The sequence below is a fragment of the Flavobacterium sp. EDS genome, from assembly GCF_020991525.1.
Classification (GTDB): domain Bacteria; phylum Bacteroidota; class Bacteroidia; order Flavobacteriales; family Flavobacteriaceae; genus Flavobacterium.
Genome location: NZ_JAJMOZ010000015.1, coordinates 1 through 91,482 on the forward strand (window position 1 = coordinate 1; position 91,482 = coordinate 91,482).

The 91,482-nt window shown below is 32.4% G+C and carries 62 protein-coding genes and 4 pseudogenes; 34 read left to right on the top strand and 32 right to left on the bottom strand.

Translation table 11 applies throughout. The annotated features are described in order from the left end of the window. Positions 1-306: 306 nt before the first annotated feature. The 10 genes from nagA to LPB87_RS17495 all read right to left on the bottom strand — a co-directional run bounded on the left by nagA (position 307) and on the right by LPB87_RS17495 (position 18,572). Entirely contained in the window at positions 307-1,431 is a 1,125-nt protein-coding gene (gene nagA, locus LPB87_RS17450; RefSeq protein ID WP_129538860.1) for an N-acetylglucosamine-6-phosphate deacetylase, read from the bottom strand. Positions 1,432-1,440: 9 nt separating this feature from the next. Next, a complete protein-coding gene (locus LPB87_RS17455; RefSeq protein ID WP_230728701.1) occupies positions 1,441-4,641 on the bottom strand; it encodes a LamG-like jellyroll fold domain-containing protein in 3,201 nt (1,066 codons plus the stop codon). Between the two features lie 94 nt (positions 4,642-4,735). Further along, complete coding sequence (locus LPB87_RS17460; protein WP_230728702.1) at positions 4,736-5,923, bottom strand: AGE family epimerase/isomerase; 1,188 nt, start codon at positions 5,921-5,923, stop codon at positions 4,736-4,738. A gap of 132 nt (positions 5,924-6,055) precedes the next feature. Continuing rightward, positions 6,056-8,176: a GDSL-type esterase/lipase family protein gene (locus LPB87_RS17465; RefSeq protein ID WP_230728703.1), complete on the bottom strand. Its 2,121-nt coding sequence runs from the start codon at positions 8,174-8,176 to the stop codon at positions 6,056-6,058. Positions 8,177-8,308: 132 nt separating this feature from the next. After that, positions 8,309-9,541, bottom strand: coding sequence for an MFS transporter (locus LPB87_RS17470; protein ID WP_230728704.1), 1,233 nt, complete (start codon positions 9,539-9,541; stop codon positions 8,309-8,311). Positions 9,542-9,684: 143 nt separating this feature from the next. Further along, a complete protein-coding gene (locus LPB87_RS17475; protein ID WP_230728705.1) occupies positions 9,685-10,815 on the bottom strand; it encodes a galactose oxidase in 1,131 nt (376 codons plus the stop codon). Between the two features lie 69 nt (positions 10,816-10,884). Beyond that, positions 10,885-11,805 (bottom strand): dihydrodipicolinate synthase family protein, encoded by a 921-nt coding sequence (locus LPB87_RS17480; protein WP_129538854.1) that lies wholly within the window; start codon positions 11,803-11,805, stop codon positions 10,885-10,887. 91 nt (positions 11,806-11,896) lie between these two features. Continuing rightward, positions 11,897-13,360, bottom strand: a complete 1,464-nt coding sequence (locus tag LPB87_RS17485; RefSeq protein WP_230728706.1) for a RagB/SusD family nutrient uptake outer membrane protein — start codon at positions 13,358-13,360, stop codon at positions 11,897-11,899. A gap of 17 nt (positions 13,361-13,377) precedes the next feature. Further along, positions 13,378-16,815 carry a TonB-dependent receptor gene (locus tag LPB87_RS17490; RefSeq protein WP_230728707.1) on the bottom strand — a complete coding sequence of 1,146 codons (3,438 nt, stop codon included), beginning with the start codon at positions 16,813-16,815 and terminating at the stop codon, positions 13,378-13,380. Between the two features lie 524 nt (positions 16,816-17,339). Beyond that, a complete protein-coding gene (locus tag LPB87_RS17495) occupies positions 17,340-18,572 on the bottom strand; it encodes an ROK family transcriptional regulator (RefSeq protein ID WP_129538850.1) in 1,233 nt (410 codons plus the stop codon). 291 nt (positions 18,573-18,863) lie between these two features. Between LPB87_RS17495 and LPB87_RS17500 the strand changes: the two genes are divergently transcribed. Continuing rightward, positions 18,864-19,358: a TlpA disulfide reductase family protein gene (locus LPB87_RS17500; RefSeq protein ID WP_230728708.1), complete on the top strand. Its 495-nt coding sequence runs from the start codon at positions 18,864-18,866 to the stop codon at positions 19,356-19,358. Positions 19,359-19,773: 415 nt separating this feature from the next. After that, positions 19,774-21,231 carry a glycosyltransferase family 2 protein gene (locus LPB87_RS17505; protein ID WP_129538848.1) on the top strand — a complete coding sequence of 486 codons (1,458 nt, stop codon included), beginning with the start codon at positions 19,774-19,776 and terminating at the stop codon, positions 21,229-21,231. Positions 21,232-21,543: 312 nt separating this feature from the next. Here the strand turns inward: LPB87_RS17505 and LPB87_RS17510 are convergent, their stop codons facing one another. Together LPB87_RS17510 and LPB87_RS17515 are read right to left on the bottom strand one after the other, a co-directional pair. After that, the gene (locus LPB87_RS17510) at positions 21,544-22,761 is read right to left on the bottom strand and encodes an erythromycin esterase family protein (RefSeq protein ID WP_230728709.1); all 1,218 of its coding nucleotides are present in this window, start codon (positions 22,759-22,761) and stop codon (positions 21,544-21,546) included. A 280-nt stretch (positions 22,762-23,041) separates the two neighbouring features. Continuing rightward, on the bottom strand, positions 23,042-24,037 hold the full coding sequence (locus LPB87_RS17515; RefSeq protein ID WP_230728710.1) for a metal-dependent hydrolase: 996 nt from the start codon (positions 24,035-24,037) through the stop codon (positions 23,042-23,044). 225 nt (positions 24,038-24,262) lie between these two features. Between LPB87_RS17515 and LPB87_RS17520 the strand changes: the two genes are divergently transcribed. The 4 genes from LPB87_RS17520 (at position 24,263) to LPB87_RS17535 (ending at position 27,866) form a co-directional block, all read left to right on the top strand. Further along, positions 24,263-25,054 (top strand): polysaccharide deacetylase family protein, encoded by a 792-nt coding sequence (locus LPB87_RS17520; protein WP_129538846.1) that lies wholly within the window; start codon positions 24,263-24,265, stop codon positions 25,052-25,054. A 141-nt stretch (positions 25,055-25,195) separates the two neighbouring features. After that, the gene (locus LPB87_RS17525) at positions 25,196-25,933 is read left to right on the top strand and encodes a CPBP family glutamic-type intramembrane protease (RefSeq protein ID WP_230728711.1); all 738 of its coding nucleotides are present in this window, start codon (positions 25,196-25,198) and stop codon (positions 25,931-25,933) included. 56 nt (positions 25,934-25,989) lie between these two features. Next, on the top strand, positions 25,990-27,156 hold the full coding sequence (locus LPB87_RS17530) for a histidine kinase (RefSeq protein WP_230728712.1): 1,167 nt from the start codon (positions 25,990-25,992) through the stop codon (positions 27,154-27,156). Next, a complete protein-coding gene (locus tag LPB87_RS17535; RefSeq protein WP_230728713.1) occupies positions 27,156-27,866 on the top strand; it encodes a LytTR family DNA-binding domain-containing protein in 711 nt (236 codons plus the stop codon). Before LPB87_RS17530 ends, LPB87_RS17535 begins: the two co-directional genes overlap by 1 nt. 74 nt (positions 27,867-27,940) lie before the next feature. On the opposite strand, the gene LPB87_RS17540 is transcribed toward LPB87_RS17535, so the two are convergent. The 4 genes from LPB87_RS17540 to LPB87_RS17555 are packed head-to-tail and all read right to left on the bottom strand — an operon-like array spanning position 27,941 to position 33,088. Further along, positions 27,941-29,158, bottom strand: a complete 1,218-nt coding sequence (locus tag LPB87_RS17540; RefSeq protein WP_230728714.1) for a hypothetical protein — start codon at positions 29,156-29,158, stop codon at positions 27,941-27,943. Positions 29,159-29,188: 30 nt separating this feature from the next. Then, positions 29,189-30,109 carry a DUF4625 domain-containing protein gene (locus tag LPB87_RS17545; protein ID WP_230728715.1) on the bottom strand — a complete coding sequence of 307 codons (921 nt, stop codon included), beginning with the start codon at positions 30,107-30,109 and terminating at the stop codon, positions 29,189-29,191. A 29-nt stretch (positions 30,110-30,138) separates the two neighbouring features. Next, on the bottom strand, positions 30,139-32,574 hold the full coding sequence (locus LPB87_RS17550; protein ID WP_230728716.1) for a TonB-dependent receptor: 2,436 nt from the start codon (positions 32,572-32,574) through the stop codon (positions 30,139-30,141). Between the two features lie 7 nt (positions 32,575-32,581). Beyond that, positions 32,582-33,088, bottom strand: a complete 507-nt coding sequence (locus LPB87_RS17555; RefSeq protein ID WP_129538841.1) for a DUF4625 domain-containing protein — start codon at positions 33,086-33,088, stop codon at positions 32,582-32,584. 1,211 nt (positions 33,089-34,299) lie between these two features. Between LPB87_RS17555 and LPB87_RS17560 the strand changes: the two genes are divergently transcribed. The 7 genes from LPB87_RS17560 to LPB87_RS17590 all read left to right on the top strand — a co-directional run bounded on the left by LPB87_RS17560 (position 34,300) and on the right by LPB87_RS17590 (position 47,572). Next, positions 34,300-34,854 (top strand): sigma-70 family RNA polymerase sigma factor, encoded by a 555-nt coding sequence (locus tag LPB87_RS17560; protein ID WP_255673267.1) that lies wholly within the window; start codon positions 34,300-34,302, stop codon positions 34,852-34,854. Positions 34,855-34,921: 67 nt separating this feature from the next. Beyond that, a complete protein-coding gene (locus tag LPB87_RS17565; RefSeq protein WP_129538838.1) occupies positions 34,922-36,121 on the top strand; it encodes a FecR family protein in 1,200 nt (399 codons plus the stop codon). A 98-nt stretch (positions 36,122-36,219) separates the two neighbouring features. Further along, positions 36,220-39,723, top strand: coding sequence for a TonB-dependent receptor (locus LPB87_RS17570; protein ID WP_230728718.1), 3,504 nt, complete (start codon positions 36,220-36,222; stop codon positions 39,721-39,723). 10 nt (positions 39,724-39,733) lie between these two features. Then, entirely contained in the window at positions 39,734-41,152 is a 1,419-nt protein-coding gene (locus LPB87_RS17575) for a RagB/SusD family nutrient uptake outer membrane protein (protein ID WP_230728719.1), read from the top strand. Between the two features lie 103 nt (positions 41,153-41,255). Then, positions 41,256-42,287, top strand: coding sequence for a TlpA disulfide reductase family protein (locus LPB87_RS17580; RefSeq protein WP_230728720.1), 1,032 nt, complete (start codon positions 41,256-41,258; stop codon positions 42,285-42,287). 275 nt (positions 42,288-42,562) lie between these two features. Beyond that, the gene (locus LPB87_RS17585; protein WP_230728721.1) at positions 42,563-45,370 is read left to right on the top strand and encodes a M16 family metallopeptidase; all 2,808 of its coding nucleotides are present in this window, start codon (positions 42,563-42,565) and stop codon (positions 45,368-45,370) included. Between the two features lie 126 nt (positions 45,371-45,496). Next, positions 45,497-47,572: a cytochrome c biogenesis protein CcdA gene (locus LPB87_RS17590; RefSeq protein WP_230728722.1), complete on the top strand. Its 2,076-nt coding sequence runs from the start codon at positions 45,497-45,499 to the stop codon at positions 47,570-47,572. 42 nt (positions 47,573-47,614) lie between these two features. Here the strand turns inward: LPB87_RS17590 and LPB87_RS17595 are convergent, their stop codons facing one another. The 4 genes from LPB87_RS17595 to LPB87_RS17610 are packed head-to-tail and all read right to left on the bottom strand — an operon-like array spanning position 47,615 to position 53,191. Continuing rightward, on the bottom strand, positions 47,615-48,304 hold the full coding sequence (locus LPB87_RS17595; RefSeq protein WP_129538832.1) for a hypothetical protein: 690 nt from the start codon (positions 48,302-48,304) through the stop codon (positions 47,615-47,617). A gap of 12 nt (positions 48,305-48,316) precedes the next feature. Next, on the bottom strand, positions 48,317-49,474 hold the full coding sequence (locus LPB87_RS17600) for a PepSY-associated TM helix domain-containing protein (RefSeq protein ID WP_230728723.1): 1,158 nt from the start codon (positions 49,472-49,474) through the stop codon (positions 48,317-48,319). Between the two features lie 7 nt (positions 49,475-49,481). Then, complete coding sequence (locus LPB87_RS17605; RefSeq protein WP_230728724.1) at positions 49,482-50,741, bottom strand: hypothetical protein; 1,260 nt, start codon at positions 50,739-50,741, stop codon at positions 49,482-49,484. A gap of 23 nt (positions 50,742-50,764) precedes the next feature. Continuing rightward, positions 50,765-53,191, bottom strand: coding sequence for a TonB-dependent receptor (locus tag LPB87_RS17610; protein WP_230728725.1), 2,427 nt, complete (start codon positions 53,189-53,191; stop codon positions 50,765-50,767). 121 nt (positions 53,192-53,312) lie between these two features. Between LPB87_RS17610 and LPB87_RS17615 the strand changes: the two genes are divergently transcribed. Beyond that, positions 53,313-54,317, top strand: coding sequence for an AraC family transcriptional regulator (locus LPB87_RS17615; protein ID WP_230728726.1), 1,005 nt, complete (start codon positions 53,313-53,315; stop codon positions 54,315-54,317). Positions 54,318-54,464: 147 nt separating this feature from the next. Here the strand turns inward: LPB87_RS17615 and pgl are convergent, their stop codons facing one another. The 4 genes from pgl to LPB87_RS17635 all read right to left on the bottom strand — a co-directional run bounded on the left by pgl (position 54,465) and on the right by LPB87_RS17635 (position 58,955). Beyond that, positions 54,465-55,217 (bottom strand): 6-phosphogluconolactonase, encoded by a 753-nt coding sequence (gene pgl / locus LPB87_RS17620; RefSeq protein ID WP_230728727.1) that lies wholly within the window; start codon positions 55,215-55,217, stop codon positions 54,465-54,467. A 10-nt stretch (positions 55,218-55,227) separates the two neighbouring features. Further along, positions 55,228-56,736, bottom strand: a complete 1,509-nt coding sequence (zwf, locus tag LPB87_RS17625; RefSeq protein WP_230728728.1) for a glucose-6-phosphate dehydrogenase — start codon at positions 56,734-56,736, stop codon at positions 55,228-55,230. Between the two features lie 19 nt (positions 56,737-56,755). Next, positions 56,756-58,162 carry an NADP-dependent phosphogluconate dehydrogenase gene (gndA, locus tag LPB87_RS17630; RefSeq protein WP_129538823.1) on the bottom strand — a complete coding sequence of 469 codons (1,407 nt, stop codon included), beginning with the start codon at positions 58,160-58,162 and terminating at the stop codon, positions 56,756-56,758. A 382-nt stretch (positions 58,163-58,544) separates the two neighbouring features. Beyond that, positions 58,545-58,955, bottom strand: coding sequence for a 5-fold beta-flower protein (locus tag LPB87_RS17635; RefSeq protein ID WP_129538822.1), 411 nt, complete (start codon positions 58,953-58,955; stop codon positions 58,545-58,547). A 350-nt stretch (positions 58,956-59,305) separates the two neighbouring features. On the opposite strand from LPB87_RS17635, the gene LPB87_RS17640 reads away from it, so the two are divergent. Then, entirely contained in the window at positions 59,306-60,829 is a 1,524-nt protein-coding gene (locus tag LPB87_RS17640; protein ID WP_230728729.1) for a peroxidase, FMP-type, read from the top strand. A gap of 113 nt (positions 60,830-60,942) precedes the next feature. Here the strand turns inward: LPB87_RS17640 and LPB87_RS17645 are convergent, their stop codons facing one another. Together LPB87_RS17645 and LPB87_RS17650 are read right to left on the bottom strand one after the other, a co-directional pair. Continuing rightward, complete coding sequence (locus LPB87_RS17645) at positions 60,943-63,360, bottom strand: heavy metal translocating P-type ATPase (protein WP_230728730.1); 2,418 nt, start codon at positions 63,358-63,360, stop codon at positions 60,943-60,945. Positions 63,361-63,448: 88 nt separating this feature from the next. Beyond that, a complete protein-coding gene (locus LPB87_RS17650; RefSeq protein ID WP_230728731.1) occupies positions 63,449-64,012 on the bottom strand; it encodes an AraC family transcriptional regulator in 564 nt (187 codons plus the stop codon). Between the two features lie 420 nt (positions 64,013-64,432). Between LPB87_RS17650 and LPB87_RS17655 the strand changes: the two genes are divergently transcribed. The 7 genes from LPB87_RS17655 (at position 64,433) to LPB87_RS17685 (ending at position 72,144) form a co-directional block, all read left to right on the top strand. Beyond that, positions 64,433-65,002 carry a DUF2652 domain-containing protein gene (locus LPB87_RS17655; RefSeq protein WP_230728732.1) on the top strand — a complete coding sequence of 190 codons (570 nt, stop codon included), beginning with the start codon at positions 64,433-64,435 and terminating at the stop codon, positions 65,000-65,002. 174 nt (positions 65,003-65,176) lie between these two features. Beyond that, the gene (locus tag LPB87_RS17660; RefSeq protein ID WP_230728733.1) at positions 65,177-65,623 is read left to right on the top strand and encodes a transcriptional repressor; all 447 of its coding nucleotides are present in this window, start codon (positions 65,177-65,179) and stop codon (positions 65,621-65,623) included. Between the two features lie 38 nt (positions 65,624-65,661). After that, the gene (locus LPB87_RS17665) at positions 65,662-67,686 is read left to right on the top strand and encodes a heavy metal translocating P-type ATPase (protein ID WP_230728734.1); all 2,025 of its coding nucleotides are present in this window, start codon (positions 65,662-65,664) and stop codon (positions 67,684-67,686) included. Between the two features lie 123 nt (positions 67,687-67,809). Next, the gene (locus LPB87_RS17670) at positions 67,810-68,028 is read left to right on the top strand and encodes a heavy-metal-associated domain-containing protein (RefSeq protein WP_129538817.1); all 219 of its coding nucleotides are present in this window, start codon (positions 67,810-67,812) and stop codon (positions 68,026-68,028) included. A gap of 532 nt (positions 68,029-68,560) precedes the next feature. Beyond that, positions 68,561-70,579, top strand: a complete 2,019-nt coding sequence (locus LPB87_RS17675) for a site-specific recombinase (RefSeq protein ID WP_230728735.1) — start codon at positions 68,561-68,563, stop codon at positions 70,577-70,579. 106 nt (positions 70,580-70,685) lie between these two features. Then, positions 70,686-71,528 (top strand): GNAT family N-acetyltransferase, encoded by an 843-nt coding sequence (locus tag LPB87_RS17680; RefSeq protein WP_230728736.1) that lies wholly within the window; start codon positions 70,686-70,688, stop codon positions 71,526-71,528. Between the two features lie 157 nt (positions 71,529-71,685). Further along, positions 71,686-72,144, top strand: coding sequence for an RNA methyltransferase (locus LPB87_RS17685; protein ID WP_129538815.1), 459 nt, complete (start codon positions 71,686-71,688; stop codon positions 72,142-72,144). A gap of 287 nt (positions 72,145-72,431) precedes the next feature. Here LPB87_RS17685 and LPB87_RS17690 read toward each other — a convergent pair whose 3' ends face one another. Together LPB87_RS17690 and LPB87_RS17695 are read right to left on the bottom strand one after the other, a co-directional pair. Beyond that, positions 72,432-74,153, bottom strand: coding sequence for an amidohydrolase (locus tag LPB87_RS17690; protein WP_230728737.1), 1,722 nt, complete (start codon positions 74,151-74,153; stop codon positions 72,432-72,434). Positions 74,154-74,572: 419 nt separating this feature from the next. Further along, entirely contained in the window at positions 74,573-75,664 is a 1,092-nt protein-coding gene (locus LPB87_RS17695) for an alpha/beta hydrolase (RefSeq protein ID WP_230728738.1), read from the bottom strand. Positions 75,665-75,708: 44 nt separating this feature from the next. Here LPB87_RS17695 and LPB87_RS17700 point away from each other — a divergent pair, with 44 nt between their 5' ends. The 3 genes and pseudogenes from LPB87_RS17700 (at position 75,709) to LPB87_RS17710 (ending at position 78,796) form a co-directional block, all read left to right on the top strand. Further along, positions 75,709-75,852, top strand: a complete 144-nt coding sequence (locus LPB87_RS17700; protein ID WP_230728739.1) for a hypothetical protein — start codon at positions 75,709-75,711, stop codon at positions 75,850-75,852. A gap of 91 nt (positions 75,853-75,943) precedes the next feature. Beyond that, positions 75,944-76,268 (top strand): annotated as a pseudogene (locus LPB87_RS17705) (DDE-type integrase/transposase/recombinase). A gap of 131 nt (positions 76,269-76,399) precedes the next feature. Beyond that, positions 76,400-78,796, top strand: coding sequence for a TonB-dependent receptor (locus LPB87_RS17710; RefSeq protein ID WP_230728740.1), 2,397 nt, complete (start codon positions 76,400-76,402; stop codon positions 78,794-78,796). Between the two features lie 48 nt (positions 78,797-78,844). Here LPB87_RS17710 and LPB87_RS17715 read toward each other — a convergent pair. Both LPB87_RS17715 and LPB87_RS17720 read right to left on the bottom strand, forming a co-directional pair. Further along, a pseudogene (locus LPB87_RS17715) lies at positions 78,845-78,961 on the bottom strand (IS3 family transposase); the annotation flags it as partial. A 76-nt stretch (positions 78,962-79,037) separates the two neighbouring features. Beyond that, complete coding sequence (locus tag LPB87_RS17720; protein WP_230728741.1) at positions 79,038-80,258, bottom strand: helix-turn-helix transcriptional regulator; 1,221 nt, start codon at positions 80,256-80,258, stop codon at positions 79,038-79,040. 409 nt (positions 80,259-80,667) lie between these two features. On the opposite strand from LPB87_RS17720, the gene LPB87_RS17725 reads away from it, so the two are divergent. From LPB87_RS17725 to LPB87_RS17745, 5 genes are all read left to right on the top strand, one after another. Beyond that, positions 80,668-81,570, top strand: a complete 903-nt coding sequence (locus tag LPB87_RS17725; RefSeq protein ID WP_129538809.1) for a CsgG/HfaB family protein — start codon at positions 80,668-80,670, stop codon at positions 81,568-81,570. Positions 81,571-81,596: 26 nt separating this feature from the next. After that, positions 81,597-82,076: a hypothetical protein gene (locus LPB87_RS17730; protein ID WP_129538808.1), complete on the top strand. Its 480-nt coding sequence runs from the start codon at positions 81,597-81,599 to the stop codon at positions 82,074-82,076. Then, entirely contained in the window at positions 82,076-82,993 is a 918-nt protein-coding gene (locus LPB87_RS17735) for a DUF6175 family protein (protein WP_230728742.1), read from the top strand. Before LPB87_RS17730 ends, LPB87_RS17735 begins: the two co-directional genes overlap by 1 nt. A gap of 6 nt (positions 82,994-82,999) precedes the next feature. Then, entirely contained in the window at positions 83,000-83,908 is a 909-nt protein-coding gene (locus LPB87_RS17740; RefSeq protein WP_230728743.1) for a hypothetical protein, read from the top strand. 237 nt (positions 83,909-84,145) lie between these two features. After that, a complete protein-coding gene (locus tag LPB87_RS17745; RefSeq protein WP_164998676.1) occupies positions 84,146-84,298 on the top strand; it encodes a hypothetical protein in 153 nt (50 codons plus the stop codon). Here LPB87_RS17745 and LPB87_RS17750 read toward each other — a convergent pair. Together LPB87_RS17750 and LPB87_RS17755 are read right to left on the bottom strand one after the other, a co-directional pair. Continuing rightward, a complete protein-coding gene (locus LPB87_RS17750) occupies positions 84,295-84,453 on the bottom strand; it encodes a DUF2256 domain-containing protein (RefSeq protein ID WP_129538805.1) in 159 nt (52 codons plus the stop codon). The two genes, LPB87_RS17745 and LPB87_RS17750, sit on opposite strands and share 4 nt — an antisense overlap. Before the next feature lie 20 nt (positions 84,454-84,473). Beyond that, positions 84,474-84,785 carry an FAD-binding domain-containing protein gene (locus LPB87_RS17755; RefSeq protein WP_230728744.1) on the bottom strand — a complete coding sequence of 104 codons (312 nt, stop codon included), beginning with the start codon at positions 84,783-84,785 and terminating at the stop codon, positions 84,474-84,476. Between the two features lie 526 nt (positions 84,786-85,311). Between LPB87_RS17755 and LPB87_RS17760 the strand changes: the two genes are divergently transcribed. The 4 genes and pseudogenes from LPB87_RS17760 to LPB87_RS17775 all read left to right on the top strand — a co-directional run. After that, a complete protein-coding gene (locus tag LPB87_RS17760) occupies positions 85,312-86,964 on the top strand; it encodes a S41 family peptidase (RefSeq protein ID WP_129538804.1) in 1,653 nt (550 codons plus the stop codon). A 316-nt stretch (positions 86,965-87,280) separates the two neighbouring features. Beyond that, positions 87,281-87,949: pseudogene (locus tag LPB87_RS17765) on the top strand (IS6 family transposase). A gap of 312 nt (positions 87,950-88,261) precedes the next feature. Beyond that, complete coding sequence (locus LPB87_RS17770; protein ID WP_230728745.1) at positions 88,262-90,679, top strand: T9SS type A sorting domain-containing protein; 2,418 nt, start codon at positions 88,262-88,264, stop codon at positions 90,677-90,679. Positions 90,680-90,845: 166 nt separating this feature from the next. Continuing rightward, positions 90,846-91,154, top strand: a pseudogene (locus tag LPB87_RS17775) (IS6 family transposase); the annotation flags it as partial. Positions 91,155-91,482 lie beyond the last annotated feature (328 nt).

Consider the following 91,482-nt stretch of genomic DNA (forward strand, 5'->3'; position numbering starts at 1 on the left):
GCTTTTATAACTAATATCTGGTTTGATATCTAAATCGGTTTCCATTTTTGTGTTATTTGAGTTGGTTATTTTATAAATTAATTGTAGCCTTTAATTTGTTTTTTTGACATAGTTCTCTACGCGATTCACTTTGATCGAAACGCCTTTTTAGACTTTTTAAGTAGTAAACCTATTGGGGATTAGGTAATTATGTATAGGCTAATATTTAGTGGTTTGTAATGAAATAACCCCAAAAAGCATAGCAACTTATGGGGTTTTCATTATTTAAAAGAGTGGTTTGTTTTTGGTTAGCATTTGTAATATTGTTTAAATGGTGTTGAAATTTAATGTTTCTATTACTGATAAATCAGTATTGAATTTGACAAAACTTGCAGGAAATCCAGTTTTGATTTTACCTATTTTATCTTCCAAACCAATAGCGCTTGCTACACGACTAGTTGCCATTTTTATAGCTTCGTCAGCCGATACGTTTAAATGATTATAGGCGTTTTGTACTGCTTCTTGCATTGATATTGTAGCGCCAGCCAAATTTCCTTCGTTGTTTCTATAGAAGCCATTTTCTAGATGGGCATCAAAATTCCCCCATTTAAAGTCGGCTATTTTGCGTCCCAAAAATGTAGCATCACTAATTAAGAAAAATTTATCTTGTTTTAGTTTGTATGCTAATTTTGCTGCAGCATAATCACAATGTGCGCCATCTAAAATCACTGGAGCATATACATTTTCATTTTCTAGAGTTGCACCAACTAAACCAGGTTCACGATGACCGAATTGTGTCATAGCATTAAATAAATGAGTTACAAGTTTTATGCCTTTAGAAAAATAAACTTGTGCTTCTTTATGTGTAACGGTCGAATGTCCTATCGAAATCACAATACCACTTTCTAGCAGCATATTTAATTGCTCATCTGTAAAACATTCTGGGGCAATCGTGATTACTTTTATAACATCTTTCCCGTGACGTATAATTTCTTCAAGCTCTGCATTAGTTGGTTTTCGAACTTGGTCAATACTATGAGCACCACGTTTTAAAGGATTTAAAAACGGCCCTTCAAGATGCATTCCAATTACTCCATTGTTATGTTTTTGTTTGTAATTACGAACAGCTTCAATCCCTTGTAGAATTGTTTCCTTTGATGATGAAATTAAGCACGGAAGCACATGAGTTGTCCCATATTTAAGACTTGTATCGTATATATCCTGAATTGTTTCTTCAGTAGGCGTCTGACTAAAGTATAGTGTTTCGCCACCGTTTATTTGAATATCTATAAATCCAGCTGCAATGTGGTTTCCTTGTAAATCTATCGTTTCAATATCATTTGGAATTTCTTTTTGAACCGAAATTATAGTTCCATTTTCAATAATAATGACTCCATTATTAATGATTTCATCGCCAGTATGTACAGTGGTATTTATAATTGCTTGTTTCATTTTTATAGTTTATTTCTTTATTAGTTTACTACTAATAGATGAATTTGTATCATTTGCTTTTAAAATATAAATGCCTTGTGCTTGATTTCCTAGTGAAAATGTAGCTTCTGTTTCGTTAGGTTTTATAGTTTCAGTACGTATTACTTTACCTGAGATATCAAATATTTTTATATTTACTGTCCCTTTAGCATTATTAATTTTGAGCTTTACTAAATCATCTATCGGATTTGGCTCTAATATAACACTAAATTTTTGCTCTTTTGACGTTGTGTTTTCTTCTGTTTCTAAACCCAGCGAAGGATTATTTGCAGGAATATATGTATCTGCTCCATTGGTTAACCAATTAAGGCTGAAACGTACAAAATACATTTGGTATGTTGAGTTTTCTCCATTTTCATAATAAATACCAATTGTTCCGTCTGGCAATATGGTTAAGCTTGAGTACGCTGAGGCTCCTGAGAAAATAGTTTTAGGTGCACCCCAAGTTGTTCCTTCGTCAGTACTTAGTTGTACGCTAACATTTTTTCGACTTCCTGCAAATGGAATAGAATGCAATAAACGGTCTTTATCATAACCATCTAGAGTAGAAGTATAGCGTATAAAATCACCATCACAATTAGGATCTGTTATACTTGCTTGGTTGTATGCTGTTCCCCAAGTTGCTCCTTTATCTGTAGAAATATTAAATCGGCGTGTTCCCGAATTACGAATACTCATCATGATATTTCCATTGTTTAATTCTACTACTTTGGCTTCATCTCCATCTTGCTCCGCTCTTCCTGTCGATGCGGTCCATGTAACTCCGTGATCAGCACTAGTAATCATATAATTATTAATATGCTCAGTTCCAGAAACATTTTCGCGTACTGCAATTGCAGCAACAATTTTTCCATCACGTAATTGGTGTGCTCTTCCTGAGGCAACAAATAGCCCTTTCCAACCAGGATTTGGACCATAAATTTGATTGGTGATATCTACAGCTGCTCCCCAAGTTATTCCGTTATCAGAGCTTTTGATTATCAAAACTTTGGCTGGTGCCACATTTGTAGAAGCAAAAAAACCTTTTTCTGCCGAAACGATACATATTAATTCTCCAGTAGTTTTATCCAAAACTAATGCTGCATCTCCCGCTCCAGTTGGAGCACCAAAATTTGCAATAGTTAATGGTGCCGACCAAGTTTTTCCGTTATCAGTACTACGACGAACGACTGGGTCAATTTTGGCTGCTAAATCTCCTGCATGATTCCATCTTTTATCTGTAACTGTTACCAGTGAACCATCGGCGGCAGTTACAATTGCTGGAATACGATAGTTAGATGAGCCTGCATCTCCAGGTGTAAATAAAAGTGTATTGGCTAATAAAATCACACGATTACCTGCAATTGTATTAGCTACGGTAGTGTAGGTGATGTTATTAGCAATGATAGATTCGCAAGTAGCATCTAATATGTTTCCTTCGGTTGCATTGGGCGCAACATCGTATGCAATCCAAAAGTAATTATCACCAGATACCAATGCTTGTGATCCGTTAACAGCTAGGTTGCCATTTGCAGGAGCAATAGTTCCAAATAATGTTGCAGTTGCTGGATTAAAAAGTGCATTTGCTCCGCTAGTATAAATTTTGATATTAGTAACATCGGCAATATTGGTTGTTCCTGCCATTGTAAATTTTAGAGTATTTACAGTAAGTGGATTAAGAGCGCCAGTGGCTGAAACTTTTACTGCCACAATTCGTTGGTTTATGTCTCCTAAACCTGTTGGTAATTCAGTTTGCACTAAGGAAACCGAATTGAGATGCATTTCGTTTGTTTGAGCAATTACTGCAGCTCCATTAATTAGTGTACCAGGGTGGTTATTCCCAGAAATATCTGGGACAGTTACCCCATTAATATTTTCGAAATCCCATGCGGCAATTAAATTCGTCTCCGTACCTGTTATAGTAGTTGTTTTATCAGTAACTACTTCTGTGGCTGTCATTGCCTTGTTCCAAAAGCGTATATCATCCAATTGTGCATTCATATACGAGGCAAAATTACTGATAGTTCCGAATAATAAATCTCCTGTATTAGTTACAGTGTTTGCGCCTCCTATATTTGCTGTTGTTTTGGTTTGTTGTAAAACGCCATCTACATAAATTTTACAACTTGTTGTAGCAACATCAATAACCATTGCTAGATGATGCCAAACATTATTAGCTATATTCGATGTACCATATGGAGGTCCAGCAGCTCCGCCACTAGTTGTTAAATTAACTCCAAATTGTCCGTTACCAGCTGTGTTATTTATAAACTCATATCCGATTCCTGCGCCATTAGGTCGTTTGCTCATAATACGCTTAGCATTATCTCCTGTTTTTATCTTGCAGGTTACAGTCAAACTTTGCCCTGCAGCTATATTAAAATCACCATGATTAACAACCGACATATAATCATTTACGCCATCTAGAGTAAGTACCATAGGGAAAGCGTTTGAAGTTGTTGGAGAGCCGTAAAGAGTTCCCGTATGGTTATTTCCAGAAATATCGGTAACAGAATTCCCTGTTATATTTTCAAAATCCCAGGCAGCAAGAAGGTCAGTTGTAGGCGTATTTATCACTGCAGCCATATCTGTTTGTAATTCTGTAGGTGTCATAGCTTTATTCCAAACACGGATATTATCTATTTGTCCAGCCCATTTATAACTGTTACTAGCATCAGATGTGGCACCAACAACAAAGTTTAATGCATTAGAAAAATCGGAAGTAACAGAGGTGAATGTTTTGGCTGTATTTGCCAAAACACCATCTATATAACCATAAATAGTTCTATTGCTTGAGGCATCTATTACCATAGCAATATGGTGCCAAGTGCCATCGGAAATAGCGTTTGGTGAATATCCTGCAGTACTAATATTAGCAGGAGTTCCTGTACCGCTTATATTCATTGCAAACTTGCCTGCATTTGCGCCATTGCCTGTCCAGAATTCATATCCGTTGCCAGTTGCTCCATTTCTTTTGGCAAAAATACGCGGTGTACCTGTTGCCATTGTTGTTTTTATCCAACAGGTAATGGTTTTATTTTGACCTGAGCCAAAGTCTAAATCGGTATGATCGGCTACCGTCATATAATTAGAAACACCGTCGAGGTTTAAAACCTTACCACTTTGTGCTTTTGTACTTAAGCAGGATAAATACATAAAACACAAACAAAAAAAGAGTAATAAATTTTTCATAGTTTTTGATATTTGGTTGAAATTGGTTAGTTAGCATAAGGTTTTAATCTCGAATAACTAGACGATGTGTCCAATTAATCTAAGTGAATTTAGATTAGTTTTTTTCTAAATATTCAGTTAGTATTTGTGTACAATACCATTCTTGACGTGGTAAATGAAAAGGTCCTTTAAAAAGGTTTCCTTTAGCAGTTTGCGCAATGCTTCCGTCTCTGTGTAAATATCCAAACCATTCTCCATTTTCTTTATCATGGAATTTACTATACGAATAATCATGAATCATTTTATGCCATTTGGCATATTTTTCGTCACCTGTCATTGTATAAGCTAGAAGGGTAGCTATGATAACTTCATTATGTGGCCACCAGAATTTCATGTCTTGCCAATATTCTTGAACGGGTTTGCCATATACATCACAGAAATATAAAATTCCTCCATGTTCTTTATCCCAACCACGTTCCCACATATAATCAAGCATTTTACATCCTAATGCTATTAAATGCGGATCATTATTTCGGTATTTTGCTTCGTGTAGTATAAACCAAGCTCCTTCAATGGCATGTCCTGGATTCAGCGTGCGTCCGTCGATATGGTCTATTATAGAACCATCTGGAGCTACTTGTTCCATAACGCATTTTATATCGTCTTTTACAAAATCACGCTCAATCTCGGCAATCCATTTGCTAATCCATTCATCACAACGCGGGTCACCAATATTTTCTCTTAGTTGTTGTGCCGTATTGATCATAATCATTGGTGAACCAATTCCTTTTGATGGGCGAACGGATGTATATTTTGGCTCTAATAAACCGGGAGTGGTCGAATATTTTATACATTCTCCAAATAAGGAGCGTGCCATCTCAGCACTTGCTTCGTCTTTGCTCGCTTTTGCATAAGCGCTCATAGCAATTACAGCAAATGTTTCTGAAAAATAATAACGGCGTTTACGAATCGGATTTCCATCACGTGTTACATGAAAGAACATTCTGCCATCGGTATCGAAACAATATTTGTTTATGAAATCAATACCAGATTTTGCTCCTTCTAACCATTCTTGTTTAGGTTCCATTGTATTGTAAAGTGTAGCAAGTAGCCATGCTGCTCGCCCTTGAAACCAAACCGATTTATCATCATCAATTAATTCACCCATTTGGTCGCGCATTAATAAATAACCTCCGTATTTGGTGTCTATCGAATGAGGAAACCAAAAAGGTATCGTATCATTTAATAATTGACTTTGATAAAAATCTTTTAAGTGTAACAGATCAGTTTTTGAATAGCTCATTTTATATATGTTTTATACTTAGTGTTTTTTGTATTTACTAAGTGTAGGTTTTTATTTTGTTTGTTTTTTTATGCAGATTAGACAGATTTCAGCATTCTTTTTTGATTCCTCACATCTCTCATCTCACATTTTTCATCTTTCATCTTTCACACTATTTACATTAGTCTCTATTTCGAGTTGAAAAGTGGAGCATGGCAAATTGGCTTCATTCACAAGATTTGCTTTTGTGTATGGTTTGTATGCGTATAGAATCTTTTTTATTTTTTCGTTTTTTGGAATCTTAATTTGAACTTGATCTTTTACGATTATTGCTTTACTTTCAATACGAATTCCTTTGTCGGTTACTAATTCAAAGCCAACTAATTCCTTTTGGTTTGCAGTAGCTAATTGCTTGGTATTTGAAAAAGTTATTACAATGTAAGTTGCTTTTTGAGTTGCTTTTAAAGCAGATGGACCATTAGTATTTACAGGTTTTCCATAAGTATGTTGCAATGCTAAAAGTGCCAAACGTTCTGCAATCTGTTTTTTCTTAATAGGATGTACATTGATGGAATCGCCATAATCCATGCTGATTGCCATTTTGCTATTTGGAATTTCTTTTTGCAGTTTATTCTGCATTTCTCTAAATGAAGGCCAAGTAGGACGGTCAATACTGGATAGCTGCACGTAATAAAAGGGTAGGGAAGTTCCCCATGCTTTGCGCCAACTTTTTACTAATGTTGGCATTAAGTGTTGGTATAATTCAACATTGTGTGCATTGCTTTCTCCTTGATACCAAAGAATTCCTTTTACTGGGAATGCTGTAAAATGTGTTACGCCCGCTTCATAATTATAACTAGGAGCGTAGGGATGACGTTGCTTTGGATTTGTGGCATTTTTTAAATTTACATCAGCACGTGATCTGACCCACGGCATAATAAAATCAGATTTGCGCCAGTTGGTTAATACATCGACTACTTTATCATCATGTTCTAAAGTATATCGGTCTATCCAGGATTCTATAGGAGATCCGCCTACTGCAACTTGTATTAATCCTATTGGTACGTTTTCTTCATGAATGATATTCTGTCCAAAATAATAGGCTATTGCCGAAAAATCTTTGGCACTAATGGAATCACTAATTGCCCATTTTCCAGAAAAGTATTTTAATTGATTGGTCTTTGCTAAAGTGGTAGAATCCCAAGCAATATCATCGGTTTCCTGAATCACTTTGTAGTTGAATAAACGAAGAGTTGTATTATTAATGGCATTTTTAACTTCGGCAACTCCATTCTCAGATTTTTGCAATGGGAATGCCATGTTTGATTGTCCGGAGCAAAACCAAACATCACCAATTAGTATGTTTTTTAAAACTAATTTTTTGCCATTTGAAGAGATATTTATCTCATGTTTTCCTCCTGATTTCATAGCTGGAAAAGTAACTTTCCATTTTCCGTATAGGTTGGTTGTGACAACTTCTTTATGACTGTTTAAAGTTATCTCTATTTTGTCACCACCATTGGCATTGCCATAAATAACAATTGGTTGATTGCGTTGCAAGACCATATTATCTGTAAAAATGGGAGCGAGTTTTAGTCCGCCATAATCTTGTGTTATATTTTCATAAACAGTTTGTGCCAGAATTGTAGCACCTTCTGTTGTCGGATGTAAAGCGTCTGGAAAAAGTTCTGGACGATTGTATAGTTTTTCGTGTAGGTTTATCAGGTTTACTTTATTTGCTGTAGCAATTTCTTCAATATGTTCTTGAATTTGCCAAAACCAATCTCTAGTTCCTGATTTAAATCGGGGATGCTCATTAAATATAGGTGTCATGCGACAGATATATAATTTTACATTTGGATTTTGTTTTTTTAAAGTATCTAACAACCAAGAGTAATCGGCGTTAAAATCTTCTTTGTAATTAGGCCAATTTCTTGGATCGGTATCATTTAGGCCTAAATGAATAATAGCAATATCAGGTCTATATGAAATTGCCTCAGCACATGCTGTAGTTTTATAATAAGGGGTACTTCCTTTCTTTAATAAGGTAGCTCCACTGTGTCCAAAGTTTTTGACTTCATATTGTTTACCCATCAAAACTTGTAGTTGTGAAGGATAGGATTGAGTGTTGGGATTGGCTAAAAGATATCCTGCGGTTACCGAATCGCCAATACATGCTATTTTTACAATTGCTTGTTGCGCAATGATTTCAAAGGTTGAAATCATCGAAATAAAAAATATGTAAAAAAATAGATATCGTTTTTTTGTATTCATTTTTTCTCAGCTATTTTTAAAAATAAGGCATAATATAGGCTGGGCGGAATGCAAGGCTCCGCCCTAGCTCATAAAAAACAAAAGCCAACTAATTATTTTAAACTTTAAAAATGTAGGGTGAACTAATTAATGCTATGCCTCTACAAAGTCATTGACTTTGGGGCGAAGAAAACTTATTTGGACTATTAGTGCTACCAAAACAACTCCTGCCATTAACGCAAAGCCTAAACCTAAAGTTCCTGTATCGGCAGATTTACCTAATAATGAGGTTACCAGCGCACCACATCCAACTCCTGTCATGTTTAGCACTCCATAAGCTGTTGCTCGATACTTAGATGAAACAAATTGGCAAATGATTGGCATATTATTCGCATCAAACATTCCGTAACCAATTCCAAAACATAATACTGCTCCCACTACATGAAAGAGTGAATCTCCAAAACCAATTAGCATTAATGCTGGAATGGTTAAACTTAAACCAATTGCACTAGTATAAACTCTACCTTTAATGTTTTTTTGTACCCATTTGTCTGATAATATTCCTCCAAAAATAACTCCTAATAATGAGGAGAATGAGATTGTAATTGTTGCCAATGGCCCAGCTTGATCCATCGAAATTCCTAAGTTGTCAGAGAATAAGGTAGGTAACCAGTTTTTGGTAGCCCAGCCCGGCAAACTAATAATGGCAAAATAAAATAAGATTACCCAAAAGGAAATATTGGTAAACAATAGTGCTAAGCCCTTAAATAGCGTTTGTTCTCCATTTTTTTTATTTGTTTTTATTACTTCCGAAACTTTTTTCTCACTTAACAGAAAAACCAAAATAAAAGAATAAACGATTCCTATAATTCCAAAATGATGAAAGGTAGAATGCCAAGAGTATTTTGCCGCAATAGTAGCGCCAAAACCACCTAATGCCGAACCTACATAAAGTCCTGTCATGTGAATACCGATAGCTAAGGATCTTGTTTTTTGCTGATGATAATCGGCAATTAATGATAAACCAGCAGGTATATATAAAGCTTCACTAACTCCCATAAGCGCTCTTAACCAATAAACCTGATTGTAGGTTGTTGCATAGCCCATTGCGTAGGTTACTGCTGACCAAACAAATAAACTGCCTATAATTAACCATTTACGGTTTAATTTATCAGCGATGATACCAGATATTGGACTCATTAAAGCATAAATCCAAAGGAATATAGCCATTAAACGTCCGAAATTTTCACCCGAAACAAGTTCAGGAATATCAGCTTCCATCGATGGTCTCATGGTAGCGAGCATTTGCCTATCCATGTAGTTTAGTAGTGCTACAATCCATAGTAACGCTACTATTACCCAAGGATAATATTTAGAGTTTTTCATATTTTGATATACTTTAAAATCTTTAGTTTTTTAGTTTTTTTGATAATACATAGAAACATAGTTTTTTTTCACTGGTGGTTAATCAGGTGTTTTACTTAAAAATAAAACGAAAAGCACTATGTTTTAAATTGTTTAAGCCAAAGCTATTTCACTGTTCCCAACATTACATCTGGTGTACGTACCCCAGGCTTTATTTCTCCATTGGATAAAACAATTTTATCATCCCAGATTGTTGCTGTTGTTGTTACTTGTGCAAGAAACGGTAATTCACCAATTTTTGACCATTTATCGGTATGGGTATTGTACAATAAGATGGCATTGTAGAAACCTGTATGTGTTGTATTTAATTTATTTTTTTCGGCGATAAGCCTTGTTTTTTCTTCATCCGAATCGCTTTTAGCAATTTGTGATAAGTAGGTTTCTATTTTATGGAAAGTTTTTCCATTATCTCCTCCAACGATTAAAATATATTCATTTCCTATAGCTACTCCAGCACCAGCCGAAAAGTTGGTTGTGTTTTCTCCATCAGATATATTGGCGCGATTTTCCCAGATTTGTTTTTTAAAGTTAAATGCAAAAGTGGTATTGTGTAAATCGCTTATGCCAGATGGTGTTTTTGTTCTTCCGCCTATGATATATATGTTCTTTCCGTTTTTATCATTCTGTACTACTGCAACAGAATTTGCAAGAGGCATTGGTAATTTTGGCAACGGTTTCCATTCAGGGTTAGCTTTGTTTAAATCGATACTGAAAACTAAATCTGAAGATTGTTTTGCTTCATCACCACCTATTGCATAAACTACATTATCGATATGGGTAAGGGCAATATTTGTAACTACTATTGGGTAATTTGGTAAAGATTTAATTTCGACTTCATTTTTATTGGCATTCCAATTTAAAATATACGCCTTATTCGAAAGACCATTTTCATTTTCTCCACCTACATAAACCACTCCTAAATTTGTAACTGTATTTCCTGAATACGCTATTGGTTCTGGTAATGTAGTTAGTACGTTTTTATCCCAAGTGTATTGATCTCCTGATTTCTGTAATACATGAATTTCTTTTGAATAATGTTTTTTTCCTCCTTCCCAAGGCATTTTCTCCTGAAAATTTGCTCCGCCAGCAACAATCAAGGCATCATTGCTAATACCGTTAATAGGCCCTGCAAAACCTAATGACAAACTTCCATCAGGATTCAGCAACTGCGCAGCTTTTTTCCATTCGACGTGGCTAATATTTGTTATTTGAGAAAAAGCAACTATTGTTGACATAATAAAAGTGATAAGGATTATATAAAAAAAGGATTTATTCATAGCGTTTGTTTAAAAAACTAACTAGGATTATTTTGATTTAAATTCATTGAAGTTCAAACTGTCAACGTCTTTTTTAAATAATTCGAATTGTTCAGCTGACATGTTTTTAACGGGTAATCTAAATTCTCCTAAATTATGACCTACTAATTTCATGTATGATTTACCTACTGAGATTCCACCATATTTACCTAATAAACGAATCATATTGATTGATTTTTGTTGTAAAACACGTGCTTTAACCAAATCATTGGCATTAAATGCATCAATTAAATCGTAGTATAAAGGAGCTGCATAGTTAAATGTACTTCCTACAGCACCTTTGGCACCTAATACTAATGCAGATAACATATTTTCGTCACGTCCCCAAAGCATATCGAATTTCCCATTTTCATAACTCATACAACTTTGGAAATCCATAAAATCTTCATGAGTATATTTTACTCCAGCAAAATTTGGGAGCTTGCCATCTAGTGCTCTTACTAAATCAAACATAGCTACATTAACTCCTGTTAATACTGGAATATGGTAGTAATAAAAAGGCATATTTGGAACGCTTTTACCTACTTCTATACAAGCTTCAGCCAGCATATCAACATTGGCAGGTTTAAAATAGAAAGGCGCTGTTAATGAAACGGCATATAAACCTATTTCGTAAGCGTGTTTGGCTAAGTCTATACAATCGCTTAAGCAAGTACCTCCAAGAAATACCATTACTTTAAAATCGGCATCATGATTAGAACAGTCTGCCCAAGCTTGTGCTACCGCTTTCTTTTCTTCTAATGTAATCGAAACACCTTCTCCTGTAGAACCATTGATAAAAGCACCAGTGATTTTGTTTTTCTTTAAAAAAGTATAATAGGCTGGAATTAGGCTAACGTCTAATTTTCCATCGCTGTTAAATGGGGTAAAAGGTGCTGAAATAAGACCTTGTAAATGTTCGATTTTCATGAGATTATTTTTAAGTGTTGTTGTCTTTTATTTTTATTAGACTGGGAACGGTTAAATTCCCAGTCATTTTTTTAATTTTAGTTCTTAGAATTTATTTACTAAGTGGATTTTGTACAATTTTCGGATTGAAATTGATAGTATTTTGAGAGATAGGAAATAAAACTTCTTTATTAGCTGTCATCGATGGTACTAAGCTTGTTTTATTAAAACGAACTAAATCCCACCATGCTTTTCCTTCAAAAGCCAATTCTTTTAAACGCTCATTTAAAATAGCATCATCATTTGCAGTTTGTGAACTGTTAGTAAATGAAGCTGAAGGATCAGCTCTTTGCATAACAAGATTCATTTCTGTTGTAGGATCTTGACCTAAAGCATTTTTAATTTCAGCTTTCATTAATAAAATGTCTGCCAAACGGTATATGATAATATCACTTACAAATCTTCTTTGCGTACCATCAACAGTTCCGTTGTATTTTACTAAACCTGTTACTACTGGAGTTGATCCGTTGTATAGAGTTAAATAAGTAGCATCTTTTCTAGTATCAGTTGCATCGAAATTAAATCTTGTAATATCTGGTTGCACTCTTGAGATACCTGCATTACCAGCACCACTACCCAAAGTTCCAAAAGTAGCAATTGCAGTTGCAGTTGTTAATGGAGCAAAATCACTTGGACCAATAAACATAAATGAGTTCCAGTTGTCTGATAAATTTGAAGGTAAATCTGCTAGAGAATAACGAACTGCAAATAATACTTCTGCATTTCCTTTTTTATCGTAAGCAAAAACATCTTTAAAATTAGGTAATAATGATGCAGTGTTTGGTATTGCGTTTATTGCCGCTAAAGCAGTATTTAAATCTGCAGTACCACCATTTAATTGTTTAGCAGTCCATAAATTCACATCCGCTTTTAGCGCATAAGCAGACGGAAGAGAAAGCTGTATTTTATTATTGGTTGCATCTGGAAAATTAGCGATTGCCGCTTCGATATCTGATTTTATAAATGCAAATGTTTCTTGAATTGTATTACGAGGAATGATGTATTCTGACTGATTTGTGTTTTCAGTTGGTTTAGTAACAATTGGCACACCTCCCCATGAACGAGCCATAATAAAATAAGCCATTGCGCGCATTGTGTATGCTTGTGCAATATATCTTTTTTGCTCGTTTACTGTTGATGGGCTAAATTGAATTCCTGGAACATATTTAAGAACTAAATTTGCCTGATGTACTACCGTGTATAAACCTGCCCAGTCTACATCTATAGTTGCAGGAGTTAGGGTGTTATTGTAGTAGAAAGCCAAATTTAAAGGCGATTGTACACCTGAAGTTATTTCGGCACTTCTGGCTCCACCCAATAAATAATACGTTTGTTGGGTTTGTGTTCTAAAATTAACGTACATACCGTTTACACCAGCTTTGGCATCATCTTCTGTTTTCCAGAAATTGTCTGAGGTAATAACGCTATCAGATTTTAAGTCTAAATCATCTTGACATGAGTTAAATAGAGAAAGACTAGAAAAAAGTATTGTGTATAAAAGAATTTTCTTTTTCATGATTTTAGTATTAAAATTTACAAAGCGATATTTAAACCAAGTATAATATTTCTAGGAACTGGATAAGTACCTGTAGAACCAGCAGCATTAAGTCCTAAACTAGAACCTCCATCTATACCTTGTACTTCTGGGCTTAAACCGCTATATTTAGTAAAGTAGTATAAGTTGCTTCCTGTTACATATACACGTACAGATGTTAATTTTGCTTTTTCAACAAGTGTTTTTGGAAGGTTATAACTAAATGTAATTTCTCTTATACATAGGTAATCTCCACTTTCGTAGTAACGGCTATTTCCTTGAAACATATTGGTATTATAAGCAGCTCCTCCCGCTTCTGAACGGAATAAGTTATTCTGATTTGTTTGATCTGCCCAACGGTAACGAGGTACATCTGTAATGTCACCTTCTTTTTGCCAAGATTGAGCGCTTTCTGCCAATAATCCGTAGTTACCTTGAAATTGTCCTAAGAAACGTGCTCTTGCTTCGTTGTATATTGTAGCTCCTAATGAATAATCTGTTCTTACTGCAATTGAGAATCCTTTGTAGCTTGCATCGAAGTTGAAACCACCCACAAATTTCGGGAACATATTCCCCATATACGTTCTGTCTCTACTATCTATGACACCATTATTATCAGTATCTTCAAATACAGCATCTCCAGCAAATTTTTTACCCGTTGGATTGTTTCCACCAGCTGTTTTAGTCACATAAGTATCATGAACTTTTGCATTGTATGCATCAGCTTCTGCTTGAGTAGAAAGGATGTATAATTGCTTGTGAGCATAGAAATCTCCAATTTTTTGACCTTCTTGTAATCCTCCAACAAATTTGTAAGTACCACTTCCAGCATCCCAAATTTCAGTTCCACCAATTCTATTATTTAAATTTCCATTGAAAGGAAGTTTTTCAATAACGTTTTTATTGTGAGAAACGTTTGCCCCAACATTAATTCTTAAATCATTTTTGTTGTAAACATTTGCAATAACTTCTAATTCGAAACCTTTGCTTCTTAATCCTCCAAGGTTAGTTAATACGGTAGAGAAACCACTATTAGAAGGAAGCGTTAAGTTGGTTAATAAATCAGACGTTAATTTATTGTAGAAATCCCCAATAACTCTAATTCTATCTTCATTTAATCCTATATCAAATCCTCCATTTATTGTTTGTGATTGTTCCCATTTTAGACCTGGATTTGCAATTTGTGAATTTACAATTGCCGATTGACCGTTGTAGCTATTAGGAAGTCCGTTTGTCGTACCTGAGTATAATCCTCCTGCTTGAAAATCGCCCAATGTACCTAAGTTTCCATTCACCCCGTAACTTCCGCGAAGTTTAAGAGAAGAAACAAATTTAGGAGCAACTTTTCCCCAGAATTTTTCTTCTTGTATATTCCATCCTGCAGAGATTCCAGGAAAGAAACCATATTTATTGTCTGGTCCTAAACTTGATGAACCATCGTAACGGAATGATGCTGTTGCGAAATACCTGCTTTTGTAATCATAATTTACACGACCAAAAACACTATTTAAAACCAGTTTTGTATTGTTACTAAAAACAGAAACAGGAACAGGAGATGAATCTAAAGTTTGAGCTAAATCTGATGGGCTTCCTTTTCCAGATGCATTAAAAGATTTTATTGTTCTGTCGTATTTAGAAACTCCTAATTTAGCATCAAAATCTCCAATTGCTTCTAATGATTTGTTATAAGATAAAACCCCTTCGTACTGAAATTGTGCTATCTGATTACTTAATCTTGTTGCTGTACGAGTATTATCTACTAGACCATTATTACCGCTTAAAAATGCTTGTTGAAAAGTGTTATCGTTTTCATTTTCACTATAAAGAGACATAGATGGAGTGAAAGTTAAATCTTTTGTGATTTTTAAATCACCATCAACGCTCATTTGTAATTTATTATTTTCGTTTATACCTTTTACTTTCCCCATTTGGTACAATGGATTTCCGTTGATGTTATTTTGCCCAGGAGCAAGAGTTCCATCTTCTAAGTATAATTTTGTAGTAGGAGAGTTTCCTAAATATCTGTTGAAAACAACGCTATTAGCCACAACTTGATTGTTGCTTGATTTAGAATATAATACACGACCATTAATTGTGAAATTATCTGCTAATTTTAAAGAGGCATTTAATTTACTTGTAAATCTTTGGTATCCAGTAAATATAGTAATACCGTCTCCTTTTAAATAACCTAAGCTTAAGTCAAACACACCGCTTTCGCCACCACCACTAAAACCAAGATTGTGATTTTGAGTAATTGCATTTTGGAATAAAACGTCATTCCAATTGGTGCTTTTATACATAATTGTATTACTAGCATTAAGAGGATCTTGTATTTCTTGCCATCCTTTTGCTTGCAATTGTCCAATTGTTTCAGGCGTTAAGTTAGATTTTAATAAAGTAGCAAACGGAGTATTGTTTTGTAGGTTGTTACCTGTTCCAGCAGGAGTTGCTCCTGTTAGTTGTCCTAATCTAGCTATACCGGTAGTTGTATTTAGTCCAGCAATTTCGGCTGCATTGTACAAACCTAAACGTTGCAATCTGATATACTCACCGCCATCCATAAAATCGTATTTTTTACCGATTTGGCTATTTTGAGTTGATACATTATAAGTAATTTTAAGTTTACCCGCTTTACCAGTAGTTGTTGTAATAATGATAACCCCATTAGAAGCTCTTGCACCATAGATTGATGTTGCCGCCGCATCTTTTAATACTTGAAGTGAAGCAATATCTGCAGAGTTGATATCGTCAATTTGAGTACGAATAACACCATCTACTATATATAAAGGAGTAGCTCCAGATGGATTATCAATTGATGTACCTCCACGAACTAAAATGTTTGATGCTTTACCAGGTTGACCAGATGAAGTACGAACGACTAAACCAGTAACGTTTCCTTGCAATGATTGTGTAACGTTTGAATAAGGTACGTTTTCTAAAACTTTTTTGTCTAGTTTAGAAACAGCTGTACTTAAAGTTCTTCTGTTTTGAGAACCATATCCTACAACAATAACCTCATTCATTTGTTCACCTACTTCTTTTAGAACAACAGTAAGTGGTGCTGAAGTAATAGTAACTTCTTGATCCTGAAGACCAATATAAGATACTACTAATGTAGTGGCATTATCTGGTGCTTCTAGAATGAAACTACCGTCAAAATTGGTTTGTGTACTAATATTGGTTCCTTTAACAACAATATTTACACCAGGCAAAGCTTCACCCTTTTCATTAGTTACAGTTCCAGTAACCTTTTTTAGAATTGGATTTAATTTAGTAGTTACGTTTTTTTCTGAGACTGAAATAGTTTTTGAAGATACTGTAGCCGCCGCCTCTTGTGCATTTAAGGCGAGTAGAAAAATAGAGGTTAATTTCATAACATCTACGAACTTAGATGTAAGTCTAAAATTTTTAGGCTTACTTTTTGGTAATAAATTCATACTTTTGTAATGGTTAGTTAGTAATAATTTTCCTTCTTGGTTTATTTATTTGATTTCTAATCGTAATTCTTTTTGTTAAGAATCTCAGCCAGCAATGTTTTCTCGACCTGCTGGCTTTTTTTATAGATCACAAATGAATCTTTTGTAAAAGGGTGTTTCCTTTTTATTTATATGTCTTATCGTTAATGTTCCTCAAACTTCCTTTAATCTGGAGAACGTACTGTATTTAATTTTTTCAAGATAGTATCTTTCCAATAATAATATATATGTCGAATTAAATTTTGATTTAATTGCTATACTATTTTAAGAGACCTCTCTTTTTTAATATTAAATTATTTTATAAACGATGCTCATTTTTGGTTTAATCTGAGACGATTATAAATGAGAAGTATAAATGAAGATTACTAAATCTATTATATAGAATATCTCCCATAATTTATTATCATGGTGTAAATATATAAATATATTTAATAATAGATGTTTAATTATTAAATTTTTTTAATAATTAAAAGAAGATGTGAAATTTAATTGTTAATTAAAGGAGATAACATTTTTTCCTTTATTACGCAACATGCCCCAATTACGCCAGCGCGACGCCCTAAAGTAGATTTTTTAAGTTTCATATCTCGGTTAACTAAACCTAGAGAATATTTTTTTAATGCAGTTTGAATTGGTAAAAGTGCAAAGTCACCTAATTGTGCAAAGTCACCACCAATTACTAATAAGTCAGGATTAAATATGTTAAGAAGTATAGATAAATAACGTCCCATTTTTTCACTTTGTTTTGTAATCAGATCGATACAAAGAGTATCTTCTAGATTTACAGCACCAGTAATAATAGCGTTGTGTTGTAGAGCAGGAGTACTATCATCTAGAATTACCTTTGATTGTTTTCCTTCTTTTATAGCATCTTTAAATTGATTTATTAGAGACCAACCTGAAATTTCCGTTTCTAAACATCCTAGTTTTCCACATTGGCACATGATATCATTATCAAAAATGGTGCTGTGTCCGAATTCGCCAGAATAGCCTGATTTTCCATAATAAAGCTTTCCTTCAGTAATAATACCAATTGCAACTCCCCAGCTATAATTTACAAATATGATGTTTTGTTCATCATCTACAACTCCTTCACAATATTCACCAAAAGTCATGGCTCGAGTATCATTTTCTAAGTGAACAGGTAAGTCTAATTGTTCTGAAATGATTTCTGTTAATGGTCGGTTTTCACTAAAAAAGTAATTGTAGCTAAAGCCTTCCATAGAGTTAATACGTCCAGAAAAGTTGATACATACACCTACAATCAATTTTTTTTCTACAGAACTATCTTCTATAAATGAATTAATTAAAGTGCAAAATTTTAATAATGATTCTTGTGTGTTTTGTAAAACAAAAGGGGTTCTTAAATCAACACTTACAAGTTCATTTTTGATGTTTTGCAAGCCAATAGACATTCCCGAAATACCAACTTCGACTCCTAAAAAGTAAGCGCTGGTTGGGTTAATACTATATAAAGAAGGTCTTCTTCCGCCGCTATTGGTAATTTTACCCATATCGACTACGTATTCTTCTAGCAATAATTCATTAACAGCTTTGGTAACTGTAGGAACACTCGATTGTAATTCAGCACTTAATTCAGCAATTGTTGCATTACCTTCAGATAATAAGCGTTTTGTAATTGCCTGTCTTAGCATGTGCCATTTTTGTCCAGAAAGGCTTTTGTCTTTGCTAATGTCTAATAAGTCTTTTAAATTCATCGTAGTGCTATTTATATTCAGAGATGTATTACAAACTTAATGTAATTTTTAAACAATGATGAGAATTTGATTTTCAATATTAAAATATTTTTTTATTTGGAGTTATATTTTAAATAAACGGTATTAATAGCGTTGGGTTAATGAATATAAAAACTACTTTGTTTAGGTAAAAACAATTTCTATTAGTAAAAAATAGTTCTAAATTCGCCACAAGAAGTAAAGAGATATTAATAATAATTTATTTTATAATATAACGAAGCATCCCAAATACTTGTAAATTAACGCCTACCTATGAAAAACTTATTTTTTACGCTTGCATTTTTAATCTGCTCATATACTAGTTCTAATGCACAAACCGAAGGCCTTGAAATAGGAGATATAATTCCAGATATTGATCTTCCAGATACAAAAGGCAATGTAATATCTCTTTCTTCGTTGAGAGGCTCATTGGTATTAGTCGATTTTTGGGCATCATGGTGTGGTCCTTGTGTTAAAGAGCAACCCGAATTATTAAAATTGTATCAAAAGTATCCTAACAAATTTAGGATTTATGGAGTTTCTTTAGATTCTAAAAAAACTGCTTGGTTAGGAGCTATGACAAAATTGAAACAGCCTTGGATTCAAGTAAGTGACTTAAAACTATGGGATTCTCCAGCTGTGTTAGATTATAAAATTCAATCTATTCCTTTCAATGCGCTAATTGATAAAAACGGAATTATTCTTGCCAAGAATATTCATGGAAACAAATTAGAAGAACTGATTAAAGAATTAACTACTGATAAATAATTTTTTTTGCACAATCTTGTGATTTCTGATGAAAGAAGAATTTCCGCAAGATGCTAACACAATGTATTCCTAAATTGTCGAGCTACCAGATGTGGTTCTTTGTTCCTCAGAAAGACAAGTTTTCGTGTGTTTTGTACAGACTCTAATTGTTTTGTATAAAGATACAATGTGTGTAATTTTTACACAATTTGGGTAACGGATACACACTTTAAATTTGAAATTACTATCGTAATTGCCTCATTTTCTATTAAAAATGAAAATGGCACAAGGCTTGCTAATTATGATTTGTCCAAACTTTTACACACTTTATTTTGATCGTTGTATCTCATTATTTACGACAAAATGAATGAAAAAAGAAAGGGCATTTTAATAAGAGCCGTAAAATAGAAATCGATAGTAATACAAGAATACAAGCATGAAAACTGAAACAATCTCAAAACAACTATACGCTACAAACAGCGGTACAAATGATAGTGAACACTCTTTAGCAAGTTCTTTTTTTAGTATTAACAGTAAATCTTTAAAGAAAGCATTAAAATTAAACTCAAGTCCATTAGGTTTTATTGTACTTATAAGCAGTTTTATATTAATGTTAACTGGGGCATTTTTAGTTTATAAATACCAAGCAGACTTTGATCAATTTCAAATAGAAAGAATAAACTCAACATGGGGGTATCCTTTTCTGGTAATAGCTACAGTCTTTTTTATATTTAAGACAGGAGTTTTTCTATATAATTTATTCCTTTATTTTCGTTACAAGCCTATCGAATCAGTTAGCGATGAGTTATTACCAACTTGTACGATAATTGTTCCAGCTTATAATGAAGGGAAGTTGGTTTTAGATACTTTAATAAGTTTAGCAGAAAGTGATTTTCCGGAGCAAAAAATGCAAATACTTGCTATTGATGATGGAAGTAAAGATGATACTTGGTACTGGATGCAACAAGCAAAAGTAAAATTAGGAGATAGATTGTCAATTTATCAGCAACCTAAAAACAAAGGAAAACGTCATGCACTTTACCGTGGATTTGAATTAGGAACGGGAGAAATTTTTGTAACTGTAGATAGTGATTCAGTTGTGAAAAAAGACACAATGAGAAATTTAGTTAGTCCGTTTGTTATAAATAAAAATTGTGGAGCTGTAGCAGGAAATGTTCTAGTTCTAAATAACAAAAAAGCGATACTTCCAAAAATGCTTAATGTGAGTTTTGTAATGAGTTTTGAATTTGCTCGTTCTGCCGAAAGTGTTTTAGGTTCAGTGTTATGTACTCCGGGAGCTTTAGCCGCTTATCGTAGTGAGGCAGTTTACGAGTGCCTTCCAGAATGGATTAACCAAACTTTTATGGGACAACCTTCTGATATTGGTGAAGACCGTGCAATGACGAATATGATTTTAAAACAAGGACGTCAAGTATTGTTTCAAAGAAATTCATACGTATTAACTAATGTACCTGAAGAATATACAGGATTGTATAAAATGTTTATCAGATGGGGGAGAAGTAATGTACGTGAGAGTTTAATGATGGCAAAATATGTTTTTAAAGATTTTAGAAAAGGATCTAAATTTGGTACAAGACTGTTATTTTTAGATCAATCATTAAAGATTGTTATGGCACTTCCATTTGTCTTATTTATGTTTTTCTTTATAGCAGTACATCCAATATTGTTTTTTGGTTCTACACTTTTAAGCATCATGATTGTATCCAGTTTTTCAGCTTTATTTTATGCTAAAAGACATAATATATCAGAGTCATTTTGGGCGTATTCATATAGTATTCTTTTCACTTTTGGATTATTTTGGATAACACCTTATGCTATCCTTACAGCTAATAAAAGTGGTTGGTTAACACGTGGTTTGGCTCAAGGAAAATAGATAAAAAAGTAAGTATAAATAAAAATGCTCGAATGTACATCAGTTGTATATTCGAGCATTTTTTATTAGATAAAAATAAGTTTAATCTGTTAGTGTAATTACTTCGTCAATTCGCTTCGCTCGGGTTATAAAAATAACATTTAACACATAGAGATATGGATTTGAGCTATTGGAATAGAATTTATAACTAAAGGCGATTCAATAAAAAAAAGTTTTTTCGCATAGCCTTATGTGATTTATTTTAAGTGAAACGTATTTTCTAGGCTTTATTAGACTATATCTCTATAAAAAGATCAATGGTTAAGTTTATATTTATTTCAATATAATTGAAGGAGTTGTTTCTCTTATAAAAATCAAAGCGTCAAAATCAATACCGGGTTTCATTGGTAACGCTATCGCGTTGGTCCAACTTGAATAAATATTGGTTATATTTCCGTTGGCATTGTAGAAAGGACTTTCTTCAGAAGAATCGAAGGATATAAAAAAATTAGGGAATTTAGCTTCAGCAAACAACGCCGAATATGATTTTGGTAATGCTTCAAAGCTTTGTTGTACATAATTATTACCTTCTAATACAGTAACATTTCCTTTATAAGTATCAAAACCAATTGCATAATATTCATTGCCATATTTTTGTTTTAAATGATATCCCATTCCCTCGGCTTTAGGCATATTGGTATCTTTTGCAAAATGGATATTATGTCCCCAAATGATCGTTTTATTTTTATTTTCTTGCTGAAAGTCGATAAGATTTTCGGACATAAATTTATCTCTAGCCAAAGGATTAGATACTAACGTGCTTTGATATAAAAGAGATACATATTTTTTAAATTCGTTATGATCTTTAATAGTTGCCGTTCCTTTCAATTTTACTTCCGTATTTAATTTAGAGATAATTTCTGTTTCTTCATCAGATAATTCATATATAGGAAAATCGGGAGTAGCTATCTTTTTTAAAACTGGTATCGCTGCTTGCCCATTAGTATAATGAGAAGCGTTTTTAATTAAATAAGCGGAACAAAAGTTGGCAGAAGCGTCAACATCCGATTTAATATAATTAGTATCAAAACCAAAAAGAGTAACTTTATCTTTCAGAGGTTTGGAAGCATTATACGTTTTTAACCATTCAAACAAATCATATATTTCGCTTGTATTAAATAAGCGCAACGGTTTCATGAGTTGTTTTAAATCTCCTTTTCCAGTTAGTAAATACGTATTAATTGGTGCCATTGCCGAATATCCAAACTCGAAACCAATCGTTTTATATTGGGAATTTGTAACTAGGTATTTAATAATGTGATTCTTTTCTGTATAGAATTCATGAGTGCCATGAGAAGCTTCACCCAATCCACAAATTTTGTTATCCTTAAGTAGATTAGTTAACCGCGAATAAAAGATTTTATTATCATTCTCATTGTTAGTAATGGGTATTGCATGAGAATTTATCCAGTTTAGAGATTGCCCTTGTGCAAAAGTGCAAAAAGAAAAAAAGCAACTGAACAAAACGGAGTAAAGGAAGTTTTTGGTCATATAGTAGTTTTGAACTACTAAAATACAAATAATATTTATACGATGTATAATTACATAAACTGCTTTGTAGTAAGTATGTAAAGTAGTGTATGGGTGTGACTAATTTGATACACAGCCCAGATTCAGAAGTGTCGGGAGAATGTCATTAAATCAAGAAAAAAACTTTTAATACTGTATCGAATAAATTTATTACGCAAAGTCACCAAGCAACAAAGTTTATACACAATTTCCTTTGTGACTTTGAGTGAAAAATTGGTATATCAGGTAGAAAAAGTAAAGTTTAATTCCCTTTAATTCGATTTAGGATTCCTAGCATTAAGGCTTTTCCATCACGTTTTTCTTTAGGAACTTCTTGCGCTTTTAGTTTTCCATTTTCATCTTTAAAAACATAACTAAAAGCAAATTGGGGCTGTTCAGGATCTTTAGTAAGTAAACCAAAACGCAAGTCATTAAAGTGATATTCATTATCTTTTTTAGTTATAATATACCATCCTTCACTTACCTTTTTCAAGGTTTCAAAATCAGAGTTTCCACTAAGTTGTTGTGAAAGATTATTGTTTTTTCGATAGCTTTCAAAAGTAATTGGCTGGCTATCAAAAAGTGAATAATCACCCAATAAATAGGCATCCTTAGTCGCTACATTGGCATTCCATAAAATACAATTAAATGCAGTTGGTTTTACGATGAGATCATCATAGGTTATATGTTGTTCTTGTAGTGCATTTTTGAATTGTTGTAATGCATAAAGTTTTAGTACACAAGTTAGCAATAGATAAAACGAACTGAGGTATATACCTCGTAAAACATATTTTTTTCGAAGAGAAAAAGTAGGTTTTCGCCAAGCTAAAATCAAACAAATAATTAGCGGAAGTGTATATAGAGGATCAATTACAAAAATAGTTTTTAGGGCAATACGATCAGGAAGAGGCCAGAAAATTTGCGTTCCCCAAGAAGTAAACATATCTAGTAATACATGGGTAAACAAGCACCAAAACACCATCAGAGAGGCAGTTCGGAAATTAATTTTCCCTCGTTCTATTTTGGCAATAAGCCAACCTAAGATAGGCGAAAGTAATCCGAAAAATAATAAGGAATGACTTAGTCCCCGATGTATTGCTACACCATCAACAGGATTTAAAAATTGTCCAATAACAACATCGAGATCAGGGATAGTGCCTAGAATAGCCCCATATAAAATAGTTCTACGTTGCAGTTTATCACCTGCGCATAATTCGGCAGTTGCAATTCCTAGCACAATCTGAGTAAAAGAATCCATGAAGTAATTATTGAGTTGCAAATTTAAACAGAAAGAAGTCTTATTCTATCGCCTCTAAAGTAGTTTTTTATTTTAAGTTTTAATCTATAGATGTAATAATATAACTATACCAGAATCATAATGTTTGGGTAAAGTAGTTTATCGTAATAATAATTTTATTTATAATTGATTGTTGGTATTCGTTTTATAAAATAATAACTAAATTTAGATAGCAAAATCTCTCTTATGAATAAAATTACATATACTCTTATTGGGCTTTTTACTGTAGGTGTTTTATTTATTACTGCACGTATTTATTCTGAAGAAGAAAAATCTAAATCTGTTGTGTCTAAAGCAAAAGAATATCAGCCAGGAATACTATTATCGTTTGATGATAATTATGTGGAAGATTGGTATAATGCCGAAAAAAGATTGCGTCATCTAGGATGGAAGGCAACTTTTTTTGTGTGTAAATATGATTCTTTGACAACCCAGCAAAAGAAAAAACTGCACTACTTACAACATATGGGACATGATATCGCTGCACATGGTTATAATCATGAGAATGCACTTAAATATTCTGCCGCATATGGAATTAATAAATATATCGATAATGAGATAATACCTCTTAAAGAAATTATGGATAAAGATGGATTTAACATCCGTTCATTCGCTTATCCTGATGGAGCCCGTGATGCTACTTTAGATAAGGAATTATTGAAATATTTTGATATTATAAGAGGTACAACCTACGGAATGCTTCCACCCGAATCACAGTATTGCTACTACGAAGGAAATAGAGTTATTTACGGTTTAGGAATCGATGATGATTATAAACAGTTTAATGTTGATTATTATAAAACCCTAATGGATTATGCCAAAAAGCATAATAAAATTGTTGTTTTCTATGGTCATAAAACAGTAGACAAAGCAGATGAAAAGCTAGAAACACCACTGGCAGCTTTAGAAGAGTTATGTAAATATGCAATAGATAATAATCTTAAGTTTTATACAGTTGATGATTTGAAAAATTTATAATTTATTAAATTAGGAAGCATTTAGTTTTTCAAAATTACTCATCGACTAGCAACTATTTTTCATCGGTGGCAGGAGGGCTTTCGTCGGTAGGTTTTTTAATCTAGGTATTGTGCTATTACTTTTGATTAAAAAATATAACATATGTCATCACTTACACCACTTATCTGGCTTTTAACAATTTTGCCACTTTTCATTTTTGCTTTTATTAATGTTAAGAAAGTAAACCTGAAATTTCTCTTGTTTTTTGTGCTTTACTTTTTAGCAGATTGCTACTTGCAACAGTTTAGCCAACGCTATCTCAGTCTTGAATTTATTGGATTAAAATTCACATGGATTGGGAAAATACTAAGTTTAATTTTAGCTCTAGGAATTGTCTTTTCGGTAAGTAAAAATGACCGTGAAGAAATTGGATTTACGTCAAAAGGCAATTCAAAACAACAACTGAAATTCGGAATTTTGTTTTTCCTTGGATTTTTACTTTTTGATGTTGTTTTCAAGCTAATTTTGTTTCCAAAAGGGGGGACGTTTGATTTTGAAACGTTTGCTTTTCAGGCTACTATGCCCGGTTTAACAGAAGAAATTGTATTTAGAGGAATCAGTTTATGGCTTCTGGATAAAGCATTTTTACCCAAATGGAATGTTAAAGGAATTAAATTTGGCTGGGGATTTTTTATTGTTACCATCTTATTTGGTGTTGGTCACGGGGTATTTATGACAGAAGATTATCAATTTAAGATTGATATTATTACGATAATTTACCTAACCCTAATCTCATCTTTAAGTCTTGGTGTATTGCGAAAATTTTCTGGTAATCTTATATATCCAATTCTAGGTCACAATACGATTAATATAATAAATGCTATCATCAGAATATTATAATTAAAGTAACAACTTCTAAAACTATATTTAAATTTGCTTAATATAAAATGTATTTAATGCAAGACACAAAGATTTTCTCAAATTACTTGGCAAGTAAAATAGCTGAATTTAATTTTGATAAATTTTATACCAAGAGCAATCGGATTCTACTTCATGTTTTTATGTGGCTGAGTTTTTCAATATTGCTAAGTTTGAGTTATGTCCTAGCTTATCAACTTTCATATTTCAATGCTTTTATTCTTACTGTTAGGATGACAACTGTTAATATGATTGTGTTTTACATGTTCTTTTATTTATTGTTACCAAAGATTTTTTCGGGAGGTAAAGCCAGAATGGTAATTCTATTATTGTTTACTTTTATTGTATCTATTTTTGTTTGGATGGCAGTAACTTATTTTTTTTCGTTGCTATATCATTCACTCGGTTTCGAAATTCTTAAAGGAGAATTGAAGGGGGCTATAGGAATGAGTGCAAGTCAAACGTTTTTGCAAGCAATCTCAATAAAGAGAATGTTTTCTCAAGCCTTCATCATTATTTCAATTTTGTCTCCTTTCTTTTTTGTGAAAATCCTTTTTGAAATTTCGAAGCTTTATAATAAAACTTTAAATATTCAGAGTCAGAAATCAGCTTTAGAAATTCAAAACGTTAATATTGAAAAAAACTTTTTGAAAGCACAGCTCAATCCACATTTCCTATTTAATACATTAAATAATTTGTATGGCCTTTCGATAAAAAAAGACGACAGTACACCAGAAGTTATTTTAAATCTTTCGGATATTATGAGTTATACACTTTATGAATCGAATACCGAAAAAGTAGCATTGGAAAAGGAATTGGATTTTATAAAAAATTATTTCGAATTGGAGAAAATGAGATATTCGGCTAATAAAAATATTCAATTTCATATTCCTCAAGGAGAAGATTTATCAGGATTGTACATAGCACCACTTTTGACTTTCACATTTATAGAAAATGCATTTAAATACGGGCTTAAAGGAAATAAGGAACAGTTTATTTATTTGAACATAAAAGTTCAGGATAGAACGTTTTATTTTGAACTTGAAAATGATGTAGAGCAAGGGATAAAAGATAATGAATTTGGCGGTATAGGAGTTACAAATGTTCGTAAACGCCTGCAATTATTGTATCCTAACAAACACCAACTGGATATTGAAAATTTGGAAACAAAATTTAAAGTCAATTTAAAAATAGATTTAGACTAATGAATAAATTAATTTGCATTGTTATAGATGACGAACCACTTGGGAGAGTGGTTATTGAAACTTTCGTGAAAGAAATTCCATATCTAGAGCTGACGGCTTCATTTGAAGATCCAGTTGAAGCGTTGGCGTACTTACATAATAATGCGGTGGATATTGTTTTTAGTGATATTCAAATGCCTAAAATTAGCGGAATGGAATTGTTACGCTCGTTAGTGTATCCGCCTGTAGTGATTTTTATTACAGCGCATCGTGATTTTGCCTTGGATGGTTTTGAAGCTGGTGTAACAGATTATTTGGTAAAACCAGTTCGATTTGATCGTTTTTTAAAGGCTGTCAATAGAGCCAAAGATAAAGTTACATCAAGTCAGATAGCAATACTTCAGCAACAAATTCATACTGACAGGATATTTATTAAATCTGAAGGAAAGCTGGTGAAAATTTTATTCAATGAAATCCTTTATATAGAAGCTCAGGGTGATTATCTCAAAATTATTATCTCTTCTGGAAGCTTTACAACACAGGTCACTCTTAAAGCAATGGAGGAGATTCTTAATCTTCCAAATTTCTTTCGAGTACAGCGTTCGTTTATTCTTAATTTAGAAGCTGTGAGAAGTATCAATGGCAATACAGTTGAGCTAACTAATGGTAAGTCAATCACAATAGCTTTAAATAAAAAAGAAGAGCTTTTTAACCTATTAGGGATAAAGTAAAATAATAGAAGACGATAGGAAATAGTTTATCGCCTTCTATTATTAATTATTTGTAATAAAATAAGAAATTAAGTTTAGTGACCTTTACTGTTTTCGAAACCAAGAATTGTAATTCTATAAGGAGTATTAGAGACTTTCATTTTCTTAGCAATAGACATAGTAGGTAAGTTCAGTTGTAATAATTCTCCAGTAGTTGGAGAAGTAATGTAAGCAAAGTTTTCTGTTAGTTCAATTTGGGGCTTCATAGAAGCGTCTTTTGCTGTTTCACCAATTACTTTTCCTTGTTTTTCAACTTGTAACGTAGTTAAATTAAATAATTTAAATTCACCGTTATGCAATAAAATGCCCAGTTTAGTTTTGTTGTAGCTTACTTTGCATTGTACAATATCTACACTTTGTAAAATTGGTTTAATTGTTCCGCTTGCAACATCAATTAGATAGGCGCCTTTTGCAGCAGTATAACCTATAAACTTTCCTTTGGCTTTTGTTTCTAAAATACTTCCAAACCATGATGTTCCAAAATCTTCAGGAAGAGCGATAAGTTTTTGTTTTCCTGAGCTTTCAACAACAAGTACACCGCTTGCTGAGCCGAAAACAGCATAGGTTCCGTCTGAAGCGTTTCCGTGAATTCCTTTTGTAGAAATTGTAGCTTCGAAAAGAGTTTTACCAATATTATCTATGATTTTTACTTTTTCAGGTAGTGTTCCTGCAACCGAATTATCTTTTTCGGTAATGGCATAAGTTCCATTAGAAAAAGTTGCCATAGCACCATGATGTGCTAATAAACCAGCATTAATTACTTTAAATTTAGCTCCAGCTGTATTAACCTCAGATTCTTTGGCTACAGATAGCGTCCCATCTCCATCATTAAAAGTTAATAGCTCTCCTATTTTACTTTTAAAATGAGTAGGCTTAGATGATTGACCTGTTAAAGCACCAAATTTTGGAATTCCGTCTACATCTACATGGTCACCATGACCTTCAAATCCACTGTCAAAAGTTTCTACTGTATTGTTTGCTCCATGAATGATACCTGCATATCTGCCTGATTCAGTAGTGTAAACAGTTGACTTTGCAAATTTTGCATTAAAAAAACTAGAGGTACCATCAACTGGATTTACGAGTGTGATTTCTGTTGTTTTTTCATCAGAAAGTAATACTCTCAAAAATTTATATTCAGTCAAAGTTTCCGTTGGAGTTTCATTAATATTGTCGTCATCGTCATTGCTACAAGAGATTGTAAAAGAGGATAAAGCAAATAGGAAAATCAGTTTGTAATAATTGTTTTTCATTGTAAATAGGTATTTAAGATAATAGTTAAATTAGTAATTAATGGTAATAGGCATTGATTTGTATACATTGAGATTGTAGGTTGTATTTTTGTACAAAACCACCCAATTATATACACCAGATTCCCATGCTTTTTCACCAGTTATTGGGTTTGCATTAGGAAGGTTTGCATCAGTTGCTGCACCGATAACAATTTTTTCGCCGCCCCAAACATCATTCACTTTTTGCAAAGTCGAAATCTTTGATGCCGAAGCAAGGCCTTTATGCTCGACTTTAGAAATTACGATTACTTTTTTAAAATCAAGATTGTCAATGCTCTCTGGATGATAATTCGCACTTTTTTTAATCAGTACAGAATACAATATTCCATCGCCTTTAATTTGGCTAATCTGAGCATGAGCCGTTAGTTCATCGTTCTTTTTAAAGATTAGTTCGGGCTCTACCCAAGTTCCCATATGATAAATTAAATTTTCGTTACGAGAAATCATATCTCTACCAATTAGTGGATCAGTAGGTAAATTTGCAGCATCGACAATCGTAAAATCTTCTTTAATTTCTAGTTTAGATCCATTGCTGTCTAATACTATAAAGAAAAAATCATATTTACCTTCGGGAGCTTCATTTGGGATGTTGAAGTGTTTATGTACAGTGGTATTTTTGGCTCCAACATATTCAGCCCAGCTAAGTTCTAATTTCCAATCGCTTGCATATTTTTCTCCTTTTTTAGGAAGTATTTTAAGTTGCACAGCAGCAATTTTGTCTCCAGCTTTAATATCGGCGTTAAAGTGAAAATCACGACCAATAACACCTTGCTTATTATTAGCAGAACCAATTTCTACATTGGTCATGGTTGGCTTTGCAACTTCGGTGGTGGCATTATCATCATCGCTGTTACATGCAGTAAATGCACTTGCAAATAGCAGGAACAAAGGGAATAATTTTGTTTTTTTCATAAAGGGGGTTTGTGTTAAAGGGTTCATATTTATTTGTGATTAAGAATTAAAAAAGGGATTTTGAGTGATAGGATTATGTTTCTGCTTGCCTCAGGAAGTTCTATTAACCGATAAAAACTGGTATGATTTAAATATTTAGTATTAAACAAGTTTTGTACTTGCAGTGAAATATCTAAATCTTGTTGTCCTGCTTTTACTTTTGTTCCTAGAGCAAGATTAAAAACATGACTGCTGGCAGTTTTCTTTTCAGGAGGTACAATTTGATTTTGTTCGGCAGTAAAACGATAATCCAATGAGAAATAACTATCTCTTAGATTCTTGATTTCTGGACTATAAGTAAGTCCCAACAGTACTGAAGCAGGAGGAGAAAAGGGGAGTGTATAGCCTTTTTTGCTTCCAGAAAGCTGTTCAGAATAAAGATATTCTACTAGAATTTCACCACTTAAATTTTTTAAGAATTGATAGCGTGTTTGTAATTCTCCCCCATAGCGCATGACTTTGCTTTGTTCATATTCAAAAACCTGATTACCTGCGCCATAATAAATGTCATGTTGCGAAGTGGGGTTGAGGTAGATGTAATTTGGAAAGTAATTAAAAAATGGGCTTAGTTGTACAGACCATTTATTATCCTGCCATTCTAATCCAAGATCTAACTGATAGGATTGTTCGGCAGCTAAGCTAGGATCACCTTTTTCGAATCGGAAATAATGATAATTAACACCATTTGATGCTAATTCTTTAGCAATTGGCATTCTGAAACTAGTCCCAGCATTGGCTTTCAAAGAGAATTTTTCCAGATTATAATTTACTCCAGTCGACCAGGTGAAACTTTTAAAAGTACGTGTAAGTTCTTCCGAGCGTTTTAAGTATTCAAAATGGGTCTGTCCATTAGTAGTTACTTCACTTTCAAACCAATCGGTGTATTGTTTCATTTTGATTCTGCCATAATCCATTCGCAGCGCAGCGTGTAGCAGCCATTTTTCATTTAACTGAATTTTGTCATAAGCAAATGCACCAGCATTAATTTGAGAAAAAGCAGGAATTAAGAAGCTCCATCCACCAATTTTATTCTGTTGTAATTCAGTATTCACCCCTACAGTAAACTGATGATTACCCAATGAGAATTCATCTTTTACAGATGCAGAGAAAACTTCTTTATCATATTGTCGCTCAAGATCACGTGAAGCATACATATCATTGGGATATATAGGAGGCATATAACCATGATTCACATAATGACTCCATTCACGACGAAAATTCTTTTGAAAACCCAATTGAGTTTCTAGTCGATGTTCTCCTAATTGAAAAGAAGTAGTGTTGCTTACCTTGGTATGGTTTACTTCCTGATGTGGCATCTGTATATCGCGGCTGGATTTATCATGAAGTTCCAGATCTACATTTCGAGGTTCAAGCCCATGAGCATTGGCAAAAAAGCCAGTTTTACTATATACGTTGCTTAGATACAAAACCGATTTAAACTTCTGACTTATATATCCTGTACTTGCATGCAAATTGAGTTCACGCCCAGCCGTATTACGCAAATGATTTTTATACAAGGGAACAGTATAATTATATACCTGAACAACAGCTGTAGGAACACGATAGTCTCCGTAATCCATTGTTGTCATTCGGGTATCAAAGAACCAATTGTCATTGCGCCCAAATAAATTGATAGAACTTCCGTATTGTTCGTTATTGGTTTTGCCAGTGAGGATAGCACTTCCTCCCAAAACGTGTTTGGCAGGAAATGGTAAAGGTTTTATATTGATAGCACCTCCAATTGCATCAGATCCATAAATGAATGAGGATGGCCCCTTGATTATTTCTACACGATTTACAGCATATTGATCAATCTCAAGACCATGATCAGCCCCCCATTGTTGGCCTTCATGTTTAATACCATTCTCTACAACAATAACCTGATTGAAACTTAATCCTCGAATTAAAGGTTTTGAACCTCCAGCACCGATAGATATGGTTTTAATACCAGGTAATCTTTGGAGTGATTGCATAAGACTGCCACCAAGATTACGCTGGATATAACTGCTGCTTACAATAGCTACATTAAGTGATTTCTCCTTTTTGTGTTGTGCTTCATAATTGTCCTTTATTACAACTTCTTCTAATTCTTTGATTTCTTGCTTTAATATAATATCAGGCAGAATATTTTGGTTTTTTTCTAACGAAAGGTCAACTTCAAACGGAGTATAACCAGAGTAGCTTATTGTCAATTTTTTAGAAGTTTTTAATGACTGTGGAAAATAAAAGTTCCCTTCTTTATTTGTTAAAACCGTGATAGCAGACGGATAAATCGTTACAGTAGCTCTCTCTAATGGTTTATGGCTATTAGAAAGAACTTTACCTGATATACTAATACTTTGTGCAGTTACTTTCGTAAAAATACCAGCACAAAATAGTAACAGATAAACAATCTGTAATCGATTTGATTTATATTCTTTTATCAAAATCACTTTATTTAATCTTAATGCTTATTCCTTTAATAGTCTGCCAGCCTTCTTTATCTGTCAAGCGAATAAGGAAATGATAATCACCTGGATCGATATCTGCAGGAATGTTGATTTCTTGTGATGCCTCATAACTTTTTAATCCATCAGGAATCGTTACAGAATTAATATAGAGCATAGGTTTAACAGGCTTTTTTATAGCTTCAGCAGCACAGTCATTTACCTCAGTACTATGATTATGATGGTCAAAATTGTGATGAATATCTAAACTGTAAGAGCCTAATTGTGCATTGTCAGTAAATTTTGCTTTAAACGTAAGTTTCTGACCCCGTGTGACTTCACTGCATTGTATCGGGAATGCATTTGCAACTGAGATATCGATAACGGGATATTCTGTATCAATTTTGTCATCATCACTGCCACTACAAGCTATTAATGTGCTAGTTAGTGCAAATCCAGCAAGCATTAATCGTATTGTTTTCGTTTTGCCTTGTTTGAGTTTTACTCTGTTCATATGTATTAATTTTGGATTACGGATTATAGAATGCGATTTTCTAGATGACATAGCTATAAGCAATGACAACTTAAAAAATGGACATAGGAGGATGTATTCACAGAAGCTTATTCTATGAAATCAAAGATTTTTTAAAAATGAAATAACAATAAAAACGGTAGTAAAAACTTGGCTTATGTGATAAGCAAAACTCGTAGTTATCTTTTTGGTTCAATAGAACTTTTTAAACGATATAGGCTATGTAAGAAAACATAATTTTTATAAATAATTGGATTATAGACGCCTACAAATTGGTATAATCCGTTTTGTAGTAATATGTAAATAAAAATTATTTAAAATAGTTTAATACGAGTGACATAAGTGCCAATTGATTTTACTTTAAACTGTAGGAGGTGCTCTAAGGGCAAATAAAGATCCTTTAAAAAATAAAGAGTATGTTTTGAAATAATAAGAAACATATGATGATATGCTACTATTTTTATAAAATTCAAAAGACACAAAAGTAAAAGTACTAACAGGAGTAAATTTAAAATGACATATAGCACATTCTTCAGAAGAGTGATTGTGTGTTATAAGCTCACTTTTACTCTCACTATAGTTTTGTGTATGTTTATGTGAAGTAACATGATTTTGAATGTGTTCATAAGAATGGACTATTGGAAATAGTATTGCAAATACTACCACCAACGGCATAAGAAGATTAATAATTTTAAATTTCTTTTTCATTCTGAATGAATCAATTTTCAACTATTTATAGCTAATCAAAGTGATAGAAAATATATAATTTTCACATTTAATCCTTTTGTTAACGCAATAGTGTTGCAAATATAAAAATCTTATCTATAAATGCAACATTGTTTCAATAAAAATAAAATAAGAGCGATCAATTCTTGTTGTTTTTTATTATTTGTGAATAGCTGTACTTATTAATAAAATTTGAACTTCCTAGTCTGAATGCAATTATTAGTTTGATTTTTATTTATTTGGATAGAAAGAATTAATATTTTTTTCCATTTTTACTTGTATTTAGTAAGATGCATTTGTAGAAAAAAACACACAACACTTTATGATAGACGTAGTTTTAAAAAAAACATAAATTGATGTTATAGTAAAATATACTATATTTCGAAAGTTTTTAATAATGATAAAGTTTTATCTTACAACGAAGCGCTCCAGCTTTAATTATACTCAAAAAAAAGTAATTATTCTTTATGCAGTCACATGATATAATAATCCTTGAAAAACTCAGGTTGGGAGACTCTTCAGCCTACAAGGAATTATTTGACTTATATTATATGCCTTTAAGCATATATTCTTTTAAGTATTGTGATTCATTTGAATTAGCCGAAGATATTGTGCAAGATTTATTCATAAAGTTTTGGGATGAAAAGCTTTATATGAATCTTGATACAGCCATTGGTCCGTATCTTTTTCGTTCTGTAAAAAATAATACTTTACAGGCAACTAAAAAAAATAACAGATACATATTTGAAGAAATTGAAGATCAGATTCATACTTTATTAGATGATGATCATCTAGATATGGATTTTATAGAGCAAGAAAAAAAGAAACTTTACGAACAAATCGAAGCTTTACCTTTAAAAAGTAAAGAAGTTTTTAAAGCGATTGTATTGAATAATTTAAAGTATAAAGAAGTTGCTTTAGAGCTCGGAATATCAGTAAATACTGTTAAAACACATTACTCAAGAGCCTTAAAACAACTACGAAATTCATTGGATATAATTATAACAGTATTAATAGTTTAAAAAAAGTTTGATTTTTTGTCACCCATTTTTCATTTTTTATAATCTATACAATAATTAGATCTAAATAATGAATGATATTCCACAAAATATATTAGAGATACTTTTAGCTTATACTTCAAAAGAAGGAATTAGCGAAAGTCAATTTAATACCCTTAACGAATGGATAAAGAGCAGTTCAGAAAATGAATTTATTTTTTCTGAGTACCTGTTGTTTTACAAAAAATCAAGAAGAATTGGATTTGCTGAAAAAATAAATAAAGATAAGGCTTGGGAAAACATTGTATCTCAATTGCAACGACCTATAGAACTTGAATATTCTGAGAAACCTACACTCTTGTTAAGAATTTTAAAGCATAAAAAAGTCTTTCTGAAATATGCAGCAATAGTGATTGTTTTATTGTCAATTGGTTTTTTATATTATCAAAAGAACGATGATGCTAAATCAACTTTTAAAGTTCCTGAGGAAGCTATAACACTACAATTAGAGAATGGAGCTATTCAGATAATAAAAGAGGATGGCACTACACAAGTTGTAGATGTTAACGGAAATGTTGTAGGCAAACAAAAAGGGAATCTATTGGAGTATGGTAGTTCAGTTGCAAAAGATACCTTAGCTTATAATATTATAAAAATTCCTTATGGAAAGCGCTTTGAGCTAAAATTATCAGACGGAACAAATGTCCATTTAAATTCAGGAAGTAGCTTGCGTTATCCTGTTCGATTTGTAGAGAAAGATAAACGCCAAGTATTCTTAGATGGTGAAGCCTATTTTGATGTTACTAAAGACGCAAAACACCCTTTTATCGTTAGCTCAAATGACATGAATGTTAAGGTTTTAGGAACCAAGTTTAATGTTACTTCTTATAAGAAAGACGCAAAAACATATGCAGTTTTAGTAGAGGGGAGTATAGCCGCTTCTAGCAAATTAGAGCAGAATGATAATGTAATTCTGAAACCTGGATATCGTGCTTATTTTGAAGATAAAAAATTAAAAACAGAGGTAGCAGATGTTAGAAAATATGTTGCTTGGGTTTCTGGAGAACTTATGTTTATTGACGATTCATTTGATGTTATTTCCAATAAATTAGAACGTAAATATAATGTTGAGATTATAAATAATTATAAAGATTTAGATGATATAGTAATAACTGCAACATTTAAAAATGAAAATATTTATCAGGTTTTGAAGACCTTTCAAACCTATGAAGCTTTTGATTTTACTATTAACAATAGAATAATAACCATAAATAAACCAAAAATGAAATAGAATTAACTAAACCAAAAAAAAGGAAGGTGCGCCAACACCTTCCAATCATTTTAAAGTGATTTAATCTTAAACCAGTAAAACTAAACCAGTGTAAACTTATGAAAAAACAACCAATTTCAGGTGCGTGGCCGCGCATTTTTAATAATGCAAACTTAAAAATGAAATTTACAATCTTATTTTTATTTACCAGTCTTTTACAAGTTAGCGCTTCAAGTAGTTACGGACAAAATAAAAAAGTTACCATGGATGTAAACGGGGTAGCTTTAGTAAATGTTTTTAAAATTATTGAAGACCAAACCGACTTTCATTTTTTTTATAATAAGAATGAATTAAACGTGAATCAAAAAATTGATTTAAACGTAGAAAAAAAACAACTAGTAGAAGTCTTAGGTAAACTATTTAATAAAACCAATATTTCTTATCAGATTTTAGGAAATCAAATAATACTCAAAAAACAAGCAGGGTATAATAATAAGTTAGAGAAAGAAACTGTTTCGGTTATTGAGCAAAGACCAATCGAAGGATTTGTAGTTGATGTTCTGGGAATACCGATACCAGGAGTAACTGTCGTGGTAGAAGGTACAAAATTCGTCACCTCTACATCTTATGAAGGAAGATTCAAATTTAATGAGGATGCGAAAGGAAAATTCCTAATCCTATCTTTTATGGGTTTTAAAACGCAACGCATTCCTGTTAGTAATGAATTGATGAAAGTAGTTCTTGTAGAAGAAACTAATGAACTTGAAGAAGTAGTACTTGTAGGGTATGGAAAACAAAAACGTTCAGAGTTTTCGGGAGCAGTTTCTTCTATAGATTCAAAAGATATAGTACAAGCTGCAACTGGAAGTATTGGAATAGACAGAGCGCTAGGCGGATTAACAAAGGGAGTTCAGGTATCACAAAATTCAGGTCGTCCGGGGGCTCCAGTTCGAATTAATGTTAGAGGATTTACTTCACCACTTTCATCAGCAGGAGGATTAAATCAGCCTTTATTTGTAATCGATGGTATATCTTTTAACCTAGATAATATGAAAGGAGCAAATCCATTGTTAACATTAAACCCTAATGATATTGAAAGCCTAGATGTATTAAAAGATGCAGGGGCAACTTCTATTTATGGTTCACGTGGAGCAAATGGAGTAATTATAATTAAAACAAAAAGAGGTAAAAAAGACCAACCTTTAAAAGTTAATGCTTCTTTAACAACTACGTTAGCAACACCTATTAGCACAGTGCAAGTTTTAAATGCTGGTCAATACAAAAACTTCTATAACCAACTGATAAATAATAGTGTTACCGCTATGAATAATGGTCAATTAGACTCATTTTATGCTTTTGATTTGGCTAATATCGGAAAGACTGATTTAAATTTTGATACCGGTATGGTGGTTTATGACGGATTAAGAGATGATTATTTTGGTACTTCAGATACAAATTGGAATAAAGAAGTTTTTAGAAGTGTAGCAGTAACGAGACAAGCTAATTTTAGCTTTAACGGAGGTAGTAGCAATACAAATTATATGTTTAGCTCTTCTTTTATAGACCAAGAAGGATTGACAATTAATGATAAAATGAAACAATATAATGTGTCAATTTCATTAGATTCGGATATAAATAAATATGTAAAGATGGGTGGTTCGATTAATTTAGGACATACTCAAGCTAATTCAGGAGAAAACGATATAACAAACCAATATACAATTAATACTTCTATTGCAAGAGCACGTCCTGACTTGCCAGTGAGAGATGAAAATGGGAAGTTGTTAGGGCAACCAGATTATCAGTATGGGTTTATGACTTTAGAGCCTAATCCTTTGATGCGCTTAAAAAATAAAGCAGATAACAAAACGTATAATTTTATTGGAAGTAGCTATTTAGAAATACAGCCAGTAAAAGATTTGAAGATAAAAACAGAAGTTAATGCATCTGTATTTTATAATAAGAACAGTACTTTTATTCCAAAAATAACAGATACGGACTTTATTTTTTATCCTAATGATTCATTCTTAAGTGAAGCAGATGGAATGGTGTCTAATATCACAACAAACTTGACTGCAAATTATGATTTCAAATTAGCTAGCCATAAATTTGGATTGATGGCTGGAGCGGCTTGGGATGATACAAGTTTTTCTAATTCAAATCAATTTTATTCAGGTTTTCCAGATGATGAAGTATTGACTAATGCTTCTTCAGCTAGAGCCGTAATAGGGTATAGCAGTTTGCGCTATAAAACAGGTTTATATTCATTGTTTTCTCGTTTGAATTATGGATATAAAGATTTGTATAATGCCACTTTCAATTTCAGAACAGATACTTCTTCTAAATTCGGACCAGGTAATAAAAGGGCATATTTCCCTTCATTATCTGTAAGTTGGAATATTTCTAATGAAGAGTTTTTAGCAGACAACAATCATATTAATATTTTAAAACTTAGAGCAAGTGCAGGTAAGGTTGGGTCAACCAATGTGTCTGATTTTGCTTATCTACAATTTTTTCAAAATAATTCTTCTAGCGTTTATAATGGTAATTCGGGAATAATTGCAGATGATAATTTTCCAAATCCAAATGTTGGTTGGGAAACGACTAATGAGGTAAACTTAGGTTTAGATTTTGGATTTTTCAATAATCGTCTAAAAGGAGGAATAGATGTATACAATAGAAAAACAAACGGAGCTTTGGTTAGAACACCAATTCCTTTAGAGTTAGGTCCAGCTGTATATTTTTCAAACTTTATAGATGTAATAAACAGAGGAGTTGAGATTAACTTAGGTGGAGATATTATAAGGAATGATAATTTTACTTGGTCAACTAATATAAATTGGTCGTTTAATAGAAATAAACTAGCGAAGTTAAATGGTGCAAATATTAATGAATACCAAACGGATTATTTTATAGAAGGGCAACCAGTAGGGACTATCATAGGTTATAAAGTGGCCAAAATATTTCAAACTCAAGATGAGGTAGATGCTTTAAATGCAGCATCACCTACAGGTTATTACGACAAGGTATCAACAGGAATTGGAGATTATATGTACGAAGATATTAATGGAGATGGTGAAATATCAGAAGCAGATAAAACAATCATAGGTGATATTCAGCCTGATTTCTTTGGAGGGATTTCAAATACATTTGCTTATAAGAATTTAACGTTGAGTGCATTATTTCAATTTTCTGTAGGAGCAAAATCACTTTGGAATGCTATTCCAGCAGGAACATATAATCCTTTGGGAGAAAATAAATATAGTGAATATGCTTTAAATACTTGGACTCCAGAAAACACCAATGCTCGTTATGCAAGAGCGTTATATACAGATCCATCATCAAGCGGAAGAATATCAGATAGATATCTATATGATACATCATACTTACGTTTAAAAAGTATACAGCTAAGTTACAATTTTGATAAAAAGTTATTAAACAGAATAGGACTAGATGGAGCAACTCTTTCTTTGACTGGTACAAATTTATTGACATGGACAAAGTGGCCAGGAATTGATCCGGAAGTTTCTTCAGAAAGAGGTAATATAACTGATCAAATCAGTAATGATGATCCGTATCCATTAGCAAAATCATTCTCTTTAGGTGTCCAAGTTCAATTTTAATTTAAAACAGATGAAACTAATTATAAAAAATAGTATTAAGATTTTATTCTTTACGCTAGCAATTACGATCAGTAGTTGTGATATTGATGATATTAAACCAATTAATAAACTAACAATAGAAAATACAGTACGAGATGAAGCTTCGGCACAACTAGTTCTTAATGGTGTTTATAGTTTAGGAAAAACGTTTGATGTTAGTTTTTTTCCATTGCATTTAGCAGCTTATGGCAATGAAGGAATAATTAAAGGTGGTTTGAGTGGTGATAAGGGATTTAATATAAATGATGTCCCTGTCAATAACGGCTTTTTGTCTAAATTATATAATGGGCAATACAAGATTATCAATTTAGCCAATTTTTTAATTCAGGAATTAAATGCAGGAAAAGCTATTGGAATCTCGGAGACTAGAAAGGCCGAAATAATTTCGGAGGCTAAGTTTCAAAGAGCATTCGCGCATTTTAACTTACTGCGATATTTTGGAGAGTTTTATGATTTGAACTCTACTTATGGAGTGGTTTTAAGAGTTGAATTTTCAGATAAATTAGATGCAAATCCAAGAAACACAGTCTCAGAAGTGTACAATCAGATCGAAGAAGATTTATTATACGCATCAGTAAACGGGCCTGTTTATATTGATCATTTCTACTCAGGAAGTTTAGCTGCAAAGGCGTTACTTGCTAAGGTATATTTATATGAAAGAAAATTTTCTGAAGCTTCAGATTTAGCAGATGAAGTACTTAATAATGATGAAGGATACGTCTTAGAAACGCAATATGATGGTATTTTTAAGAAAAGTTTTAATTCTTCAGAAGTAATTTTTGCTCCACATACTGGACGTGATAATGAAGGTAAAACCAATATGGATTTAGTTTCAAGAACTACTTACAGTCAAATATTAGCAACTCTTGCAGATGAACAAGTTGGAACCCCAACTGATGGATCATTAACAGGAAACGGATCGGGTTACGATCCACGTTTTAAGTTTGCCTATGCTACCAATACAAAAGGAGCAAATAGCAATGGTAAATATCCATTTTTAAATATATTGACGTCACAAGGTAATACTTTGTATCACTTACGTTTAGCCGAAATATATCTAATAAAAGCAGAAGCAGAAGCTCGTAAACAAGGCGGAGATCTATCAATTGCACTACAAAACTTAAACGAGATCAGAAACCGTGCAGGTGTAACAGAAAAAGATCTTTCTGATAAAGCAACTTTGCTAAATGACATACGTCAAGAAAAATTATTAGAGTTGTTCTTTGAAAATGGAGAAAGTTGGTTTGATATCGTACGTTATCATACACAAGGAGATCTTGTTGCTTCATCAGTTAAGCCAAGCTTAATTTCAGTAAATCAGTTTGTATTGCCAATACCTCTTGATGCACTTATAGGAAACAAAACACTTATTCAGAATAAAGGCTATTAAGCCACAGTGACTTTAAAATGAGAAGTGTGTAAATAATTGGGATAAAATGATTCTGACAGATTGTACACACTTCTCTTTTAACCAATAATTTAAAATTGAAAAAATGAAAAAACTATCATTTATAGCAATACTAATTGTATTGTTTTCTTTTCAGAAAGCAGATCCACCAAAGGATTATGTGATATTACATGGAAAAATAACAAATCCAATAGAAGGATTAGGATTTAGACTTTTTGATCCAGTTAGTTCAAAATCGTTTACAATCAAAGTAGAAGCAGACGGAACTTATAGAGACACTATTAAATTAGAAAAGGCAACTTATTTTAATGGATTCTATGATAAATTCATTGCATTGTACCTTACTAAGGATATGGATTTAGAAATTAATTTTGATGCAAAAAATGTTTCTAAGAGTATCACAATTAAAGGAAAAGGAGAAGAAGAGAATTCTTTTCTAGGACTTAAAGCCAAGTTAGAAGGCGGTTTATTTGGAGCAGATTATCTAGAGTTTTTAAACGTTGAGAAAAAGATATTCGATGAGAAAATGAAGCAATTTTCAGATAATTTTAAAGTTGAATTAGATAAAAAGAAATCGGTTTTAGATCCAAATTTTACCACATCTCAACTAAAAAAACTAGAAGAGTTTAATACTAGTTTAGCATCAGAATACACAAAACAACAAATTAATAACAGTGAATTAGGAGTAGGAATGCCATCTCCAGTTTTTACAAATTATATTAATTATAAAGGAGGAAAATCTTCACTTTCAGATTTTAAAGGAAGCTATGTTTTTATAGATGTTTGGGCAACTTGGTGTGGACCATGCAAATATGAAATGCCTTATTTAGCAAAAGTAGAGAAAGAATTTCATGGCAAAAACATAAAATTTGTAAGTATTTCTGTTGACCGCTTAGCTGATGAAAAAAAGTGGAGAGACATGATAAAAGCCCAAGGATTAACTGGCATTCAGCTTTTGGCAGACAAAGAGATTAAATCTACATTTATAACTTCTTACTATATACAGGGAATACCACGCTTTATTGTATTAGACAGGGAAGGTAAAATAATTAGTTCAGATGCTCCTAGACCTTCAGAACCTGAACTTACTCAATTATTAAATACACTAGATATTTAATTTAATTAGAAGTTCATATTTTATTTTCTATTAATTAAACGATTGTAACTAAAATTACAGTCGTTTAATTTTCATTTACTCTTTTAAATTCATCTTTAAATAGGGTAGTGATTACTATTGACTCTTTTAAAAAATAAGTAATGCATAAAATCATTCCTTATAAAAATATAAAAGTTTCGATTATTATAAATTGTTAAAAGTGCAGAGACAATTTTTTTAATGGAAACAGATTTTAATACAGATAAGAATACACCAAAAATTACTATAAATAAAACATGAAAAAACTATTAACCGTATTTTCTCTTTTTTTGGCATTTCATAATGGCAACGCACAAGAGGTGAAATTAAATGACCCGCTCCCAGTAAATACTAAAATAAAAAAAGGAGTTCTTAAAAACGGAATGACTTATTACATATACAAAACAGATGTAATTAAAAATGTGGCGAGCTATTATATTATTCAAAATGTAGGTTCAATTTTAGAGAATGACGATCAACAAGGATTGGCTCACTTTTTAGAACATATGGCTTTTAATGGTACTAAAAACTTTCCAGGAAAAGGAGTTTTAAATACCCTTCAGAAACATGGTGCTGTTTTTGGAAAAGATATCAATGCATATACAGCATTTGATGAGACGGTTTATAACATGGATAATATTCCAACCAATGTAGATGGTTTAATAGATACTTCACTTTTAATCTTACATGATTGGGCTGATGGTTTATTGCTCACAGATGCAGAAATTGATGCGGAACGTGGCGTAATAAAAGAAGAGTGGAGAACCAGACAAAATGGTGATATGAGACTTTTTAAAAAATCATTACCATCTATGTTTAACAATACCAAATATGCAGATCGTATGCCTATTGGTCTAATGAGCGTTGTAGATAATTTTAAATACAAAGCATTAAGAGATTTTTATCACGATTGGTATCGAACAGACTTACAAGCAATAGCAATTGTAGGTGATATTGATGTTGCAGAAATAGAGCAAAAAATTCAAAAATTATTTTCAACTATTCCTGCAATCGCCAATCCGATTAAGAGAACGGTTATTGATATTCCTGACAATAAAGAAATGCTTTATAATTTAGGAATCGATAATGAAGTAACAACATCTAATATTTCTTTTAATATTAATCAGCCTAAATCATTAAAAGACGAAACTGTTGCTGATTATAAAGAGTTAGCTTTTAGTCGAATGGTATCAGGAATGTTAAGTTCAAGACTAAAAGAAATTGCACAAAAACCAGATGCACCTTTTTTTTCAGCTACATGTAGTTACCAGAGTTTAGCTCGTACAGAAAATACGTTCGCGTTAATGATTTCTCCTAAGCCAAACAAACAAGACGAGGCTTTTAAAACTGCTTTAACAGAGTTAAACAGAGCCGTAAAATTTGGTTTCACACAAGCAGAAATTGACAGAACTATTGCTGTTTATGACAATCATTATCAAACTAAAATTAGCAAAGTAGATCAGATTCCTCATTATGAAATTGTAAATACGATTGTCAAAAATTATTTAGAAAATCAAGCAATGACTGATGTTGCGAAGGAATATGAACTTTTTAAATCAATTTTTGAGAAAGCAAATACTACCGATTTTCACGAATTTATTAAAAAATTATACACAGACAACAATAGAGTTTTAGATGTAACGGGAGTTGAAGGAGATAATAACCTTACTAGAGAACATGCATTAAATATTATTAAGAGTGTAGAAAACGATGCGACTTTAACTGCTTACACTGATGAGTTTGTTGGAAAAACATTGATTTCAGATGTTGTTATAAAACCAGGCAAAATTGTTTCAGAAAAACATACTAAAGATATTGATGCAACAACTTTTGTTTTAAGCAATGGAGTTGTTGTTAACTATAAATTTACTGCAATCGAAAAAAACAATGTATTATTTGAAGCGGCAAGTTTTGGAGGAAATTCAATGTTGAAAGACGAAGATCTTCCATCAGCTGGTTTCGTAAGTAGCTTAGTACGAATGTCAGGTCTGGGAGATTATAACGCAACCGATTTGGCAAAAGTTTTAGCAGGTAAAAATGCAAATTCAATAGTTGGTATTACAGATTTAGAAGAAAACATATCAGGAACTTCTACAACAAAAGATATCGAAACGATGTTTCAAATCATGCATTTACAATTTGTAAAACCACGTTTTGATGAGAATAGTTTTCAGGTTCTAAAAAATAATTTACAGAATAGTTTAATGCAACGTAAAGGGGATGTTGCTTATAAAATGGAAGATAGTTTGACTACTACTTTGTACGGAACCAATAATCCTAAAAAACGTTTGTTTGATGAGAAATTTGTAAAAGAGGTTTCTCTAGAAAAAATAAAATCAATTTATTTAGATCGTTTTAGTAACCCAGCAGATTTTATATTTTTTATTACAGGAGATATTCCAAAAGAAACACTTAAGCCTTTATTAGAAAAATATATTGCTAGTTTACCAACAACTAAGAATAAAGAAAACTGGAAAAATAATTCCGTTGCATGGTTAAAGGACAACAACAAAAAAGAAGTGCTTTTGCCAATGGAAGATCCAAAAGCTACAGTACGTATCGCCTTTAAAAAGCCTGTAAAATATAGTTTAAAAAACACCTACTTAATAAAAGTTTTGCAAGATGTTTTAGAAATGAAATTATTAGAAACTTTAAGAGAGCAAGAAGGTGGAACTTATGGAGCTAGTGTTTACAGCTCATTAACTAAAAGACCGCAAGAGCAAGCTACTTTTTATGTTTATTTTGATTGTGATCCTGAAAAGGCAGAAAAATTAGTTTCGATTGTTTTTCAAGAAATCAATAAAATTAAAAATGGTGAAATTGATAAGGAGGATTTAGAAAAGGCATTAACTAGCAATTTGAAGGATGTAAAGGAAGAAAAAGAATATACTAGTTATGAACTGAATGTACTTTACGACTACTTTGTTGAAGGTTATAATAGAAATGATGCAAAAAATAATGTGGATATAATTACAGCAATTAAACCTATTGATGTTCAGAAATTCACAGCCTTACTGATGAAGGATGCCCAAAGTTATGAACTTGTATTTAAACCTAAAAAATAATAAAGTAAAGGTTTTCGTTGTGGCTTTTATATTGGAGCTTTTGAATTAGTAAACAATCAACGAAAGTTTATTTATGGGGTCATTATTAGAATGACCCTATTTATTTATAGTATAAAAATTATTCTAATGAAAAAAATAATACCACTGTTAGCACTTCTTTTAAGTGTTAATGCGATATCACAAATTTATAAACCAGTCAAATGGACTACAGAGGTAGTCTTTGTTTCTGATACTAAATATGACTTAGTAATGGAGGCAACCATTGCAGATGGATGGCATTTGTATTCTCAAAGTGTGCCAGAAAATGGACCTGTACCCACTGCATTTACCATTACCAAAAATGCCAACTTTGAATTGATTGGTAAACCAACAGAAGGGATTGGTCGTACTATTAATGACCCTGTATTTAATATGAAGATTAAGTTTTTTGAAAGTAAAGCTGTTTTTAAACAGCGAATCAATGTGCTTTCTAAAAATGCTTTTAAAATTACAGGTGAAGTAGAGTTTATGGTTTGTGATGATGCCAATTGCTTACCACCAACTTATGTAGATTTAAGTTTTTCTATTCCTAAAACTAAAATTCCTGAGGTAGTTGAACTAAAAGAGGATAAAAAAGAACTTGCTATAGTTACAACAATAGAATCGAATGCAACTTTAACTGATTCAATAGTAAAAGAAGAAATCTTGGTTGATGCAGTTTCTAAGGGAGACAATAAAGTAGCTTTGGATGAAAAAGGAATTGCTAAGAAGGAAGACAAATCTTCAGACAGAAGTTTATTAGCCATATTTATTATCGCTTTCTTTTCAGGATTTGCAGCTTTGTTAACGCCTTGTGTTTTTCCAATGATTCCAATGACAGTAAGTTTCTTTACAAAGCAAAGTAAAAATAGAGCTAAAGGGATTAAAAATGCAATTATTTATGGATTTTCGATTGTTATCATCTATGTTCTTTTAGGTTCTTTAGTTAGTGCTATTTTTGGATCAGATGCTTTAAATGCACTTTCTACAAACGTATGGTTCAATGTTATTTTCTTTGTGTTATTACTGGTTTTTGCAGTTTCATTTTTGGGAGCTTTTGAAATTATGCTTCCTAATTCGTGGGCAAATAAAGTAGATACTAAAGCAGATAAAGGAGGGCTTGTCGGGATTTTCTTCATGGCATTAGCACTAGCTATTGTATCTTTTTCATGTACAGGTCCTATTGTTGGAACGTTACTAGTTCAAGCAGCGGCAGGAGGAAATCAAGTTGGTCCAATAATCGGTATGTTAGGATTTTCACTGGCTTTGGCCATACCTTTTGCTTTATTTGCAGCATTTCCGGGATGGCTAAATTCATTGCCAAAATCGGGAGGATGGTTAAACACCGTTAAAGTTGTATTGGGCTTTTTAGAATTAGCATTAGCATTTAAATTTTTATCAAATGCTGATTTAGTATTGCAATTGCATTTCCTGGAACGTGAAGTGTTTTTAGCAATATGGATTGCAATTTTTGGTGTGCTTGCTTTTTATCTTTTTGGAAAAATACAATTGCCACACGATTCACCTGTAACGCATATTTCTGTAGGAAGATTGAGTTTAGGTTTAGTTTCATTAATGTTTACCATTTATATGATTCCAGGTTTATGGGGAGCTCCTTTAAACATTATTAGTGCTTTTCCTCCACCACAAAATTATAGCGAATCACCTTATGGAGTAGGAGGTTCGAGTAAAGTTAGCGAGGCAAGTGCAGCTAGAGAAATTCCAGAAGGAGCACATTTAATGGCACCACATAATATTTTAGCTTTTAATGATTACGATTTGGGAATGGCTTATGCTAAAAAAGTAAACAAACCAGTCCTACTTGACTTTACAGGATATGCTTGTGTAAACTGCCGAAAAATGGAACAACAAGTTTGGACAAAAGAGCAAATTTTATCCATACTGAATAATGAGGTTGTCCTTATATCTTTGTTTGTAGATGATAAGAGGCCATTGGCGCCAGGTGATGAAATTGATTCTAAACTAAGACCAGGTAAGAAAATAAAATATGTTGGACAAAAATGGAGCGAGTTTCAAACTATAAAATATAAAACAAACGCACAGCCTTTTTATGTGTTAGTAAATCATAACGGAGATAATTTATTAGATCCGATTGCATACACTCCCGATGCAGAAGAATACCAAAATTGGTTAAAAACTGGAGTAGCTGCTTTTAAAAAGTAGTAAAATAAAAAATGGCCATCTTAAGTAAGATGGCCATTTTTTTTATTTAGAAACTAATACATTTGAAGTCAAGTTATGAAAAGCAAATTCATAATCCTTTCCTGGGCGTTCGTCTTTAATCTGAAGCTCGATTTGGTAGATTCCTTTTTCTGTAAAATCAAAATCTAAAACTCCATTTTGTAAATTCTTAAAAGTCTTTAATTCACCAGAAGGAGTAAATAATTTTACTTCAGCTTTCCCTATAGCATATTCAGGTAATGAAAGATTGATTTTCTTCTGGGTTAAATTAAAATTAAGAGGTAATTCATAATTTGTTTCCGTTGATTTAGTATTGCCAACCTGAACAGTTGACTTTGCATAGAAATATGGAATAAAAGGTGGCGTATTTGGAAAGTTTAACGCACCAATAGAAGTGTTTTTTACAATAACCTGATAGATTCCGTCTTCCTTAGGAGTGAAAGTTGCTTGATAATAATCTTGTTGCGAATTCACTTCCAAACGACTTAGTTCCCCTTTAGGACTTTGTAACCACAGTTCAAAGTTTTTCACCATAGCCCATTCCTGGCCATTAACAGGTTCCCATTTTTCACCAACTTCAGCAAAATAGACTTTAACTAATTGTGAAACTCCTTTTTTTCCTTGAGCATTAGTTTCAACCCAAAGTGCGTGAGCCATGCAATTTTGTAGGCCGAAAACGACCATAATAAATAATAAGATTTGTGATAATTTCATAAATTTTAAATGTTATGTATTAATAATTTTTGGGGTTCTTTTTTTCTTAAACTTTCGATTATACCATATTATAAAACCTGTTATAGGAAGACTGGTACAGATTAAACAAACTATAAAAGTTAAAATTTTGGCAGGTAAGCCATACCAAGTCCCTAGATGCAGTGACAAATTCATATTCTCCATCTTTAACTCGGTTAATAACTGAGGATTCAAATCTAATTTTTCACCCGAATAGATATTCACATAAGTAATATCTCCTCTATAAGTTACCATGCTAGTTTCATTCTCGGTTCGAATCATTAGAGCCCCTGATTTTGGACTCGGAATACCAATAGTAATTTGCGGAACAGCTGCTTTTTCATAAGGAGCCAAAAGATCTGCTAGAGGCATGGCTACTTTTGTGCTATCAGCCTTCGGTAATGTTTTCTGTAAATTGGCTCTCTCAGTAGTACCGCTAAAAGCCGTAAAAAAAACATTTTTCACAGGTTCATAGGTTAAAATCAATCCAGTTATCGTTAGGATAATCCCTAATGGTAAAGCATAAAATCCTAATACATTATGCAGATCAATATTTAACCTTTTCCAGGTAGCATTCCATTTTACCTTAAAACTCTTATTAATATTCGTTTTATTCCATTTCTTTGGCCACCACCATATTAATCCTGATATCAACTCAATCAAAAATATAATGGTAGAGATACGGACAATCTGTGCGCCTACTTTACCTAATAATAGATTTGCATGTATCTCAGCAATAAAGCGGAAGATGCCATATGTAAAATCCATTTTTAATACCTCAGCTGTATAAGGATTCACATAAATATTTCCTAAACCCAGCAACGGTGGTGTTGCTGAGCGATCAAAACACATGATCTTTATAGATTTAGTGGAGTCTTTATAGCTCGTATATTGCATCAGCATTATTTTCGGATATTGCTGTTTTACACTCTCCAAAATAGAATCTACAGGAAGCTTTTCTAGACCATCTTCAACTTTAACAAAGCGTGCTTCTCTATTGACAAAATTGTTTATTTCATCGTGAAAAACAAAGGCTACGCCAGTCAAGCAGATGACAAAAACAATAATTCCAGAGGTTAAGCCCAGCCAAAGATGGAGCCAGTTATTAATTTTACGCCAAGTACTTTTTTGTTTTTTATCTTGTATTGCCATTTATCAATTAATTACCAGACAAGCGTACAAAACCTTTAACTTCTCCACCACGTGAGATAGTAAAGGCAGGACTTGCCGAAACACCATCTGCATTTAACTTATAGTACCCATTAACTCCTTCAGTTTTGTTGATAATTCGAATAAACAAAGAGTCATCAATTACTTCTAGATTACCAATGGTAAAACCAAAAGTTGTTAAAGGAAGACCTGTAATTTGTTTGGCCGATTTACTTTCAATATCAACAGCATAAAAGCGGTACATAATATCCATTAGATTGCTATAAGAAGGCAATTCAACTTTCTTCTCAGATACATCAACAAATAACTTTCCATGATACACTCTTAAACTCCATAGTTGTGCTCCAGAAGGCATACCAAGATCTGTTGATTTTAGATGCCAGCTCTGATCAAAATCGGTTTGCCCAGCTTTGATGCGGAAGATTGTTGAAGGTTGTGGTTCTAAAACCCCTAAATTATTATTATCCCAACCCGTTGTTACCAAGTAGATACTTCCATCAGCAGCCTGAGTCCAAGCAGGAAATTCGGAACGAGCATGTCCTTGATTTTTCACAAAAGAATGTACAATAGTTTTCTCAGGTTTGCTTGTTGCAATATCAATAACAGCTAATGTAAAATTGCGAGTATTGTCATTAAAGCCAGAACCACCTTCGCGAGAATAATTAATATTAACAAACAATTTTCCTTCTTTTGCAACAATAGTCTGATCTCCAGTAGTGACATTAGTACTGATTCCATTGCCTTTTTCTACTAATTCAGTCAGATCAATTTCTCCAGTTCTTTTCATAGTAGAAGGGTTGAACTTTTGAATTTTTGTCTTCCCACGATCAGCATCAAAATAAAAACCAGTGTTTTCATCTACGACTAAGTTTTGTGCCGATGTACCGCATTTTATAAATCCAGATTGTTCTAATATTCCAGAAGCATTTAAAGAAAAACGTACAACACCTGTTTCTCCTGATAGAGTAGCTTTATTAAAAATCCAGTTTTTATAATGTCTAAAACCTCCATAAGCTCGAGCTTGTAAAGAATACCCGCCTATATTGTCTACAGGACCATTTGGCAAATTAGTATAAGCTGCATAGTAACCTGCATTTGCTGTTGTGCTCTCGGCTGTTAAGAGTACATATTTACCCGATGCAGAAGGTGCTGTTGTACTTGTTTCATTATTGTCATCTTTACTGCAAGATGTTAGCATTAAACCACCCATAGTTAAGGATAGTACCGTAGTTAAAAATCTATTTTTCATCGTTATTTATTTTAATTTTAGGATTAATATTTCAAAATATAATTCAGCTTGAGGTGAAAGCTGCGACCTGCATTTTGTACACGGAAATTATCATAGACAGTTTTATCAAATATATTTTTGCATTCAATATTCACAGATAATAAGCGATCTTTCCATGGAGTCCACAGCATTCCAGCACTTTGAATTGTTTGTGTAGGAATGACATTAGGAGCATTAACCTTGGCATCTCCCCAAAGACCTAAAAATCCGTTAGGCTCAGTATCTTTAGGAATATAATCGAGGTAATATTGATGTACATAGCCCATATTCCAATAGATTTTTAATTGATCTTGTTTGTTAAAGACTTTTGAAAGATGTACATCGGTAGATAAATTGGCAAAGAAGAAAGGCATATTACGTAATCTTGCACCTTCTAAATAGTGCAACAGAGGATCTTCAACATGATACAAGCGGAAATCTTGATAGGTGAAGTTCCCATTTAGCTGCAACCAAGATAATGGAGTCACATGCAAGTCAGTTTCTAAACCGATGCCTCTAACTTGCTCAACATTTATGTTTTGTGTGTAAATTAAGTTCATAGGCACTGCATGGATTAAATCTTTGGTAATACGATAAAAACCATTTAATTCTAAATCAAAAAGACCTTCTTTACCAGTACCAAAACCGATATTCCCATTTAAGCTGCGTTCTGGTTTTAGATTAAAATTCGATAATGCAAAAGAACCATCACCAAGTATCTCATTTTGTTCAGGTAGCCGTGTAGCCAATTCTCCAGAAATCCTCATGAAGGTTTGTCTCGTCCAATCGTATTTTAAGGATTCAGCTAATCCGAAGGTAGAGATAGTAGCCTTTGAGGTTTCTCCTTTTAACATTGCTGTATTTACATCAACCTCTTGCCCAACCATATTGGCATGATAGAATTTAAGCTGAAAGCTATTTTTTAGTTTTTCATCCATTAGGTTAGAGTTCAGTCCCAATGTTGCTATAGCTTTGTTATAATCAGCTGGCAGACTTTGCAAGTCTACAGGATTCTGACCAGTAGTTTTGGCTCCATAGGGATCTTTTCCAGTTCGAGAAAAAGCATTGTAGATAAAGTTGAAAGCAATGTTATGATTAGCAGAAAGCGAATAATTTATTCCAGTTCGAGAGGTGAAATTAGCAAACCAAGCATCTAAAAGAGATGGATTTCCACTTTCCCCACGCTGATTTTGATTAACAGGAGGATGATATTTACCAAACCAATCATATGATCCTCTTAAAGTATCCACATGAAGACTATTGATTTTACTGTACACTAAAAATTGATCAACATCAAGACGGCCATCTATAAATTTCTTTTTATATCGTACAGTAGGAATAATAGGTGTGTACTGCTCATTATATGATGCGCCGTATGGTTTTTCCATCAATGCAGCAAACTGATTGTCACGCTTGATGTAAAAAGATGTCAATCCTACACGAAATTCATCTGCCCAAGATAAATCTCGTAACCCGATAAAAGCTTCCGCATAGATTTGCTTATAAGCATTATGGAAGAGTTTTACTTTTGTCGGAATTACATTAGCTGTTTCTTGATCAGGCACACTTGCTATAACAGAATAATTATTATCTGAATAATTGTAGAAAGAATTTAAACCCCAGAAAAGTTTGCGATCAGGAGTATTATACAATAAATTGGCTGATACTCTATGCGTATTAAAGGAACCTAACTCATAGGATAAGGCTAAATAACGCTGTTGATCTGCACGAGAAACCATGTTAATAGCTCCTCCGAGTGCGTCTGCACCAATATTGGTAGGCAATACACCTTTAAAAACCTCAACACGTTCGAGCATATTGATTGGAATTGCTGAAATATTGAATGCATTACCCAGGTAATCTGTAGGGATTCCGTCTTTAAAGACCTTAATAGCCTTTCCTTGAAAACCATTTAGCATGATATTAGTGTTAGCACCTAATCCTCCTGACTGGCGTATGCGTACCCCTGCTGCCTGATTCATTAATTCAACTAGAGTAGCAGCCTGTCCCTGAACAGCTTTCGTATCGATGATCTCAGCTTTAACTGTTTCTCTTTTAGCTGATTTATTAGCACTCTTTCCGTAAACTTTAATTTCATTAATTTGAACAGATCCATCTGAAAGGATAAATATAAGTTCTAAGTCTTTTTTGTCTAGGAGGTGCAAAACTCGTGATTCAGTCTTCATTCCCATATAGCTTACCTTTAAGGTATCAGACTTTGTAGGAATTGTGTTTAAATTAAAATAACCTTGAGCATCGGTTTGTACATGGAGATTAGCGCCAATTAGTATGATATTTGCAGAATGAATTGCCGATCCATTTTCAAAAAGAACCTGACCATGTATGCGTTTAGATAAATTTTGTGCTGTTACCTCTGTTATTATCGAACAGAAGAAAATCAAAAATGTAGCTGTATAGTATAAGTATTTCATTTAATTTATAAATTTGCATTATTAAGACTTAATAAAAACAAGTGCAAAAATAAAGAGATAGGTATACGGTATTAACAGCATTATATACGGTAATAGCAGTAATATCTAGGATTAGTATGTTATGATGAAAATTGAATTAAAAAACACCCAGTTAACTCTTCCCAAAACTGTTATCGAAGTAAATCGGGGATATATATTGTCTGGCCAAGAAAGTATTTTAGAGACACAAACCAAGATTGAAACGAAGGAATTTAAGATTGAAAAACGTACAATTCAAATTGATGGAGTATTCATTCATTTCTACAAAAAGAATATTTTTGAACAACAAAAATTAAAAGTTCTAAGTACATCAGGCTATATCCAAATGCATTTTGAACTCTCTACTGGAGTAACTTTGTATGAATCACGTGAGAGCAATGGTTCTGTTTTACCTACCTATCAGGGGCAGCATATGCTATTTTTTGAGCCTTATTTAGATGGTTATTTGACTTTTCCAATTTGTTCGGGTGCTACAACTGTTGAAATCGAACTGTCTGAAGAATGGCTTAAAAAACAATTCGGAGAACAATTGTCTTTACTTCAGGATTTTGCTTTTGCTTTAAAAGGAAGTCGAGCCGCTATTTTAGGAGGGCAAGCATATCCGATATGCCCGGATATTTATCGCATCATCAAACAACTTTATGATTGCCCTTATGTAGGCGATTTAAAGAAGTTTTTTATAGAGAGTAAATTACTAGAATTGCTTACCATAAAAATACATAAGGCTACAAATAGTTTACCAACAAAACTTTTAACCAATATATCCAAAATAGATAAGGAAAGACTTTTTTATCTCAAAGAACTTCTTGCATCGGTTAAAGCGGAACATTATACAATTCAACAAATGACAGAGCTGACTTTTATGAATCGTACAAAACTACAAAGCTCTTTTAAACTGCTCTTCGGAATGACTATTCATGAATTTGTAGTAGATAAAAGAATGGAGGAGGCTTATCAGCTCTTATCATACTCATCAGGCTGGACAGTTGCAGAAGTAGCTCGTCAGGTTGGATATAAACACTATAATCATTTCTCGACAGCCTTTAAGAATAAATTTGGCGTTTCGCCCAGTAAAATTCCAAACTAGTTATACAGCTAGAATTAAATAGTATATTCTTCTTAAGAATGGTATAAAAGAAAAAGTGGCAGTTTCAAAACTCATGAAACTGCCACTTTTTATGAAGTAAATTTTAAAATAGAGAGTATCTAATTCAAAAAAACATATTTTAGTTTTTTATGAAAGACCTAAAATAGCTTCAGTTGCCCCTTGGTTATTAATTCCAGCGGCACTATTATCTACTAAAAACAATAATTCTCCCGAAACAGGTTTAATTAATTGCATTGGGTAGGTATTAGGATTATAATCTCCGTATAATACTTCTTTCAAGGCATGAGCCTTTTTTTGACCAAAAGCAACTACAACTATCTTCTCTGCTTTATTTATTAAAGGAGCTGTTAAAGTAATACGATGCATATTTTGTGATTCTAATCGGTAGGCAGCTACCCATTTTGTTTGCTCATGCAATACAGCTTCACCTGGAAAAAGAGAGGCAGTATGACCATCATCACCAAGACCTAACAAAATAAGATCAAATTTTCCGTCAGGACCTAAAATACTTCTAATAGACTCTTCATATTCAGCGGCATAATCTTCGGCTGAAATCCCATCTTTGTACATTGGGAATATATTATTTTCAGGAATAGGCACATGGCTTAAAAGAGTATCAAAAGACATTTTTGCATTACTGCGATCGTCTTCTAGAGGTACCCAGCGTTCATCGCCCCAAAATATATAGACCTTATTCCAGTCAATTTTAGTTTGGTATTCGGGAGAAGCTAATAGTTTGTATATACCTGCTGGAGATGAACCTCCTGTAAGTACGGCTGTAAAGCTTCCTTTTTCAAGTATTGCTTTTTGTGCAGATGCTACAAAAAGGGCAGCAGCTTTACTATTAATGGCTTCTATAGTATTATATATCTGTATCATTTTAAACTTTTTATTTCACAATATTTTGTGTGTTAGCAACCCAAGCGTGTCCTTGACGGGCAAGTAATTCATTTGCTGCTTCAGGTCCCCAGCTTCCTGCTTTATAATTAGGAAAATCAGTTGGGGTATTATTTTTCCATACTTCCTGAATCGTATCAATTGCATCCCATGCCTGTTCAACCTGATCCCAACGCATAAATAGTGTAGGATCTCCTGCTAAAGCATCAGAGAGCAGAGTCTCATAAGCTTCTGGCGACATTGTAGAACATTGAAAATAATCAAAAATCATTTCTGCAGGTTGTAAAGAAAGAGACAAACCAGGTTTCTTAGTCATAAACTGTAACTTAATATCCATTGCAGGTTGAATATTTATGATAAGCCTATTAGGAGTCATTCCTTGATTATCATATGAAAACGAGGAATGAGGTACTGGTTTGAACTGGATGATAATCGAAGATTGTTTTTCTTGCATTCTTTTTCCTGTACGCAGGTAAAAAGGAACACCTTGCCATCTCCAGTTATCTAGATAAATTTTCATTGCCACATAGGTTTCTGTATTCGAGTCAGGAGCGATGCCTTTATCGTTTCGGTATGCAGGAACGGGATTACCTTTTATAAAACCTTCATCATATTGGCCTCTAACAGTGTAATGATTAACTTCTTCAGGTTTTATACGTCGGATAGATTTTAGTACATCAGCTTTACGGTTTCGTATGTCATCAGCTCCTAATGAAGCAGGTGCTTCCATAGCAGTCATACATAAAATCTGAAGTAAATGGTTCTGTATCATATCTTTTAAAGCACCAACTCCTTCATAAAAACCACCGCGCTCTTCAACGCCCACTTCTTCTGCTACAGTAATCTGAACAAAATCAATAAAGTTTCGACTCCATAATGGCTCAAACATAGAGTTTCCAAAACGGAATGCAAGGATATTCTGAACGGTTTCTTTACCTAGATAATGATCAATACGGTAAATCTGTTCTTCCTTAAAAGTCTGTGATAACATTTCATTAAGTTCGATCGCAGAGCTTTTATCATAACCAAATGGTTTTTCGATAATGATTCGATCTCGTTTTGCTTTGGCAGCAAGACGTAACTTTTTCATGTTACCTGAAATTGTAGCTATAAATGAAGGTGCTATAGAAAGATAAAAAAGTCTATTGGCACGTACACCAAAATCGGCATCAATACTAGATAGCTTTGCATCTAATTCGTGATAGGATTCTTCTTTGTCAATATCATGTCTCAAATAAGTAATATGAGAAATGAATTGCTGCGTTTCTTCGTTAGAAAGCGCTCCTTTTCTTGAAAAACTCTTTAAGTTTTCTATTACATAATTACGAAATTCTTCATCACTTTTTTCAGCTCTTCCTAGGGCAATAATCTGAAATTTTTCTGGCATACGGCCATCGAGGAATAGATTTTGAAATGCTGGAAAAAGCTTTCTTTTTGCTAAGTCACCGGATGATCCAAAAATAACAATTATAGTTGGATCAGTATTTTTGACATTATTCATTGTTTTCACTTAAAGTTTCTTAATCATTCCATTGGGTATGAAAAGTACCCGGGAGATCAGTGCGTTCGTAGGTATGTGCTCCAAAATAATCACGTTGTGCTTGAATCATATTAGTCGGAAGATTCTCAGATCTATAAGAGTCAAAATATGCTAATGAGTTCATAAGTCCAGCTACAGGTAATCCTTTTTGTACAGCAAATTGAATAACTTCTCTAATACCAGCTTGAGTTTCATTGAATTTAGCTGCAATATCAGTATCTAAAAGAATGTTTGGTAAATTAGGATTCGTTGCAAATGCTTTTCTAAAATCTTCAAGAACATCTGCACGAATGATACAACCACCACGCCATATTTTTGTAACAGTCTCTAAATTTAGTTCGTAATTATATTCTTTAGAAGCAGTTTTAAGTTGTGCCAATCCTTGAGCATAAGTAATTAGGATAGAAAAGAATAATGCATCTTTTAGTGCACTAATTGCTTCGGGTGCGTTTACAGTGGCCTGTTTGTCATTCCAAACTAATTTGGTAGCAGCTTCAATTCTTTCAGGCTTGCTTTTTGACATATCACGCATAAAAACTGCTGCATCAATGGTAGGAACTGGTACTTGTAAATCCATAGCGTTTTGAGAAGTCCATTTTCCTGTTCCTTTAGATTTAGCCCAATCAGATATTAGATTAATCAATCGTTCTCCATTTGGTTCTTTTACTTTAAGAATAGCTCCTGTAATTTCGATTAGAAATGATTTAAGATCAGTTTGATTCCACTCATTAAAAGTATTTTCTATGGTATCTTCATCAAGATTATAACCACGTTTCATCAGGTCATAAATTTCAGAAATAAGTTGCATGATTCCGTACTCAATTCCATTGTGAACCATTTTTACATAGTTACCTGCTGAACCATTTCCTAAATATTCTACACATGGTTCTCCATCTACTTTGGCAGCTATAGCTTCAAAAATAGGACGAAGTCTTTCGTAGGCTTTTTTGTCACCCCCAGGCATCATGCTAGGACCAAATCGTGCTCCTTGCTCACCGCCAGAAATTCCCATTCCAAAGAAATGAATTCCTTTAGCAGATAATTCAAGAAATCTTCTGTCAGTATCAGTAAAGTAAGTGTTTCCACCATCTATTATAATATCACCTTCATCCAGATGAGGTAAAAGGCTTTGAATTGCGCTATCGACAGGCTTACCTGCAGGTACCAACAACATAATCGCTCTTGGGCGTTTGATAAGTTCTACAAAATGTTTAACATCTGTTGTTGCTTCTAATGTATGCTCTGAATCAGCCTCCTGTTGTAAAGAGTTGACTTTTTCTGTATCTAAATCTAAACCTGCAGCAGCAAATTTTTGGCTGGCAATGTTTAAAAGTAGGTTACGACCCATTACGCCGAGTCCGACAATGCCAAAATCAAATGTGTTCATAGTTTTTTAAATTAACTAAGTTATTAGTGAGTTTTTTATTTGTAATGCATTGAAATAATGAGTAGTTATGCTGTTTTTTTAATGCGTTACAAAGACCGAATTCTATTTTGTCGACAGTTTTTTGCCATCCAAAAACGGTTGCGCTAAGTTAAATAAAAAGGTTGGAATACTATAGAATAAACTAGTTGATCTATTGTATTGGCTCAGTCGCTTTTATGAATCGTACTTATAGTTAGGGATTTAAAAATCTAAAAAAATAAGAATCTTGAATAGTATTGTTATTTGAGAACTGCTATTTAGATGATAGTTATATAGTTTATGTTAATTAAAATTGAATTTGAACGCATCAATTAGACTTTCTATTTTGACAAAATTGTAGGTTTTAATCAAAGTTGAAAAAGAAATAAACTACAGCAGCCCATTCTTTGCTCACCCCTCTAGCATAGCCAATTGTACTATGATTGCTATTTTGTACAGTTCCGTCATCTTTAATGTAACCGATAGTCGAATGATTACTGTTCTCTACAGTTCCGTTACTTTTTACATAACCTACAGTAGAATGGTTACTGTTCTCGATAGTCCCATTACTTTTTATATATCCAATTGTACTGTGGTTGCTGTTTTCTATTGTGCCATTACTTTTGATATAACCTACTGTAGAATGATTACTGTTCTCAATAGTACCATTTGCTTTAATATAGCCAACTGTGCTGTGGTTTCTCGATTCTATGGTTTGTGCTTGCGTAATAGTAACTGCTCCTATTGTTAAGATAAAAAATAGTGTTTTTTTCATTTTAAATGTTTTAAAATTAGAATGATTTGGTTTTTGGTTGTGACTTATTATAGGCTTGTACAATTTGTGTACCATTTAAAAAATAATTGTGAATTGCCTTGTTTTGAAATATTTCCAAAAGGATAGTACAAACTTAAGCTTAGTTTTATTTTGTAAAAAATTATCTTAATTATATTGATATAAAACGAGTAAAAACACCTAGTTAGTTTTTCAAATTTTACGTTATTATTGTATGCCTTTATGTAGTAAAAGAATAACTAGTCGCTTTTATGAAATAGGCAATGGATTTATATATATAATTTAAGTTCAACTTGTGAATCCCCAAATTTGTAACTAAAAAAAGATATATCATGCTTAAACCAAAAGAAGAAATTGTAGAAAAAAAGTTTTATGCCAAGGCAGTTGGATCTTCGGATCTTTGGGAAAAATTTAAAGAATACGGAAAGTTAACTATTAATGATGAAATGAAACCTTTTACAGATGAAACTGTAGAAGCTCAAGAAAAAAAGGCTGAATATGGTGTTTTAGAATTATTAGAAGGAACATGGGTAAGTTATAAAAGTGATAATGATAAGAAACATGGGCGAATAGGTACAGGAGTGCATACAACCATTATGCCTTCACCCGGTGTAAACTTAGGAACGATTCCCGGAAAATATAGTTTTGAATGCGAAGAATATATTGAGGCATTAACATTCTCTTTAGTTCCTGGTGGTATACGCAATCGAGGTGGAGTTAGCGAACAATTTTGTGGAGCTGTAAAGTATGAACAAAGTATTAAAAGTGTAAATAAAATAGAAGGTCAAAAAGATTTAAAATATACGCCAATTCATGAGGAAAATGGAATGTATCTTTGGCTTAGCGATCTTTACAATCATGCAGCTACCGCAAAATCAATTGAAGAAGATCGAGGTATTCTTACTCAATCAGAAGAAGATAGAATTAAGTATAAATTTAAAGGGGAATACAAAGATGAAACGCTTGTCAAAATAAAAAATGATCAAGGCGCATTTGAGTATATAGCCATAAGTCAATTAAAAGAAGGGCAAAAATACTATGGCGTAGTTCCTGCAAAAGAACTAAAACCTGGATTTGGTTTAGATGGACCCTATTTTATTCCAGATTATTCTATTTCGCGTAGCGGTGTAATTCCTCATGGAAGTACTATTACCTTATTAGGTGACCTTGTTTCTCAAAAAGGGAAATATGTAATTGGTGGAGCACCAGAATTTCCAAAAGGCATTAAAGCTTGGGATTTTGATCATCTTTCGATTTCAAAAACAATGGGAGGTGCAGATACAAGTCACGACGGACCAATTAATCTAGATGATCCAGCACCAAAATGGGTACATGAAAAACTAACTCACGAAAATGATCCTCGCGAAAATAAAATTTATACACAGCGAATACTTGCTCACGAATTATATCCATATTCAGTAAGACCAGATTTGCGATTAAGGGATTCTATAAATGGAGAAGAAATTGATGAGTATATCTCAATTCATATGTCATCAAAAAATAAAACTGGAGCACAAGGAGGAATATTAAATGTTCCTTTTGTGAATCGTTTTGTGCCAACTGTTGAAATGAATGTGAATATGTGGGTTCAAAGAGTACATGATAAAATCTTAAATAAGAAAGTTCTTCAGCTGCAATATGAACAAATTATATTTTTCGAATTTAATTTTGGAGATGATGGAGGTACTACGAGTTGGCCACACATACAAGTTAATACGCTCCGTAAGATAGAAGACGTTCCTGCTGAACAGAAAGCTGTAATAGAAGAGCAATTTAAAGGTATTAAAAAAACGGATGATAGTAATAAAGCTAGTTATTCCATTTCAGATTCAAGATGTCCTTACCACAAAGAATAAAAGGATATAAAAAAACTCCACGGTATCTATGTAAAAAGTTACGGTAGAGTTATAATCATTTTAGAAAAGAAATAGAGAAGCCGTCTAAATTAGACGGCTTCTTTCATTTATGTTTATTTTTTCCATTTCAAACGTAAGCTATTACTAACTACACTTACACTACTTAAAGCCATTGCTGCACCAGCGATCATTGGGTTCAACAAAAATCCATTAATGGGATATAATATACCAGCAGCAAGAGGAATACCAATAAGATTATAGATAAAAGCCCAGAACAGATTTTGCTTAATTGTTAGTACCGTTTGTTTAGATAAACGGATGGCTTGTGGTATTTTTGTCAAGTCAGATGAAATAATGGTCATTTTTGCTACGTCCATAGCAATATCACTTCCTTTACCCATTGCAATACTTACGTCAGCTGTTGCTAGTGCGGTACTATCATTAATTCCATCGCCTACCATTGCCACTGTTTTACCCTGCTGTTGCAATTCTTTTACAAAATCGGCTTTGTGCTGTGGTAATACTTCAGCCTTATAATGTTTAATTCCAGTTTGCTCAGCGATAGCTTTTGCAGTCGCTTCGTTGTCTCCAGTAAGCATATAGAGTTCAATACCCATATCTTGCATTTGCTTGATAGCTTCAACAGATGTTTCTTTGATTTTATCAGAAATTGCAATAACAGACAATGCCTGCTTACTATCAGTAAACCAAATTACAGTTTTTGATTCTTTGCTCCATACACCTGCCTGATTTAATAATTGATCGGCAATAGTAATATTGTTTTCTTCTAATAATTTTTTGTTACCTACAAAATAAGTTTGCCCCATATAAGAGGCTTTTGCTCCTTTACCAGTGATGCTATCAAAATCTGATAATAGGACAGTTTGTACATCCTCGAAATTTTTTACTACGGCTTCGGCCAAAGGATGTTCAGATTGTTTTTCAATACTAATTAAGATCTCTTTTGTTGCATCTTTATCGTCAAGCCATTTAACTCCAGTAACTTGAGGCCTTCCTTCCGTAATGGTTCCAGTCTTGTCTAAGACAATAGCAGAGACTTTCCTTGCTAGCTCCAAACTTTCAGCGTCTTTAATCAAAATACCGTTTTCTGCACCTTTACCAACACCAACCATTATTGCAGTAGGAGTAGCCAGACCCAAGGCACAAGGACATGCAATAACCAATACAGTAACTGCGGCCATTAATGCTTGTGCTACAGCATTTTCTCCTCCTAGTACCAACCAAGTAATAAAAGTAAGAATGGCTATTCCAATTACAATTGGAACAAAAATACCTGCAATCTTATCTACCAATTTCTGAACAGGAGCTTTACTCCCTTGAGCATCTTGAACCATCTTTATGATCTGAGCAAGCATGGTCTCTTTGCCTACTTTAACTGCTTTAAATTGAAAGCTTCCTTTTTGATTTATAGTTCCGGCAAACACTTTTTCATGCTCTTTTTTCAATACAGGAACTGGTTCACCGCTAAGCATACTTTCGTCAACATATGAGTTACCAGAAGTGACTATTCCATCGACAGCAATTTTTTCACCTGGTTTAACCAAAATAATAGCTCCAACACTCACATCTTCAATAGCAATTTGTTTTTCAGTTCCGTCAGCTTGTATAACCATCACAGTTTTTGGCTGTAAGCCCATTAGTTTTTTAATAGCTGAGGAGGTATTGCCTTTTGCTTTTTCTTCTAACAATTTACCTAATAGAATGAATGTAATAACTACAGCAGCTGCTTCAAAATATACGTGAGCATGTAATCCTCGCTGATGCCAGAAATCCATGAAAAGCATGTTAAATACACTAAATAAATAAGCAATTCCTGTACTCAATGCAACTAACGTATCCATATTCGCAGAGCGGTGTTTTGTTTGCTTCCATGCGTTTATGAAGAAGTCTTTACCCAGCCAAAGAACTACAGGAGTTGAAAAGAACCACATGATTTCATTGCCATATGGCATATCCATAAAGAACATACCAATAACTACAACAGGTAACGATAGTATAACTGCCCAAATAGTTTTATTTTTTAATTTTCTGAATTTATCAGCATGGATAACTTCCAATGATTCCTGTTGTTTCGTTTCGTCTACAATGAGTAAGTCGTAACCAACAGCCTGAAGAGCTTTCTGTAACTTAGAAGAATCTGTTATATTAGGAAGGTACTCTACCGTTAGATTTCCTGTTGCAAAGTTTACAGAAGCATCAATGACTCCAGATTCAAATTTCACGATATTTTCTGCACTGCCTGCACAAGAGGCACAGGTCATTCCAAGAACTGGAAAAGTATTTTTAACCGTCGGGACACCATATCCAAGGTCTTTAATGGCCTTAACGGCATTACCAACTACCTCATTGTTGGTAACTGTAATAGCTGCCCTGCGGTTATTTATTTCTATTTCGTAGGTTTCGACACCTTTAACCTGTGCCAAACCTTTTTTTATGATTAATGCACAGTGCTCACTTTCTACATCTGCTAAAGGAATATAAATTGTTTCCTTATTTTTATTTGTCGTCATATTTTGCGTATTGTATTTCAATTGCAAAGTTGGCGACAATATCTATGAATGCTATTGCGGAATTATGGATTTGATTTGTAATATTTACTTATACCTTATCTAATGGTTTTCTTCTGTCTTCACGAATCTGTTTAAAGTGACTAGGAGTTAATCCAGTAACTTTTTTGAATTGATTGCTAAGATAAGCAACACTCGAATAGTTCAAACGATCTGCGATTTCACTTAAGGATAATTCATCATAAACTAAAAGTTCTTTTATTTTCTCAATCTTTTGAGCAATAAAATATTTTTCTATTGTAGTACCTTCTACTTCAGAAAAGAGATTAGAAAGATAATTGTAGTCATGGTTGAGTTCTTTGCTCAATATATCAGATAAATTGTTTTTTGAATCATTATCCTGATGATGTACCAAATCGATGATGGTATTTTTTATCTTTTCGATGATTCTACTTTTTTTATCATCAATTACTTCAAAACCTAAAGGGACCAGTACATTTTCCAGTGAATTTCTTTCGTCGGAGGTTAATTCCTTTGTAAGAGTAACTTCTCCCAATTTAATGCTGGTAAAGTCCATTCCAAGCTTTTCAAGTTCATCTTGAACTACCATTATACAGCGGTTGCAAACCATGTTTTTGACGAATAATATATTCATATTCCTTGTTTGATAAAATTTTATATTATAAATGTATAGGCAAACTTACTATTAAAAATTAATTTACTACTCATTATAAATGCCTAACTGGGTAAAATGTCTAAGACAATAAATAGATATTGACTTATAAAACAATGATCTAAATTAAGAGTTACTAAGTGATGAATTAGTTTTTTATTACCACTTACAGCCATTATCAATCAGTAAAAGTTATAAATCAAACAAGGAATAATATTATACTACCGCACAATGCTATACTTAAGTTTGTACAAAAAAAAACAGAAAAAGGATTTGATATATTATTTAACAAGTCCATGAAATTACATAAAAAAGATAAAAGGAGTTGGAGAGAATTAAGTATCAAAATAGAATTATAATATAGAGTCCCAACCAAATTTTATCTATTAATCAGAAATAAATATGATACAGGAACAGACGGCTGAATATGAAATAGGAATTGTTATAATTCCAGATATATCTGGTTTTACGGACTTTGTTATAAATACCAATATGTTTATCGGGAAATACATAACTGAAAATCTTCTAAAGTCAATAATAAACAGTAATAATCTCAACCTAGAAGTCTCTGAGATAGAAGGAGATGCTATATTGTTTTATAAATACCGCAAAATACCTTCGTTTGATGATACAATAAATCAGATAGAAATAATGTATGATAATTTTAAAAAAGAAGTAGCCAAACTCTCCTTTCAGCTTGGTATAGAAATTCCTTTGTCATTGAAGATTATTGTGCATTACGGTACTTTTACTAAATATAAAATTGGAAGGTTTGAAAAACTTTATGGAGCGCCAGTTGTGGAAGCGCACAAAATGCTCAAAAATCATATTGCCAAATTTCCGCCATATGCTTTGTTTTCAGATGCATTTTTAAAAGCCAATTTTGAACAACCAGCTAAATCAACTTTTGAATACGATAATTGCGAGAATTGTATGTATCTGCCAGAAATAGGCTATATCCATTATTTGTAATTAGGTAGATTGCCTAATGTTGTGTTATTGTATAATAGATAGATTGTAACATTCGGAATAGAATACAAAATGAGTTATTCCTATTTTATAAAAATGTTTAAGACGTTGGTAATAGTAATTTTTTGTGGTTTTTTTTTCTAAGTTTGTTATAAAAGTGTAAGCAAAGTGTAAAAGATGAAAGATTTAGAAAAAAAGTTATTGAACAGGAATATAAAACCAACAGCAGTGCGGTTATTGATATTCAATACGATGACTGAATTTAAAAAAGCATTTAGCCTAACAGATCTTGAGACGGAGTTAGAAACTGTCAATAAATCGACCATTTTTAGAACTTTGACTTTGTTTCATGAAAATTTACTTATCCATACTATTGACGATGGATCTGGTTCTATGAAATATTCAATTTGCATGGAATCCTGTATGTGTACGCTTGGAGAGTTACATGTTCATTTTAACTGCAACCATTGTCATAATACCTATTGTCTTGAAAGCATCTCGATACCACCAATTCAACTTCCTGAAAAATTCTTATTAGAAAGTGTCAATTTTGTAATGAAAGGAATTTGTGAAAATTGTTCTCAAAAAAGCCATCCTGCATTTGCAACCAGGTTCCCAAAATAGAGTGATAGTTTTGACATAGAATTAAAAAATAATTAGATATGTCAAAGCAATGTTGTAGCACTGATGTTTATTTAAAACTTCAAAAAAAAGAGGAAAATAAGCATAATTATGGTCATAGTCACGTAAAAAAGGAGAAAAAAGGAGATCATCATAATCATAGTCACGGACATGATCATGATCACAGTCACGATCTCGAGGGTAAAACGGCATTTCAGTTATTTTTACCATCTGGAATTTCATTAGTCTTATTACTTTTAGGTATAGGATTAGATAATTATTTTCCACAGGATTGGTTTACCAACTGGGTAAGATTGGTATGGTACATAGCCGCATATATTCCAGTTGGATTACCAGTAATAAAAGAAGCTATAGAAAGTATTCGTTATAAAGATTTCTTTTCAGAGTTTTTTCTTATGGTTATCGCTACAATGGGAGCTTTTGCTATAGGCGAATATCCCGAGGCTGTAGCAGTTATGTTATTTTATGCAGTAGGTGAGGTGTTTCAAACACTTGCAGTATCGCGTGCTAAAGGAAATATCAAAGCTTTATTAGATCAACGTCCAGATGAGGTTACGATACTAGAAGGAGGTAAGCTGGTAGTTATAAAAGCAGAAGAGGCAAAAATCGGAGATATTATCCAGTTAAAGCCTGGAGAAAAATTGGGACTGGATGGAGGACTTATTTCAGAAACAGCTTCGTACAACACAGCCGCACTTACTGGAGAAAGTAAACCTGATACGAAAGCAAAAGGAGAAACGGTATTGGCAGGTATGATTAATCTGAATACGGTAAGTCAGGTAAGAGTAACTGCAGCTTACTCAGATAGTAAGTTAAGTAAAATATTAGAATTGGTACAGGATGCAACTGCTCAAAAAGCACCTACAGAATTGTTCATTCGTAAGTTTGCGAAGGTATATACGCCAATTATAGTGTTGCTTTCAATTGTAATTACATTATTACCAGCTCTTTTTGTTGATAATTATGTGTTTAGTGAGTGGTTGTATAGAGCATTGGTATTTTTAGTTATTTCTTGTCCTTGTGCGTTGGTAATCTCTATTCCTTTGGGATATTTTGGAGGAATTGGGGCAGCAAGTCATAATGGTATCTTGTTTAAAGGTTCTAATTTCTTGGATATTCTTGCAAATGTTCAAAACGTGGTAATCGATAAAACAGGAACAATGACCGAGGGTGTTTTTAAAGTTCAGGAAGTGATAATAAAACCTGAATTTGACAAAGATGAAATCCTTAAAATGGTTAATGCATTGGAAAGTCAGAGTACGCATCCAGTTGCTTCAGCTATTCATAATTATGTAGGAGAGGTTGATAACACCATTAATTTGTCTGAAACAGAAGAAATAGCTGGATATGGGCTTAAATCAACAGTAAATGGAAAGGAATTATTGGTTGGTAATTTTAAGTTGCTTGATAAATTTAATATTAATTACAATATAGATACATCAAATATTGTCTATACAGTAATTGCTGTTTCTTACGATAAAAAATTTGCTGGGTATCTTACAATCTCAGATAGTATTAAAGCAGATGCTAAAATAGCAATAGATAAATTGCACAGTATGAATATAAAAGTTACAATGCTGAGTGGTGATAAAAGTACCGTTGTGGATTATGTTGCAAGACAATTAGGAATAGATAATGCTTACGGAGATTTACTCCCTGAAGACAAAGTTAATAAGGTGAAAGAAATCAAGACTCGCAATGGCAGTGTAGCTTTTGTGGGTGATGGAGTAAATGATGCTCCAGTTATTGCTTTAAGTGATGCAGGTATTGCTATGGGAGGTCTAGGAAGTGATGCTGCCATTGAAACTGCCGATGTCGTAATACAAGACGATATGCCTTCTAAAATACCAATGGCAATACATATTGGTAAGCAAACCAAAAAAATAGTTTGGCAAAATATAGTATTAGCATTTTCTATAAAAGCAATTGTATTGATTCTTGGTGCAGGCGGACTTGCCACTATGTGGGAAGCTGTATTTGCCGATGTAGGTGTTGCATTATTAGCTATCTTGAATGCCGTTCGAATACAAAGAATGAAATTCTAAAGCCAAATTATTTATCGCTTAATCAGTAAATATCACAAATCATACAAGGAATATTGTAAACGAATTGAAAGGAGATCAACATAAATTTGCGGTATCAAATAATAATAAAAAATATCAATAAATATGGAAAAGAAAAATATTCAATTCAAAACAACTCTAAATTGTGGTGGATGTGTAGCGAAAGTAAAGTCTGATTTAGATAATAATGATGGTATCGGTCAATGGAATGTAGATACAGATAGTAGTGATAAAATCCTCACAGTTCAATCAGAAGGGATTACTGAAGAAGAAATAGTTGCTATTATCAAAAGTAAAGGGTTTAATGCAGAACCTATAAGATAATAGAAGATTAAAAGAATAAGTTTTAAAAAAAGAGGCTATTTCACCAACGTGAAATAGCCTCTTTTGATGTTTTATGGAGTGATTTGTTGTCTATTTAGACTAAAAAGGGTATGATGATTAATTTTTTATTTAAAATCTAAAAGGTCACATCATTTAAAATTTAAGGACTTATTTTAAACTGAAATTCACTTTTAACGATATAAATGTTTATTAGATTATTAAAATGTATTGGTAGCCATAAAAGGTTTAAAAATTAGCTATTTATGATTTGTTTTAAGAGTAGTAAGAGCTCCAGAAAATGTTGGATGATATGTTGTTTTTTTGATTCTTTGGAGGCAAAAATAAAAGGAATAATGAAATTAAAATTCTATCTAAATAATGTGTTGTAAGAATTCTTTATGAAAAAATTAAAAAGAGTGTGATTTTTAGATAGTATATTGCATAACAAGAACGAACTACTTTTTTGTATCAGATAAAAAAGGATTCGTAATAATTAAATTTGATTAGAATGAGATTGAGGAGAAAACCAAAAATGACCTTAAAGCGCTATTTTGAAGAAAACTTTAAAGACCAAAAGTTATGGGAATATAACAAAGGGAATGTAGAGTTACTGGTAGAATTAGTGAATTTGGTTCGTCCAAAAAAAATAAAAAAAACAACTGTTGTAGATTTATCAGAACTTATTGATTTGCTTAAGGGAAATCAAAATTATCGTGATGGTCTGATGGACTGTGTTAGTGCCCATTTAGAAAAGAAAAAATTTAATAAAATCCTTTCTGATGCAGGTATTCTACAGAATGCCAATTTCTTTTATGAAGTCCGCAGGCGATTATTTGCTAAATTAATTCCTGAACAACCCGAAAAAGACACGTTACAATTTATACTAAATCAGGTATTCTTTGTTAAGACAGATCCGCTATGGATTAAAAAAATACCAGAGGAGCAAATATGGGAGTTGTACTCTTTATTAGAATTTCGTTCTATTTATGAATCGAGTGATGAGAAGTCATCGCTAACCGAATTGGTTTTTGCGATGGAGGTTATTACCTATCGTATATGTGGATGTGCCATGGAAACTGATGTAATCCAGATGGTACCTGAATATGAAAATTATGAAAGTCCATTTCTTGCCTTTCAGCGAGAGCTGTTGCTAATAAGTGAGAAGCTGATTGAATCTAGCGAAAACTTTATGCATCCCGATGATCTTGGTTATAAACAATTGATTATCCTGCACAAACAATGTACAGATTATATAGAAACGGCCTTTAAAAATAGTAGTAAATTTGGGATTTCATTACGAGTAAATCAGAGCTTGTTACGAATCCATCAACAACTTAATCGTCTTAAATCATTATTACCACTTTTAATACAGGCAGAAGAGAAAGATGCTGATAAGAATACAATTTACCTCTCTTATATATTGATTAAATACAATTGTGATAAAAATAATATCGATAAACTAATCAATGAGAGTACGCAACTTCTATCTTATGAAATAACACAGCATACAGCCAATACGGGAGAACATTATATTACAAACAGCCGTAAGGAATATTACAAGATGTTTTATTCTGCAGCTGGTGGTGGGTTTATAGTTGGCTTATTGTGTATCATCAAACTATTATTAGGAAAAGTAGAGGCAAGTGGCTTTGGTCATGTTTTCTTATATAGTATGAATTATTCTATAGGATTTATTATAATTTATATCCTCGGATTTACATTGGCAACAAAGCAACCAGCAATGACAGCCTCTGCATTGGTAAGAGCCTTACAAGAAGGTTTTAAACACAAAGATCAAGATAAGAATGAGTACAAGTATAAAGAGTTTGCTATATTTTTTGCTCGTGTATTCCGCTCACAGTTTATTGCATTCGTTGGGAATGTTATTATTGCCTTCCCAGTTTCATTACTAGGAATCTGGCTAATTGATGAAGTTTTTCATTATAATATTGCTAAAGAAAAGTGGCCTGTTTTAATTAATGACCTGAATCCTATTTATTCTGCAGCAATTTTTCATGCGGCTATAGCTGGAGTTTTTCTGTTTCTATCAGGAATTATAGCCGGAAGTATTGCTAATCGTGACAAGCATAATCATATTTATTACCGTATTCAAGAACATCCATTGCTTAAGCTAAGTTTAGGAAAAAGAATGACAAAAAAATTAGCTTCATTGTATGAAAAAAAATGGGCAGGAATTATATCTAATTTCTGGTTTGGTGTTTTTATGGGAAGTACTGTTTTTATTGGAATATTCTTTGGATTAAATATTGACATCAGGCACATTACTTTTGCTAGTGGAAATTTTGCTATGGGATTATATGGTGCCGACTTTGCTATTACTGAATGGATGTTTTTCTGGTCAGTTCTAGGTATCGGTCTTATAGGATTGGTCAACTTTATGGTTAGTTTTAGTTTGTCACTAGGACTTGCTTTTCGCTCGAGAGATATTCCAATTTCTGAATTAAAACAAGTGACAAGCGCAATCATTAAGTATTTTCTAAGTAAGCCATCACATTTCTTTTTCCCACCAAAGAACAGTAGCTCACAGTAGTATTTATAATCTGTAGACAACAAATAGTTGTTTTTGTTTTGAGAGATTATCAGAGCACACACACATAATTTTAAAAGAGAATTTATAAAAGTTTAAAAAAAATAAAATGGAGCTTATTACTTTAGAAAATATTGAAATTGATAGTATCGTTGAGGTATTAAATTTATCATTTTCAGATTATATTGTACCATTTAAACTCAATTCAGAACAATTAGAAGCTAAGATTATAGCAGAAAATATAAAATTAGATTTGTCAATTGGTGTTCTGTCATCGGGTAAATTAGTTGGGTTTATGCTTCATGCTATAAATGAATTAGATGGGCAATTAATTGCCTATAATGGTGCAACAGGAGTTATCCCAGGTTATAGAGGACAAGGTTTAGTTGCTAAAATGTATGATTATCTGCTACCTAAACTAAAAGATTTAGATGTAAAGGAAATGATACTCGAAGTTATTGTAGGTAATAATGCAGCAATTCGAGCGTATGAAAAAATGAATTATAAAGTTCATAGAACCCTTAATTGCTATGGAGGATCTATTGGAATAAGCAATAAAAAAAGTGTAGCTACAATTAAAGAATTGAAAAATTTTGACTGGGATACTTTTACTTCTTTTTGGACTATAGAGCCTACTTGGCAAAATACAGTTAAGAGTTTAGACAATAGCAAGGAACGTTGTGGTATCCTAGAGGCTTATATCGAAAATGAACCTGTAGGTTATTTAGTTTATAATCGTATGTCACGACGAATTTTACAAATTGCTGTAGCTGTTAAACATAGGCGTAATGGAGTAGGAGCGCAATTGGTAAATAAAATGTTAGAAACAATCGATTCTACAGAAGTATCTATGAACAATATTGAAGAAAATTCAATAGAAACAAATGCTTTTTTAAAGAATTTAGGACTTGTAAATAGGGTGTCTCAATACGAAATGAAAAGGAAAATTTAAATTTAGACTTCAAGATGGTTGACAGAATAATTTTGACATGAATTTGTTGAAATTCATGATGAGTTCAGAAGAAAATCAAAAAACTGATAAATAGATAAACTTTGTTTCATCTCAATAAAAATTGATTTATATACTCACAGTTTGTACTTTTGTAATTATGAATGATAACTTTATAAATGAATATTTTGGGATAGGAATACAAAACGGTAAAACTCCCGAAAATTTAGGTGTTTTGTGGCGATCAGCTCAAAATTTAGGTGCTACTTTTATATTTACTATAGGCAATCGATATGCCAAACAAGCCTGTGATACTCATGATGCGGTAAAAGCAATTCCGTATTTTCATTATGATACTTTTGACGATTTTTTTGAAAATTTGCCTAAAGGAGCACGATTGGTAGGTGTTGAATTAGATGAAAAAGCATCCGATTTAGAAACCTTTCAACATCCAAGACGTTGTGTGTATTTGTTAGGAGCAGAAGATCATGGTTTATCCAGAAAAGTAATGGATAAGTGCCATAATCTAGTCAAATTTAAATCTGAGAAAAGTTTAAACGTGGCAGTGGCAGGAACCATTATTATGTACGACAGAAACTTGTCTAAACCACGCTCTTAAAACAAATGCTTACTTCTAACTTAACTTCTGATGCTAATTGTTGATTTAGAGTTAATGCGCAAATAGAATAACAATTATATTTTGTTCCTTTTGGGAGAAGTTATAAAACTCTAAATATAAAACAATAGAGTAATTTAGTTATCAATATGTATTGATAATCATTTTTTATAAAATATTAAAAGCCTTTAAAAATTAGATTTTTAAAGGCTTTTTGTTTTAAAATTTCTAGTGTTTACTTTAGCTTAAATTGATCATGAAGTATCAATAATAGTGAAAGTTATAACAGATTATTTTTTGAATATAGTTTTTCCTTCTTTGATGGTTTCTAATACTTTGATGTCTTTTAATTCAGTCGGATTTATTGTAAGCGGATTTTTATCTAAAATTACAAAATCTGCTAGTTTTCCTTTTTTAAGAGAGCCTTTTAAATTTTCATCAAAATACTCGTAAGCAGCATTTATAGTAATGGCTTTTAAAGCCTGATAAGGAGTTGCTCTTTCGGCTTCACCAATCACTTTTCCTGTTCTTGAAGTACGATTTACCGCTGTCCATACTGTAAATAAAGGGTTGATAGGGGTTACAGTAGCGTCGGAATGATTTGTATATTTTAATCCCATTTTTGCTGCAGTGGCTATCGGACTTAAGAAAAATGCTCTGTCTTTTCCTAAATTTTCTACGTGTACATCTCCCCAAAAATAGGCATGATTAGTAAAAAATGAAGGTTCAATTTTATATTTTTTATAGGTCTCTAATTGGTCAGGACGAACAAATTGAGAATGAATAGCAATAGTTCTTCGGTCTTTATCTAATGGCTGAGAAAGCTCCTTACAAGCGTATTCGTGTGCTTTAATAAGCATATCAATAGTAGCATCGCCATTACAATGTATAAAAATTTGATTGTCGTTAGCGTACGCTGTTTTAAAGATTTTGTTCAATGCATCTTGCGTCAGGCTAGGAAGCCCCCTGCAATCATGTGCACAGTCAGGAACAGAAGTTAAAAATGGTTTTGTAAAATAGGCTGTTTTACCCTGTGGAGAACCATCTGCTACAATTTTCGTTCCTTGTACTTTAAATTTATTCTTATACTGTTTAAAATGAATAGAAGTATCAGCTACATTTTTATCTAAATCGGCGTACCCAGCCAATGAAATTAAATCAATTTTTAATTTACCGCTAGCAGCTTGTTTTTTGAAAAACTGAATTGTATTGCGATCTGTCATTCCATCTTGCGCAGTTGTAAGTCCATTTTCTGCGTAATAATTTTGAGTCTTATCAAAATACTCTGCTTGTTTAGTGCTAAGAATCTTAAGCATATTACCCACAAAAGGATACATTGCAGTTTCTTGTACTAATCCGTTTGGTTCCTTTGAGTTTGGCATTCGACCTATATTTCCTCCTGCAGGGTTTGGGGTATCCTTAGTTACATTCATTTCTTTTAGACCCAAAGAATTTGCAACTCCCATATGTCCGCTAGTATGTTGTAAATAAACAGGGTTTTTAGGAAAAACAGCGTCTAACTCCGTTTTGTTTGGGTGACGTTTTTCAGTTAATTGACTTTCGTCATATCCCCATCCAAATACCCAGTCACCATCTTTTATTTTGTTGTCTGATTTATATTTTTTTAATGCTTCTAGCATCTTAGGAATACTCGAAATTGTGCCAACTGGAGGAGGATTTAAATCAACTTGTCCCATAGTATTTGAAACCATCCCAAAATGGCTGTGTGGATCTATAAATCCTGGTAACAAAGTTTTACCATCCAAATCTACTTTGGTGCTTTCTGGAAATAATTTTTCGGCCTCTTTAAGATCACCAACAAAGACAATTTTTCCATTTTGTTCCACTATTGCTTCAGCATAATTAGCTTCGTCGGTTTCCATAGTTATAATGTGCCCATTATAATAGAGTTGAGATTCAGAAGTTTTTTGTTCGCTTAAATTTTTATTTTCTTTTTTTCCACAACTAATTAATAGTATCAAGGATAGAATAAGGAGTGATGTTTTTGTCATTTTATTCGTCAGTTTTAATTTATTAAATAGGATTACTTAATAATGCCTAGAACACTTTTTAGTTTTGTGAAGTGGCAGTAATTTATACTATTCAGTTTTATACTAAATCTAGGATAGTATCAAACTCATTTGGTTGTATGCCACTAAGATACAAATGTTTTTTGTAAGAAACGATTTTTTAAGGTGAATGAATAGATGTACTAACTTAAAATAGTGTTCTGCTTAGTTTTAGCGTATAAAATAAAAAAGTAAAATTTATTGTTGGATTTTTAAAGGGGTAGGAAGTTACATTAAATGATGAATAAAGACTTGTGTTTGATAAAAAAGAAGCTTCAGAATTGTAATAAATTTATAACAGGTTCCAATCAACTAAGGCTTCATTTTGCCTTTTAAGAGTAACGAAGCCATAGTAGTTTTTTTTAATTATACTTTTTAAAAAAAGTTGTAAATGACTTGTATAACTCTTCCGGAGCTTCGGCTGGTACGTTGTGTGAAGCGTTCTTTATATAGACTAATTCTTTATGTTTTTTAGGGACATTTTTAAGAGATTTATAAATCATTCTACCAGATTCAATACCAATCGCATAGTCGAATTCTCCTTGAATGATTAAGATAGGGGTTTTAATAATAGCAATTTCATTTAAAATATTGAGATTATTGTATGCTTCTTGACCATGAAATACTTCATTTATGTATTCAAATCTTGCCATCGATTTTTCTAAAAGTTCGGGAGTGTATTTGTTTCGGGTATAAAAATCTGGATTTTTCAGTAGCTCATCAATTTTTGCTTTCTTTTCAGGTTGTGCCCAATAAACATTAAAACCAAGGTCTTTTGGGAATTGGTATCTTATTGTATCCATATCAGCAAAGAAATTTTTAAATCCGCTTTTTTCTATAACATCTAACTTTTCAAGAATTTCTTTATATCTGTTTATTTTGCTCGGATCATTTGTTTTTTTGATAAGCTTATTTGCTAGTTTTTTTTCATGATCAATTAATGCAAAGCTATTATTTTGGATATTTGCAGTACCTGAATTACTAATAAATGAATTGATTTTTTCTTGATGTTTTATTAAATATAAAAAACCAAGTGTTCCACCCCAAGATGAGCCTAAAAGGTTTATTTTTTTATTTGGATATTTATTTTTTATATAATCTACCACAAGGTCTAAATCTTTTACAAATTGTTCTGTTGTGAGCATCGTTTTATCTTTCCATTCATCTGATTTACCACTTCCTCTTTGGTCAAAATAGACCATTAAATAATCTTTTTCAAATACATCTCTGTAAAATTCGTGGTCTAAATTAAAAGCCCCAGGCCCACCGTGTAATGTTATGATTATGGATTTATCAGGATTACCAACGACTTTTGTATAAAGATTTGATTTTTCAATGGGTATAAAAAACTCGGTATCTATTTGTTCATTTGGAGGCTGATTTTGTTTTTGTGCACCACAAGTATTTGAAAATAAAAAAGAGATTATTAGAGATAATAAAAGTAATCGTTTCATTGTTTTTTTTACGGTTTAGTTAAATGGCTACCAAACATTATTTTATGAAAAAAATGAGTTTAGGCTTTTCAAAAGTAGCTGAATTATTTTTGTTAAAAAAGAAAATTTGGATATTAAATAACACTGTAAATCAGATGGTTTTAGCTCGTGATTTGCAATTGTACTATAAAACCAAACCCGATTTATAGCATGTTCTTTCCTAAAAACAATATAACTTTTGTTGGTTCTGTCGCATCTAAAGCTAAGTTTTGTCTTTGCCTTTTTTTAATTCTTAAATTGATGAATACGAAAGGTCATTGCTACCCGAAGTTTATTATATTGCAGACAGTATATTTTAAGCTTAGGTTTACATTAAGCTATCGGGATGTTGAAGTGATTATGAAAATGCGAGGAATTTCTGTTGATCATACTACTATTCAGCGCTAGGTTTAGTTCATTCTCAAAAATTAAAATCTGACAGCGTAAATATCTTAATAACATTGTAGAACAGGATCATCATTTTATTAAATGGTACATACAAAACGGATAAGGATTTAAAAAATTTGAATCTGCAAAGAGAACTCTAATCGGTATTGAAGTTGTCCTTATGCTTAGAAAGAATTAGGGATATCTATGTTTAAATCATTTTGTAAGTTAGCAGTCTATTTAAAATCACTTAAATTTTTATATTTGATTCTGATAGATGTGATAGAACCAGTTTTTTACCTTATAATAAAAAATAATTAATACAACACAATGAAGCAAGTTTTTAATATTTCGTTACTACTTTTCAGCACGGCTCTATTTGCACAAATTAAGGTAAGGGGTAGAATTGTTACAAAAGAAAACATTCCTATAGCATCTATTGAGGCTTTATTAATGAATACAGATTCATTATTCGTTAAAAGTGAACTCACCAATGAAAAAGGAGAATTTTTACTGGATGCTAAGCCAGGTCTTTACACATTGCAGATAAGACAAAATGCAAAAATAGTTGCTTCTCAAAATTTTGAGTTACTTACAGATAAGGATTTGGGACAAATTGCTGTAAGTGAAACTGTTGAGTTAGAATCTGTTGTTCTTGTTGCAGGAGCAAGAAAAAAATTGATAGAAAGAAAAATTGACAGGGTAGTATTTAATGTAGAAAATTCAATTAGTTCTTCAGGGGGTAATGCCTTGACAGCACTTAGCGTAACACCTGGTGTACGAGTTCAAAATGAGATTATAAGCATCATTGGAAAAAGTACGCTTGGCGTTTTGGTTGATGATAAAATTGTACAACTTTCCGGAGATGATCTTATTAATTATTTAAAAACAATACCTTCAGATGCTATTCAAAAAATTGAAGTTATTACAACCCCTCCTGCTAAATACGAAGCTGAAGGAAATAGTGGATTAGTTAATATCATTATGAAGAAAGCAAAAGAAAATTCGTGGAATGCGTTAGTACAATCAACTTATATTCAAAAAACGTATGCTGGCCAAGCTACTATGGGAAGTTTTAATTACAATAAGAATAAATTAAGTTTCACTTCAGTTATTAATTACAGAGATGCAACTGATACATTTAAAAATAATCAAGAGACTTATTTTTCCGATAATTTGTGGTATTCGAGTAATCCTTTTAAAATTAATGCTAAGAGCTTAAATTTAAATGTAGGAGTGAATTATAAAATCAAGCCTTGGTGGACTATGGGTGCACAAGTTTTATATGTACAGAATAAACGAAATTTTGACAGCAAACCATACACATCAATTAATGATTACACATCAGGTAACGTTAACAGTTACTTAGCGTCAGTAGTTAATGCAAAATTAAAACCAAATATTAAGTCATATAATTTTTACAATGATTTCAAACTTGACACATTGGGAAGAAAGCTGACTTTAAATTTAGATTACTTTAATTTTAATAATAATGATTCCAGAGTTTATGATGGTAAATCTGTTACTCTAAACCCTGAACCTGGTTCTGAAGAATATTATGCAGGGGAAAATTCAAATATTCAGGATATTACCAATTTATCTGTAAAAGCAGATATTGAATATCCAACGACATGGGCCAAATGGAGCTATGGAGGAAAAATTTCCAGTTCTAAATCTAAGAATGACATTTACAGCTTCAATAGTGGTGTAGTTGATAATCCAGTTTCAGATTTTCCTTTGACTTATTCCAAATTCGATTATACTGAAAATATTCAGTCAGCTTATCTGTCTTTAAATAAAAAAATAAATAAGAGCTGGGAATCACAATTTGGATTAAGAATGGAAGCTACGCAAACTGAAGCATTTGCAGAAGAATCAGGAACAACAGAAAATAATTATTTAAAACTTTTTCCAACATTTTACTTGGCTTACACAATAAATGATAATTCTTCACTTAGCATAAATTATAGCAAAAGAATATCAAGACCTGGTTTTGCTCAATTAAATCCAAATATATTTTTCAGCAATCCTTTTCAAAGCCAGAGAGGCAATCCGCTGTTGCAACCTGCTTTTATAGATAATGTTGATTTAAATTATACATTTAAGGATATTCAAAGCAAGGTTTATTTTAGTTATTCAAACAATTTATTTGCTGGTATCGAAATAACAGATCCAACTACAAACACAGTTATATCGAGTACTGAAAATTATTTGGACACACAAAGATATGGTGTTTATGAAACCTACTCTTTCAGTAAATTTAAATGGTTAGAAAGTTCATTTTCATTAGATGTTAACTATTCTATTTCTAAATCAAGGCTTGCAATTACCACACAGGAGCAGAAGGGATTCAATTCTTCGGTTTCTGTTGATAATCAGTTTACTTTAAATTCTAAAAAGACGCTACTTTTTTTTGCAAATTATTGGTACGATTTCCCCGGAATAAATGGGATATATAAAAATAAGGCAACAAGTAATTTATCTTCTGGATTTCAATACCTACTAATGGATAAAAATTTGAAAATCTCTTTAAATGTGAATGATATTTTTAAAACAGCTGGACCTCGTCGAAATGCTACAGTTAATAATGTACTGAATAAGACTGTTATGTATTTGGACAGTAGAAATCTCCAATTTTCTGTTTCTTATAAATTTGGAAACAGTAAAATAAGAGTACAACAAAGACAAACGGGCAATCAAGAAGAGAGAAGAAGGACTGGAAATTAGTTTCTGTCGTATCTAAGGCTAAGTTTTATCTTTGCTTTTTTCAATCCAGATATAGGTAATGTCGGAAACCCACACTTGACTTTGATTATTTACTTTAGAGTCTTGATTTAATAAATTTGCTGCTATAGGATATTTGGAAGAAGAAATTGTAGTTCTTTTAATTTTGGAGTGTTATGAAGACGACCTGTCTTTAAAGTTGTAGTGACTCATTTATTTTTAAATAAATCAGGCGAAAGTTTTGCTAAAGCTTAGAACGATTAGTTATATTCAGAGCTTCATAAATAATCTTTAAATGGTACTTTACAGTGTTTTCTGATATGAATAATTCTACACCAATTTCTTTATTTGTTTTACCTTGTTTTACCAAAGCAATAATTTGATTTTGTCTTTCTGTTAAGTTATAGTTGGCTAGGTTTATTTTTGACTGTCCGGATTCACTTAGCTCTTTTGTTACATTTTCTAATTCATTACTGATATTATTAATTTTAAGTTCTGCAACTGTACGTTTATGTTTAGCAGATTTCAGAAGGTAGAATAAAACAAGTAAAATGATTACAAGGGAAATGATAGATATCGTAAGAACTGTACGTGTGTAATTTTGATTTTCGTTATCGAGATCTTTGCTTTTTTGTAGAAATTTTTTTTCTAACAGATGTAATTTTCCATTTCTATTGGTTGCATCGTATTTTGTTGATAAACTAAGTATTTTTTGCTGAGCTAGCGCGGCATTTTTAGTATCACCTATTTCATTATAAAAATGAGAAATATCATTATACATAGCAATAACATAGATGTCCATCTTGTATTTTTTTGCATAATACAATCCTTTCTCAAAGCTTTCTAGTGCCTTTTTATATTGTTTGAGATGCTTGTAAAGCCCTATTTTTTTTTTATAAATAAGAGGAAGATGTTTTGGAGCAGATTTCAATAATATCACTAAGGCTTCATCTAAATATATTTCACCTTGTCTGAAGTTTTTCTTACGAAGCTCCATTGTGCCCAATATCGATAAATAGAATGCTTTCGTTTGCGGATTGATATGTTTTAATTGCTCTTCCGAAATAGTCGGTAAAATTTGTGTAACCTTATCAAATTCAAGTAGATCAAAATGGATGAATAGTTTTTCGATCTTAATTTGTATTTCTACTTCTTCTTTTTTATTGCTCAGAAGTCCAGCTTTTAATGCTAAATCTAAATTGTTTAATGCCTCAGTATAATTAAACAATCTTTTATAAGTTTGGTATTTTTGAAAATATGCATTATAAAGATCGTAATGAGACGACTTTGGATTAGTAATGATCTTTTCTAAGTAAATGATAGATTTTTCGTAATTGTGACTATCGTTGAAAGCATTTATTTGTGCATTGAGTTTTGTATACTCATCGTTATTACCAAAGCTAATTTGAGACGATAAAAAAATAAATATAAGGATGGCTGTGCGTAACAAGGTATTTTTTTTCAAATAGTATTTTACAAATATAGGTTGTTTTTATTCTTAATTCAAAGAGACTGGTTCGGTAAAAAAGCTTGTATCTACAATATATTACGAAGAGTAAGAGGTTAATTATTGACTTTTTTTGACTCGTTGTTTTAAAATTAAAAAAGGCATGCTCTAAATTTTGATTTGTTTTTTTTGTCATTTTAAAATTTTAATTTATTAATGTGTTGTTTGTTATTGTTTTAACGCTACCACTACCCATAGAGTAGTAGGGTAGTTCTCTTTAAACTACCCATTAACTACCTTGTTGTATTTTGTAGAAGTTGTAGAAGTTGTAGAGTTTTGTAGGCCTTTAAAAACAGGTAAAAATGATTTTTTTTCTAGAAAAAAGAATAAAAATTGTTTTAAAAAACTTTACAAAATCTAAATTATTATGAACAAAAAGCTATCTCTATTAGTTTTATTTTTTTCTGGCGTATTACTTCAGGCGCAAGATCGAATTGGAATTGCATTTATTCCAATAAGCTATGATCAAACCACAATTTCTACTTCGGATGCGAGACTCGTACAAGAATACGTACTTAATTCATTTGTTGCAGCCAAGAAATTCTCGGTAGTTGATAGAGAGAAATTAGTAGAATTAGAAAATGAAAAGAAATTACAAAAAACAGAATCTTTTATTGACAGTAAAGCGAGTATTCAAGATGGGGTTAGTAAAGGAGCTAGTTATTTAATAGCTACAAATATATTGAGTTTAAGGCATTCAGAGGTAAATCGTCATGGATGGGAATCATTATTACAGTTGCAAATTAAAGTGTTAGATGTTTCTACAGGAGAAATTTTAGCAACAGAAAACATAAATAGCGAGTTTAAAGAGCCTGAAAAAATAGTAGTAGAATCTCGCCAAAGATATGCTGATAAAAAAGAAATTAAGGCAATAGAACAAAAAGAAGAACGCTTAAAAGCAATTCAGAAACATAAAGAGGATGCTTTTAACTTGGCATTGGAACGTTTGGTAGAGAATGTAGTAAAGTTTTCAAATACCAATTTTCCAGTTTCTTTGGAAATCCTGAGCTGGGATCTTAAGGATAAAAAACAATTTTCCATTGCAGCCGGTAGTAAAATCGGGATGCACAATGGTCAGATGTTAGATGTTGTGCAGGTAACAGAAACTTTAGTTGGAGGAAAAACAATTCAGAGAAATCAAAAAATTGCTCTTGCATGTGTTGTAAAAGTTGATGATGCAAACTTTTCGGAAGCGGTTATCATTTCAACAGAGAAAAATTATAAGAAGGCACGTGAGACAGAGAGCATATTAAAAGTATTAACACGATAATTATTTACATATAAAATTTAAAAACCATGAAAAAAATTTACTTAGCATTAGCAGTTATTGGCCTAGCATTAGGTAGTTGTTCAAAAAAAGTCTATAACCCATATTCTGATTCTGAGGTTGTTGCGCACCCGACACAAGGGTCGGTAACTTTAAGTGGAAAAGGTGATGAAGTAGAGAATAACAGAAAAGATGAGGGAAAATCCGTAGCAGTTAAACTAGCGCATAAAAAAGCACTCCAACAGTTGTTTTATTTTGGATTTACGGGGACAGACTTTAAAAATCCAATGATTCGTGAAGGAAAATCGGTAGAGGATAAACATAAAGCTTACTTTGATGAGTTCTGGAATAAAGGGTATGAGCGCTTTGTTACGAATTCTAGCAGTACTTTTTATGACTGTAAAGGAAGCAAAAAATGCATTAGTGCGGTATCAGTATTTACTGTTAATTACAATATGTTACGTAAAGAGTTTGAAAACAATAAAATAATTAATAAAATAGGTTTCTAATGCATATTTTAAAGAATTACATTAATTACCGTTTTGTATTTATTTTTGTTTTGATCTTTTGTAGTAATTGTTTTTTTGCGCAGGCACCACAAATTGCTGGTACGCAAAGTGATGAATCTACTCGTGCGGCGGCAAAGATTATGGTTGTCCCTTACAATAAACAAAATGAAGATATAAGAACTGTATTGGATGATAATCCTCATATAAGAACAGCAGTTTCTAAAGTAAAGGAGGCATTTGATCAAAGAGGGTGGTCTACTGTTGATTTTGTAGCTAATCTTAGAGCAGCTCAAGCTAATGCCGCATTTACTTCTGATAGACAATCAAATTTTAAATCAGATTTATTAACAACTTCTGGTGCCGATTTTTATGTTCAAGTCGATGTACAAATTACTACTGATGAAAGTGGCACGAATACTGTACTGAACCTTACTGCATTTGAAACACATACGGGTGCAAGTTTTTCTAATAAAACAGGTACTAGTAAGTTTGCAAGCAATGATTATGAAAAACTTATTACGAAAGCTTTTGAACGTATTCAGGAAGAGTTTCTAAATACATTAATGGTTAAAACGGATGAAATACGTGACATTGGTCGTGCCTGTATGGTAGAGTTTAATTTAGATGAAAATGTAGGGATCGATTTTGATAGCCCGATAGCATCTGGCGAATATCTAAACGAGCTTATTGAAGATTGGATTGCAAAAAATGCTTATAAAGGTAGAGCTAATCTAAGTGGGATATTAGAGAATAAAATGCTTTTTGACGAAGTAAGAATACCCCTTTACGATCAGGAAACAAATAAACCTTATAATTTGAATCGATTTGCATCGGAGGTAATTAAGTATCTTAGAAGTAAAGGTGTACAAGCTACCAGAAATATACATGGGCAAAAAATGTATGTCACTATTAAATAGGTTTTTATGAAATTTAAAAGAAATAAAAAAGTTTTGATGGGGCTGTTGTTTTGTTTGTGTTATCAATTTCACGGATTTGGACAAACTAAGGATTACAAGGCAAGTTATACTTTTGACAAGCCAAAGGGGAATCAAATAGCAAGCGAAGAACAATATGAGAATTTGATTGCGATTGTAAAAGACACCTATCCATCAAAGAATCTTTTTTCAAATCAGAGTCCTTTTGTTGTTGTGCCAGCGATTACTATTATCAGCGAAAAGGTCGCTGGTGAAGTCCAGGTTGTAAAAGTTGTAAAACTCGAAATAAGATTGACTGCGCAAGGAAAAGACAATGATTATGTGTATAATAAGTTTACTAAAGTATTTACGTTAACTGCAGATAATGTAAGTAGTGCAATTTCTAAAGCTATATTGTCAATCAGGAATGATCCTAAAATTATAACTTTTTTTGATCAAAGTAATCAGAATATTGTTTCTTTTTACCAAAAGAATTGTAACGTTATTTTGAATACTGTAAAGGTTAATGTTGACAGAAAAGAATATGCAAAAGCATTCGATTATCTGAGGTATGTTCCAGAAACTGTTACTTGTTTCAAAGAAGCAGAAGGAATTATGACTAAAATATTTTTAGATTTTAAAGAAGAAAATTGTCGAAAATTAGTGCAAAATGCTCAGGTTGCAGAGGCGCAAAAAGAGTATAAGATAGCTCTGTTATATTTACAGTTTGTAGATACAAATGTAGGATGCTATACGGACGCTGTTGCACTAGTAAAAAAAATTGGAGCGCGTGTTGATGAAAAAACACTTCGTGATTTCGAAATGGAGAAACTAGTATTTAGTAAGTTGTCAGATCTAAAAAAAATGGAAATTATAGCTAAAGAGGTTGATTATTTTGGTGTTACAATTAATGAGTAAACAGTCTTATTTTTAGATTAGTACGGATAGAAATCAATTATAATTAATTTTATAGATTTAATAAAAATCATACTTTAGGTAATGTTTCAGATATGTGGTGCGTAATTCTTTCAAAACACATTTAGAGACAACTAATAACTTGTAGTAGTTAAAAAAAAACAACCTTCGGGTTGTTTTTTTTGGTTTTATCGCATCTGAGAATAACTTTTTTATTTAGAACTTTAAACCGATTAAAAAATGAATATTAAAGATCATTGTTATTCAAAATACATAATACTTCAGGCAGTATATTTTAAATTAAGATTTGCACTAAATTACCGAAATGTTGAAGAAATAATGAAGATTAGAGGAATGATTGTAGTTCAATTGGTTGCCAAGAATCAGCCTTAAAGTTTTATGCCCCCATATTGTTTATTCATTCTGCATTTATCACTGCAATATTTAACTTCATCCCACACTTTTTCCCATTTCTTTCTCCATGAAAAAGGACGATTACAAACGGGACAAGTTTTAGTGGGCAGATTTTCTTTTTTTACTTTTCGCATTAGAATTGTTACTATTTCAATTACTGGACTTTAATTTCTTCTTTTTTTCTGATGCCCCAAATAGCGGTACTTGCCTTTTTTCGGGTCTCTTCAATATCTATTATCGGAAATGGATAATCCTTAACAATTTCACATTCATACAATTGCTGATCAATCAAACCTAATTTCCACGGTTCATGAAGTAGATGCGGGGGAATATAGGAAAGCTCGGGAATCCATTTTTTAATAAATATTCCTTCGCTGTCATGTTCTTCAGAGTTTTTAATGGGATTATAAATTCTAATAGTTCCGGTAGCAGTTACACCCGCTTGCATTGGTAACCCTTTTGACATTTTAAATTAATTCGTCGATTTCGTCGACTGTAAATAAATCCTGTTTTGGACAATCTATTAATCGCTTAATTTTATTAGGCTCAGTGTCTTCATTAAATTTATAATCGTCAGTGATTTTTCTATCATAAATAATTGCAGTATTAAAAATAAAAAATTACCACAAAACTTTTAATTATGCTTTGGATGAAATGATTCTTCATTGTGAAAGTTAAATTAATATGTTCCAAAAGGAATTTTATTTTACATCAGATTTAAGAAAATCATTTAATAAAGAGTATTCAAACCAAACATCAAATTTAAAATTAATGACTATCTTCATTCAAAATATTTGGATAACGAAAGTATAAAAAGCGATATTGAGGAAGAATTTGGAAAACATGAAGAATCAAAACATAATTATGTTTCAACATTGATTCATAGGAGTATGAATTGGCATTTTATAGATAACCAAAGATTTAATGAAATTAAATCCGACTATCTGGCTAAGTCTTATTTAAATCAAATTAAATTTTAAAAAAAAAGTATAATGAAAAAATTGATTCTAATTTTATTTATCATATATCAGCAATTTGGATATGCTCATAATAATATAACAGAAGTTAAGAAATTAGTAATTACTGCTAAAGTTTGGGGCTTTTTAAAATATTATCATCCAAATGTTGCTGATGGAAGTAAAAATTGGGATGATGAATTACTGCAAATTTTACCACAAATCGAAAAGGCGACAACTACTGCCACATTTTCAAAAGTAATCGAAAATTGGGTAGACTCATTGGGGATTGTGAAAAATGTGAATATTGTTCCTGTAAAAGATATTGTCTATTTTGAACAAAATTTTGATTTATCTTGGATAAATCAAAATGAATTTTTATCTAATGACTTATCTATAAAACTTAAGCATATAGAGACTAATAGATATCAAGGAACGCCATTTTATGTTGGTCAAACCCTAGCGGGCAATATATTTTTAATGAATGAAAATTTTTCCAATTTCACTTGGAAAAAGAAGGATTTACGGATAGTAGCACTTTTTAGATATTGGAATGTAATTGAGTATTTCTATCCTTATAAATATTTAATGGATTATAAGTGGGATATTACTTTAGAACAGATGCTTACTAATTTTATCAATGTAAAGAGCGAAGATGATTTTAAATTGGCAATGCTGAAATTAGTCGTTCGCCTCAATGATACACATGCTACATTTTACTTTAAAACAGATGAAACTATTGGAAAATTTAGAAAATTTCTTCCTGTTAAATGTGTCATTTTAGATGAGAAAATGGTAGTGGTTGAAATTTTAAGTGATTCATTGGCAGAAAGGTATGATATTCAGATAGGGGATGTAATAACTAAAGTAAATAATAAATCAGTGTCACAAATTATTCAGGATGAAAGAAATAATATTAGTGCCTCTAATGAATCTGCATATCTGTTAAATTTGGTTACTAAGATTTCTTCTGGGTATGATGATACTATGAATTTGGAAGTTATTCGTAACAAAATTACGAGTAACAAAACCATTGAATGCTTTGATTATAATATATCACATAGTAATGAATTTAAGAAAACTAAAACAGAAAAATTTCACATATTAGAAGATAATATTGGTTATGTAAACATGGGTAAACTTAATGTGTCTGAAGTGCCTGAAATGATGGATAAGTTTGCAAACACAGAAGCTATAATTTTGGATTCTAGAAATTACCCAAGAGGTACAAATTTAGAAATTTCAAAATATTTAAATTCTAGTTCTAGGGCATTTGCTAAATATACATCTCCAGATTTGAGTTATCCAGGTAAATTTTATTGGAAAAAAGAAATGCATTTTTGTGGTATTGATAACAAAAACAGCTACAAAGGAAAAGTAATAATATTAGTAAACGAAAAGTCGTTAAGTCAATCTGAGTGGGCAACTATGAGTTTTCAAACCGCAGATAATGCTACTGTAATAGGTAGTCAAACAGCAGGTGCAGATGGTAATACGAGCCACATCGATTTTATCAAAGACTTTAATGCTCCCTTTTCAGGAATTGGCGTTTATTATCCTGATGGAAGAGAGACTCAAAGAATTGGAATTATTCCAGATATAGTTGTAAAACGTACTATTTTAGGTATTCAACAAGGAAGAGATGAAATATTAGACAGAGCTGTTCTTTTTATTAAAGAAAAAGGTTAATCGAACAAAATAATAAGATAAAAGGTTATTTTTCATTAATATCCAGTAAAAATATAATTTGCCCCTATTCTATAAAGTTTAGAAATTTAATAATATAGGGTTTGCTTTTTAATTAAAGTTTAACCCTTTTTTCAAATATAGTTAAGAACTGATTGAGGATTAATCACCTGTAGCATCTTAGCATTTTTGACTTTGGAGTCAAAAGTTAGCAAACCTTTGTTTATTGAAGTTTAATAGTTTTAGGTACAATGAGAAATCAGGGTTCTCTCGCATCTGGGAATAACTTTTATCTTTAGAATTTTAAAGCGATCAAAAAATGAGTACTAGAGGTTATTGTAATCCAAAACACATAATTCTTCAGGCTGTGTATTTTAAATTAAGATTTACACTTAGCTATCGTGACGTTGAGGAAATAATGAAGATTAGGGGGGGGTGATTGTGGATCATGCAACGATTCAGCGTTGGGTATATAAGTTTGCACCTTCACTTGAGGCAGAGATGAAGAAGAGAAAAGGCAGAGTGGGGACGAGTTGGAGATTAGATGAGACTTATATCAAAGTAAAAGGTATTTGGTGTTATTTATATAGAGCAGTAGATAGGGTCTGGTAATACAGTTGATTTCTTATTAACTAAGAGAAGGCAGAGGATGAGTGCCCAGTCATTTCTAATTAAAGCAATTAGTAATAACTACCGGCCAAGAGTAATAAATATTGATAAAAGCGGTTCTAATACCGCAGCAATTAAAGTTTATAACAGGCGTTCTTTCTCAAAGATTAAAATTCGGCGGTGTAAATATCTCAACAATATTGTCGAACAGGATCATCGGTTCATCAAGTGGCGCATCCAAAACGGATTAGGTTTTAAAAGTTTTGAATCGGTCAAACGGACGTTAAGCGGAATTGAAGTTGTACATATGCTAAGAAATAATCAGATGGTTAGGCCAGGATTATCTATGTTTAAATCATTCTGTAAACTGGTGAGCTAATTTTTAAATTACTTAAATTCTTATATTTGATTCTCGCAGATGCGACAGAGCCGTCTGAAACGTTCATACTTCGTTGTCGACATATTCAAGTGATCTGGTTTGGAAAAAGTTGTAATTTGCAACTTATTTCAAACCTTAATTTGATACATTGTTGATTTGATACATATTCATTACCATATCTTACATAAAATCATTTGTTATATTTATCAGCACATAAATTCAATGTTTATTTTAAGATATTACTCACTTTAATGAAAACTACCTCGCAGTTACTTTATTTATGTAAATTCGTGCATCTTTAAAAATAAGACAATGAAAACTAAATTTTATCTTCTAATAAGCTTATTGATTTCAACAAATACTTTTTCTCAAGCAGAACAACTGTCGAATGTAACTGTAGGAACTAAGTTTGACATGGTTTACGAGCCTATCACAGTGCAGGCCGAATATTCAAGATCACAAACAATATATTACCCTGATGAGATGCGTTTTAGAGGTACTATCACTTCACTTAAATATTTTCTAGAATTTTCATCTTCTACTTTTGAAAACTCCACTATATGGCGTGTAGCAATAGGTTATACCAATAAAACAGAATTTGCTCAAGGTGATCCCAATATCCCAGATAGTGAACTTACCGAAGTTTTTAATGGTAGAATCAGCGGGTCTGGAAATACTGTCATTTTAACATTCGATAAACCTTTTTACTATGATGGTCGACAAAATCTAGTGATCGATGTACAGGAAATAGAACCTGGAAAAACTGCCAGTCAATTTACAACTTTCAAAGGGGTTAAAAACTACAACAAACCACCTACAAGAACCCGAATGACAATGTCTGGTGGAGCAGCTATATATGAAAACGTTTATGCGTGTACCGAATTTGGAGGATCTTTGGAACGATGCGAACCATTCTATGGGGGTACGTTTAGTATCGTCACTGCTACATCTGTATTGGCAAATTGGCCCAGTAATGTTATATCGCCTGCCTTCCGCTATATGATTCAAAAGTTGGGAGATCCTATGCCAACTACCTATAAAGTTGTTAATGGAAAAAATGTGCTGTTGGAAAATCTGCAACCTGCTACTGGCTATACTTTCTACCGCAAAACGGATTGTGACATTACACCTACTAATTATTACTCTCAGCAGTTTACTACTGGCCCCTATAATCTTAAGGTTCCTACAACCATTACCTTTGACGGTAATAATACATTCGACTATTTTCTGACGGCAAGTAAAACTGTCGGAGTTTACATTTCACCAATTGCGGCTTCAAATTCTGAAAACGGCATACTTTTCAGAGGAACAGATGATGTGATAAAGTCCGGGGAATGGAAAACAACTACCAACGATTCTTGGAATGACAATCCGGCGTTCATTTCAAGAGCTTATTTTACCATTGATTTAACCAATTATACTGGAAATCCGATACTTCAATTTGATCTGAGGCAGACAAAAGATTCCAAATTCAGAATCGCGACAATAACGAACTCAGATTACGCACTAATTTCTGGAGTTTATACATCAACTACCGACAATTCTGACGAATTTAAAACCATAACGATTGATTTATCTGAGTCAAATGGAACCAAATTTGATTTGATTATGCAACATCTTGGTAGATATACCACCGAAGCTTCTCCGTATAATACTGCCTTTGTAGATAATGTAAAACTAATTGAAATGCCAGTTTGTAATCCTCCGCAAAAGATCGTAGTCGCAAGGACAGAAAATAGTATAACACTCAATTGGACTTCTGCTGCCGACGAATGGGAAGTGGCATGGGTCGATCACGATATGACTGCTCCAAACTCTGGTACGGTCACAAAAGACAAGTTTTTTACCATTACAGGACTGACAGTTGCCAAATCCTATGATATATATATTAGAAACAAGTATGAAAACAGTTATTGTGAATGGAAGAAAATAATAGAATCGACTAATCCTACTACAGTAAAAGTACCATATCAACAGCTTTTCACAACCGCTACAACTAATTATGCTCCAGAATTACAAGATTTTTCGAGACAATTTTTGTATTCGAATGCATTAAACTTCTATCAAAAACTACAAGGAAATGGCTCAGCTTGGGTTGGTGGATCAACTACTACAGAACAGCAGGCATGGAATGACAACAAGGCTTTCACATCAGGAATTTCTTTTAGAGTTGATGCGACAAACGTAAGTAGTTTGAAATTGGCAATCACAATGAAGCAAAAATATTACTATAGCAAAAATACTTCTTGGTTCAGAGTATTGGTAAACGGAGTCCAACAAGGCTCCAGCCGAAACCCAACTACTTCTTATAATGATGCTTATGTAACATTAAACTATGATTTAACAGCATATGCAGGTACAGCTTTAGATGTTACTTTAGAACATTGTGGCAGGTATATGAATAATTACTATAATAATGCGCCAATGGATCTCACAATGGTAAGTAATGTACAGTTTAGTGGTCAGACTTTGGATACTGAGGATTTTAAACAAAAATCTGGCATAAAGGTATTCCCTATGCCATCTGATGGTTTTATCCATTTCAGTCACACCGAACCTATAGATGAAATAACAGTTTTTGACTTAAAAGGGACAGTATTGATGACAGTTAGTACTAAAGATAAAACGCAGGAAATTACTTTAAATATTGCTTCTTTAGCAACAGGGATATACATCGCAAAAATAAAGAGTAATGGAACCTATCAACATACGAAAATAGTACGTCAATAATGTGACAGAAACATTTGATAAAGTTGAAATTTGAATAGGAGTACAAAAATAAGCTTCATTTAAGTTTAACTTAGTTGTTTTTTTTTAAATATGTTTTTAGAAAATTTGTAGGTTCTGTCGCATCTATGATTAAGTTTTATCTTTGGTTTTTCAAAACTAATAAAAAATGAATACCAAAGGTCATTGTTATCCAAAATACGTAATCCTGCAGGCAGTGTATTTTAAATTAGGATTTACACTTAGCTATCGTGACGTTGAAGAAATAATGAAAATTAGGGGTGTGATTGTTGATCATGCCACGATCCAACGCTGGGTTTATAAGTTTATGCCTTTCATTGAGGCAGAGAGGAAGAATAGAAAAGCCAGAGTGGGGAAGAGTTGGAGAATGGATGAGACGTATATTAAAGTAAAAGGAATTTGGTGTTATTTATATAGAGCAGTAGATAAATTAAGCAATACACTAGACTTTCTTTTGACCAGATAAAGACAGAGAATGAGCACTCAGTCTTTTCTAATTACTGTAGCGATCAGAGTATACAACAAAGGTTCGTTCTCAAAGATTAGAATCAGACAGTGTAAATCAGATGATGATATGGCTCTGGTTGAATATTTTATAAATACAATGCTTTTTTTTAAAGTTTTTTTGTTTAAAAAACAATAAAGAAAGAAAACACTTCATAAAAAACATAAAATTTAAATGTATAAATTTGCTGTTATCAGGAAGTTAAGAAAAAGTGATGAAAAAGATTGTAAAAAATCGGCAGAATGCATTGTTGATCCTAGTAAACTGACTACTTTTGCAT

What these genes read in the sequence shown, in the direction of transcription:
- nagA (WP_129538860.1), bottom strand. Translation starts at nt 1,431, where the DNA reads ATGAAACAAGCAATTATAAATACCACTGTACATACTGGCGATGAAATC.
- LPB87_RS17455 (WP_230728701.1), bottom strand. Translation starts at nt 4,641, where the DNA reads ATGAAAAATTTATTACTCTTTTTTTGTTTGTGTTTTATGTATTTATCC.
- LPB87_RS17460 (WP_230728702.1), bottom strand. Translation starts at nt 5,923, where the DNA reads ATGAGCTATTCAAAAACTGATCTGTTACACTTAAAAGATTTTTATCAA.
- LPB87_RS17465 (WP_230728703.1), bottom strand. Translation starts at nt 8,176, where the DNA reads ATGAATACAAAAAAACGATATCTATTTTTTTACATATTTTTTATTTCG.
- LPB87_RS17470 (WP_230728704.1), bottom strand. Translation starts at nt 9,541, where the DNA reads ATGAAAAACTCTAAATATTATCCTTGGGTAATAGTAGCGTTACTATGG.
- LPB87_RS17475 (WP_230728705.1), bottom strand. Translation starts at nt 10,815, where the DNA reads ATGTCAACAATAGTTGCTTTTTCTCAAATAACAAATATTAGCCACGTC.
- LPB87_RS17480 (WP_129538854.1), bottom strand. Translation starts at nt 11,805, where the DNA reads ATGAAAATCGAACATTTACAAGGTCTTATTTCAGCACCTTTTACCCCA.
- LPB87_RS17485 (WP_230728706.1), bottom strand. Translation starts at nt 13,360, where the DNA reads ATGAAAAAGAAAATTCTTTTATACACAATACTTTTTTCTAGTCTTTCT.
- LPB87_RS17490 (WP_230728707.1), bottom strand. Translation starts at nt 16,815, where the DNA reads ATGAATTTATTACCAAAAAGTAAGCCTAAAAATTTTAGACTTACATCT.
- LPB87_RS17495 (WP_129538850.1), bottom strand. Translation starts at nt 18,572, where the DNA reads ATGAATTTAAAAGACTTATTAGACATTAGCAAAGACAAAAGCCTTTCT.
- LPB87_RS17500 (WP_230728708.1), top strand. Translation starts at nt 18,864, where the DNA reads ATGAAAAACTTATTTTTTACGCTTGCATTTTTAATCTGCTCATATACT.
- LPB87_RS17505 (WP_129538848.1), top strand. Translation starts at nt 19,774, where the DNA reads ATGAAAACTGAAACAATCTCAAAACAACTATACGCTACAAACAGCGGT.
- LPB87_RS17510 (WP_230728709.1), bottom strand. Translation starts at nt 22,761, where the DNA reads ATGACCAAAAACTTCCTTTACTCCGTTTTGTTCAGTTGCTTTTTTTCT.
- LPB87_RS17515 (WP_230728710.1), bottom strand. Translation starts at nt 24,037, where the DNA reads ATGGATTCTTTTACTCAGATTGTGCTAGGAATTGCAACTGCCGAATTA.
- LPB87_RS17520 (WP_129538846.1), top strand. Translation starts at nt 24,263, where the DNA reads ATGAATAAAATTACATATACTCTTATTGGGCTTTTTACTGTAGGTGTT.
- LPB87_RS17525 (WP_230728711.1), top strand. Translation starts at nt 25,196, where the DNA reads ATGTCATCACTTACACCACTTATCTGGCTTTTAACAATTTTGCCACTT.
- LPB87_RS17530 (WP_230728712.1), top strand. Translation starts at nt 25,990, where the DNA reads ATGCAAGACACAAAGATTTTCTCAAATTACTTGGCAAGTAAAATAGCT.
- LPB87_RS17535 (WP_230728713.1), top strand. Translation starts at nt 27,156, where the DNA reads ATGAATAAATTAATTTGCATTGTTATAGATGACGAACCACTTGGGAGA.
- LPB87_RS17540 (WP_230728714.1), bottom strand. Translation starts at nt 29,158, where the DNA reads ATGAAAAACAATTATTACAAACTGATTTTCCTATTTGCTTTATCCTCT.
- LPB87_RS17545 (WP_230728715.1), bottom strand. Translation starts at nt 30,109, where the DNA reads ATGAAAAAAACAAAATTATTCCCTTTGTTCCTGCTATTTGCAAGTGCA.
- LPB87_RS17555 (WP_129538841.1), bottom strand. Translation starts at nt 33,088, where the DNA reads ATGAACAGAGTAAAACTCAAACAAGGCAAAACGAAAACAATACGATTA.
- LPB87_RS17560 (WP_255673267.1), top strand. Translation starts at nt 34,300, where the DNA reads ATGCAGTCACATGATATAATAATCCTTGAAAAACTCAGGTTGGGAGAC.
- LPB87_RS17565 (WP_129538838.1), top strand. Translation starts at nt 34,922, where the DNA reads ATGAATGATATTCCACAAAATATATTAGAGATACTTTTAGCTTATACT.
- LPB87_RS17570 (WP_230728718.1), top strand. Translation starts at nt 36,220, where the DNA reads ATGAAAAAACAACCAATTTCAGGTGCGTGGCCGCGCATTTTTAATAAT.
- LPB87_RS17575 (WP_230728719.1), top strand. Translation starts at nt 39,734, where the DNA reads ATGAAACTAATTATAAAAAATAGTATTAAGATTTTATTCTTTACGCTA.
- LPB87_RS17580 (WP_230728720.1), top strand. Translation starts at nt 41,256, where the DNA reads ATGAAAAAACTATCATTTATAGCAATACTAATTGTATTGTTTTCTTTT.
- LPB87_RS17585 (WP_230728721.1), top strand. Translation starts at nt 42,563, where the DNA reads ATGAAAAAACTATTAACCGTATTTTCTCTTTTTTTGGCATTTCATAAT.
- LPB87_RS17590 (WP_230728722.1), top strand. Translation starts at nt 45,497, where the DNA reads ATGAAAAAAATAATACCACTGTTAGCACTTCTTTTAAGTGTTAATGCG.
- LPB87_RS17595 (WP_129538832.1), bottom strand. Translation starts at nt 48,304, where the DNA reads ATGAAATTATCACAAATCTTATTATTTATTATGGTCGTTTTCGGCCTA.
- LPB87_RS17600 (WP_230728723.1), bottom strand. Translation starts at nt 49,474, where the DNA reads ATGGCAATACAAGATAAAAAACAAAAAAGTACTTGGCGTAAAATTAAT.
- LPB87_RS17605 (WP_230728724.1), bottom strand. Translation starts at nt 50,741, where the DNA reads ATGAAAAATAGATTTTTAACTACGGTACTATCCTTAACTATGGGTGGT.
- LPB87_RS17610 (WP_230728725.1), bottom strand. Translation starts at nt 53,191, where the DNA reads ATGAAATACTTATACTATACAGCTACATTTTTGATTTTCTTCTGTTCG.
- LPB87_RS17615 (WP_230728726.1), top strand. Translation starts at nt 53,313, where the DNA reads ATGATGAAAATTGAATTAAAAAACACCCAGTTAACTCTTCCCAAAACT.
- pgl (WP_230728727.1), bottom strand. Translation starts at nt 55,217, where the DNA reads ATGATACAGATATATAATACTATAGAAGCCATTAATAGTAAAGCTGCT.
- zwf (WP_230728728.1), bottom strand. Translation starts at nt 56,736, where the DNA reads ATGAATAATGTCAAAAATACTGATCCAACTATAATTGTTATTTTTGGA.
- gndA (WP_129538823.1), bottom strand. Translation starts at nt 58,162, where the DNA reads ATGAACACATTTGATTTTGGCATTGTCGGACTCGGCGTAATGGGTCGT.
- LPB87_RS17635 (WP_129538822.1), bottom strand. Translation starts at nt 58,955, where the DNA reads ATGAAAAAAACACTATTTTTTATCTTAACAATAGGAGCAGTTACTATT.
- LPB87_RS17640 (WP_230728729.1), top strand. Translation starts at nt 59,306, where the DNA reads ATGCTTAAACCAAAAGAAGAAATTGTAGAAAAAAAGTTTTATGCCAAG.
- LPB87_RS17645 (WP_230728730.1), bottom strand. Translation starts at nt 63,360, where the DNA reads ATGACGACAAATAAAAATAAGGAAACAATTTATATTCCTTTAGCAGAT.
- LPB87_RS17650 (WP_230728731.1), bottom strand. Translation starts at nt 64,012, where the DNA reads ATGAATATATTATTCGTCAAAAACATGGTTTGCAACCGCTGTATAATG.
- LPB87_RS17655 (WP_230728732.1), top strand. Translation starts at nt 64,433, where the DNA reads ATGATACAGGAACAGACGGCTGAATATGAAATAGGAATTGTTATAATT.
- LPB87_RS17660 (WP_230728733.1), top strand. Translation starts at nt 65,177, where the DNA reads ATGAAAGATTTAGAAAAAAAGTTATTGAACAGGAATATAAAACCAACA.
- LPB87_RS17665 (WP_230728734.1), top strand. Translation starts at nt 65,662, where the DNA reads ATGTCAAAGCAATGTTGTAGCACTGATGTTTATTTAAAACTTCAAAAA.
- LPB87_RS17670 (WP_129538817.1), top strand. Translation starts at nt 67,810, where the DNA reads ATGGAAAAGAAAAATATTCAATTCAAAACAACTCTAAATTGTGGTGGA.
- LPB87_RS17675 (WP_230728735.1), top strand. Translation starts at nt 68,561, where the DNA reads ATGACCTTAAAGCGCTATTTTGAAGAAAACTTTAAAGACCAAAAGTTA.
- LPB87_RS17680 (WP_230728736.1), top strand. Translation starts at nt 70,686, where the DNA reads ATGGAGCTTATTACTTTAGAAAATATTGAAATTGATAGTATCGTTGAG.
- LPB87_RS17685 (WP_129538815.1), top strand. Translation starts at nt 71,686, where the DNA reads ATGAATGATAACTTTATAAATGAATATTTTGGGATAGGAATACAAAAC.
- LPB87_RS17690 (WP_230728737.1), bottom strand. Translation starts at nt 74,153, where the DNA reads ATGACAAAAACATCACTCCTTATTCTATCCTTGATACTATTAATTAGT.
- LPB87_RS17695 (WP_230728738.1), bottom strand. Translation starts at nt 75,664, where the DNA reads ATGAAACGATTACTTTTATTATCTCTAATAATCTCTTTTTTATTTTCA.
- LPB87_RS17700 (WP_230728739.1), top strand. Translation starts at nt 75,709, where the DNA reads ATGAAAAAAATGAGTTTAGGCTTTTCAAAAGTAGCTGAATTATTTTTG.
- LPB87_RS17710 (WP_230728740.1), top strand. Translation starts at nt 76,400, where the DNA reads ATGAAGCAAGTTTTTAATATTTCGTTACTACTTTTCAGCACGGCTCTA.
- LPB87_RS17725 (WP_129538809.1), top strand. Translation starts at nt 80,668, where the DNA reads ATGAACAAAAAGCTATCTCTATTAGTTTTATTTTTTTCTGGCGTATTA.
- LPB87_RS17730 (WP_129538808.1), top strand. Translation starts at nt 81,597, where the DNA reads ATGAAAAAAATTTACTTAGCATTAGCAGTTATTGGCCTAGCATTAGGT.
- LPB87_RS17735 (WP_230728742.1), top strand. Translation starts at nt 82,076, where the DNA reads ATGCATATTTTAAAGAATTACATTAATTACCGTTTTGTATTTATTTTT.
- LPB87_RS17740 (WP_230728743.1), top strand. Translation starts at nt 83,000, where the DNA reads ATGAAATTTAAAAGAAATAAAAAAGTTTTGATGGGGCTGTTGTTTTGT.
- LPB87_RS17745 (WP_164998676.1), top strand. Translation starts at nt 84,146, where the DNA reads ATGAATATTAAAGATCATTGTTATTCAAAATACATAATACTTCAGGCA.
- LPB87_RS17750 (WP_129538805.1), bottom strand. Translation starts at nt 84,453, where the DNA reads ATGCGAAAAGTAAAAAAAGAAAATCTGCCCACTAAAACTTGTCCCGTT.
- LPB87_RS17755 (WP_230728744.1), bottom strand. Translation starts at nt 84,785, where the DNA reads ATGTCAAAAGGGTTACCAATGCAAGCGGGTGTAACTGCTACCGGAACT.
- LPB87_RS17760 (WP_129538804.1), top strand. Translation starts at nt 85,312, where the DNA reads ATGAAAAAATTGATTCTAATTTTATTTATCATATATCAGCAATTTGGA.
- LPB87_RS17770 (WP_230728745.1), top strand. Translation starts at nt 88,262, where the DNA reads ATGAAAACTAAATTTTATCTTCTAATAAGCTTATTGATTTCAACAAAT.